Genomic DNA, 115343 nt, shown 5'->3' with positions numbered 1-115343 from the left:
GATGACCTACTGGCAAACATTATCAAAGGAATAGAAGAAGTAAAAGGAAATGATATAGATATTCTCGATCTTAGAGAAATTGACAGCGCAGTTTGCGACTATTTTGTTATCTGCAACGGAAATTCAAATACGCAGGTTAACGCAATTGTTAACTCCATTCAAAAAGTAGTTTCAAAAGAAATTAAAGATAAACCCTGGCATGTTGAAGGAACTGATAATGCTGAATGGGTACTTATGGACTATGTTAATATCGTTGTTCACGTTTTTCAAAAACAAATTAGAGAATATTACAATATCGAAAGCTTGTGGGGTGATGCAAAAATTACTACAATTGCAAATAAATATTAAAGTAAGATAAAAGATAATGGCAAAAGACAATAATCCAAATCCTAATAAATTCAAAATAAGTCCATGGTTAGTATACACTGCCATTTTACTTATTTTTCTGTTTATCAGCTTCATAACAGGAAGTTCCAGTTTACAGGAACCGGCTCAGTTAAAATCGTCTAACATAGATAGTATGTTAACCAAAGGCGAAATTAAAAATGTTATCATTTTTAACAATAAAGATGCTGAAATATACCTTTCGGAAAAAGGATTAAAAGATCCTGCAAATAAAAAAGTCGCTAAAGACATATTTGACAGACCAAATAAAGGACCGCATTACACCACTAAATTTGGTGATTTAAAATCTTTTCAGGAAAAACTGGATGCTGCTAAAGCTGAAAAAAAACTTGTTGATTACGATTTCAAAGAAGCCAGTAACTGGTCAGATATTATTATCAGTTTACTTCCGGTAATTATTATAATTGGGGTATGGATTTTTATTATGCGTAAAATGTCAGGTGGTGGCGCAGGCGGTGGAGGACAAATTTTCAATATCGGAAAATCTAAAGCCAGACTTTTTGATGAAAAAAATGATGTTAAAACCACGTTTAAAGATGTAGCCGGACTGGAAGGTGCAAAAGAAGAAATTCAGGAAATTGTAGAATTCCTTAAAAACCCGGAAAAATTCACTAATCTTGGAGGTAAAATTCCTAAAGGAGCTTTACTTGTAGGGCCTCCGGGAACCGGAAAAACCTTATTGGCTAAAGCGGTTGCAGGTGAAGCACAGGTTCCTTTTTTCTCCTTATCAGGTTCTGATTTTGTTGAAATGTTTGTAGGTGTTGGAGCTTCACGTGTACGCGATTTATTCAAACAGGCTAAAGAAAAATCACCAGCAATTATTTTTATAGACGAAATTGACGCTGTAGGTAGAGCCCGCGGAAAAAACAATATGTCAGGTGGTAATGATGAGAGAGAAAACACTTTAAATCAATTGCTGACAGAAATGGATGGTTTTGGCAGTCAGACTAATGTCATTGTTCTGGCAGCTACAAACAGAGCCGATGTATTAGACAAAGCTTTAATGCGTGCCGGTCGATTTGACAGACAAATTTTTGTAGACTTGCCGGATGTACGCGAACGTGCAGAAATTTTTCAGGTTCATTTAGCTCCATTAAAAAAAGTAGAAGGTTTAGACTTAGACTTTTTAGCAAAACAAACTCCCGGTTTTTCCGGTGCAGATATTGCCAATGTATGTAATGAGGCTGCTCTAATTGCTGCACGTAATAACAAAACGGCTGTTGACAAACAAGATTTCCTTGATGCAGTAGACCGAATCGTAGGCGGATTAGAAAAGAAAAATAAGATCATTACACCCGAAGAGAAAAAAGCAATTGCAATTCACGAAGCCGGTCACGCAACTGTAAGCTGGATGCTGGAACATGCTGCACCGTTAATTAAAGTAACCATTGTTCCTCGCGGACAGAGCTTAGGAGCTGCATGGTATTTACCTGAAGAACGTCAAATTGTTCGCCCTGACCAAATGCTTGATGAAATGTGCGCTACTATGGGAGGTCGTGCTGCTGAAAAAGTAACTTTTGACCGGATTTCAACCGGTGCCTTGAGTGATTTGGAAAAAGTAACCAAACAAGCCCGAGCCATGGTTACCATCTATGGTTTGAATGATAAAATAGGAAATGTAACTTATTATGACTCATCCGGACAAAGCGAATACAGTTTTTCAAAACCTTATTCAGATGAGACTGCAAAAGTGATAGACACTGAAATATCGGCACTTATAGAAAGTCAGTATCAAAGAGCAATTCAGATATTAGAGGAAAATAAAGATAAGCTAAATCAACTGGCTAATATTCTTATCGAAAAAGAAGTCATTTTTAAAGACGATTTAGAAGCCATTTTTGGAAAAAGAAGCTTCGATAAAAATCTGGAAGAAGTAGTCTCTTAATTAGACTATTGACATAAATTATTTAAAATCTTAATTCAAAACCGCGTTTTGAATTAAGATTTTTTTATCTTTGAACGGTTACAAATAATATATAAAGTACCCTACAAAATATGAGTCTTTTTAGAAAAATTTTCGGATCTAGTATTTCGGCATCAGATGAGGAAAAAGAAAACCAGAATAGCAATTTCTTTCCTGAGAGTAATATATCTGTGGACGAACAATTTATCTATAATTTCAAGAAAAACGGAGGTAAATTTTTATACTGCGAAAATACTCAGGAAGTAAAGGACCAATTTGAAAACATCCTCGAAGAAAATGACTGGTTTGAAAGCGAAGTCCTTAGTTATGATCCAAAACTTTTTGACCTGTTAGAAGAAAACAAACTCAATTATACGAAACCGGCAAACCCTAAATTTTTATTTTCCAGCTGTGAAAACTTGATTGCAGAAGAAGGATCTATCCTTTTTTCCTCTAAACAAATCAAGCAGCTTAAACCTAATGAATTACCTGTTAACATAGTAGTATTGGCGACAACCAGTCAAATTTTAGCTATGAAAAGTGATGGACTTAGTGCTATAAAAAAGAAATACGAAAGAGACTATCCTACAAATATTACAGCTATAAAATATTTTGAAAAAGCAAAAGAAGAAGACTTTACCCAGTACGGAAGTTCGGCAAAAAATCTTTATTTGTTGCTTTTAGAAGATCTTTAAAATGAATGAAACCCTTAAAAGATCAATATCGGGTGCCATCTATATCCTATTGTTGATAGCTTCCATATTATATTCTACCGAAAGTTTCTTTATACTTTTTGGTATATTTTTGGTGATAGCCATAGCCGAATTTTGCAATCTGACCCAAGTCAACAGAATACTCCCGCTAATTACAGGAGTATTATTGTATGGAACTGTTACTTTAATCAGTCATTACAATAAAATCACTACCACAACGATTAATGATTTTTTTGATACTAATATTCAGATTACAGTCAATGTACAACAACTCAATATTGTATTATTAGCTATAACTTTAGTGGTATCGGTTAAATGCATTCTTTTTCTGTTTTATGATAACATTCAAAAAATAAGTACTTCTTCAAAATACCTATATCTTTTTGGATACATCATACTTCCTTTTATTTTTATTACTAAAATTTCATTTGGAATTAAAGATTATAATCCTAAAATCATAATCGGATTGTTTTTAATAATTTGGACCAACGATACTTTTGCATATATTGTTGGAAAATCTATTGGTAAACATAAACTTTTTGAACGTATTTCTCCTAAAAAAACGATTGAAGGCTTCATTGGCGGGATTCTTTTTGCCATATTAGCGGGTTATTTGATTTCAAAATATTACATTCGCCCTAACCCTCAATTCAGCAGCCAGTCTATTTTAATCTGGACTTCGATTGCTGCAATTGTAGGTGTTTTTGGAACCATTGGCGACTTGGTAGAATCCAAATTCAAAAGAATTGCCGGGGTTAAAGACAGCGGAAATATTATGCCTGGGCACGGAGGTGTACTAGATAGACTAGATAGTGTTATATTTGTAGCACCAATTATATTTTTATTTTATCAAATTTTAAATTATGTTTCATAAAGAAGGAACCAAGACTATTTTACTGGGAATTATTTTTACTGCTTTAGTACTATTAATTTCTGACTATTTTGTTGATATAATCTGGCTTAAAAAAGGATTACAAATTTTTGCTTTTTTTATTCTTGTTATCATTTTACAATTCTTCAGAAATCCAAAAAGAGCTGTAGATATTAACGAAACCCAGATTCTCGCTCCTGTAGATGGAAAAGTTGTGGTAATTGAAGAAGTATATGAAGGAGAATATTTTAAAGACAAACGGTTACAGGTTTCTATTTTTATGTCTCCTATAAATGTTCACGTAACCCGATATGCGATGAGCGGAATTATAAAATTCAGCAAATACCATCCTGGGAAATTTTTAGTTGCCTGGCACCCGAAAGCAAGCGAAGAAAATGAAAGAACAACGGTGGTTATAGAAAACAATACTTTTGGTGCTGTTTTATACCGCCAGATTGCGGGAGCCTTAGCTAAAAGAATTGTTAATTATGCACAGGAAGGGATGCAGGTAGTTCAGGGTACAGATGCCGGTTTTATAAAATTTGGTTCCAGAGTCGATTTATTTTTACCTTTAGGTACTCCGGTTAATGTAGTTTTAAATCAAAAAGTAATTGGAGGAAAAACTATTATTGCAATAAAAAAGTAATGACTGAAAAAGATTTAGATACCCGTTTTAATGAAGCTGTAAAAAAAGCTTCTAAAATGACTCAGGCATCTCTCCCTCAGGATGTCCAATTAAGACTATATGCTTTTTACAAACAGGCAACCATTGGCACAATGGAAATTAGGCAAACTTCCAATTTTCATTTAAGAGATGCTTTTAAAATAAATGCCTGGATGCAAATCAGTCATATTTCTGCCGAAGAAGCCAAAGAAAACTACATAGCAATTATTAATTCTCTTTGAAACATAAGAAGCAATACAATGAAAAAACTTTTTTTAACAGCAACATCTCTCTTATTTTTTAGTTTTTTTATTTCATGTAATAAGAAAAAACTAATTGAAGTGGTTGAAGTTCCGTTACCCACAGCTCAGGAAAAAGTAACTATTGGGTTTCCTGATGATGTAAAAGCAGCTCCCGGTTCTTTTTTATTAGAAAAACTACCTTATTCTTATGATGCATTAGCACCCACAATTTCTCCGCTTACTTTAGAAATGCATTATTCCAAACATTATCTGACTTACACTAATAATCTTAATACGGCAATTGCAGGAACAGAATATGAGAATTTAACTATAGAAGAAATTCTGACCAAACTTGATATCAATGATACAGAACTAAGAAACAATGCCGGAGGTTTTTATAACCATTCCCTGTATTGGAAATCAATGGCACCTAATGCCGGTGGAAATCCTACAGATACAATTGCAGCTGTTATAAACAGAGATTTTGGTTCTTATAATAATTTTAAAACCGCGTTTAAACAGGAAGCGACAAAACAATTTGGCTCAGCCTGGGTTTGGTTAATTGTAGATAAAGCAGGTAAACTTAAAATTACCAGTTCTCAAAACCAGGATAATCCTCTGATGAAAAATGCTGCTGTACCAGGCACCCCTATTTTAGCTTTAGATCTTTGGGAGCATGCGTATTATTTGGGACATCAATACCGCCGAAGAAGTTATATAGAATCCTTTTTTAATGTTATCAATTGGGAAAAAGTAAATGAAAACTATCGCAATACTTTTATCAGAAAAAGGTACTAGCAAATTCTTTAATTCTATAAACTTAAAGCTGATGAGTATTTCATCAGCTTTTTTCAATTAAATCAAAGCGAATAATTCCCCCGCTTCTACTTTTAAAATCATAAATAAATAGTAATATTTATTGGGATTGTTTCCTTTTTCATAAATTTGACAAAAATATATACCCTTGAATAAATCACTGTTTGTCATCTGTTTTGCTCTGTTTTTACTTACTTTTATGAATGTAAGTGCGCAAACACCTAAAAAAATAATCGTTGAGCATTCTGATTTTGCCGATGTAAATCAGGCCGAAATGCCCGATGCTTTTTTACTGACCGGAAATGTAGTTGTAAACCATGACGGAGTCGTTTTAACCTGTAATAAAGCCTATTATTTTCAAAAAGAAAATTACATTAAAGCCTTTGGAAATGTACAATTAGTACAAGGGGATACTCTTTATTTAAATAGTAAATATGCCGAATATAACGGAAACGTAAAAAAAGCATTTGCCACAGGTGATGCCGTGATGACTTCTCCTGATGCGACTTTAAGTACAGACACCATAAATTTTGACCGTAATGTTCAGGAAGTTTTTTACAATACTAAAGGAACCATTGTAAACAAAGAAAATACACTGGTAAGTAAATCCGGCAGGTATTTTGTTGCCGAAAAAAAATTCAAATTTTTAACCGAAGTTGTGGTAACAAATCCAAAATATGTCATCAAATCGAATCATTTAGATTATTACAGCAATTCCGGGCATTCTTATCTTTTTGGCCCTTCAACGATAACAAGTGCAGCCAACTTTATTTATACTGAAAAAGGATTTTATGACTCTAAAAAAAATCTCGCCCATTTTCTTCGGAAATCGTATATTAAATATGACAACCGACTTATAGAAGGAGACAGTTTGTATTATGACAGAAATCAGGAATTTGCATCGGCTACGCGAAATGTAAAAATTACCGATTCTATTAACAGAGGCGTTGTAAAAGGCCATTATGCCGAAATTTTCCAAAAGAAAGATTCGATGTATGTAACCAAAAGAGCCGTTGCTGTTAATTTTGTCGAAAATGACTCTGTTTATATCCATGGAAAAAAACTGATGGTAACCGGAAAAGAAGGAAACCGAATTATCCGGGCTTTTAATAATGTCCGTTTTTTTAAAGTTGACATGAGCGGAAAATGTGATTCCATTCATTCGAGTTCCAAAACAGCACTCACAAAACTCATTGGAAACCCTATTCTCTGGAACGGTGAAAGCCAGATAACCGGAGATATCATGCATCTTATTGGAGATAATAAAACACAAAAACTAGACTCGCTCAAAGTACTCAACAATACTTTTATTATTTCTAAGGATACACTGGGAACAGGCTACAATCAAATAAAAGGTTTGAATCTTTATGGTAAATTCCTCGAAGGAAAACTCCATGATGTTGATATTGTTAAGAATGCCGAAGTGATTTATTATATGCGAAATGACGATCAGGAACTCATTGGAATCAATAAAAATGTAAGTAGTAAAATCAACATTCTTTTTGATAAAAACGCCATTGAGACCATCACTTTTTTCCAACAGGTAGACGGTGATATTTTCCCTGAAGACGAATTAGACGAGCATGACAGGAAATTCAGGGGTTTTAATTGGCGTGGAGACGAAAGAATAAAATCAAAAGATGATATCTTTCCCGAAGAGGAAAATCAATACAACGACAAGATGATTGAAGAGACTAAAAAAGAAGCCGCTGAAGAAAATGTTCCAATGAAAGTCAGAAAAGAAACTTTAGACTACGATAAAAAGAAGAAAAAGAAATAGCTAGTTAGTATCTAGTCCTTAGTTTTCAAAACTTGGTTATTAGTCTTTTCAGTTTTAAATTTAATAGTTTTTAAAGCTTAGAAACTAATGACTGGCGATTAAGAACTTAAGAAATAAAAAATGAACTCAGATTTTATAAAATATCAGGCACAAACTTCTCCATACCCTTTAGGAATGGAAGTTTCACATGCCATAGGTTCTTATATCTACGACATCAATAATAAAAAGTATTTAGATTTTGTAGCCGGAGTTTCGGCTTGTACCTTAGGGCATCAGCATCCGGGAGTTAATCAGGCGATAAAAGACCAATTAGACAAATATTCGCATGTGATGGTTTATGGAGAATATTCGCAAAGCCCAGCCGTAGAATATTGCAAACTGATGGCTTCCCTTCTACCCGCTCCATTAGACAAGACCTATTTAGTAAATTCAGGTACTGAAGCCATTGAAGGTTCGTTAAAATTAGCCAGAAGAGTTACCGGCAGAAGCCAGTTAATTTCCTGCCTTAATGCCTATCACGGAAACACCATGGGCTCTATGAGCGTTATGGGATTTGAAGAACGTAAGCAGGCGTTTCGTCCTTTAATACCTGATGTAGATTATATCACTTTTAATAAGGAATCCGATTTAGAAAAAATAACCACTAAAACAGCGGGTATTTTACTCGAAACTATTCAGGGTGGTGCCGGATTTATAACACCGCACAATGATTTTCTGAAAAAAGTACGTGCCCGCTGCAACGAAGTTGGTGCGATGATGATTCTCGACGAAATTCAGCCCGGTTTTGGAAGAACAGGTAAGCTTTTTGGTTTCCAGAATTACGATGTTGTTCCTGATATAGTTGTTATGGGAAAAGGAATGGGCGGCGGAATGCCTGTAGGCGCTTTTACAGCCTCATCAGCGATGATGGATTTATTAACCGAAAATCCTAAGTTAGGCCATATCACGACCTTTGGCGGACATCCTGTCATTGCGGCAGCCTGTCTGGCAACTTTAAAAGAATTGATCCAAACTAACCTGATGCAGGAAGCTTTAGAAAAAGAAAAGCTCTTCAGAACACTTTTGGTACACCCTTTGATACAGGAAATCAGAGGAAAAGGATTGATGCTTGCTGCAATGACGGCTGATGCAACAATCACAAATGAAGTGATATTAAAATGTCAGGACAGAGGACTTATTTTATTCTGGCTCCTCTTTGAAGGATGCGCCATCAGAATTACACCTCCTTTAACCATTTCTAAAGAAGAAATACGTGAAGGATGCGCTATAATACTAGAAGTAATGGACGAAGTTATGGCTTCAGCTAAAAAATAAACTCAATACTTCGATTAACTAAATTGCTTTTGTTAATTAAATTGTTCACAATAATTCATTTTTTTCTTCAAAAATAACACTAAGGATGCCTAACTTTAAGCTAGGCCAAATTCTAAAAACAGAAAGTATGCAACTAAGCAACGAAGAAGAAGATTATAACTTATCGCTATCCAAATTTGAGTCCATGTTGAAAACCAACAAAGTACTCTTTTTTGACTCTGAAGAGTTTGAAGAAATTATACTTCATTATTTAGATACAGGTAAGGCCGCTTTAGCTAAAAAAGCGCTTAAATTAGCATTAGACCAACACCCTAAGTCTACAGGCTTAAAACTCGTTCAGGTTGAAATGCTGGTTTATGATGACAAATTGGATATAGCTGAGAAATTACTCAACGAGCTATATGCCATTGAACCGAACAACGAAGAAATTTATATTCAAAAGGCTAACATCTACTCTAAAAGAGACCAACATGAAAAAGCCGTTGAATTACTAAAAATAGCTTTGCAATACACTGATGATTATGCCGATGTGTATAATCTGATAGGTATGGAATATCTTTTCATGGACAACCTTGAATTAGCTAAAGAAAGTTTTATCAAATGTCTTGAAGAAGATATTGAGGATCAATCTGCTTTATACAATGTTGTGTACTGCTTTGAATTCTTAGATCAAAATGAAGAAGCCATAACCTATCTGGATCATTATATTGATAAAAATCCTTATAGTGAAATTGCCTGGCATCAAAAAGGACGCTTGCATTACGGACTTAAAGATTATGAAAATGCTATTCGTGCCTTTGATTATGCTACACTCATTGACGACGAATTCTTAGGAGCTTTTATGGAAAAAGCAAAGGCATTAGAACGTTTAGAAAAATATGATGAAGCTATAGAAAGTTACAAAAGAACTATCGAATTAGACGATGCGACTTCGTATGCTTTGCTTCGAATAGGTAAATGTTATGAAAAGTTAGGAAATAAAGTATTAGCTCTTAAATTCTACAACGAAACAGTGCATGAGGATCCGTTATTGGATAAAGGATGGATAGCTATTACGGATTTTTATTTGCGAGAGCAAAATTACCAAAAAGCGCTTTTCTATGTCAATAAAGCCTTAGCAATTGACAATCAAAATCGTTTTTACTGGAAAAGATATGCTAGTATCAACAGGCATATGAACTTTTTTGAAGAAGCTGAATTTGGTTTCAGAAAAGCAGTCGAATTTGGAGATACTGAACTAGACACCTGGTTGTTTTGGGTTGATATTTTACAATTTTTAGGCGAATTTGAAAGTGCTATCCATACGCTGTTGCAGGCAGCTGATTATTTCCCGGAAGAAAATGAAATAGAATACCGTCTGGCTGGTCTTTATTTTATGATTCAGGACAACAGAAAAGCTAAATTCCACTTAAGTAATGCACTCCGTTTGAATTTTGACAATTACATCCTCATTGAGGATTTATTTCCAGTGGTTTGGTCAAAAAAAATGGTGCAAAATTATATCGAAAAACATAAAAAATAATAATGACCCAAAATTCAAGAAAGCGCTTCGGTTTACTGGGGCGTAATATCAGTTATTCCTTTTCTAAAGGACATTTTACAACTAAATTTGAAAAAGAAAAATACCAGGGATATACCTATGAAAACTTTGATATTCAGGAAATATCAGCATTTCCTGAAATCATTAAAAACACAGAACATTTAAAAGGTCTGAATGTTACCATCCCTTACAAAGAGGAAGTTATTCCCTATTTAGACAAATTATCTAAAAAAGCAACTAAAATTGGTGCTGTAAACACCATTAAAATTACTAAAAAAGGAAAACTTAAAGGATACAATACTGATTATTTCGGTTTTTTAAAATCTCTAAAACCCTTATTGCAGCCGCATCATAAAAAAGCATTAATCCTGGGAACAGGCGGTGCTTCTAAAGGAGTTGCTTTTGCATTAGAGGAACTGGGAATTGAGTATACTTTTGTTTCCAGAAAAGCCTCTGAAAAAGCCATTGATTACAGTCAGCTGAATGCAGATGTTTTTAAAGAATACCAGATCGTAATCAACTCAACACCTATTGGAACAAGCCCAAATATTGAAGCCTGTCCTGAGATTCCTTATGAATTCTTTACAGAGCAACATATTGCTTACGATTTAATTTACAATCCGGCTGAAACACAATTTCTAAAAAATGCCAAAGAAAAAGGAGCACAAATAAAAAATGGATTAGACATGCTTATTTTTCAGGCTGAAAAAGCTTGGGAAATCTGGAATAAATAATATCCAACATGAATTTCCTCTGTTCTCATTACTGCTTAGTCGAAATCGTAGAACAAAATTTAAATAATCATTATTCAAGGGGAGGCTTTCTAGCCGCCCCTTGACTTTTTAAAAACAAAAAAAATGTATTTAAAAAAACACATCTTATTATCACTGACTCTATTATTGTTATGTATTTCTAATATTTCGGGACAAATAACTCTCCCTAAAATACTGGGACATAATATGGTCTTACAACAGCAGAAAAAAATTCCTGTTTGGGGAACAGCTGCTGCCGGCGAGAAAATTACAGTAACTTTTGCAGGACAAAGGAAGAATACCGTTGCTGATCAATCAGGAAACTGGATGATAAAACTCAATCCTCTGAAAGCATCCTTTCAAGCACGAGAAATGAGCATTCAGGGTACAAATACTATTGTTCTTAAAAATATATTAGTGGGTGAAGTTTGGCTTTGTTCCGGACAATCAAACATGGAATACGCTATGCGTAAATACAGCGACTATCAAACTAAAACCAAAGGCTATCATCCGCCGGAAGATGATTTGAATAACGCTGACAATACAAACATTCGCATTTTTCTGGACCGAAGAAAATACATGGATCCAAGTCCTGAACATTTGGGATGGGACAATGCAATGGGAAAAGCATTGGTGGACTTTTCGGCTGTTGGTTATTATTTTGCAAAAGATTTATACGCTAAATTACATGTACCAATAGGAATGATTTCTGCTGCGGTACCCGGAAGTCGCATTGAACCCTGGATTCAGGCTTCAAAAATGGAAATAGAACCCAAACTAAAAAACGGACAAATTCTGGGCAAATTAAGCAATGATGGTGGCGATGCCGGAAAATTTTATGACACGATGATAGAACCACTCCTTCCATACAGTATAAAAGGAATCTTATGGTATCAGGGAGAATCCAATTGCTTTTTGGGTGAAAACATCAGATATGCCTACAAACTAAAAACTTTAATACAAAGCTGGCGTAACGACTGGAAGGACAAACAGCTGCCTTTTTATTTTGTTCAGATAGCCCCATACAATTATTCTGCTTCAAAAGACAGACCACTTACCGTTAAAAGTCTTCCTGAATTCTGGGAAGCTCAGGCTTTAAATTTAAAGTTAAAAAACACTGAATTAGTCACAATTACTGATTTAACAGATACTATAACCGAATTGCATCCCGGTTACAAATGGGAAGTAGGCCGCAGACTGAGCTTAACCGCCACTAACAAAACTTACGGAATGCAAAATGTAGTTTATTCCGGACCGCGTTTCCAAAAAATGAAACTTGAAAATAACAGCATCGAAATTTCTTTTACCCATACGGGAAGCGGCATAGCAAGTCGCGATGAAAAACCTCTGACCGGATTTACTATTGCCGGAGCTGATAAAAAATTTGTTGCTGCAAAAGCTATTCAGCAAGGGGACAAAGTAATGGTTTCTGCTCCCGGAGTTCCACATCCCTATTATGTCCGTTTTAACTGGAATGAAGCTGCACAGTCAAATTTTATCAATAAAGAAGGACTTCCTGCTGTTCCTTTTAGAACCGACAATCCTTGGGAAAAGCTCTTCTGAAAAACATTTTAAATAAATGAAACTCCTCTTTCGAATTTAGATCAAAAGAGGAGTTTTTTATTAAACGACCTAAACATTTATAACTTTTAACAGTAATTTTAAAAAATTAGATTAATATAGATTTTTTAAAAGCAAATAGAACATGCGAATACTAAAACAATCCCACACTAAAATATAACACACAAGTAACAAACACTTTATACCTTTAACTTATGCTAAAAAACAAAGTATAATTAAAGATAGATACCATGAAAAATTCTGAAGATAAAAAAGAAACTACTGAAAATAAAATTGAGAAAAATTTAAATGAATTAAATTATCCTGCAAATGAGGATATTTACAATCAGGAAGAAAAGGTTAAAAATATTAATTTAGATGCTATTACTACTGAAAATGACAGGGACACAAAAGAGGATACAGGGATCGAAAATAATTTTAATACCGAAAAAGAAAATAAACCCGGGGATGATTTGGACGTACCGGGTAGCGAACTCGATGATGCCCAGGAAGAAATAGGATCAGAAGATGAAGAAAACAATTACTACAGTCAAAGTGATAATAAATAAAAAATTAAAAGTACTTTAAAATCCCGCTTCGGTGGGATTTTTTTATACTACAATTTTGAAAACACAAGGTTTATTAAAAATCCATTATATTTACTATTCTCCAAAAAGAGGTTTTATTCCATTAATAATTATGGCTTATGAAAGAAAAATATTTTTACTACCTGTCTTTATTCTTCTGTATTGTTTTAAATGCTCAGGAAAAAACAAACTATCAATCATTAGATCATAAAAATCCTGTTTTATTTACAGGAAAAACCATTGTGTATAAAGGAAAAACGATTGTGTTAGGTCCAAAATCTTTTTTTATTGACAGGGAACTCACTGATGCTCAGACTGCCAAATATCCTTACATCTATAATTCTGTAAATGAAGCTGTAAAACATCTTAGTGACGGAACGGAAAGTGCACCAATGACATTGTATATAGCTCCAAATGTGTACTGGATTGACAATCCTGATGATCCTGAAATCAGAAAACCGGAAGGAGACGGCAGTGTTCCTTATGGTTTAATTATAAAATGTGAATGGTTAAAATTCTATGGACTTACTGACAATCCTGAGAATGTGGTACTGGCAGCTAATCGCGGGCAAACCATTGGTGCAATTGGCAATTTTACACTGTTTAAATTCTCCGGACAGGGAACCGGTTCAGAGAATGTTACTTTTGGTAATTATTGTAATGTAGATTTAGAATATCCATTAAAACCAGCATTAAACAGAACAAAACGGGCTTCGGCTATTGTCCAGGCACAATTGATTCATTGTGACGGTGATAAAATTTTAGCCCGCAATACGCGTTTTATCAGTCGCCTCAATCTTTGTCCGTTTGTTGGTGGTAAAAGAGTACTTTTCGACAGATGCCATTTTGAATCTACAGACGATGCTTTATGCGGAACCGCTGTTTACCTCAACTGTACGCTGGATTTTTACAGTTCTAAACCCTTTTACTGGACACGCGGTACGGGAGCGGTGTTCCTGAATTGTGATATCCAATCATTGACTTCCGGAAATCAGTTTTTTACAAAAGCTAACGGTCAGCTTGCAGTTATTGACACTCGTTTTGTAGCTAAAAATGATATTTATCTTGGATGGAACGATAACCTGCCTGATCAAACCCGTAATTACCAATACCAGCTAAGACTCAATAACAAGCCGGTTTTTATCGAAAAAAACAATCCTGCTTCCACAGTAAACATGGATACCCTTGCTGTTCTGGATGCTTACTGTTTTAATTATAATAGAAAAACCATTTACAATACTTATAACCTGCTGTCTGGCAATGACAATTGGGATCCAATGCAGATAAAAAACACTGTTTTAGCTGCTGAGAAAGCAAATCAGAAAAAATATACACAGCTACCCACCCAACTTTTGATTACTCCTGATCAGATTTCGATAGAAACGAACAAAAATAAAGCCGTTTTAAAAACAATAGTAAACCGTTTTGGCAATTATGAATTAAAAGGTGAAAAAATAATCTGGTCAGTAGAAGATAAAGACAAACCCTTTGTAAGTTTGAAACCAAATGAAGATGGAAGCGAATGCGAAGTAACTCCTAATAACTACAATGATTCTGTAAAAACAATACTCATTACTGCTAAAACAGCTTCCGGTTTAGAAGCCGTTACTGTAATTGATGTGGCTCCGCCAAAATTAACCAGTCCTTCATTTGCAGAAGCACCACAACTTTCGGAACCAAAGAATGGAACAATTAATCTGAAGTACCAGATTGACAGTTCTTTCAAAGACGAATCTCAAATAAAATGGTATCGCTGTTCAGACCGCAATGGAAAAAATGCTATTGAAATTTTAGTGAGTAGAAACAATATCCCTCTTGTTAATTATCCGCTTACCATAAATGATACCGGCTATTACATTATGGCTACAGTAGCTCCAAAACACATTCGGAGTGATGCCGGAAAAAGTTTTACTGTAATCACAAAAAATCCTGTTTCAGTCGAGGATATTACAACTGAAAAAAACAGGCTTTCCACTAATTTTAAAAATAATTCGACCATAAATCAACTTGCCATTATTCCGGGATTCTGGACATTAGCACCATTTATACAGAATAACGATGCTCCTAATACTAAAGATGCCTGGTTTTATGGAGAAGGGGTTGATGGTGCAAATAATCAAGTGGGACTTTTACAGACAGGACGCAGTGCAAAACTAATTTATAATGCAATTAAAAGAGATTACAGCGACATGAAAATCAGACTTGATGTTACGCCTTTTAAAACGGCCGGTCAGGGTTTTAGTGTAGCGCACATGTATATGGACATACTTATAAAATACAAGCCTGAAACACAGACCGGTTATGCATTACGTTTAATCAGAACCACAAAACACCACGATGCAATAGATGGTGTTTTATTAGCCTATAAAAACGGAATTGCTACTGAAATAAGCCAGGCATTTTCTACCAATGCTTTTAAGGGCAAATGCACTATTACACTGGAAGTAAAAGCTAATGAATTAACTGCAAAAATATCAAACGGGGATTCGGAAATAAAAAAAGCGACTCCGGACGGGGTTTATCCTCAGGCTTTTTTAAAAGCAACTATTGCCCCTGATTCTTCCGGTAGTTTTGGAATACTTTATAACGGTGGCTCGCAGACCATGATTAATGAAATTAATGCCGAATGGAAATAACAGTTCATAAAAATACCCCAAAAAGAATTGCTTTTTTTTGGGGTATATAATTTTAGACCAATCGTTTTATTCTAAAATAAGACCTATCTGACCATCATCATCAAGTTTAACACTGGTATCATCAGCATTCAATTCGCCTTTTACTTCCAGTTCTTCGGGAATTACTTCTTCAGGAGCTTCATAAGGCAATGGTTCCAAATTGTTGACCTGTTTTAGCTTATCGGTAGTTAATTGATTTCCGAGCGCTTTAAAGCCTTTTACAGCAATAAAATTCTCTACATCAATTGTTACACTTTCCTTTTGAACTCCTTTTATTCTAGGAAACACTAATTCCACAACCGGACGATAATCCGTTGAAACTAATTCTAATTGGGATTTTGGGTGTTCTGTAATAAAACTATCTTCTTTTCCTTCGTTTTCTACTAAAAAGCGTTTCAGATAATAACGCTCTTTTTCACCATCATAATAAATCGCTGAAATTGGTTTCTTAGGAATCCATTTTTCCAAAACAATCATATCGGGTTCAAAATGAGTCGATAGTTCCGGGATAACAACTTTTAATTTCCCTGTTTGCTGAACAATTAAAATTTTATCATTTGGTCTGAATTCGCCCAGCAGCTCTCCTCTTCCATCTACATTCAAACGCTGAACGGTATCATCGTACCAAATTTTTCTTGGCAGTAAAGTAGAAATTCCTTTCTCTTTAATTTCGATTTTCTTTATTGGATATTTGGTTACCAAATTTCCTTTAGAAGCACGACCTTTGATTGCCAATTTAGCAAAATCCAAATCAAATTTTAATTTCTTAATGCTACTTATTTGACGTAATAATATTGTAATTACCTCAGCTTCACCATTTGGATTACAGGTAAAATACAACACCATAGAACCTTTTGTTCCATTAGTCAAATCGTATAATTTATCTCTGGTAACACCGGAAACATTAAAACGTTTGATATAGGAAGGTCCTGATTTTCCATCGCGGTAAACCAAGTTGTAAATGGTACGTTTATCACTTTTGTCAAAAACAGCCACATGAATAATATCTTTCCCTACAAAAGTCTTGGCATCCACTTTAGTTACCATCATACTTCCGTCACGCAGAAAAACAATTACATCATCAATATCGGAACAATCTGTAACATATTCGTCTTTTTTCAAGCTGGTACCCACAAAACCTTCGGCTCTGTCCACATACAATTTCGTATTTCTTAAGACTACTTTAGTCGCTTCAATGTCATCAAAAATACGCAACTCGGTTTGGCGTTCGCGGCCTTTTCCGTATTTCTCTTTTAATTTGGTAAAATAAGAAACAGCAAAATCAATAATGTGTTCTAAATTGTATTCCACCTCTTTCATTTCTTCTTCTAATCTAGAAATGAAATCATCTGCTTTATCAGAGTCAAAACGGGTAATACGAATCATCGGGATTTGTGTCAATCGCTGTAAATCGTCGTCATTGATTGCTCTGACAAATGATTTTTTGAAAGGTTCAAATCGGTCGTACATGTACTTAAATAAAGCTTCTTTGTCTGAATACAATTTGAAATCAATATACATTTCTTCACGAATGAAGATTTTTTCCAGTGTGGCAAAATGCCATTTATTTTTTAATTCCTCTAACTGAATTTCCAACTCTTGTCGCAATAAATCAACTGTTCTGTGGGTGGAAATTTTCAACATTTCCGAAACACCGATAAACAAAGGTTTATTATCCTCAATCACACAACCTAAAGGCGCTACCGAAGTTTCACAGGCCGTAAAGGCAAACAGTGCATCAATGGTTTTATCCGGCGAAACGCCCGGATACAGATGAATTAAAATTTCAACCTCAGCAGCGGTATTGTCTTCAATTTTCTTGATTTTGATTTTACCTTTATCATTGGCTTTCAAAATACTGTCAATCAAAGTAGTCGTATTGGTCGAAAAAGGGATTTGTGTAATCGCTAAGGTATTCTTGTCTATTTGCGCAATTTTAGCACGCACACGCACACGGCCACCACGCATACCATCATTATAATTAGACACGTCGGCAATACCGGCTGTCATAAAATCAGGATACAGCGTAAACGATTTTCCTTTTAAGATTTTAATAGAAGCATCAATTAATTCATTGAAATTGTGCGGCAACACTTTAGTAGAAAGCCCCACTGCAATTCCTTCTGCTCCTTGTGCTAAAAGCAATGGAAACTTTACCGGAAGATTGTTGGGTTCCGCACGACGACCGTCATAAGAAACACCCCAATCGGTAATTTTAGGCGAATACAAAACCTCCAAAGCAAACTTAGACAAACGCGCCTCGATGTAACGGGAAGCCGCAGCACCGTCACCTGTTAAAATATTTCCCCAGTTTCCCTGGCAATCAATCAATAAATCTTTCTGACCTATTTGAACCATGGCATCACCAATACTCGCATCTCCATGCGGATGATACTGCATCGTGTGTCCTACTACATTGGCCACTTTGTTGTAACGACCATCATCCAATTCTTTCAGCGAATGCATAATTCGGCGCTGAACAGGTTTAAAACCATCCTCAATAGCCGGAACTGCACGTTCTAAAATTACATAAGAAGCATAATCCAAAAACCAGTCTTTGTACATACCGGTAACTTTGGTTATGGTATCACTGCCGTCACTTTCTTCCTGATGATCATAAAAATGCTCTCCTTCAAAAGAATGAGCTTCTACTTTAATAATTTCTTCGCTGTCTTCTCCTTCTTGATTCGCATCAATAGAATTTTCTTCTGAATTATTTTCTTCGTTATCAGGAATGATGTTATCGTCTTCTTCGTCTTTCATATTTTGATTACGAAATTAATTTTATTAAATCTTCTTTACTTGGTAAAACTGTTTTGTATTTACTGGCGAAAATTTGTTCATTATTCTCAGGCAAAGTATATTCTACTACCAAGTTACTTTTGTTTTGACAAAGTATAATGCCTATCGTTTTGTTTTCTCCTTCAATACGTTTTTCCCGATCATAATAGTTCACGTACATTTGCATTTGACCTAAATCCTGATGTTTTAATTCTCCTATTTTTAAATCAATAAGGACAAAACACTTTAAGATTCGATTGTAAAAAACCAAATCTATTCTAAAATGTTTATCATCAAATGTAATTCGATCCTGTCGGGCAACAAACGTAAATCCATGACCAAGTTCCAACAGAAAGTGTTCTAATTTATTAATGATTTCTTCTTCTAAATCAGATTCAGAATATTGATTCAATTCGGGTAGTCCCAAAAACTCTAAAATGTATGGATCCTTAATTATATCTTTTGGTTTTTCTATAATTTGACCTCTCTCAGAAAGTTTCTTTATACCTTCCCTATCCCGGCTTAAAGCCAATCTGGTATAAAGTGCTGAATCGTATTGTCTTTTTAATTCTCTTAAACTCCATCTGTACCTAATTGACTCTATTTCATAAAATCCCCTCTCTTTTACGTCCTCTATACTCATCAAGAAAATATAATGAGACCATGACAATAGGAAGTTTGCAGTGAATTTAGAAAGCTTTTCTTTACTTTCATTTTGAAAAATACTAGACACTGTCTCGTATTTTCGATTCACTTCTTTAGAAATATTAGACACTGAATCGGAAATTGAATATACCAAATACAACTTCCTCATATTTTGCAAATTATCTACAGAAAACCCTTTTCCAAATTCTTTTGTCAATTGCTGCGAAAGTTCTTTTAATAACTGTTTTCCATATTCAGCTCTTTCTTTTCCGCTTTGTTCTTCTTCAACAATCATTTTGCCTATTTCAAAATAAGTATATACCATTGTTGAGTTTACAGTACGCAAAACTTGTTGTCGGGCGCTTTGCAATAGCGCAACAACTTGCTGAAACAAAACTATATTTTGAAGGTCTTTAGGCAAATTTTATAGTTTAACAATCATTAAGCTTCCTCCAGAGTATCTAATTCTACTTTTAAATTTTTAATGATAAATTCTTGTCGGTCTGGGGTATTTTTTCCCATATAAAAAGACAACAATTGCTCTACCGAAGTATTCTTGTCCATCATGATAGGATCCAAACGAATGTCTTCTCCAATAAAAAACTGAAACTCATTTGGAGAAATCTCTCCCAAACCTTTAAATCGGGTGATTTCCGGTTTTGGTTTTAATTTTTCTATAGCTGCTTTTCGCTCTTCTTCAGAATAGCAATAAATAGTTTCTTTTTTATTTCGAACCCTAAACAATGGTGTTTGCAAAATATACAAATGTCCTTCCTTGATTAATTCGGGGAAAAATTGCAGAAAAAAAGTAATCAGCAATAAGCGAATGTGCATTCCATCAACATCGGCATCGGTTGCGATTACAATGTTGTTGTAACGCAGGTTTTCCATGTCGTCTTCAATGTCTAAAGCAGCTTGCAAAAGATTAAACTCTTCGTTCTCGTACACAATTTTTTTGCTCATACCATACGAGTTCAAAGGCTTACCACGTAAACTAAAAACCGCCTGTGTATTCACATCTCGTGATTTGGTAATTGAACCCGAAGCCGAATCTCCTTCGGTAATAAACAACGTACTTTCTAAATATCTTGGATTTTTAACATCCGGTAAATGCACACGACAGTCACGCAATTTTTTGTTATGCAAACTCGCCTTTTTAGCCCGGTCTTTAGCTAATTTTCGAATACCCGAAAGTTCTTTTCGCTCCCTTTCTGCCTGCAAAATTTTGCGTAACAACAAATCGGCAGTCTCCGGATTTTTATGCAAATAATTGTCCAGATTATTTTTGACAAAATCATTGACAAAAGTTCTAACGGATGGCATTCCCGGTTCCGAACCTATTTCAGTAGAACCTAATTTAGTTTTGGTTTGCGATTCAAAAACCGGTTCCATAACCTTAATACTCACCGCACCCACAATAGATTTTCTAATATCCGAAGGCTCAAAACCTTTATTGTAAAACTCTCTTACTGTTTTTACAATTGCCTCGCGAAAGGCTACTAAATGTGTTCCTCCCTGCGTTGTATTTTGTCCGTTTACAAACGAATGGTATTCTTCACTGTATTGGGATTTACTGTGAGTCATCGCAATTTCGATATCATCTCCTTTTAAGTGAATGATATCGTAAACCTTATCTTCTTCGGCTATATTTTCGTTTAATAAATCTTTTAATCCGTAATCTGAAAAGAATTTTTCCCCATTGTAAATTATCGTTAATCCTGTATTCAGATAGCAATAATTCTTTAGCATTTTTACCACATACTCATTTCTGAATTTGTAGTTTTTAAAAATAGCTTCATCGGGTGTAAAAGTAACTTTGGTTCCTTTTCTTTTGGTCGTATCAATTACATCTTCTTCCAGCACTAAATTTCCAGCAGAAAACTCCGCTGCTTTTTGTTTATCCTCTCTAACTGATTCTACACGAAAGAAATTAGACAAGGCATTTACTGCCTTAGTACCTACCCCGTTCAAACCTACGGATTTCTTAAAGGCTAAGGAATCGTACTTTCCTCCGGTATTCATCTTAGAAACTACATCAACCACTTTTCCCAGCGGAATTCCACGGCCATAATCTCTCACGGCCACCGTTTTGTCTTTTATAGATACTTCAATCGTTTTACCGGCACCCATGACAAACTCATCGATACAGTTATCGAGTACTTCTTTTAATAAAATATAGATACCATCATCTGGCGAAGAACCGTCTCCCAGTTTCCCAATATACATACCGGGACGCATACGAATATGTTCTTTCCAGTCCAGTGACCGAATATTATCTTCGGTATATTTACTTTGATCTGACATTAAATTTTGTGGATTTTTTGCTAATATAGCATATCTCACCCTATTTTAAAAGGGCTTGTGGTCAAAGTTATCAATAATGATATTGACAATGAAACTTAAGATTTAAAGATTAAGTATTTTTAAAATTAAGTTTGATACTTTCGACTATTTTTTTCAGTTGATAATCCAATTCTGAATTAGAAATTTCTACCTTTTTAACATTAAAATTATCATTAAAAGAAGGCAACGAAAAAGTAGCTTTAACATTGGCACCATAGCGAGGGAAAGCATTTTCAGCAATTTCTAAAACAGATGCTCCGCCTCTTCCTCCAGGAGAAGTTGCCATTAAAAGCATAGGCTTCTGTTGAAAAATTTCTTTTTGAATCCGACTACACCAGTCAAAAAGATTCTTGAAAGCCGCCGAATAATTTCCGTTGTTTTCTGCTAATGAAACTACTAAAAAATCAGCAGACTCTATTTTAGCCAAAAAAGTTTTAGCTAATTCAGGCTGACCAATTTCAGTCTCAATATCCACACTAAAAAGCGGCATTTGGTAATCATTTAAATCCAAAACTTCTACTTCTGCATTTTCAAACAACGAAGCAGCATAGGTGGCTAATTTTTTATTGATGGAATTTTTACTTGGGCTTCCGCCAAAAGCGATTATTTTCATAACTATCTGTATTAGATTTTACTCTTTTTCTTCGAAAATTTCTTTTTTTATTTTTACTGAATATGCATTTGGAGTAATGGCTCCACCATATGATCTGGCATACACCTTTGTAAACTCAGCTCCAAAATACAAAATTATAGCCGAATAATAGACCCATACTAATATTATAATAACAGATCCTGCAGCTCCATACACACTACCAATAGTAGAGTTTCCTAAATAAAATCCAATTGCAAATTTACCTACCATAAAAAGAACGGCAGTAGAAGAAGCTCCAATAAAAGCATCTTTCCATTTTATGATTCCATCAGGAAGGGTTCTGAAAATAATAGCAAAAAGCAAAGTGATACTCGCAAAAACAATTACTAAATTAATCACATAAAAAAGGTAGATAGTGCTCTCAGGTAAGTATAGCTTTAATCTGGCATTCAAAACATCTAAAGTAGCATTTAAAATCAAACTTACAAGCATCAAAAAACCCACAGATACAATCATTGAGAATGACATAAGCCGGTTTTGAATAAATTTTTTCAAACCTTTATCCGGCTTGGCTTTTAATCCCCAAATAAAATTTATAGAACTTTGAATTTCGGCAAAAACACCGGATGCACCTATAAGCAGCATCACTACTCCAAAGATGCTGACAAAAATATTACTATCTGCTAATTGGACGTTTTTTATAGCTTCCTGAATCTGGATTGCAGCATCATCACCTACCATCCTGTTTATTTGTCCATAAAGCTCACCCGTAACCGCTTCTTCTCCAAAAAAGAAACCACATATCGTTATAATTATTATCAACAAAGGCGGTAATGCAAAGATGGTGTAATAGGATAACGCAGCGCTTAATTTAATTGCATTATCATCCATAAATTCTAAAAAAGTATCTTTTAGTAGGTTCCACGATTTTGAAAATGTATTTTGATTTTTCACGAGACTGCTTTTTAGTTATCCTTCCAAATTTAAGAATAATAAAAAAAAAGCTTATTTCGATATTTCACTAAATAGTTATCATATTTCCACATCATGAATACCACCTTCTTCTGCATAAAAATCATACATAAAAAAATCCCGGCATTATTCATGCCGGGATTACTATAAAATCACTTTTTTTTTAAATTATTTTAATTTTAAAACTTCTGCAGTATTAGCTCTGACTTCTTTCAATAATTCAGGATTTTCGTTTAATTTTTGTCCGTAAGAAGGAATCATTTTTTTAAACTTTGCCTGCCATTCCGGAGTTTTCATTTGGTCTTTATAACACCTGCCTATTACATCAATCATAATAGAAACTGCTGTTGAAGCTCCAGGAGAAGCACCTAATAAAACGGATAAAGTTCCATCTCCGGAAGTAATAACCTCAGTACCAAATTCTAATTTACCACCTTCTTTTTCATCTTTTTTAATCACCTGAACGCGTTGTCCGGCACGTTCCAAAACCCAGTCTTTAGACTTAGCTCCCGGAACATACTCTCTTAAAGCTTTCATTCTGTCAGCCGGAGACTGACGTACCTGCTCAATTAAATATTTAGTCAAAGGAATGTTTTTTATCCCAGCCATAACCATTGGCACAATATTATCGAGTTGAATTGATTTTGGCAAATCAGAATATTTACCATTTTTCAAAAAACGAGTGGAGAACCCTGCAAAAGGTCCAAATAATAATTGTTTCTCTCCATTAATCATTCGGGAATCGATATGAGGAACAGACATTGGCGGAGCTCCTACACTTGCTTTTCCATATACTTTTGATTCGTGTTGTGCAATTACATCAGGATTGGTACATCTTAACCATTGTCCGCTTACCGGGAAACCTCCAAAACCTTTTCCTTCAGGTATATCTGCTTTTTCTAATAAAGGTAAAGATCCTCCACCAGCACCAATAAATACAAATTTAGTATAGGCTTTTCGTACGGAATCATCACTCAGATTTTTTATTTTTATCCTCCAGGATTTATCCTCCCGTTGTTTTAATTTTCTAACTTCATGATGAAAATACATATTTACTCCTTCCATTTTTGTCAGGTAACCAAACATATTTCGGGTTAATTCCCCAAAATTCACATCGGTTCCTATAGCCATAGAAGTTCCTGCAACTTTATCCGAATCTTTTCTGCCTTCCATCACCAGAGGCATCCATTTTTTCAGTTCAGCAAAATCAGTACTGAATTGCATTTCTTCAAAAAGCGGATTAGCCTGAAGGGCTTTAAAACGTTTTGTAAGATACTCAACATTTTTATCTCCCCATACAAAACTGATATGCGGAATTCTTTTAATAAAATTTTCCGGAGCCGATACTTTTTCCTGCTGCACTAAATAAGCCCAAAATTGACGGGAAACCTCAAAAGATTCTGCAATACTGATCGCTTTTTTAGTATCAATACTTCCATCAGCTCCTTCGGGAGTATAATTTAATTCGCAAAATGCAGAATGCCCCGTTCCGGCATTATTCCATGCATCAGAGCTTTCGGCTGCTGCACTATCTAATCTTTCATAAATATCAATGGTAATATCAGGCTGCAATTCTTTCAGAATCAAACCTAAGGTAGCACTCATAATTCCAGCTCCAATAAGAACTACATCACTATTTGAGCGTATGGTTGTATCAGACATAATTGTATTTTTTTATAAAGCGCAAAGATACTTTAATATTATTACAATTAAAAGGCTAATTCACCTCCAAAAAGTTACATTTATCACTAAACAACTTCTATTTGATAAATAATTAAAATGTTTTACGGGACAAATAATCCTGAAGCATTATAGTAGCCGAAATTTCATCAATCAAGGCTTTGTTTTGACGTTGTTTTTTATTCAAACCGCTGTCAATCATGGTTTGGAATGCCATTTTAGAAGTAAAACGTTCATCTACCCGAACGACTTTCATATCCGGAAAATGATTCGTAAAATGCGTTACAAATCCTTTAATAATGGAAGCACTCTGCGAAGGTTCGCCGTTCATTTGTTTGGGTTCACCAATGAGTACTAACTCTACCTTTTCTTTAGAAAAATAATCTTTCAAAAAAGCAATAGCGGTAGCACTGGGAATAGTAGTTAATCCCGAAGCTATGATTTGCATTTCGTCAGTAACAGCGATTCCGGTACGTTTTTGTCCGTAATCTATGGCGAGAATTCTTGGCATAATCAAAATTTAATATTGCAAATATACAACGGATTGTATCAGAACCTGAAAGGAATTCTGCCTATTATTTTTAAAAGTATCCCACCAAATTATTTTAAAAACAGAGCGGATTAAAAAAATCGAATTATATTTGTGCAAAAATTTTTTAAACATGAACGCATTACAAACAATTATAGAACAAGCTTGGGAAAACAGAGCTTTGTTGCAGGAAGAAACAACTACAAACGCAATTAGAGAAGTTATTGAATTATTAGATTCAGGAAAATTACGTGTTGCTGAACCAAAAGGGGACGGATGGCAGGTAAATGAATGGGTTAAAAAAGCAGTAGTGATGTACTTTCCTATTCAAAAAATGGAAACCTGGGAAGCCGGAATTTTCGAATACCATGACAAAATGGAATTGAAAAAAGACTACGCTGAAAAAGGAGTTCGTGTAGTTCCTGGCGCTTCTGCCCGTTACGGTTCATTTATTTCCAGTGGTGTAATCATGATGCCAAGTTATGTAAACATTGGCGCTTATGTTGATGCCGGAACAATGGTAGATACCTGGGCAACTGTAGGTAGCTGTGCTCAAATTGGTAAAGACGTTCACTTAAGTGGTGGTGTTGGTATTGGTGGGGTTTTAGAACCATTACAAGCGGCTCCGGTAATCATTGAAGACGGAGTATTTGTAGGTTCCCGTTGTATTGTGGTTGAAGGAGTTCACGTAGGAAAAGAAGCGGTTTTGGGTGCTAACGTATGTTTGACTGCTTCGACAAAAATTATTGATGTTACCGGGGATACTCCAGTAGAAATGAAAGGTTTTGTACCTGCCCGTTCAGTAGTTATTCCAGGAAGTTATACTAAAAAATTTGCTGCAGGTGAATACCAGGTTCCATGTGCTTTAATCATCGGTACCCGTAAACCTTCTACTGATTTGAAAACGTCATTGAACAATGCGTTAAGAGAATATGATGTAGCAGTATAAATACTGATTTTTCAATATATAAAATTCCAAATTTCAATTAATCATTGGGATTTGGAATTTTTATTTTAAGAACCCATCTCTAAAATTGATTTTTTTATATCCATTTGTAATTATTAAAAAAAGAATACTTTTGTTATATGAAGATACTTGTAATTCAGCAGAAAATGATTGGCGACGTACTCATCAGTTCTATTATTTGTAATAATCTGAGAAAAGCGTATCCAAATGCTCAAATTGATTACTTAGTAAATTCATTTACCGTTCCTGTTATTATTAACAATAAAAGCATTTCGAATATTATTCAATTTTCTGACAAATACAGAAAAAACAAACTGTCTTTTTTTAAATTCATTTTAGAAATCAGAAAAGAAAAATACGACATTGTAATAGATGCTTACGGAAAGCTTGAAAGCTGCTTGATTACTTATTTTTCAGGAGCTCCTCAAAGAATAGGTTACAGAGAAAAAGACAAATTTTTTGCTTATAATAAAAAAGTAGCGCATCCTGATAAAAAAGAAACTTACCAAGGGCTAGCAATAGAACGCAGGTTGAATTTATTTTCTTTTTTAATGCAAGGTCAGGAAATTGATTCTTATCCGCACTTATTTTTAACTCCACATGAAATAGCTGAAGGTGCATTATTTTTTGAAAATCATAATATAAATATTGCAAGTACAAAAATCATCATGATTAGTGCTTTTGGTAGCGAAGAAAATAAAACCTATCCTATTCCCTATTTAATTGAATTACTCAATGCCATCGCTGCTCATCATCCACATTCAGTAATTTTACTAAACTATCTGCCTAGTCAGAAGAACAAAATTGAAGATATTGTTTCTCAATGCAATGCTGAAGCTAAAAAAAATATCAACTTAGATCTTATAGGCAATGATCTTCGTTCGCTTGTGAAAATTCTTTATCACTGTACTATATTAATTGGAAATGATGGCGGAGCTGTAAATATAGCCAAGGCTTTGAATAAACCTACATTTACCCTTTTCTCTCCATGGATTGATAAAGACAGCTGGAGTATCTTTGAAGATGGTATTTTTCACAAAGCGGTACATTTGAAAGATTTTCAACCTGAAATTTTCACTAAATTTTCAAGAAAACAACTAAAAAAAGAATACCAGCAATTCTACCAAAAACTAAAACCAGTATTGTTTCAAGACGAAATGATTCTTTTTATTAACAAACATATAAATAGCAATGTATAAATTCCTTATTTATATTTCATATCCTTACAGTATCCCTATCGGAGCCCCAATACAAAAAGAAATTGAACGTCAGGGACATCAAATTTACTGGTTTTCTGATTTAGAAGAAACAAAACGCTATTTTAAAAATAACGAACCGGTTCTAAATTCAGTGCAGGAAGTTATGACTTACAAACCTGACATTGTACTAACCGCTACAGATGTTGTTCCTGATTTTTTTCCTGGAATTAAAGTGCAAATTTTTCACGGTTTTCTTTCTAACAAACGAGAAGAAATGAAATCACATTTTAGAATTAGAGGTTTCTTTGATTTGTATTTAACTCAAGGTCCGTCAACTACTTCTGTATTTAAAGAACTTTCTCAAAAACTTGGTTTTTTTGAAGTGGTTGAAACTGGCTGGTCTAAAGTCGATCCTTTATTTCCTATTGAGAACAGAAAACAAAACCACAAACCTGTTATCATGATTTCTTCAACATTTACAACTCGATTGAGTTTAGCTTTAAATGATGATGTTTTTAACGAAATAAAAAGGATGGTACAAAGCGGAAAATACCGGTTCATTTGCGTACTTCACCCCAAATTAGATCAGGCAACAAAAGATAAATTTGAATCATTAAATGGTGAAAATTTTCAATATTATGACACTACCGATTTAGTTCCATTATTCAAACAGGCTGACATTATGCTCTCGGATACTACTTCTGCAATTGTTGAATTTTTATTGCAAAAAAAACCTGTGGTTACTTTTAGAACTAACAAAATAATGTCTCATCTTATCAATGTAACGGAAACCGTCGACTTAGAGAAAAATATTGATCATGCCCTTAGTTACCCTGATGATTTATTATTAGAAATTGAACAATACGTCAAAATTACCCATCCCTATTCTGATGGAAAATCCAGTGAGCGCATAGTAAAAGCAGCCCTTGATTTCTTAAATAAAGACCGCTCCTATTTAAAGAACAAACCTTTTAATTTTTTGAGAAAATGGAAAATCAGAAAACATTTTAAAATGTATTATTTCCAAAAATATTTTTAAGAAAAAAGCCAATAATTATTTGAAATTAATTATTGGCTTTTGCTTCATTACAAATTTTTAAACTAAGATTTCCAGAATTTAAGTTTCTTCTTTAATCGTTTTTTTCTGTAAAATTCCTCTTGAAAATTATTCGTTAATTCCCACATTTTATTGAAAATTTCAGCCTCAGTTTTTTCTGTATACAATTTTGAATATTCATTACTCATAACAGTAATCATTCCTTTTTGCGGAGTCAATCGCCTAAAATTATTCATTCTTTGATGAAAATTCATACTTTGATGAAAATTCATTCTGTTCAAATCAACCAGGAAAAACAGATACTGCCCCTCACTACCTTTTTTAATTAAAGTGTTCCCGGGAGAGTGATCTAAAAATTCTATTCCTTTTTCATGAAGCTGAAACGTGAATTGAGTAAATTGTCTTAAAATATTAGAATAATCTGGATAATTTGGATTAGTAACTAATTCTCTAAAAGTCAATTCGGTTACAAGATGTTCACTCACATAATAACTTTCTTTTAACCCTATACCATCATAATTCTCGAAATAAGCGATTGGTTGTGGTGTCCCGATTCCTTTTTCCAGTAAAACTGTAGCGTACTCATAAGAACGTCTCGCTTTTGTTTTTCTGAAATACTTGTAGGCGATTTTATTAATTAAATGTGGAATTTTAAAGGATTTAATATTGATTGTTTTTCCTTCAAGTTCAAATAACTTAATTTTATTTCTTTTTCCGCTACCAAAAAGGATTCCTTGTGAATCGAAGTTATTAATAATTTCAATGATTTCATTTTTTTTCTTTTCAAAAAAATGATTTATAGTATATTTCATAAAAGGTATTCAACAAAAATAAATATTGAGTTTAGTGTTAACTTACTTGAAAAGCTAAAATCTTGACATAATTATTAATAAATTTATATGGGGTTCAAATACTTATTAACTCCATTACTAATTCCGATTATTTTCTGTGAAACTGTTTCATCTTGTATTTTATTATTCAAAGCCAACTTTTCTTTTGAATTAACTTTATGATAAATATGAAACAATATCCCTGCATAACGCAACCTTTTAGCTCTAACTCCATTATTTCCCATCCGAATGACTAAATCAGAATCTTCTCTACCCCAACCTTCAAAATCTTCATTATAACCATTAATAGCAATAAAATCTTTACGCCAATAAGACACATTGCAACCTCTAAAATTCTTGGAAATACATGTATGTTTTTTATAAAATTTAGATAAAAAAGGAAAGTATAAGTTTCGTGTTCTATTTTTGATCTCTTTTGAAAAAAAACTAAAAATAATTTTCTTGTTTGAAAAAATATCAGGCACAAAATCTGGTAAAATATTTACTCTTGAACCATAAAGATAAACTCCTTTTTGAGCCTCATTTAAATGATTTTTAATAAAATTTTCTTGCAAAATACAGTCCCCATCAATTTGAATTATGTAATCGGTAGACGTTTGCGCTATAGCTTTATTTAAAATTTTTGATTTTCTAAAACCAATATCCTCTTGCCAAATATGATAAATTGGAATATCGCTTTTTTGTTCAAATTCATTAACAATAAATTTCGTATTTTCATTTGAACCATCATCAGCAATAATAATTTCATCAGGTAGTTTAGTTTGCAACAAAATACTTTTCAAAACTAATTCAAGTGCCTCGGGCCAATTATAAGTTGATATCAATAAAGCTGTTTTCATTATAAAGCATGAGTCTATATTAATCGACAATGGTTAAAATCCTTTAAATTTCGATTCAAGACACCAAATGTAATAAAAAAACAATACAAAATTTTTATAATAAACACTCTTTATTGGTTCAAAATTTAGTAATTTAAATATATCAATAAAATTATAAATCTTTACTTTAGTTTTAGTTTACTTAGCTTATAATTAAAAATATTCTTGAAAACCAGCATCAGTTTTCTTCCAAAGAAACTTAAACCATTGTCCAAAGTTTTTAGACATAAGATAACTTTTTGAAATCCTGAGTTTAGATTTTGAAACCATTATTTTTTTAAATTCCCCTATTTTTCGAGTTGGTAAATAATCTAATTTTTTCCAGCGATTTGGTTTTATATAATAAAAATCTTCAAATTGATCATAATTATTTTCATCAATCATTTTCCATTTTTTTAGAAAATTTTTATCAACTTCACTACTATGTCCCCAATTTTTTAGTTTACACAGCAGTTCTTCTTCGGTACGGGCAATCGATTCATGTAAAACCAAATTATCAAAATATACAGTCCGTTCATTCGTTCGTCTCGCATATTTATAATTAGGATAATTGGTAGCAAAAACAGACTTCATAGGTTTATCAACATATAAAATCCCCTCTTTTGTATACTTGTAAATAATCAACCAAAAGCAGGCAAACTGTACCTTATTTTTTTCAGGATCATCGAGGTAATGGTCGTACTTTCTTAGATTTTGAACAAAACTTTTAAAATCAATAAAATACTCATCACTATCTACTTGAATTAGCCAATTTCCAATTCCCATTTTTAAGGAAAGTAAATGACGCTCTCTAGTATCGTTTTCAATAGCTGACAATTCAGGTATATAAAAATTATCCCTGTAAAATTCAATCTTGTTGTCAACATCAAATTCTATAATCCATTGGTAAAAAGACTCATCTACGTTAAACTTATTTCCAGACCAAGTTATTTTATTACTATCCTCAGCTATAAAAATTCTATCAGCAGCATGATATACGGGTGGTATGGATTGTTTTAACTTTTCATAATCGTATGAAAGTAAAAAACCTACATGAATTTTTTTCATTAATTAATTTTAAAGATAATGGAACTAAATCTTATTCTTATTTTTTTAAAAGCTTTGAAAAAGTTTTATTATTAAGATAACACTTTTAAAAAAGGTTGCTTCAAAAATGTTCATTATATTTAAACAAACATATTTAGCAAAAATATGAAATAAATTCTTGCTAAAAAAATCTTAATAAAATAATATAAAACTAATTTTACCTAGTTATAAAAACATAAAAATTACTCACTTCTCAGATTACTTTTTTTTTCACAATTATATGCTTTTTTTGGACTGAAAAAATGCTAAAAAATTAATAATTCCTTTAAAAAGTTTCCAAGGAATTTTAAATTCTCTTATATATAGAATTTGTTGAATTCTCTTAGATTTTATCAAATCTATTAATTTACAATCTTCTAAGAATAACGAAAAATAAGTATTAAACACTATAGATTTTTCCGAATCTACTAAGGATTTATTTGATTTTAAAGATGACATACCTGTAAAATCATAATTAGATATAGTCATTTTTAAATACTTATAAGGTCGGTTTTCTACACAAATAGTATAGATGAAAAATTCCCAATCAGCTACAATTTTAAGATTTTCATTGTACAGAAAATAATCAAAAAATAATTGTCTTCTAATAAACGTTGACTGATGGTTAATACAACTTGAATAAAAAAAAGTAAAAGACAATCGCTCTGGATATGTTTTTTTTCTTTTTGAATAAGGTTTTATTTTATAATTATCTCCGTAATATATATCATATTCATCAACCAATAATGGTTTTACATTTTCCAAAACGGTATTTGCATAAAAACAGTCTCCACTATTCATAAAAATAATAAAATCTCCTTTTGCTACTTTAATACCTTTATTCATGGCGTTATATACTCCAGTATCAGATTCAGACACCCAATAATCTAATTTTTCTAAATAACTTTCTAATAATTCCTTGCTCCCATCTGTACTACCTCCATCAATTACAATGAACTCATAATCCATTTCAGTCTGACATACGACACTTTGTATAGTTTTTTCTAAGCCTTTTTTATTATTATAATTTATAGTAATTATCGAAATTTTTTGAGGCATTTTTTGTCTTTAATTTTATAAATATTTTACTCTATAATATATAACCTGTAACAATATAAAAAAGCAAATTATTAAGAAAAAATATTTTTTAGATTAGGTTTAGGTAGAAAAAATAGAAAAATGGATATATGAGCCTTTAAAACCCACCATAACAATCTATTATTTTTTATCCTAAACACTTTTCTAATTCTTCTATCAATTACAATATTGTAATCCTGAAAATCTTCATAAAAAGACCGAAAATGTTTTTTTAATATTATTTCTCTTTCTTGGTTATATATGTGCAAATTTTCTGGAATTGCTGAAATTCCAGAAAAATCATAGTAACAAATTGTTTTCTGTAAATGTTTATAAGGTTCATTCTTTTTACATAGTACATAAATAAAAAATTCCCAGTCTGAACAAATTTTGTATTCTAGATTATACATAAAATACTTAAAAAATAAATCTCTTTTAATAAAACTCGCTTGATGATTAATTCCATAGGTATAAAAATGAGAAAAAGTCAATTTTGATGGAACTTTTTCTATTCTATCAAATCCACCACCAAGATAGAATGCTTCACCAAATAACACACTGTATTTTACGTCAAAATCAGTATGAATTTCTTCCAAAATAGAATTAGTATGAAAACAATCACCACTATTCATAAAATTAACAAAAGTACCTTTTGCTAATTGAATCCCTTTGTTCATAGCATCATAAACACCTTTATCTTTTTCTGAAACCCAATAATTAATATATTTATCATACTTTTTTATTGTTTCTAAGCTTTCATCAGTACTTCCTCCGTCAATTACTATAAACTCAAAATCCTTCCATGTTTGATTAATTACACTTTCAATTGTCTTAATTAAACCAATGTTATTATTGTAATTAATGGTTATGATTGATAGTTTAGAATAGTTTTCATTTATATCCATAGGTCTTAAACTGGTTTCATTTTTTATTATTTTATGATTAGTTTCGTCACTCATATAAAATCAATTTTTAAGAATAGAATTCCCTTTTTGGCTAAATGAATAATGCTTATTTGTTGTAAAATAGAAATCTACAAACCAAAGATTTAAAAAGTCATTTTAACTCTTTTTATGTCCTTGTTTAGGGAGAAAAAACAATAAAAAATTAATAAATCCTTTCAATATTTTCCAGGCTAGCTTAAATTTTTTTATATGTAATAATTGTGGAATCCTTTTATCTTTTAATTGAGGACTCATTTCTAAATCGGAAATAAACATTGGGAAATGTGTATTCAATACTTGCTGTCTTTCTCCCAAACTCAAATCTCTAAACTCAGGCCTAGAAGAAATTCCCCTAAGATCATAATTAGAAACCACAATGTCAAGATACTGGTGAGAAACATTTTTAATACATATTGCATAAATAAAAAATTCCCAATCAGAAGCAATCTTTAATTTTTCATTATAGAAGAAAATATCATAAAATAGTTTTTTCCTAATAAAAGTAGCTTGATGGCAAAAATTATCTTCTATAAAAAACTTAAACGATATTTTTTTATCATATTTAACTATTACATCTTTCTTATCATACTTAAAAATAGTATTACAATAAAATATATCGCTTTTATTATTGATGAGTAAATTTACTTTAGATAAAGTGCTTTCTTCAAATAACCAATCACCACTATTTAAAAACAATATAAAATCGCCTTTTGCAATTTTTATCCCCTTATTCATCGCATTATAGATACCGGAATCTTTTTCACTAACCCAATAATCTATTTTTTTCGAGAACTTTTCTATAGTTTCTCTACTCCCATCCGTACTACCTCCATCAATTACTATATATTCGAAATTTTGAGAATCTTGATTAACTACACTTTCTATAGTTTTTCTCAATCCTTCATTATTATTATAATTTATTGTTATTATAGTAATATTAATTGAGTCTGTATTATTTGATATTAAAACATCTTCCTTCTGCATTCTCCAAATTTATATTATTATTTTTTTGTAAAGTTCCAAACACTGGAAAGAAGCAACATCCCAATTAAATTGTTTTGCTTGCTCAAATCCTTTTCTAATATAAAAATCTCTATATTTTTCGTCATCTAAGACCTTTTCTATTTTACTTTTTAAATCTTCTTTATTATTAACTTCAAAGTATATACCTGCATTTCCTGCAACTTCAGGAAAAGAACTCGTATTAGACAAAACAATTGGACATCCACAAGCCATAGATTCTAAAACAGGAATTCCAAAGCCTTCGTACATGGAAGGAAAAACAAAACACTTAGCATTTTTATAAAACAAACCTAATTGTTCTTCTTCAAAATACCTTTGTTCTACTTTCTCTTGTAAACCTATGCTTTTTATAAACTCAATTTCTTCTTCTTTGAATTTTCCTCCTCCTGCACAAATTAATTTTAGTGTAGAGTCCTTAATTAGTAAGTCTTTTATTGCCTCAACTAAAAAATAAAAGTTTTTGTAATTATCTCTAGAACCAACAAATAATATATAATTATCAGGTAAATCAACAACTACATTTTCATTAATCTGAATTGAATTTCCGTGATAAATAACTTCAATTTTAGATTCATCAATATGTGGATAAACTTTAATAATATCCTTTTTAGTATTATTTGAAACAGCAATAATTTTAGTTGCTTTCTCAATTAATATCTTTTTATTAATCGCAACATTCCATGGGTCACCTACAAAATACTGAGGCATTAGCTCATGAATCATATCGTAAACAGTTAATACAAAAGGCTTATTACCAATAATATCCAAAAAATATGGGTCATAATAAGTAGGTATAAATAAATCAAATTTGGTACTCCTTAATGGTCTTTCTGTTTGTTTCTTACTAATTTTCCTATTTAACGAACGAGTACTTACACCTAAAGCATTTAAAGTTTTAATCAAAGAAGTGACTATTTTCTTTTCTTTCAATAATAAACCACTATTAGCTATATAAACATTATTTGAGCTATCAATAGGTAATGTGATTGAAAGTCTTTTATTTTTTTTTAAACGGCTAAAAACTTCAGTGTAATACCTAGAAATACCTCCATAAGTTTGCATATTAAAAATCTGAGGATCTAAAATAATTTTCATAATTTTTTTTGTATTCTAATTCACCTCTAACGACTGTAAACTCACCAGATTAGCATAATTACCATTCATTCTGAGTAATTCTTCATGAGTACCCTGTTCAACAATTCTTCCTTTACTCATTACCACTATTAAATCGGCATTTTGAATGGTGGATAAACGGTGTGCAATTACAATAGATGTTCTATTCTCCATCATGTTTTCTAATCCCACCTGTACTAATTTTTCCGATTCGGTATCTAATGCTGATGTGGCTTCATCCAGAATCATAATAGGAGGATTCTTCATCACTGCTCTGGCAATTGCCACACGCTGGCGTTGTCCTCCAGATAACATTCCGCCTCCATCTCCTACTGGACTATTGTATTGCTCTGGAAATTCTGAAATAAAATTATGAGCATTCGCTACTTTTGCAGCGCTTACAATTGCCTCCATATCAGGATTATCTATACTTAACGAAATATTATTCGCAATAGTATCATTAAACAAAATAGAATCCTGGGCTACAATTCCCATTTGTTTTCTGAGCGAATTAGTACTAACATCCTTGATATTGACACCATCAAAAGTGATACTTCCTTCGGTAACATCGTAAAGTCTGGTTACTAAATTTGCTAAAGTCGATTTCCCACTACCCGATTCTCCTACCAATGCTACTCTTTTTCCTTTTGGAACCGTTAAATTAAAATCTCTTAAAACATACTCTGAATCGTATTTAAAAGAAACATTAGTAAACTTAATTTCACTTTTAAATTCGGTAATCTCTATAGCATCAAGATTGTCTTGTAAGGGATTGGTTGCGTCTAAAATAAAAGAAACTCTTTCATAAGCTGCATTTCCTCCCATTAAAGCCTGATTGGCCTTCGTAATTGATTTGGCAGGTGTTAATATCTGATAAGCTAAACCCATATAAGCTATAAAAGCACTCCCGCTCATAGATCCATCAATTAACACCAAAGATCCTCCATAAACTAACAAAATAGAAATCACAAAAATCCCTAAAAACTCACTCATGGGACCAGCTAAACTCATACGAGCTCCCATTTTATTATTCAGATTATTAATATACTCAGTAGAATTATAGTAACGGCGTATAAAAAAATTCTCTGATGTAAAGTTTTTAATCACTTTTATCCCACCCAAAGTTTCTTCGATATCGGATAATAAATGACCTTCTAATGAAAAAATGTCTCCTGACTGACTTTTGATAGACTTACTCATTCTGGATATTAAAAATCCTGAAACAGGAAGAAAAAGAAATACAAAAACAGTCAGCTTCCAACTTATAAAAAACATAGATGCTAACGTAAACACAATAGTTAAAGGCTCACTTACCATCATCAGAATACTTAGAAAAGCACTTTTTATCGTATTAATATCAGAGGTCATTCTCGAAATCAAATCGCCTTTTCTTTCATTCGAGAAAAAAGAAACCGGCAGACTGATCACTTTTTGATACACATCATTTCTCAAATCTTTTAAAATCCCGTTATTCAGATAAGTCATGTAAACTATCGAAATAAAATTGAAAAGATTTTTTAATAAAAATGTTGTCAATACAAATACCACCATCCATATTAAAGTACTTAAAGCTCCTTTGGTTTCAGTATTGTGTGTAATAAAATAATTTAATAAATTTTCTAAATAACTTTTGTCTAAACTTTTAAAACCTTCATAAACCGGTTTTACACGAACTTTTTCACCATCAGAAAACAATACTTTCATTAATGGAAACAGTGAAAGCATCGAAATAGCCGAAAAAAAGGCATATAAAACGTTAAAAATGATGCTGATTATTAAATTTTTCCTGTGGGGTATTAAATACTTTAAAAAGCGTTTGAAATTTTTCATTGAATTACTTTAGATAGAAAACTATTCTATAATATTATTTTTAGTAATATTTTTGGGCACAAAGATAAAATTAAAATAGTTTTAAAGCTAACAACTCAAAGTGAATAAACTTACAGATAAGTACCTTTGAAATATCTCCTTCTTATACTATATTTTTATGCTCAGATTTTTTGACTAAGCTTCAATATTATTTTCTTCTTTATCATTATTTTTCATCTCCTATCATTGGCGAAACGCCTGCTAATTCGTGAAAATTTGACATTTTTTTTTGTTCCTTTGCAATTATAAATTTATTATCTGTATTCATATATCAAAATGGAAAATTTAAACGAAGAAGTTCATAAAGCTTTTGAAATAATTAAAGAAGGGGGAATCATCCTCTATCCTACAGACACCGTTTGGGGAATAGGATGCGATGCTACTAATCCTGAAGCCATAGCTAAAATCTACGCCTTAAAACAACGCGAAGAAACCAAGAGTATGATTGTTTTGATGAATGGTGAAAAAATGCTGTACAACGTTTTTAAAGAAATCCCTGAAGTGGCCTGGCAAATCATGGATTTATCTGAAAAACCTACAACACTAATTCTGGACAACCCCCGAAATGTTGCTCCTAATTTAATCGCATCAGATAAAACACTAGGAATCAGATTAATTAAAGAACCTTTTTGTTTTAAATTATTAGAGCGTATGAAAAAACCTTTGGTTTCCACTTCGGCTAATATTTCAGGGCAGCCTACTCCAAAATCCTTCAAAGAAATCAGTCCTGAAATTATAAAAGGTGTAGACTATGTTGTAAATTTGCATCGCGAAAAAATTTGCCAGAATCCGTCAACTATTATTAAATTGACCAATGATTGTCAGGTAAAGGTTATTCGAAAATAGCACATTACTTTTTATTGACCGCAAATTCGCAAATTATTTTATATACATTATGAAAGAAGAATATATCTACAAAAATGAAAATTTTACGATAGTAGGAATTCTATTTGAAGTTCATAAAAATCTTGGGAAAGGATTTTCTGAAATTGTATATAAAGATGCTATCGAATATGAATTTCAGCAAAATAATATTCCTTACGAGAGAGAAAAAGAATTTTCAGTGCAATACAAAAACACCACCCTAAACCATAAATTTTATGCTGATTTTGTCGTTTATGATAAAATTATTCTTGAAATAAAAACTGTTGACTGTTTCAACAACAATCACTACAATCAGTGCTTGAATTACCTGAAAATCTCTAAAAACAAATTAGCTATATTAGCTAATTTCAACCTAATATCATTAGAATATAAACGTATTATTAATTCAAAAAACTAATTTGCGAATTTGCGGTAAATTTTAAATACCCTGTTTACAAATGCTACTACAGCAGCAAAAAAATGAACTACAAAGAATCCTTACATAATCCAATTTTCGAAATCATCTCTCAAGCTTCAAAAGAATTGAATGTTGACAGCTATGTCATTGGCGGTTTTGTGAGAGATTTAATTTTAGAACGTGATTTTAAAAAAGATATCGACATCGTTGCTGTAGGCAGCGGAATCGAATTAGCCTTAAAAGTATCTGATTTACTGCCTAAAAAACCAAAAGTTCAGGTTTTTAAAACCTATGGAACGGCCATGCTCCGATTTGAAGATACTGAAATCGAATTTGTAGGTGCCCGAAAAGAATCTTATACACAGGACAGCAGAAATCCAATTGTGGAAAACGGAACGCTGGAAGACGATCAGAACCGACGTGATTTTACCATTAATGCATTAGCATTATCACTAAGTGAAAACAATTTTGGTGAATTACTGGATCCTTTCAATGGTCTGCAGGATATGAAAAATAAAATTCTGAAAACACCACTGGATCCGGATATTACTTTTTCTGATGATCCTTTACGAATGATGCGCGCCATAAGATTTGCAACACAATTAAATTTTGAAATAGACGAAAATTCGCTTCAGTCTATTGCAAAAAACGCAGAGCGTATCAAAATCATTTCCGGAGAACGTATTGTTGATGAACTGCATAAAATCCTGGCTACAGATAAACCGTCGACAGGTTTTTTACATTTATACAAAACAGGTCTTTTAGACCTATTAATCCCTGAATTAACTGCTTTAAACCAGGTAGAAGAAATTGAAGGACAAACCCACAAAAATAATTTTTACCACACCCTTGAGGTTGTTGACAATATTTGCCCTAATACAGATGATGTCTGGCTACGCTGGGCTGCACTCTTGCACGATATTGGTAAAGCACCCACTAAGCGTTTCAACAAAAAACAAGGATGGACTTTTCACGGGCATGAATTTTTAGGTGGAAAAATGGTCAAAAAACTATTTGAACGATTACACATGCCTTTGAACCAAAAAATGAAATTTGTACAAAAAATGGTAGTCATGAGTTCACGCCCTATTGTTTTATCTCAAGATATTGTAACTGATTCGGCGGTTCGCAGACTGGTTTTTGACGCCGGTGAAGATGTTGAAAACTTAATGACACTCTGTGAGGCTGACATTACCACTAAAAACCCTGCAAAATTCAGAAAATACCATAAAAACTTCGAAATTGTCCGAAGAAAAATCGTTGAAGTAGAAGAGAAAGATTCTGTTCGAAATTTTCAACCGCCTATTTCGGGAGAAGAAATTATGGAAATTTTTGATATTAAACCATCCCGGGAAATTGGTATTTTAAAAGAAGCTGTAAAAGAAGCTATTTTAGAAGGTGAAATCCCAAATGAATATGATGCCGCTTATGAGTTTGTGCTAAAAAGAGCTAAAAAGCTCGGACTGGAAAAAGTCACAAAATAGCTAAATTACAAAGTTTAAAGAATAAAAAAACATTCCGTTCGTTTAACTAAACAAAACCGAATGTTCAAAATGTAAAGTACAAAATGAGAAAAGAGAATAAACCCGTTATTATCTGGCTACTTTCCGGCTGTGTATTAATTTTTATAATGGTAATAGTAGGCGGCATTACCAGATTGACCAATTCCGGCTTATCTATGACCGACTGGCATCTGATTACTGATACACTTCCACCGCTTACAGAAGCTAAATGGCACGAAGCTTTTGAGCAATATAAAAAATTCCCCGAGTATCAAAAAATCAATATTCACAATGATTTTACCATCGATGACTATAAATACATTTATTTCTGGGAATGGTTTCACCGTTTTATAGGCCGTGCCATCGGAATGGTATTTATCATTCCTTTTATCTATTTTTTAATCAAAAAAAGACTGGATAAAAGCACTATTAAAAAATGTATCATTCTACTTTTATTGGGAGGATTACAAGGTTTTTTTGGATGGTTTATGGTAAAAAGCGGACTAATCGATAATCCGGATGTCAGTCATTTCAGACTGGCATTACATCTTACTACTGCATTTATTACATTTGCTTATACCTTTTGGATAGCCTTAGATTTAATTTATCCTGTTAAAAGAAATATTGAAAAATCGCTTCGCAAAATAGCCCGATACGCTTTATTTTTTCTGTTATTACAAATTATTTACGGTGGTTTTGTTGCAGGATTAAATGCTGGATTGATTCACAATCACTGGCCTTTGATGAGTGATGGCCAATTCATACACGACAGTGTTTTTCTGGAACAGGATAACCTTCTTTTGAGTTTTACCGAAGGCAAGAGTGGTGTGCAGTTTGTCCACCGGACACTGGCATATGTTGTAGTGGGAATGATGTTGTACTTATACATTGAAAGCAGAAAATATATTTTAGATTTCAATCAGAAAAAAGGTATCCTATTATTAGTTTTTCTTGTTTTTGTACAATTTGCCCTTGGAGTATTTACTTTACTTTACGGAGTACCGTTATGGCTTGGACTAATCCATCAGGTGAATGCTTTTTTCCTGTTATCAGCAATGGTATATAGTTTGCACAGATTATCTAAATAAAGAGGAAAATTTGATTATATTTACCCCGACTATATTGTCCTATTTCCTGTTTCTTTTTTATAATGTCTAAACTCGCTGCCCAAGATAAATTTATAGATTTATCCGATTACGGAAGACCTCTGGGAAAATTGCTTGCCATTTCATTAAAAAATACCCGGTTTACCCCTATTCATGTCACTGTTTTATTTGGTATTTCTGGCGTTTTAGGAATTTATTGTATATTAAACAATCATTATGTTCTGGCAGGATTTTTTATCCTATTAAAATCTATTATTGATGCAGCCGACGGAGAATTAGCCCGAATAAAAAACACGCCGTCCTACAGTGGAAGGTATCTGGACAGTATTTTTGACATCATCCTGAACTTTTTGTTTTTCATAACTATTTGCTACGTTTCTGCTACCTCTTTATGGTTAACCCTAGTATCTTTTTGTTGCATCCAGTTACAAGGCACTTTATACAATTATTATTATGTAATTTTAAGAACCAAATCAATTGGTGGTGATTCGACAAGTAAAATTTTCGAATACAAATCACCTAAGGCGCTTCCGGGAGAAAGCCAGAAATCCGTTGATTTCCTCTTTCAGATTTACACTTTAGTTTACGGAATTTTTGACAAAATCATCCATGCTTTAGATCCCGAGGCTTACAAAGTAAAAACCTTCCCTAACTGGTTCATGACATTCGTTTCCCTGTACGGACTAGGGTTTCAATTATTACTGATTGCTGTATTATTACCATTAGGCTGGATAGAAATAATCATTCCCTTTTTTATTAGTTATTCCTTATTGATTTTTGTTCTAATCGGAATCCGCAGAATTTACATTAAATAAAAAAAGAGTAAAAACGGCATGCTTTTACTCTTTTTTACACAATTACAACTTGTATTATTTTTTTGTTTTAATTGAACAACCTATTGCTTTTGTAACTTCCGGTGATGGTGTTTCTCCTTTTTCTAATGCAGCAATAGCATTTTCAAGGTATTTTTCTTTTACATCAGCCGCACTGTCTACATTATCATCTATCGCTCCAATATATTTTACAACACGGTTTTTATCCAGTAAAAAGACATGAGGCGTCTTTGTAGCTCCGTATTGTGGATAAATCTTTTGTCCCTCATCAAACATATAAGGAAATGCAAATCCTTTCTCCTTAGCTCTTACTTTCATTAATTCAAAGCTGTCTTCCGGTTGAGCAACCGGATCATTAGGATTAATTGCCAGCAAAATGTAGCCTTTTGATTTGTATTTTTTAGCCAAATCATTAATTCTGTCTTCATACTTTACAGCAAAAGGACAATGATTACAGGTAAAAACCACTATATAACCTTTGGCATTTTTATAATCAGACATGCTATACATTTTGCCATCAACTGACTTTAACTTAAAATCAGTAGCAGTGTCCCCAATTTTATATGCGGATGGTGCTTTTGAAGTAAAAGCTGCCATACAAAAGACAGCGACAAATAACAGAATAGGAGATAAAATTTTCATAGTTCAAAATTGTTAGTTAATATTCGAATTCACAAATTGGTTTAATTCTTCATAGCTGGTAAACATCTTTTCTACAAATACTTTTTTACCATTTTTCACAATCAAAGTTGCCGGTATAGAACCTGACCAGTCTTTATCCACAGTGGGCAACCAACTATTATAATCCTTATCCGTTAGTAAAACCACCTCTGACTTGATAGCTTTCTTTTTTATAAAAGGCAACAATTTTGATTCATATTGATTCTTAAAATCCAGACTGACAAGCACTACTTTTACCTTTTTATTTTCTGAATTGAGTTGTTCAAAATGCGGTAATTCCTGCACACATGGAGCACACCAGGTAGCCCAAAAATTAACCACATAAGTCGTGTTTTCATCATTCAAAACTGTCTTTTCGATATCAGCATAACGATCAAAAACTGCTACTTTCTGAGCCTGTACCTGAACAGAAAAAAGAAACATAAAAGCTCCTAAAATATACCATTTCATATTAGTTATTTTTTAAATTATCAATCGAACGAATTTACAATCTTTAAACTGTTTTCCTCTCTCAATTAACATAAAATTATTACTGAGTCTTACGGAAAAAAGTTTATCCTTATGGTAAAAAAGAGTCTTTTTAATAAGTCAAAAACGTCATTATTAAGACCCGAAATTCAGCCTGAAAAGCATCCAAAAAACGAACCAAATCCTGAGCGTTTTCACAGGTGGAATTCATTCCAAAAACACACTCCAAAAACATCGAAAAAACATCAAAAAAAACAACCCCAAAAAACTTCAAAAAAACTACCCAAAAATACTCTTGTTTTTTCAGATTTTCCATCCCATAAAAAATAAAATCTTTTTCAAAATTGGAATTAAAACTAAAATTCAAAAAAACTAAATCGAAAATTTCAGCAACAAAAATCCTTAATTAAAAAAAATCTGATTTCATTTTAAGTCTGCAAAAAAACACCTTTTTTGAAGTAAAAATTCACTCGAAATAAAACTATAAAAAAGCTTGTTATTACAAACAACAAAACATATTTTTACAAATCATAACTTTAAAAATAAACAAGAATTTTAAGTTCTTCAAAAAATGTCAAACATTTTCAGATTCACCAACAAAACCTTATAAAAACACTTTAAAATACAGAAAAAAGAACCATAGAAATAATCTATACAATTAATTCAAAAAATTAAATTCCAGACTTTTATATAAAAACATTTAAACCAAAGAATTAATACCTGCAATTTTCGTCTTCAAGAACATAAAACCAAACCAGCAACCAACAAATCCACAAAAAAACCTTTGTTAGTAAATTCAAATAATACTATTTACTTAAACTAAAACTTTAAATATAAAACAAAGCTTTTTCTTTCATCAAAAACACCTACATTTCACTCCTTTTTTTACTACCAAATTTTAGTTTAAAAAAAACCATTTTGCACTTACACTTTATTTATAAAAAGAAATAGTCTTCGCAGCATTAGAACACATTTACATTTTTATTCTATATTTACAAGAAGCAAAATCACTTTAAAAAAGAGAACTAACCCAGCCCTTTTTTCAATACACTTTGCATTAAAAAACCAAAGAAAAAGAAGCCCCCTTTTTGATCAAAATAAACACTCAAAAACCACATTAAACAACGTTAAAAAAACACATCAAAAAGCATGAAAACGGAGAAAGAAAAAATGATTGACGGAGACTATTATTTAGCAGGTGATTCTACACTTGTAAAAGACCGAAGAAGAGCTAAAAATTTATTACACAGACTAAACGTAACCGAATACCGATTAACCAAAAAAGCAAAAGAAATTTTAAAAGAACTGATTCCAAATGCAGGTTCCAATTTATATATAGAACCTCCTTTTCATTGCGATTACGGATACAACATTTTTTGCGGAGAAAATGTGTATTTCAATGTCAATTGTGTGGTGCTGGATTGCAGCACAGTCACCATTGGTTCAAATGTATTTTTTGCTCCCGCCGTACAACTTTATACCGCCACTCACCCGCTCGATGCTGAGCTTAGAAAAACACTTGAAAATGCATTACCTATAACCATAGGAGACGATTGCTGGATAGGTGGCAATTCGGTAATTTGTCCCGGTGTAACTATTGGTAAAGGGTGCGTCATCGGAGCTGGTTCAGTTGTAACCAAAAACATCCCTGACAACTCACTTGCTGTTGGCAATCCCGCTAAAGTAATTCGGAAATTAAATCAATAACAAAAAATGCTGCAATTAAAACACATACATCACATTGCTATCATTTGTTCTGATTATAAAAAATCAAAACAATTTTATACTGAGATTCTCGGATTAAAAGTTATCAGGGAAGTATTCCGCCACGAACGGCAATCCTACAAACTGGATTTAGCACTGAATGACAATTATTGCATTGAATTATTTTCTTTTCCTAATCCGCCTGCCAGACCTTCAATGCCGGAAGCATGCGGATTACGCCATTTGGCTTTTGCCGTAAAAAATCTCGAACAGACTGTTGCTTTTCTCAAATCAAAAGACATTACTTCAGAAACCATTCGCACAGATGAATTTACGGGTAAACGATTTACATTCATAGCCGACCCTGACCTTTTACCTATTGAATTTTACGAGCTTTAACTTCTTAATTTAGTTCATTTCTAAACCTGAAAAAACTCAGATTAATGAACTCTCTCATTGTAAAATCTTATCATTAATACCAATCAAAAAACAGATATTAGATGTTTTTCTATAGTTAAAAAAAACTTGTTTTTTGTTGCGAAAACGCAGGTTTTTGTTTTTTTTACATAATTTTGCCGTTCAATAAAGATTTCAAGTAATGAAAACTACCGCACAAATTAAAAAAAACTATCAACTTATTAAATTCCAAAAACTTGTAATCGTTTCTCTTTTAATTGGTTTTCTCTCTGCTCTTTTAGGAATAAGTTTAAAAAAAATGACCGAATATTATGAAGAGATATTCTTTCATCAGGCTGATAGCAATCCGTTATTCTTACTTTTATTTCCCATATTTGGTTTATCTGTAATTTACTTTTTAAGACTGTATTTATTTAAGAAAAAAGAAAACAAAGGGATTAAAGAAGTTTTTGAAAGTACTCATTCAAAAACAAAAAATTTACCCTCTTATAAAATTCCGTCCCACACGATAAACGGATTACTGACAGTTATTTTTGGCGGATCAACCGGAATAGAAGTTTCTACCGTAGTTGCTACAGCTACAATAGGATCAGTAGCACATCAAAAAGAGAATGTTTTTCGTCAGTACAAAACAGAGTTAATTTGTGCCGGAGTTGCAGCAGGAATTACCGCTTTATTCAGCAGTCCAATCGCAGGGATTTTATTTGCACTCGAAGTAATTTCCCGAAAAGTAACCCGTGCCTTTGTTATTGCAAATCTGATTGCAGTTTCCATCGCTTTTGGGTTATTAACTCTTTTAAAAGAAGAACCTTTATTTTCAGTTGCTGTTACAACCTGGCATTTAAGAGCCATTCCTTACTTTATTTTACTTGGAATTCTGGCAGGAATCAATTCGGTTTATTTAACAAAATGTGTGTTGTTTTTTAAATCCCGATTTGCAAAAATCGAAACACATTACTACAAAATCATAATTGGTTCAGCTATTTTAAGCATTTCACTTTTTATATTTCCTCAATTGTATGGTGAAGGATATCATGCCATAAAAGAAATCATGAATTCTAATAATGAAATCCCTCTGACTTTTACATTGGCTTTTACATTTTTAAGCATTTTACTTTTAAAACCAATTGTAACTTCGATTACACTTGCATCTGGAGGTGATGGCGGTGTTTTTGCACCCAGCTTATTTATTGGTGCTTTTTTAGGTATTTTAGTCGCTTCGGTATTAAATACTTTTTTTGACACCCAAATCATTCCGGTTAATTTTATGATTATTGGTATGGCAGCTGTTTTAAGTGCCAGTATCCATGCTCCGTTTACCGCTATCTTTTTGGTTTGCGGACTCACCAATAATTACACCTTGTTTTTTCCAATATTAGCTGCGTGCTTAATCTCTAAATATACCGCCAAAATGATTTACCCTGACACGGTCTATACATTTGTTCCAAGTATTTAAATTTACAACTCATGCCTACTCGCAAAATTAAACGCGGATACCGCAAAACCCGATACATTTTATACAAAGAAACCCTGATAGATTACAAAGAGCAATTTTGGTCTTTTCTGGGCTCTTTCATAGGTATCGGTCTTATCTCTTATTTTCAAAACCTGAGTTTCTCTCATCAGGACGTTATTTATCTTATTGGTTCTTTTGGAGCGTCAAGCGTTTTGGTTTATGGAATTATTGAAAGTCCGTTTTCGCAACCCCGAAATCTTATTGGAGGTCACGTAATTTCGGCTTTCATTGGTGTCTCAGTAAATCTTTTATTTCCGGATGCCATTTATATCGCTGCTCCATTAGCTGTTTCGCTATCCATCGTATTCATGCAGATAACTAAAACATTGCATCCACCCGGAGGTGCAACTGCCTTAATTGCTATTATTGGAACGGATAAAATTAAAGAATTGGGCTATTGGTACGTAGTATCTCCTGTATTAACCGGTGTTTTAATCCTGTTTTTTACTGCTTTGATTTTTAACAACATGACCTCCAGCCGTAAGTATCCTGCTCACAGCACTTACCATAAGCGATACCAGAGAATCATTCAGCGCCTCAGACGAAATAAGTAATTCACAATCAAAACTATCGTGGTTTGTTTATAAAAATTCACAAATCGCATTGGGATTAAAAAGGATTAAATGTACCTTTGATTTTTATAAAAACAACGATTATGGTTTATAAATTTAGAGTAATCTTAGACGCAGAAGAAGATATTTTCAGAGATATCGCGATATTAGATGATGATACTTTAGAAGATTTACACAATGCTATCTTCAATTCCTTTGGGTTTGACGGTATGGAAGTCGCTTCTTTTTACACCTGTGATGAAACCTGGAATCAGGAAGATGAAATTTCGCTTTTTGACACCGGTGATGTTCCCGGCGAACAAAAAATCATGAGTGATTATAAACTTTCGGATATTCTGGATGAAGAAAACACTAAAATCATTTATGTGTATGATTTTATTAATATGTGGACTTTTTTAGTGGAACTTGCCGCAATTGAAGAACAAACAGCAGGAGCTATTTATCCTGAAACATTATTTTCGCACGGAGAAATGCCCGACGAAGCTTTAGAAAAAAACTTCGAAGCAGAAAATGCAGATGATTTTTATGACGAATTTGAAGATGGTCTTGACGAAGATGACATGGATATGTTTGAAGGAGACGACAGTTATGAAGATTATGGCTTTGAAGAAAATTGGAATTAGTTTTTTTTGAGTCACTAAGTTGCTGAGAAACTAAGTATCTAAGTTTTAACTAGACAAAAACAATAACTTAGAAACTCAGAAACTTACAACTTAGAAACTTCAATAAAAATGAGCAACTTTAGAAAACTATTAGTTTGGCAAAAAGCCATGTTGTTAACAACAAAAATTTACACTGAAACAAAAAAATTTCCAAAAGAAGAAGTTTTTGGTTTAACCTCTCAATTAAGAAGAAGTAGTATTTCAATTCCTAGCAATATTGCCGAAGGACTTGGAAGGGATAGCAACAATGAACTCATTAGATTTCTTAATATTGCTGTAGGTTCTTTATTTGAATTACAGACTCAACTAGAGATTGCAAAAAACATCAGCTATTTAAGCGAAGAAAAATTTAACAACTTATATGAGGATAGCCGAGAAGTAGAAAGAATGTTAATTGCATTTCTGAAAAAAATAAAAGGAAGCAACTAAAATCTTAGAAACTTAGAAACTTAGTCTCTTAGAAACTCTAAAAAAAATGATCAACTTATTCAACACGCACATCGAGACGCTTTCTATTCACAGAGTAGGAAACAAAAGCCGAAATGAAGCTATCTTTTTATCTGAGCAACCTTACAGCTTACAAGATGAAATTGTTCCGCTTATAAAAGAATTTTTCTTTAAACCTTTTAGAGAAAAAGAAGAAAATTATTTTCAATTTGCTCACGAAGTTGATTTGGATTATAATGACATGTATAAGTATGCAACTGAAATTTTTGATAATCCCGGCAATTTGCATGAGGTTTCTAAAAATATTACGAAGCATTTATTTGAGCAGTCTAATCATCCGCACATTAAAAACGGAGAAGTTTATGTTACTTATTTAACCAATATCAATATTGATAACAATGTAGTTGATGCTATTGGTGTTTTTAAAAGTGAGCTGCAAAGTGATTTTTTACAATTTGAAGAAAAAGGATCTAATCTGGAAATGATTCTGCAACAAGGAATCAACCTGAATAAATTAGACAAAGGCTGCTTGATTTTTAATCATAAAAAAGAAGAAGGATACAAAATACTTACTGTTGACAGCAACCGCTATGATGCCCGTTACTGGTTAGAACATTTCTTATCTGTTGATGCTTTTGAAGATGAAAATTTTATCACAAAAAAATATTTGAAATTCTGTCAAAATTTTGCCAAAGATGTTGTTTTTCCTGCTGAAGACAAAAAAGAAGAAGTCATGTTTATGAACCGCTCTGTGAATTACTTTGCAAAAAATGATCAGTTTGAAGAACAAAACTTTTTAAATGAGGTTTTAGACAATCCTGATTTAATTCCTGAATTTAAAAATTATAAAGTAGACAAAGGGGAAAAATACAGTATTGAGGACGTAACTTCATTCCCAATTGCCAATGCTGCTGTTAGTGATGCCCGAAAATCAATCAAAAACGTCATCAATCTTGATACTAATATCCAGATTAAAATGGATTTTATCAATCCGGAAAGTGCGGAAAAATTTGTAGAAAAAGGCTGGGACGAAGAAAAACAAATGTATTATTACTTAGTTTATTTTAATAAAGAACAAAAATCTTAATTTGTCACAGACCATTCATTATCTCCAATTATTTCAATAGTTGGAGATTTTTTTACTCAAAAACAAAAGCTAAAAACTTACAAATACATAAAATAAATGCATTTTATCGACTTTTTAAGTAGTTTTACCTATAATTAGATATTTTTATCATCCTAAATAGAAATTAAGCTAATCTACTTATGTATTTATGGAAATAAAAAAAGCTTTTATCAGTAAAAGAATTTTATGCGCCGTATTTGGACACAAAATTATTACTTCAAAAAAGATTACCAGTCATTTAAAGGAATACCGGTGCACCACTTGCAAAATGGAATTAACGAATGATGAAAAAGGCGGTATTACCTTCCTGACTCCTGAACTAAAAGAAATAAATGATGCGTTAGAAACTTTCTGTCAAAAAAAGCTCTCTCTTAAACAACACTAAATAATAGGTTTTTAAAAGCTTTTCAAATAAGTTAATTCACTATTTTTGTATACTAAATAAAACAAAAAAAATGAATCATCTTTTATTTAAAGAGAGTCCTTTTAAAACCATCATTTCTTTTCACAAACTCATTGAGTCCTTAGAAGAAATTGCACTGTCAGACGTTGACTACCGCTCAAATTATGCTAAATCATTACTAAAAGAAATTGATGCTGTTCCGGAGTTAAAAACCGGAATTGAAGATTTTTCAATCATTCAGAATAATAAAAAAATTATTAGAAACCTACTCGCTGATTTATTTCCCACAGCATTAACTAATAATGAAATTAAAGCCGTTACCATTCCGTTTCAGAATATCACTTTTAATTATACCAGACGATTTAAAAAAATAATTAAAAATGCAGGAGAATTTGACCTGACCATACAGGATTTTAATGAAGAGCATTTTTATGTTCTAAGCTGTATTTTAATTTTAAATGAATATTACAATCAAAAATTTGATTATAATAAACCCTTATTTTATGATATTCCGGACGCAAACGGAATCATAAAGCATTACCGAATTCTTTACAATGCTGATTTTATAGAAATTTATCCTTCGGAAAAAGCGCTTCCGTTAAGTCCTGAAGAAATTGATGAACTAATGGATAATTTTGACAATTTGGCTTTATGGAAAGAAAAATTTCCTCCAGAAAGCTGGATTTTAAAAGGATTCGGAATCATCAGCTTATTTGATGCTACTAAAGAAAGTGCTATTTCTAACCTAAAAACGAATCTTTTAAAGCGATACAAGGAACCGAAAGACAACATTACTTCTGAAAGTATTTTTAAATCTTTTTTTAAAATTCCCGATTTAAGAATAGGAATCAGTATTTATAATGAAGAAGAGAACAAGTTTACTAAACTGCCTTTTGAAAAAGCCAATATCGGAAGTTTTATTCTTCAGAATAAAGATGAAATGGAGTGCTGTAGTACCGTTCTGGGATTTTCTCTGGACAAACTGCTGAAGGAAAAAGAAACGATTTCTATTTCAAATGTAACTGCTTTTGGCACAATTCCCGGCAACGAAAATTTTGCAAAACTATTATCAGAGCAAAACATTCAAAGCTGTATTTTTACTCCTGTTGTTAAAGACTCTAAATTATTAGGAATTATAGAACTGGTTTCGGCTACACCCCGGCAATTAAACAGTATAAATGCTAATAATTTAAAATTAATTCTGCCTAGTATCATTAACACACTGGAACGCTACAATACTGAGTTACAAAATCAGATAGAAGCCATTATTCAAAGAGAGTATACTGCAATTCATTCCAGCGTTTACTGGAAATTTAAAGCCGAAGCCCAAAAATATTTATATGTCGGGACCTCTAACAAGGAACATACTTTTAAAGAAATTGTTTTTAAAGAAGTATATCCTTTATATGGCCAGATAGACATTAAAGGTTCTTCTGAACACCGAAATAATACTGTAAAAGAGGATTTAAAAAATCAGTTATTCAGTATTATTTCAATTTTCGAAAATTCAGCTTTTCTTAACAAACTGCCGCTGTCTGAGCAACGAAAATTTGAATTACATTCTTACGTAAAAGAATTAGAGAAAGAATTAAAAGCGGATACCGAACAACAAATTCAAAATTATATTGAAAAAGAAATTCATCCTATATTGATGAATTCCAGAGTTAGTGACAGCGACCAGGAATTTATAAATGCCTATTTTGAAGATTTAGACCCTAAAACCAAACTTTTTTACCATGCCCGAAAAAAGTTTGATGATGCAATGGGAATGATCAATAAAAAGATGGCAGTAGTTTTAGATTACGAACAAATGGAGGCTCAAAGCATTTTTCCGCATTATTACGAACGTTTTAAGACGGATGGTGTGGAACATAACTTATACATTGGTGCTTCAATTGCTCCTAAACAACCATTTAACACCTTATATTTAAACAACTTGAGATTATGGCAGCTGCAAACTTTGTGCAAAATGGAGTTAGAGCATCACCGCCTGAAAAAAACGTTGCCTTATGAGTTAGATGTAAGTTCGTTAATACTGGTTTTCAGCTCCCCTATTTCTATCAGATTCAGAATGGATGAAAAGCGTTTTGATGTTGACGGAACCTACAATGCACGTTACGAAGTGGTAAAAAAACGCATTGACAAAGCGCATATTAAGGGAACCCGGGAAAGAATAACCCAACAAGAAAAAATCACTATTGTTTATTCACATCAGTCTGAAGAAACGGAATATTTAAAATACATTAAATTTCTACAATTCAAACAAATACTGGAACCCACAATTGAACAATTTGAAGTGGAACAACTACAAGGCGTTTATGGTCTAAAAGCTATCCGAATAAAAGTGATGAATACCGATGCAAATTTAGACAGTCAATATTCATACAAAGAATTACTGGAAACGTTACACTAGACTCTGGTTGCATTAAATGCAAGAAAAAAGGCAAAGAATGAAATAATGATTCCTACCATAAAAATATTATAAGTTATACGTAGTAGTTTATATTTTTTTTCCAGAACAATTCCTAAAAAGTATAAATCCTTAATCATGGAATTGTATAAATACTGATTGTCTTTCATCATTTCATTCATCGCCCATTCATATTCGTCCAAAGGCATTTTGTAAAAATTACCAAAAAATAATAAATTAACTTTTCGGTCTTCGATATCTTTTCTGGTAAATGTACCGCTGGTAACTTTTGGGCGGGTAGAAAGTATCGCAAAAATGATAGATACTACACTAAAAGTAAGCATAATAAAAGTAGGAATTACTAAATGTGCATTACTGGGGCTGTCTAATTTAGGAACAATAGTAGACAATGCGATTGAAATAATAATGGCATTTACAGATAATAAAATATTGGCTTTACTGTCTGCAATCCCACTTAAACGGGTATGATTACTTAATGTAATTCTAAACAGTGTATCAATCCCACGATCCGGTTTTGCAATTTTATTTTTGTTTTTCTTATCTTTTTTTGGAGTAATTTCTTCGCTGTTTTTTTCCATATTTTCTATTCGTGCACGTATCAAATTTACATTTTTTTCTTTCAATGCTTCCCATTTTTCTTTTGCATAATCAGTATAATAGCGGTGGCATTGCGTAAGCATATCTAAATTTTCTTTAGCCCATTCTAAATCTGAAACATTTTTACCTCTTACATACTTCCATTCTGTTCTTAAAAGTTCGCATCTGTCGCAATAATTTTTAGTGGTAAAATGATAAAAATCGGCATCTTTTATTATTTTTTCAAGAGTATTTTTAGGCTCATAATGATACAATGTCGCCCTGATAAGAGCACTTACCTGAGCGATATATTCAGGTGTTTTTTGTTTGTTTTTTAAAAATTCAGCAGCAATAACAATACTATTATCCTCATGATTTTCAAAGCCATACACATAGCCTGTGTCATGAAACCAGGCTGCTACTATAAGGATTTCAATCTCTTCATTATTGCATTTTTCTTTTTCAGAAAGTATTTTTACAGCCTTAACCACATCAAAAGTATGGTTAAAATTATGGTAAATAAATGAATCAGATAGTTTATCTTTGAGTAAATTAGAAACAAAATCTTGTACTTCTTCAATAAAGCCCATAAGTGAATTTTTATACTACTAAATTATGAAATTGTTTTTGGATATGCATTTCTTCAAAATTAAAATATTTTTTTATGCAATCATCGCTTCTTTAATTATTACATCCTGTGCCACACATAAGATGCAATTGGGAAGTGATATAAAAGAAAATCCAGGTATAAACGACAAACACCTGTCTGAAATTGCACACCGCTTTTTTTTAATTGGTGATGCCGGAAACGCTGATCAGGAAAAAGCTCAGAAAATTCTAAATTCTTTAAATCAGCAATTACAGGAATCTGATAAAAATGCTACATTATTGTTTCTTGGCGATAATATTTATCCAAAAGGAATTCCTGATAAAAAAGATAAAAAAGACTATGCTACCGCAATAGGTAAATTAACTGACCAACTGAATATTTCTAAAAACTTTAAAGGTAAAACTATTTTTATTCCCGGTAATCACGACTGGTATTCCGGTATTAAAGGATTAAAACGTCAGGAAGATATAGTCAACAGCTACCTTGATGAAAAAAAAGCATTCCTTCCGGCAGACGGCTGCCCTATTGATGATAAAAAAATAAACGATCAGCTGTGTCTTATTACTATTGACAGTCAATGGTTTTTAGAAAACTGGGATAAAATACCAACTATAAATGATAATTGCACGATAAAAACGCGTGAAGGTTTTTTTGAAGAGTTAGAAAGTATTTTAAATAAAAATCAGGACAAAACTATAGTAATAGCTATTCATCATCCGTTAATGAGTAATGGAACTCACGGAGGACAGTTTTCTCTTGAAAAACAGCTATTCCCCTTAGAGCAAAAAATCCCTTTGCCTGTTGTGGGTTCGTTTATTAATTTTTTAAGAAAAACATCCGGAATTAGTCCACAGGATTTACAGAACAAACAATATCAGACTTTAGTAAAAAGAGTTAAAACACTTTTACAAAACCAAAATAATGTAATCGTAGTTTCTGGACACGATCATAATTTACAATACATCGAAAATGAAAATATCAAACAGATTATCAGTGGTGCGGGATCAAAATCCGAAGCTGCAAGAGCTGTTTATCCAAATGATTTTTCTTATGGTAAAAATGGATATGCTGTTTTAACAGTTTACAAAAATGGTACATCCGTAGTTACCTATTATGGCATAGAAAACAATCAAACCAAAGTACTTTTTGAAAAAACAGTAAGTAAACCAGAAAACAAGATTACGGAACAATACCCGGAGACTTTTTCAAACCGTACAAAAGCTGCTGTTTATACCGAAAAAATGACCACTAAAAGCGGATTTCATAATTTTCTTTTTGGCAAACATTATCGGGGATATTACAGCCGTTTGATTGACGTTCCTGTGGTGACCTTAGATACTCTCCATGGAGGCTTAATTCCCGTAAGAGCCGGAGGAGGGCATCAGTCAAGATCATTACGTCTTGAAGATGCTAAGGGAAAAGAATATGTAATGCGTGCTTTAAAAAAGAGCGTAAGCCGTTTTTTACAAAGTGTTGCTTTTAAAGATCAATATGTTGAAGAGGAGTTTACCAATACGTTTGCGGAAAACTTTCTATATGATTTTTACACTACCTCTCACCCTTACACTACTCTGGCAGTAGGCAATTTAGCAGATGAAATCGGAGTTTTCCATAGCAATCCTAAACTTGTTTATATTCCGAAACAAAACAGATTAGGTGAATTCAATACCGATTTTGGTGATGAATTATATTTTGTAGAAGAAAGGCCTTCAGACAGTCAAAAAGAACTCAGCAGTTTTGGTAAATCAGAAGCTATAATAGGAACAGATGATTTATTAAAAAACCTGCAAAAGGATGAAAAATATACTGTTGATGAAAACGAATATATCAAAGCAAGGTTGTTTGACATGCTCATTGGTGACTGGGACAGGCATTATGACCAATGGCGCTGGGCTGAGTATAAAGCAGGTGATAAAATAATTTACAAACCTATTCCCCGCGACCGCGATCAGGCATTTTCTAAATATGACGGAACATTGCTATCCCTTTTAATGAATATTCCGGCGCTTCGTCATATGCAAAGTTTTAAAAATGATATTAAAAATGTAAAATGGTTCAACAGAGAACCTTATCCTCTGGATTTAGCTTTATTAAAAGAATCCGGAGAAAAAGAATGGACAGCACAAGCTCAATTTATTCAGGATCACTTAAGTGACGAAAGCATTGATGCGGCTTTTAGGAATTTACCCGAAGAAGTCCGGGATGAAACTATTGCTTCGATTCAAGAAAAATTAAAACACCGAAAAAAACAATTAATTACTTATGCCGGTCAATACAATAAAGTATTACAAAAAACGGCTCTTATCGTGGGAACAAACAAAGAAGATGAATTCCTGATCCATTCTCCTTCTAAAAATGAAGTTGAAATAACTGTAAACCGAATTAAAAAAGATGGAAGAGAACTGGTTTTCCAAAAAACATTTAACCGTCATGAAACAAAAAACATCTGGATTTACGGTTTAGATGATGATGATCTTTTTGATTTTCAGGGTTCTCAAAAAACACCCATAAAGATAAAAATGATTGGGGGACAAAATAATGACCAATACACAATAACTAATGGTAAAAACATTCATATCGTTGATTTTAAATCAAAAAAGAACACTTTTGATACTGATTCAAGAACCCGAATTTTACTGACTGATGATTATAAGACAAACTTTTATAATTATGAAAAACCTAAATACAATGCTTTTTCCGGTTTACCCTCAATAGGTTTTAATCCTGATGACGGTGTCAAACTTGGGATTATCGCGAATTACACAGTGAATCACTTTAAACAAAACCCCTATACTTTCAAACATACTTTAAATGCAAATTATTATTTTGCTACTGACGGTTTTGAATTAGGGTATCATTTAGATATTCCAAAACTAATTGGTCAGTGGAATTTTGGTTTTGACAGCCAGTTTACCAGTCCCAATTTTGCCATCAATTATTTTGGTTATGGAAATAATACGGCCAATACAGATGAACTAAATGGAATGGATTACAACCGAGTTCACATTCGAATATTAAAATTTGCACCAAAAATAGAAAAAAAAGGACGCCTTGGAAGTTATATTAATTTTCAGTTTGCTTATGAAAATTTTGATGTCGAAAAAACAGGAAACCGATTTATTGCCATTCCGAATACTATAAATCCTGAAATTTTTAAACAGCAACAATTTGCAGGAGCAACTGTAGCATATGGATATGAAAATTATGACAATGCTTCACTTCCTTCTATGGGGATGGGATTTATGGTTGCTGCTAACTGGACAATGAATCTTGATAATAACAAACAAAATTTTCCGAAATTAGAATCAAAAATCAATTTCAATCATAAAATTGATCATCAGGGCAATATTGTATTTGCCACATTAGTAAAAGGAAAAGCTATTTTGAACAATAATTTCGAATTTTATCAGGCGGCCGCATTAGGAGGCGATTATGATTTAAGAGGTTTTAGAAACCAACGTTTTATAGGAAATCAGTCTTTTTTTCAAAGTAGTGACATCCGTTTTACTATCGGAAAAATAAAAAACAGCATTATCCCAATGTCTTATGGTCTTTTTGGCGGATATGATTACGGAAGAGTCTGGCTCGACGGAGAAGATTCTAATAAATGGCATCAATCTGCAGGTGGTGGTTTATGGCTCAACGGGATTAATACCGTAACGGCAAGATTAAGCTACTTTAAAAGTGCTGATGATAAAGCCAGAATTGCTTTTGGACTGGGGTTTGGGTTTTAATTGAAACGAAATTCATAAACCTTGCCCCCTATTTTTTTCGTCTTTTCATCGGCTATTAAAAGGGTTTTTGAATCTTTGAAACAAATCGCTTCTTTTTGAGAAAAATGCCCCAAAGGGATTGCCTTTACATTTCCTTCAAAAAAATTGTCGGATTGAAAATTTTCGAAAACCCATATTTGGCTATGACTCAACAAAACCACTTTAGTCGCGTCCGGGCTGATAGCAGCACTGGTTATGGCCGCATTTTGATAATCACCATCAGCTTTAAATTTCCCTAATAATTGGGCCTGGTAAAATCCTGCTTTATTAGGCACCTTGTATAATAAAGTAGTTCCGTCAAAATCTTTACTTCTGTTTTTTGTAAATAAATAAAAGTTGTTTTGGTATTCAAAAAAGGATTCTACATCATAAAAAAGCGCTGTTTTTTTAGGTGGAAATTTAGTTTGCTCAGGATAAGCAAAACTTGTTTTATAAGAGGGTAAAGCAGCTGAATTGTTCAAAGAATCCTTAGCAATTTTATAAATACCCAGATCTTTTCTGTCATTAGCATTGTTACCAAAATCACCTATATATAAATTCTCTTCCTGATCTTTAGTAATATCTTCCCAATCAATATTCTGAGCATCAGTAATTGTTAGTTTTCTCTGAAGTTTTCCTTTATGGTCTACTGCATAAATTTCATTAGCATTCCCGCTGTCTTCCAAAACCCAGCTTAATTGAAAACTATTTGTATAAACAATTCCTGAAATTTCTTTAAGCTGTTTTGGCAAAACATATAATTCTTCAATAACTGAGGAATCTCTTTGACAAAAAGCTACTAAAGACGATAATAAAACAAGGGGTAGAATTTTTTTCATCGTATAAATTAATTTTAAAAACCTGGTTTAAACAAATCAGGATGTTTGAAGTTTCTGGTAACAAATTTAAAAGCAGCACTTAAAACATAGCCCATAGAAGCAGCGTTTTTAAAGTTTAAATCATTTGTATAACGATACAATTCAGTCTTTAATTGTTTGATATGTGCTTCGGGAGCTATTGTATCATTAGCCATGATGCGAAGAATCTTCTGAATACGGGTTTCTGCCGATATAATTCTTTTCGCTAAGGCCGCACGTTCTTCATTTTTATATTGCTCAATCGAGCTGTCCTGTAATTTTTCTTTAATTAATTTAATCATTGGAAAATTCTCCTTAAAAAACTGGGGTCTGTAAATTTTAAAATTTCCTTCATAGCATTGCTGATCAAAATCGATTGCTCTTATTTTATAGACTACCTGATCAAAATCATGAATGGGAACTATAACATAGTTATAAGCACGCATATCGCCTAAAAGCCTAATCATACAGCGTTCATTGAACTTTACAAATTCTTTGGCTATTTGAGATTTTTCTGTTTCAGAACAATTTTTCAACAGTGTTTCCATGAAAACATCTCCCGGAATTCCAATAATATGTTCCTCAATTAAAGTATCCTGATAAACCAGAAAATTGATTTTATCCGGAGATAAAATATGTTCTAATTCTAAGCCGTAAATTCTGGAAGCATCGGCTTTCTTAATATAAAAATGAACATAATTATCATTAAGCACGTTCCGCACTTTGATTCTAAAAGGTTTTGAATTACCAAAAGTGCAATAATCAATGGCATCCACATTTAGAAACTTAATTATATCAGAATTTCCATCGGAATGCAGTAAAGAATAAATTTTCTTTAAATTCAGATCAATTTCATTTCTTTCAAATTCATTATAAAAAACCCTGGCCCATAAAGTATCCTGATCAAAATTATCATACACATTTACTGAACCTGAAAACCGAAGCAAATCATCATAAGAAATGGGCACCTTAGAAACCCTGTCAAATCGTTCTAAATAATCAAAAAGAAAATGATTTATGGGATAGCTGGGCTTTTTAAACAATGGAGAAATATCGCTCATTCAATATTATTATTTCTACAAATTTACATTAATTATTTTAAAGCCGGTTGAGAAAAAGCCTTACTTCGTCTACAGCTAAAAAAATATTAAAAAGGCTTAAACACTGGTTCCCAGACTATAAAAACAAAACCGCTTATCAGACTAAAAAAAGCTACTGAAGAAAAAGCTGCTGTTCATCGATTTTATTTGTGAGTTGAGACATTGTTAAGTACTTTTATTTTTTCAATGCTTTTTAATGAGAAAACTGAGATTAAAAACACCCCCTTTTTATTTCATAAAAACCAAACATCTTTCTAAAATATAAGCTCAACTTGTGTCTTATTAGAACTATTTTACTATGAATAAACAGGTGATTTATAATCAAACAGAAGAAACTTTAAATATTGGTCTCTGGGATCTTAACTTACAGGATAACACTGCTTTTTGGGATGCGAAAACCAAATCTCTTTTTGAAGTTTCAGATGATTTTATTCCTGATTATAAAAATACTTTTTCATTTTTTACCCGAAAAAACCTAATTGAGTTTAAAAAATTATTAAAGAAAACCATTGAAAACAAAATTCCGAGTCATGGAAAGTTCCAGATAATTACCGCTAAAAAAAACATTAAATACTTGGAATGTATTTGTCAGCTGGATACGATAGGTACACATTATAGTCGTATTTATGGTACTTTCAGAGATGTTACCATTGAAGAAGAAAGAATTTCTCAATTAGAATCGGCAGCAGAGAAATATGCTTCCGTTTTTAGCAGTGCAAACGATGCTATCGTAATCATTGATACCGAAACCGGAAACATTACGGATTGTAATAATCGTACTTTTGAACTTACCGGTTATAAAGACACCGAAATAATTGGTGTTCATAATTCATTCTTTTTTCCTGAAGACAACAGAGAAGAAATTCAATTTTATCTGAAAGAAAAAATCAGACAAAATACCTATTTCATCAAAGAAACTTACATAAAAAACAAGAATGGTTCTACAATTGCTGTTCAGGCTGCCTCAGGTAAAAAGTTTGTAATCGATAACAGAACGTATCTGGTTTGTTTTTTTAGAAATATAACCCGAAAAAAAGAAGTTGAAGAAAATCTGAATTTGTTATCACTTGTAGCTTCTGAAACTACCGATATCATAATTATAACGAATGCCGAAGGAAAAGCTATCTGGGCAAATCAGGCTTACATGAAACTAACGCATTCCACACTGGAAGAAATTATAGGCCACGAACCGAACTACCTATCTGTTGAGCCCGGTACTAATTTAGAAACGGTAAATAAAATTACAGAAGCAATAAAAAACAAAGAAGAGATTAAAGTTGTTTTTCAAAATTGTAATAAACGAAAACAAAAATACTGGTTAGAACTGAATATAACTCCGGTATTTGACAACGATGGAAATTGCAATAAATTTATTGCTATAGGAAGAGATGTTACAGCTGCCAAAGAAAAAGAAAGTGAACTGAACAACATTCTGGAAGTTACCAGTCAGCAAAACAATAAACTTCTGAATTTTGCTCATATCGTTTCTCATAATATCAGGTCTCATACCAGCAATCTGTTAATGGTTTTAGAAGTCATTGAAAGTACGGAAGATGTTCTTGAAAAGATAGCGTTAATCGATATGTTTAAAGAGGCAACCGAAAAATTATCTGATACAATTGAAAATCTGAATGAGATGATTACCATTAAAAAAAATGTTCACATTATAAAAACGGTAATTAATGTAAAAACAGAGCTCGAAAAACTGGCAGAACCTTTTAAAAATAAAATTACGCTTTCCCATGATATCCCTAATGACCTGACTTTAAATATCATTCCGGCATATCTGGATAATATTATCCAAAGTCTTTTAAGTAACGCAGTAAAATATCAGTCTCCCGATCGGGAACCTCAACTGAATATCAGTTATGAGAACAAAGACGGATTTCATATTATCAATTTCAAGGATAATGGTTTAGGTATTGATCTTAAAAAAAATAAACAAAAATTATTTGGCATGTATAAAACTTTTCACGGAAATGAAGATGCAAAAGGAATTGATTTATTTATTGTAAAAAACCAAATTGAAGTTATGAAGGGTAAAATTGAAGTTGAGAGCCAAAAAGGCATGGGCAGTACATTTAAATTATATTTCAATGAAAAATAAAACGACTTACCTTATAGACGACGACAAATTATCCATCAAGCTAATGAGTATGCTCATTTCAAAAAACAATTTTTGCGAAGAGATAGTTTCGTTTCATAATCCTCAGACTGCTTTAGACGAACTTAAAACTAATGCTTCTGACTCGTCTAAATTGCCGGATGTTATTTTACTGGATTTAAACATGCCCGTGCTTGATGGGTGGCAATTTTTAGATGAATTTCAGTTAATTACTTTTGCAAAAAAAATAATAGTTTTTATTGTATCTTCTTCTATAGACCCTTCTGATTTAGAAAAGACAAAAAATTATCCAATTATTAAAAATTATATCATAAAGCCACTGACATCCGAAAAAATAAAGAGAACCTCTCTTTTAATTGAAAATGAAATTTAATTTTTTTTTATAGTATAGGTAAATACAAATAACTAAAAAATAACGATTTATAGTAACTTTGTAAAACTATGAAAAGTCTGTTACTTATTTTAATTCTATTTGTATTACTTCCTGCTTTCACCACGATAAAAGCACAAGTGATTAGCGTAGATGATACAAAAACTGCAAATGAACTGGTATCACTCTTAACCAATAATAGTTCGTGTCTACAAATAATAAATGAAAGTGTTTCCGGAGATTCATTTACTTCAGGAAAAAACAGTTATGGTATTTTTAACAATACCAATCCAAATTTCCCTTTTCAATCCGGAATAGTTTTAAGTACCTGGAGCAGCACGCAATCTGTGGGACCATTTGTTAGAAATTTAGGTGGCGGAAACAATGCCTGGCTGGGCGATTCTGATTTAAATCAGTCGTTGAATATCAATTCTATTAATGCAACAGTTCTTGAATTTGATTTTATTGCGTTAACAAATAAAATAAGTTTTAATTATTTTTTTGCATCCAATGAATATCAGGATGATTTCCCCTGTAACTATTCTGACGGATTTGCTTTTCTAATAAAAGAAAAAGGAAGCTTAACAGCTTATCAAAATTTAGCGGTACTTCCAAATACTTCGGTAGCAGTTTCATCACAAAACATTCACCCCGCTATTCGTTTTAATGACAATGGAGTACTTAAAACCTGTAATGCAGTCAACGAAACCTATTTTGAACAATACAATAACAACAGCAGTCCAATTAATTATGCCGGACAAACAAAAGTTTTAAATGCACAAGCTATTGTAACTCCCGGAACCACTTATCATATAAAACTGGTAATAGGTGATGATGCTGTTAACTACTATGATTCGGCAATTTTTATTGAAGCCGCCAGTTTTAACTCGGCAATAGATTTAGGAACTGATAAATTACTCGCTACTAACAATGCTGTGTGCTTTGGCGAAGACTATATAATTGATACACAATTATCCAATAGTTATACTTATAAATGGTATAAAAATGATGTTTTATTACCTTTAGAAACAGATCCTTCTTACACGGTTAAAAATCCCGGAATTTATAAAGTCGAAGTAACTCTGAGTCCTTCGGATTGCAGTGTTTCAAACGAAATTAAGATAGAATATACTCCGGAAATTATTCTGAATAACGCTACCTTAATTCAATGTGATATTGATGAAGACGGAAAATCTTTATTTGATTTAACGCAGGCTGATACTGAAATACAAAACAACAACTCCGGTTTGAGTACGCTGATTTATTATGAAAATTTAGCTGATGCTCAGGCAAATATTAATCCCATTTTAAACAGCACGGGATACATTAATCAATCCAATCCGCAAACGCTCATTGCTAAAACCATAAACAGTTATGGCTGTTTTAATTATGGTTTATTGACACTGGAAATTTCTAATGAGAGCATCCCGGATAGAGTAGCAACCATAACAGCTGTAACAACAAATGATTTTGCAGGAAACGAAAATACTGTAGAAATTGAATATACAGGCGTCAGTGAATATGAATTTTCTATAGACGGTATTCATTATCAGGACAATCCTCGATTTTTAAATATTACTGCCGGAAATTATTTTGCTTATGTCCGTGAAAAAAATGGCTGCGGAATATCAAATCCGTTTTCTTTTACTATCTTAGATTATTCCCGTTATTTTACACCTAATGGTGATGGATTTAACGACACCTGGACCATTAAAAACTTAAATTTATTAGCCCCAGCTACAATAACTATTTTTGATCGTTTTGGCAAATTATTAAAACAATTCAATTCCACAAATTTACACTGGAACGGAACGCTTAATGGTCATTTACTACCTGCAGATGATTACTGGTTCAATCTTGTTTTTGAAGATGGTAAGAATATAAAAGGCCATTTTTCATTAAAAAGATAAATAATCGTTAAGATTTTATACATTTATCTAATGAGAAAGTTAATTGTTGTGATTTTCCTCTTAATGGGAATAAACTGTTGGGCACAGTTTAGTAAAACACATTATATCCCGCCATTAACCAGCCAGTCTGAAAATTTAGAGGCTGAGGATCATTATTTATATATTTCCACGCCAAGTACTAAAAATGTGGCACTGAAAATTATTAGCATTGGCGGACCAATCATTAATGCCAGTGTAAGCAATACGAATCCTTTTGTGTATCAAATAGGAAGAGGAGACAATACACAGTTATTAACTCCAAAAACAGCAATCGGAAAATTAAATAATAAAGGATATATTATTGAAGCCGACGATTTAATATATGTTAGCGTAAGAATAAATGCCTCATTAAATAATAACGGAGGATATAATCATGGTGGAGGATTAGTCTCAAAAGGAAATAGCGCCTTGGGAACAACATTCAGACTTGGGGGCATGCTCAATCCTTTAAGTGATCCTACACTGCTCAATTTTGCATCAATTCTTGCAACCGAAAACAACACAACAGTAACTGTTTCTAATATTCCCCCGGGAACCCAGCTATTAGATGGCAGTGTTATAAATGGTTCTATTGTTGTAAATTTAAATAAAAACGAAAGTTATGTAATTGCCTTAGAAAACAATCTAAATTTTCAAACCACTCCTTCAAACAGTGCTAAACTTATAGGTGCATTAGTCCAGTCCGATAAACCGATAGCTGTCAATGCGGGCTCTTTTGGAGGAAGCAATAGTACCGAAATAAGGAACAATAATCCTTCCGGAAGAGATATTGGTTTTGATCAGATTGTTCCCTTCGAAAAAACAGGAAAAGAATATATTTTTGTAAAAGGAGAAGGCGGAGACGAAATAGAACGTGTGTTATTGGTGGCTCACAATCCACAAACCGAAATTTATCTCAACGGTAATACTTCACCTAATTATATTCTTCAGCCTGGAGAATATGTTGCCATTGATGGTTTTCAGTTTGTCAATGATAACCTGTACGTAAGAACAACCGAAAATGTATTTGCTTATCAGTCCATTGGAGGTTTAAAACCTACACTTCCTCCATTCGATGATAATAACGTAAGAAACAATCCGAATGCTAACCAAAATATGTTTTTTGTTCCACCGTTAAATTGTGCAACTCCAAATATTGTGGACAATATTCCGCAAATTCAGTTTATAGGAGATACATTTTATACCGGAAAACTAAATATTATAACCGAAAAAGGAGCTACTGTACTGATAAATAACACTCCTGTTAATGCAATTCCCGTTGCAATTCCCGGCAACCCTGACTATGAACGTTATACCATAAATGATCTTACAGGGAATATTAGTGTCAAATCTTCAAAACAAGTATATGTCTCATATTTTGGCACAAATGACGCAGCTACTTATGGCGGTTACTATTCCGGATTTGACACAAAGCCGGAAATTACTTCTGACAAAATCAATATAGGAATATCTTCCTGTATTCCTAATCTGGTATTGAAAGTAAACTCAATTTTAAATTACGATACTTTTCAATGGTATTTTAATAATGTCGCAATTCCTAATGCTACTGAAAGTTCATATGCTCCTGCCCAACCCGGATTTTATTATGTACAGGGAAGTATTTCCGGTTGTGGAACAACAATTGTATCTGATATTATTCCGGTTAGCAACTGTCCCGGTGATATTGATAATGATACTGTGAATGATAATATAGATCTTGATAATGATAATGACGGCATTAGCAACTGTACCGAATCTTATGGAAATCAAAACCTTAATATTTCGAATTTAAATTTGGGAAATATCGATGTGGGGGATTATTCCAATTCATTTACAGCTAACATAGCTACTTCAACAATTTCGAGTCCAACTCCTTTTACAGGAAATTCTAATGGAAGTTTTATTTCTGAAATCCCCGCCGGAAAAGGGAATTTCACCAAATATACACTAACATTCAATAAACCTCTAAGTATCGGAATGGAGTATGTAACCGCGGCTAACCCTTCTGATTTATTAAATCTAAATGCACAATATACCATTTCTACTGATGTTGATAAAACTATTACAGTTCTTAACCCGAATAACGAACTCTTAATAGATACCAATTATGATGGAATTTATGAAAGTGGTGTGACTGAATATTCTTCTTTTGAAATTCGTTTTCAATTAAATGGAATTATTCCTTTAGCGGCAGGCTCAGCAAATTTTAAATTTTTAACTTATTTAATAAATACTATAAGTTTTACCCATACAAATTTATCCGATACAGAATTAAACAAAAGTACTTTACAGTTTTTTGCTGTTTGCGTACCCAAAGATTCAGACGGTGATGGAATAGCAGACCAATTAGATACCGACAGCGATAATGATGGAATTCCTGATTTAACAGAAAGTCAGGAAAATAATTTTGTATTAACCACTACAGATACAAATCATAATGGAATATATGATGTATTTGAATCCAAAACTATTGTGGACACTGACAATGATGGAATTCCTGACTATCTTGATTTAGATAGTGACAACGATGGAATTCTGGATGAAGTTGAAACAGGAAGCAACAATACTGATACAGATAATGATGGAATAAAAAACTACAGAGATCTGGATAGTGACAACGATTTATGTTATGATGTTACCGAAGCAGGTTTTACAGATTCAAATGGCAATGGAATGCTAGGAGGAAATACTCCGCTTTCATTAAATATAAATGGGCTGGTTACAAGTGAAACTACTTATACTACTCCGCACTCCAATTATATAACAGCGGCTCCAATTGTAATTACTGCACAACCTACCGCAATTCCTGCCTGTATCAATCAAAATACTTTTATTACACTGACAGATAATGGTGGTATGAGCTATCAATGGCAAATTTCTATTGATGGAATAAACTGGAATAACCTAACAAATGACATCACTTATAATGGAGTAGCTACAAATAAACTGAATATTACTTCAGTTAGCCAAACTATGAATGGTTACAAATACCGAGTACAATTGACCAAAACAGGGAACTCATGTGGTTTAATTTCCAATGAAACACAATTAACCGTTTACAATTTACCCGTTCTAAACAATACTGTTATTACGCAATGTGATGACGATTCTGACGGCAGAACCGCTTTTAATTTAACGGTTAAAAACAATGAAATTTCAGCTAATTATACTAATGAAAATTTTAGCTACTTTAACAATTCAGCTGCAGCAAATGCGAATGATTTAAGCCACAAAATTGCAAATCCTCAGGCTTATGTTGCCAGTAACGGAACAACTGTATGGACACGTGTTGAAAATACCAACAGTTGTTTTTCGGTAGCACAAATTGATTTAGCCGTTTCAACAACACAAATTCCGGCTAATTTTAATCTTTTATTCGAAAATTGCGATGATTATATTGATGCTGCTAATGATGATTATGATGGAATTTCATTGTTTAATTTTAACAGTGCAGAGAATAGTATTTTAGCACTTCTTCCACCACCGGTGAGCTCCTATTCCATAAAATATTATGAAACAGAAGCGGATGCATTATCGGAAATAAATGCCATCAGTAACACAACAGCGTATCGAAATATACTTTCTCCACACGAACAAAAAATATGGGTGAGAGTAGACAATAATTCAGATAACAGTTGTTTTGGTATTGGTACGCATATTACTTTAAAAGTAAATCCGAAACCTGATATTGACATTAATGCAAATCATGAGTCTGATGTATATGTTTGCAATAACCTCCCTGACTTTTATGTAAATCTGGATGCAGGAATATCAGATGGCAATGCAACAACTAATTACACTTATATTTGGTCTAAAGACAATCAGATTTTAAACAGCGAGACAAATGCAACTTTACAAGTAAATACAGCCGGTGAGTACAGTGTAAAAGTTACTTCAGCTTCAGGCTGTAGCAGAACCAGAACGATAACTGTAACAGCTTCTGAAATAGCACAAATCAACAACATCGAAGTGAGTGAATTAAGCAATAATAATACTATTTTAGTTTTAACTGAAGGTATTGGGAATTATGAATACAGCTTAGATGACAGCAATGGGTTTTATCAGGACGCTGCACTTTTTGAAAATGTTCCCGCAGGAATACATGAAGTATTTATAAGAGATAAAAATGGTTGCGGAATAAGGAATCAGTCAGTTGCTGTTTTAGGTGCCCCAAAATATTTTACTCCAAACAATGACGGTTATAATGATTATTGGAATATCGAAGGAATCAATTTTGAATTGAATTCAAAAACAATTATCCGAATTTTTGACCGCTACGGCAAATTCTTAAAAGATATAACCCCTCAAAGTCAGGGATGGGATGGTACTTTTAACGGAAACCCATTACCTTCAGATGATTATTGGTATACTGCCAAACTGGAAAATGGAAAAGAAATAAAAGGGCATTTTAGCTTAAAAAGATAACTTTTTAGAAAATTCCAATATTCTAAAATCCACATTCCCATCACTATTAAAATTTAGAACAAAAAAATCCCAAATTCCTATTAGAATTTGGGATTTTAAAATATTGGAATTTTATAGAATTAGATTTTATATCTTTTTCTGTCTGTTTCAGATAAATAAATCTTTCTTAAACGTAAAGATTTAGGAGTAACTTCAACATATTCATCTTTTTGAATGTACTCTAATGCCTCTTCAAGTGAGAATTTGACAGCAGGAATAATTCTTGCTTTATCATCAGCTCCTGAAGAACGAACGTTAGATAATTTTTTAGTTTTAGTTACATTCACAGTCATATCATCACTACGGGTATTCTCACCAATAACCTGACCTTCATAAATATCTTCGTTAGGATCAACAAAGAATTTACCTCTGTCCTGTAGCTTATCAATAGAATAAGGAATTGCTTTTCCGTTTTCCATAGAAATTAACGAACCATTGTTACGTCCAGGGATTTCACCTTTATAAGGCTCATATCCAATGAAACGGTGTGACATAATAGCCTCACCAGCAGTAGCAGTAAGCAGTTGGTTTCTTAAACCGATAATTCCACGGGATGGAATATTAAATTTAACTACCATACGTTCTCCTTTACCTTCCATAGAAAGCATTTCACCTTTTCTGATTGAAACGAACTCTACTGCTCTACCAGAAAGATTTTCCGGTAAATCAATAGTTAATTCTTCAATTGGCTCACATTTCACACCATCAATTTCCTTAATAATAACTTGTGGCTGACCAATTTGTAATTCATAACCTTCTCTTCTCATAGTCTCAATAAGAACAGATAAGTGTAATACACCACGACCAAAAACCATAAATTTATCCGCAGAATCAGTCTCACCAACTTTCATTGCTAAGTTTTTCTCTAATTCTTTTGTTAATCTCTCTCTGATATGTCTTGAAGTAACAAATTTACCTTCTTTACCAAAGAAAGGAGAATCATTAATGGTAAATAACATACTCATTGTTGGCTCATCGATAGCAATAGTTTGCAAAGCTTCCGGATTTTCAAAATCAGCAATAGTATCACCAATTTCAAAACCTTCTACACCCACAATTGCACAAATATCTCCTGCAATAACTTCAGCTACTTTTTTACGTCCAAGACCTTCAAAAGTGTGTAATTCTTTAATTCTGGATTTAATTACTTTACCATCTCTTTTTACTAAAGAAATTGGCATACCTTCTTTTAAAACACCTCTTTCTAAACGACCAATTGCAATACGACCAGTAAATGAAGAGAAATCCAAAGAAGTAATTAACATTTGTGGTGTTCCTTCAGAAACCTTAGGAGCAGGGACATTAGCAATAACCATGTCTAACAAAGGTTCTATGTTTTCTGTTTGCTTTTTCCAGTCATCAGACATCCAGTTGTTTTTAGCAGAACCGTAAACTGTTGGGAAGTCTAATTGTTCTTCAGTGGCTCCCAGTTCAAACATTAAGTCAAAAACTTTTTCATGAACTTCTTCAGGAGTACAGTTTTCTTTGTCTACTTTATTGATAACAACACATGGCTTTAGCCCTAAATCAATCGCTTTTTGTAAAACGAAACGGGTTTGAGGCATTGGTCCTTCAAATGCATCTACAAGTAAACATACACCATCGGCCATGTTCAATACACGTTCTACTTCACCTCCAAAATCAGCGTGACCAGGAGTGTCGATAATATTGATTTTTGTTCCTTTATATTGAACAGATACGTTTTTTGAAGTAATAGTAATACCTCTCTCACGCTCTAAATCGTTGTTATCAAGAATTAAATCACCTGTGTTTTCGTTGTCACGAAATAATTGACAGTGATACATAATTTTATCAACCAAAGTGGTTTTACCGTGATCGACGTGGGCAATAATTGCAATGTTTCTAATAGATTCCATCTGTGATTTTTAATGGCTGCAAAGGTACACTTTATTTTGATATAAAAAATATTTCTCAAATACTTTACAATTAATAAACGTTTAACACATATACTAATCATTCTCTAACAAAAATAAGTTATCTGAGATATTTTGCTATTAACAATTATTAATTATATTTGATTCGATGAAAAGCAAAACCAATCAAATAACGATAACATACGTAATTATTGCCGTTGTTTTGGCCACTTTTCTATATAAGACAACTTCTTTATTTTTTTCACCCGAAAACTACCTTATTTTCAATCTTTTAAAGGATTTGATTTTAATTTTTGTAACAGCCTTTGTTTTCAAATATATTCTGTCTAAAAACGAAAATAGAAACAAAAACATTTTTGAACGATTAGAAAACACTAACAGCAAGATCAGAGAATCTAATCAAAAATACGATATTGTAGCTAAGGCAACGAGCGATACCATTTGGGACTGGAAAATCCCGGAAGACAAACTCAGCTGGAGCAAAGGAATTAAAACTGTTTTTGGATACGAAGAGAACGAAGTAGGAGATAATTCCAGTTGGTGGTTTGGCAACATCCATCCTGAAGACAGCATCAAAATGTCAATTAAGCTGTATTCTTTTCTCGAACAAAAAACCGAAAAATGGCAGGATGAATACCGCTTTAAATGTGCTGACAACACCTATAAGTATGTTTTAGACAGAGGTTTTCTTCTGAAAGATGAAAATGGTAAAGCTATCCGGATGATTGGTGCCCTTCAGGACATAACCAAACAAAAAAAAGAAGAACTACGCTTAAAATTACTTGAAACAGTAATCTTACAAACCAAAGAATCTATTGTTATCACCGAAGCTACTTTTAATAAAAACCTTTTACCTAAAGTTATTTATGTAAACCCTGCTTTTACCAACATGACAGGTTATAAGCCTGAAGAAATAATAAATAACTCCCTTGGTTTACTCAGAGGCAAAAATACAGATATAGGCGTCTTAAAAAGGATTTCTCAAATTATTAAAAATAAAGAAGAAGGCATACTGGAAATAAAATGCTACAAAAAAGACAAAACCGAGTTTTGGCTACGTTTTACCTTAATTCCAATCTACAACGCTGAAAACGAAATATCCAACTGGGTATCCATACAAAGAGACGTTACAGAAGAAAAAAATCAGGAAAAAGAAAAAGAACAACTTATTAAGGAATTAACTCAGAATAACAAAGATTTAAAACAATTCTCTTATATCACTTCTCACAATCTACGAGCTCCTATGTCTAATCTGACCGGACTATTAAATCTCATTGAAGACATTAACATCGAAGACTCTGAACTTAAAGAAATCATTGAAGGTTTTAACAAATCCACTCATTTATTAAATGAAACTATAGAGGATCTAACCAAAGTAATGATTATCAAAGACAATACAGTTGTTCAAAAAGAAAGTATTTCATTAAAAGAAGTTTTTGAAAATGTTTTTAATCAGGTAACAACTCAAATAGAAATACACAAACCAATCTTAAAACTTGATTTGGAAAAAGTAAGCATTATAAATACTAATAAAGCCTACCTTGAAAGCATTCTATTAAATCTTTTAACAAATTCTTTAAAATACAAATCCAATGACCGTATTTTAAAAATAACAATAACTGCCCGTCAGACTGATGACAATACCGTAGAACTTAACTTTAAAGACAATGGGATTGGGATTGATCTTGTAAAAAACAAAGACAAAATTTTTGGTCTTTATCAAAGATTTCATGACTATCCTGACAGTAAAGGATTAGGACTTTATTTAGTCAAATCACAAGTAGAAGCCATGAAAGGCACAATTAGCATCACGAGTGAGGTAGATAAAGGAACCACAATCACATTAACATTTAAAAACTAAAACACCCATGTTAGATTTAATTTTATGCGTCGATGACGATCCGATAACACTTATGTTATGTAAAAAAGTCATAGCAAAAGCTTCTTTTTCTAACACCATAATCACTGCAAAAAACGGAGAAGAAGCATTAGAATATTTCAATTCTGTTCTAAAAAAAGAAGAGACAAAACTCCCAGATTTAATTTTCTTAGACCTCAATATGCCGGTAATGGATGGCTGGGAATTCCTTGACAGTTTCAGCACCGATAAATACTCAGAAGTAAATACCACTAAAGTAATTATTTTATCTTCAACAATAGATCCTGAAGACCTAGAAAAATCAAAAAAATACCCTATGGTAATTGACTTCTTATCAAAGCCCATCACAACCGATATGTTAACTTATTTAAGTTCTAAACTGTAATACACAATCTGATATTCTCTTTTTTAAACCAAAAAAGACATCATACAATTACATATTTAAGGGTACAACTTTTTTTCTATTCAGATTATCTAACATTTTTTTGGTTAATCCCCAACTTTTGAACATGGTCCCATTAGATTTCAAAAATCTTTTTATAAACAAAAAACCCTTTCTAAAAGAAAGGGTTCATGAATATTTTTCAAAATTGTATTTTATTACAACTTATTTACAAATTTAGTTAACTTAGATTTTAAGTTAGACGCTTTATTATCATGAATAATATTCTTTTTAGCTAACTTATCAATCATAGAAATAACATTAGACAATTTAGAAGTAGCATCAGATTTATCAGTAGCTATTCTCAATGCTTTAATAGCATTACGAGTAGTTTTGTGTTGATATCTGTTTAACACTCTTTTCTTTTCGTTACTTCTGATTCTTTTTAGAGCTGACTTATGATTTGCCATTGTATTTTATCTTTTATCTTTTTTACTATATCTTTTCTTGTAGTCCGTAAGGGAATCGAACCCCTGTTACCAAGACGAAATCTTGGCGTCCTAACCCCTAGACGAACGGACCAATATTCCTCTAAGTAAGTTGCAATCTATTTTAAGATTAACTTGTAGTCCGTGGGGGAATCGAACCCCCCTTACCAGGATGAAAACCTGGCGTCCTAACCGATAGACGAACGGACCATTGCGTTACATTGTGCAGTGCATTTCTGTATTGCGGTTGCAAAGATACAACTGTTTTTTAATTGCGCAATAGCTAACACAAAAAAAATTATTTTTTTTAATATGCTTTAGCAAAAAACACTCTTTTAGCAGACGGATTCCCAGTAAACACGCAGGATCCGGCTTCTTCAACAGCCTCAAGAGGAATACATCTGATAGTAGCCTTAGTTAACTCTTTAATCTTCTCTTCTGTTTCTGCAGTTCCATCCCAATGCGCTGATACAAAACCACCTTTGTTCTCTAAAACTTCTTTAAACTCATCAAAACTATTTACCTCGGTAATATGAGTTTCTCTGTAATTTAATGCCTTATTAAACAAATCAGACTGAATTTGCGCTAATAATTCGCTAATATATGTTGTAATGCCATCTTTAGATTTCACTTCTTTAGTCAAAGTATCTCTTCTCGCCACTTCATAAGTTCCATTTTCAAGATCCTTTGGCCCCACAGCAATTCTTACCGGAACCCCTTTTAACTCCCATTCGGCAAATTTAAAACCTGGTTTTTGCGTAGTCCTGTCATCAAATTTTACCGAAATTCCCAGCTTTCGCAAATCAGCAATTAATTTATCTACTTCAGCAGTTATCTGAGTCAATTGTTCATCCGTCTTATATATAGGAACAACAACAACTTGGATTGGAGCTAAATTTGGAGGCAACACCAATCCCTGATCGTCAGAATGCGTCATTACCAACGCCCCCATCAATCTTGTAGAAACCCCCCAAGAAGTTCCCCACACATATTCTTGTTTCCCTTCTGCATTGGCAAACTTCACATCAAATGCCTCAGCGAAATTCTGACCTAAGAAATGAGAAGTTCCCGCCTGTAGCGCTTTCCCATCTTGCATCAAAGCTTCAATACAATAGGTCTCTTCAGCACCAGCAAAACGCTCTGTTTCTGTTTTTAATCCCTTAACAACCGGAATAGCCATAAAATTTTGAACAAAATCAGCATACACATTCATCATTTTTTCTGATTCTTCAATAGCTTCCTTTCTTGTTGCATGCGCCGTATGTCCTTCCTGCCATAAAAACTCCGCAGTTCTCAAAAACAAACGCGTACGCATTTCCCATCGCACCACATTGGCCCATTGGTTAATTAACAAAGGTAAATCTCTATAAGATTGCACCCAACCTTTATAAGTAGACCAAATAATAGCCTCACTGGTAGGACGAACAATAAGTTCTTCTTCCAGTTTAGCATTAGGATCCACCATTAATTTTCCTGGTCTTTCAGGATCATTTTTTAATCTGTAATGGGTTACCACAGCACATTCTTTAGCAAAACCTTCGGCATTTTTCTCCTCGGCTTCAAACATGCTTTTAGGAACAAACAAAGGAAAATAGGCATTCTGATGCCCTGTTTCTTTAAACATCCTGTCTAATTCAGCTTGCATCTTTTCCCAGATAGCATAACCATAAGGCTTAATAACCATGCAGCCTCTAACTCCTGAATTTTCGGCTAAATCAGCTTTTACAACCAGCTCATTATACCATTTTGAATAATCTTCTGATCGCGTAGTAAGGTTCTTACTCATATTGAATAGTTTGGCACAAATTTTGTTTTGTTTTATTTAACTAAATAGTTTGGCAAAACTAACTATTTTTGTAATGTCCAACAATAAAAAACCCAATAGATATGAAAACTAATATTTTTCCATTCAGAAAAGCAAAAAATTATCTTTATATTGGATTACTAAGTCTTTTTATGATCTCTTGTGGTTCCTATCAAAATAGCTCCTATTACGAAAGTGATGGTATATACAGTACCTCAACTGACCCAAGAATAGAAAGAAGAAATACAAATTCTGATAATTACTACAAAGACTATTTTAATTCCTTACAAAGCGACAGTGAATCTGAAATCATTACAGATATTGACAAATACAGTGATTTCGACTCTGTTAATAACGATTCTTACACCGGCTATGCCGGCTGGGGAGACAACCAAACCGGAACTATAGTAAATATTTATCCAGATTACTGGGGAATGAATTATGGATTTGGATGGAATAACTGGGGATGGAACAATTGGGGATGGAATAATTGGGGAATGAACTACGGTTTTGGCTGGAATAACTGGGGCTGGAATAACTGGGGAATAAACTATGGATTTGGCTGGAACAACTGGGGTTATAATAATTGGGGCTGGAATAACAATTACTATTACTACAACAGACCCAACTACTCTACTTATACACCAACCAGAAGAAGATCTGTAAGCAACTCTGCTAATTACTCTTCCGGAAATAGAACTTACACTCCAACCAGAAGTTACTCAACAGACCGTGTTAATTCCAGAAGACCAACATTTACAAACCCAAGAACATACAACAGAAACAACCCCACAAACAGCAACAATCAGACTACCACAAGAAGATCTGCAACCCAAAATACCACCACGACAAGACAGCAAAGCAACTATTCAAGAAACGAAAGCTATACTCCTTCCCGATCTTACAGCAGTCCATCCAGCAATAGCGGACGTTCTTATGGCGGAAGCAGCAGCGGTGGCGGAGGTTCAAGATCATCCGGAGGTGGCAGAAGATAATAACCATTTAAAACCTACACAATGAAAAAATACTTATATTTAATCTTAGCAGGGTTTACATTTAGCGCTGTACAATCTCAGGAATTAGTAGATGCCTTAAGGTATTCTCAGGATACCCCCAACGGTAGTGCACGTTACAGAGCCATGAGCGGTGCCTTTGGAGCATTAGGAGGTGATTTATCTTCGTTAAATGTGAATCCGGCCGGTAGTGCTGTTTTTAACAACAACCAACTTGCTTTTTCTTTTAGCAACGCAGACACTAAAAATAAATCCAATTATTTTGGTACTAACATGACTGGAAAAGACAACTCCTTTAACATCAATCAAGCCGGAGCTGTTTTTGTTTTCAATAATCGCAGTCAAAGTAATTGGACAAAAATAGCATTAGCCATAAATTACGAACAAACAAACAATTATGACAACTCGATAATTTCTGCAGGTACCAATACGACCAATTCTGTTGGTGATTATTTTTTATATTATGCTAATGCAAATCCAGACAGAAATCTGGGCGGAATTCCGCTAGGTAACATTAGCATTAATAATGGTGCTAGTTATTCACAACTAAACTACATTGATCAACAAGCTTTTTTAGGATATCAAGGATATTTAATTAACCCAGAAACTGATACTGACGAAAATACCGTGTACATTTCCAATGTACCACAAGGAGGTAATTACTATCAGAAAAATACCATTACTTCAGAAGGATATAATGGAAAACTTTCTTTTAACGCAGCCACTTCATACAAAGACAAACTGTATCTGGGACTAACCTTAAACTCTCATTTTACTGATTTTAGACAAAATACCTTGTTTTACGAAGATAACGATAATGCCAATAACAATATAGTAGACTTACTAAACACCTCATTTGAAAATGAAATTTATACGTATGGGTCTGGATTTTCATTTCAACTGGGTGCTATAGCAAAATTAAATGACGAAGTACGTGTAGGACTTTCTTACGAGTCCCCTACCTGGAACAAATTTAATGATGAAATAAGACAAAATCTTTTTTCTACAATTCAAAATTACGAAAACAACAATAATCCTAATGAAGAGGTTATAAATCCAGATTCATTTCAAACAACAATATACGACACTTATAAATTAAAAACACCCGGTAAAATCACAGGAAGTATTGCTTATGTTTTTAACAAAAAAGGATTAATCAGTTTGGACTATGGTTATAAAGATTACAGTAGTATAGAATATTCCATGGAAAGAGACACCAGAAATACTTATATTAATTCAGATATTTCAGAACAATTAAGAGGAGCTTCTGAAATAAGAGTGGGTGGAGAATACAAAATTGAAAGATTGAGTCTGAGAGCCGGTTACCGTTTTGAAGGAAGTCCATATAAAGATAAAACTACTGTGGGTGATTTAAATGGATTTTCAGCAGGTCTGGGTTATAATTTCGGAGGCACAAAAGTTGATCTTTCTTATGCTTACGCCAAAAGAAATTCGCAACAAGGTTTCTTTAGTCAGGGTTTTAAAGACGGAGCCAGTATCGATGCAATCAACAACAGCGTTTCTTTATCCCTATTATTTGAACTGTAATTACTGACAAAATAATTTGAAGAATTACCGTCTTGTCTCTGATAAACAAGACGGTTTTTTTTAGCCCTGATGGCAGCGACATCCTTTCCTGCCGGTGTTTGGCAGGAAAGATACAGCGAACAGCAGGATTAGCTTCTGAAAACCTTACTAAAACACCGTCAAAGTAATATTCTTTGAATAAAAAAACGTAATTTTGCCATCCAATTTACAAATCTATGAGAACCAAGTCTTTAAAAAAGAACAAAATAAACGTAATTACCTTAGGGTGTTCAAAAAACATATATGATAGCGAGGTATTAATGGGACAGCTTCGCGCCAATGAAAAAGAGGTGGAACACGAAGCTCCTGTTGAAAGAGAAGGAAATATTATTGTGATCAATACTTGTGGATTTATTGATAATGCCAAAGCAGAATCAGTAAATATGATTCTGGAATATGCCGACAAGAAAGAAAAAGGTCTGGTTGACAAAGTTTTTGTAACAGGATGTTTATCGGAAAGATACCGCCCTGACTTGGAAAAAGAAATCCCTAATGTGGATCAGTTTTTTGGAACTACAGAACTTCCTCAACTATTAAAAGCACTGGGAGCCGATTATAAACATGAATTATTGGGAGAACGTTTGACAACAACTCCTAAAAATTATGCCTATTTAAAAATTGCTGAAGGCTGCGACAGACCGTGCAGTTTTTGCGCTATTCCTATTATGCGCGGAAAACATGTTTCGCAACCTATTGAAAAACTGGTAAAAGAAGCCGAAGGATTAGCCCGGGATGGAGTAAAAGAATTAATACTGATTGCTCAGGATTTAACCTATTATGGTCTTGATATATACAAAAAAAGAAATTTAGCCGAACTTTTAGAAGCTCTGGCAGCTGTTGACGGAATTGAATGGATTCGTTTACACTATGCCTTCCCAACCGGTTTCCCAATGGATGTTTTAGATTTAATGAAGCGCGAACCTAAGATTTGTAATTATATTGATATTCCGTTACAACACATTTCTGATTCAATTTTAAAATCAATGCGTCGCGGAACAACTCAGGCAAAAACAACCCAATTATTAAAAGATTTCAGAGCAGCTGTTCCCGGAATGGCTATTCGTACCACTTTGATTGTAGGATATCCGGGAGAAACACAGGAAGATTTTGAAATTCTGAAAGATTTTGTTCAGGAAATGAAATTTGACCGAATGGGATGTTTTGCTTATTCGCATGAGGAAAATACACATGCTTACTTACTGGAAGATGATGTTCCGGATGATGTAAAGCAAGCCCGTGCTAATGAAATTATGGAATTACAGTCGCAAATTTCATGGGATTTAAATCAGGAGAAAATTGGACAAACATTTAAATGTATCATTGACAGAAAAGAAGGCGGACATTTTGTAGGTCGCACCGAATTTGACAGTCCTGATGTAGATAACGAAGTATTGATAGATGCTTCTCAATTTTATTTAAAAACAGGTGATTTTGCAATGATTAAAATTACTGAGGCAACAGAATTTGACCTTTACGGAGAACCAGCATAAATTTAATTTTAGCTTTAAAAAAAATAAACATGAACAAGACACAATTTATTTTTGTATTAACGTTTATATTATTATCCATTAATACAGCTTTTGCTCAATATGGTTACGGAAACGGATATGGTAATGGTTATGGCAACGGTTACGGAATGGGAAGAAACAGCATGGGAATGAGCCAAATGGATCAGACACCATCAAAACCTAAAGAAATTCCGGTTGAAGTTACTGTTGCCAAAATAATGGAAAAGCTAAAGCCTGAATTAAATCTGGATGAATTACAAACTATTGCTATTGGAAATGTTTATACCGACATTATCAAATCGCAAACTGCCATTATGAAAGACGAAAATTTAAGTCAGACCGACAAATCAAATGAAATAAAAGCTCTTTTTGAAGTTAACGAAAGAAAAGTAAATGAATACCTGAACGAAGAGCAGAAACAAAAATACAAAGCACTAAAAGAAGAACGCGGAACAAACAAAAAAGAAAAAAAGAAAAAATCAAAAAAGGAAAACAATTAGTTTTCCTTTTTTAATAAAATAGCTTTAAAAAATGAATAAACATCTTAGTTATTTAATTACTGCAGCGATTATTACATCCTGCTCCACGAATCCGTATAAAAAGAGCGAGAAAGAATATTCTACAAAATTAAAATCTTTACAGGTTGAAATGGCAGTCAAAAAACCTGAGCCTTTACCTGCAGTTGATAAAGTTGTAATAAGTATTGACAGTGCTTATTCTAAGCAATTATATACTTTTAAAGACAGTATATTTAAAATAGGCTCTACACAGTTAAATAATGGAATCCAAACCGAATGGATCAGCACCGTCAATTTTAATCTTCGTAAGCCTAACTTTATTATCATTCATCATACTGCTCAGGATTCTGTTCAACAAACAATTAATACATTTACAAAAGAATTTACACAAGTAAGCGCCCATTATATAATCGCCGATGATGGTCATGTAATACAAATGCTAAATGACTATTTGCGTGCCTGGCATGCCGGAGCAGGCTCCTGGGGAAAAAACACCGATATTAATTCAGCTTCTATCGGAATCGAATTAGACAATAATGGTATCGAACCCTTTTCTGAGGCACAAATTACAAGTCTTATGGCATTATTAAGCAAATTAAAAAAAGACTATAATATTCCGCCTCAAAACATTATAGGCCATTCGGATATTGCTCCAACGCGAAAAAAAGATCCAAGTGCTCAGTTCCCATGGAAAGTTTTAGCTGAAAATGGTTTTGGAATCTGGAAAGATGATATACTTCCCTTAGCACCATTTGATTTTAATCCTGAATTAGCTTTGCGAATCATTGGTTATGATACTAAAAATTACAATGCTGCCATCACCGCTTTTAAATTACACTATATGCCCCAGGAAGTGAATGCTGTTTTAGATCAAAATACCATCAATACTATTTACTCTATTTATCTGAAGCAGTAATTAAGTTGTTTTAAAAAGAAATTAAAAAAAAGTCTTTGAAGCTGAGCTTCAAAGACTTTTCAATTTTAACAAACAAAAAACTGCCAAGACCTTTAAAAGAATCCTGGCAGTAAAAAAAATTATATTTTAATCTAAATTTGAGATTTAGTTATTCTTAGAATCCATAAACTAAAGCGATAGAAGCTTGAGTCGCAGATTTTGTCGGCATCATATCTGAATCCATAAAATACTCATCTTTACCTGTATCTAATCTAAATTCAGGAATTACAGTCAATCCACCTGATTTTAAGTTTGCTGATAATGTAAAAGCTGTTACAGACTCATCTCCTGAATTTTCTTTAAATTTAAAGTATTCACCACGTAAACCTAAGCCAAAGTTTTCAGTTACATCAACAGAAGGGTATAAAGCTACTCCTGTATAACCGATTTTGTCTCCATTTGAAAAATCTGCCGAATTCAAACCTAATTTAAATTTCTCTGATAATTGAAACGTTGCTGTTAAATCAACTATTGTACCTGCTTCTGCTCCATCCATGAAGTTCAAATAAGCTGAAACAGATTCTGTCGGCATTAACGATAATTGAGCTCCCACAGCATTTAAACCTTTCAAAGGATCCGCAGTATAACTATTCCATGTATTATTAAACAAACCTACCATTAAACCTACTTTATCAGAGAATGAATAATTTGCTTTTACCCCTGCATTTTGGAATGGTCCATTAGTAAACAAATAAGAAGTAGAATAGTGGAAATTAGCTACTGGAGAAATTACTTCATACCCTACAAATGTTCCCATATACCCTGCAGTAAAACTTAACTTATCAGTAGCTGCATAAGTAACATATAAATTCTGAATATTGAATGAATTAAATCCATTTCCTTCATCATATGTGTTATCAGAATTCGGAATCGATTGGTATTGCCCTCTTGGACCAAAAGACACTTCACCCACGAAAGAAGTTTTACCTGTAGTTTTCTTTAAAGCAATATCAATCATACCTAAAGAAAGTGAATTATGATCTGTTGCAAAACTAGTTGGAATATTTGCTGTTTTTGCAAAATCATACTTGTAATAAGCATCAACAGAACCTGAGATTTCCAAAGGTGTGTCTTGTGCAAATGTCATGCTTCCTGTCAGCGCTAAAGCTAAAATAAAAATTACTTTTTTCATGTTGAATTTTGTTTTGGTTATTTAAATTATTTTTACTTAAAAAGAGATATTAACACATTATTCTCAACATTTAACATGTTTTTATCCTTTTTGTTGAAGCAAATTTATCAACTTTTACTTTTACAAAAATGAAAAATTATAACTTTTTACCGATTTTGACGTCGAATTATCAAAAACCGCAAATCAAATAAAAAAAAATACATTTTCCTTATTTTTCAATATCAAAAAAATGATTATTCTCATGTTTAAAAAAGACAAACCCCTAAAAAAACAGACATAAAATCATAAATAAGGCTAAAAAAACTTAAAAACATTAAAATAAACTACAATCAAAAACAAAATACCCTTCAAAAAACAGGGGTATACCCAAAAACAAAATATAAAAAACAAAAAAAACAAAAGCATATAAACAACAAAACCTCCTTTTAGGAGGTTTTGTACTGAAAAATAAAAATAAGTATCGTGATTAGAGGAATTGAAAGTAATAAATGTAAAATACCTAAAATACTTTTCTGCTATAAGATTAAAAGTCCTGACTGGCGTAGTGTATTAATAGCTTTTGAATACCAGAATAACTCAAAATCTTCTAAATACAATTCAAAATCAGCTTTCACTTCCTGAAAAGTATAAATTTTAGCACTCGAAACAGTAATCTTTTGCAAGATATCCATCAGCCACTCACCCTCATCCTGGTTTGTTTGAATAATGAAGCTTTCCTTCTTATCATGAAATGTCAGCGCAAGCATTCCCCAACTGTTTCCTTTTTTAGATTTTGTAAAATATTCCGCAAGAGGGTTTCCTCCAAGCCAAACTACCTTGGCATTTGGCTTAACAGAAAAATCAGCTGTTTCCTGTAAAGCATTAAAAATAAAATCCGGATGAATTTTAGTTTTAGGAATTTTAAAATCAAACCATTCCTGTAGTTCAAAATCAAAACAAATGCCGTGCATATAATTAAAGAGTGATTTTTTAAGTCCAAAACTGAATTTATCGTGGTCAATCCCTGTTGCATCTGTATAATTAATATCATTATTAGCAAAAGTCCCAATAGTTTCAGTTTCTTTAATTACACCAAATTTCTCCGGGTATAACCCAACAGGACTGTGTGCTGTCATGGCAAACTGATGCCAAAATCCCGATTGCAAAATTCCGGCTTCAAACAATTGACGCACCATTTCAAGACTATCCACTGTTTCTTGTATGGTTTGTGTAGGATAGCCATACATTAAATAGGCATGTACCATAATACCCGCTTCGGTAAAATTCCGGGTAACACGGGCTACTTGTTCCACAGTTACCCCTTTATCTATTAATTTCAACAATCGGTCAGAGGCGACTTCAAGTCCGCCGGAAACAGCTATACATCCGGAAGCTTTTAATAACGAAGCTAAATCCTGCGTAAAACTTTTCTCAAATCGAATGTTCGTCCACCAGGTAACAGACAATTTTCTTTTCAAAATTTCCAATGCCAAAGCGCGCATTAAAGCCGGTGGAGCAGCTTCATCAACAAAATGGAATCCGTTTTCTCCCGTTTGCGCTATCATTTCCTCCATTCTATCGCACAATAAACTAGCCGCTACAGGCTCGTATACCTTAATATAGTCTAATGAAATATCGCAAAACGTACATTTTCCCCAATAACAACCGTGAGCCATCGTCAATTTATTCCATCTTCCGTCGCTCCACATACGATGCATCGGATTCACAATTTCGATAACTGAAATGTATTTGTCCAATAACAAATCTGAGTAATCGGGTGTTCCTACTTGAGATTGTTTGTAGTCTGACTTCGTTGAATTGTTTTTATAAACGACTTTACCATCTTCTAAAAGAAAAGTTCGCTTATAACTGACTTCGACAGGATCAGTCTGACAAACGGATTGAACTATCAATTCAATGGGAACTTCGCCATCATCTAAGGTGATATAATCAAAAAATTCAAAAACACGGGCATCCGAAAGCGAACGCAATTCGGTATTAGGAAAGCCTCCTCCCATTGAAACTTTAACTTCAGGATAATGCTTTTTTACCCATTGCGCACTTCTAAATGCTGAATATAAATTTCCAGGAAAAGGAACCGATATTAAAAATAATGTCGGCTGAATAGTTTCGATTCTTTCTTTTAAAATAGAAAGAAGTATATGATCTATATAGGTAGGTTCTTGTTGTAAAGCATCGTACAATTCGTCAAAAGAATTAGCACTTCGACCTAAACGTTCAGCATAACGACTGAAACCAAAATTAGCATCGACACATTCTACAATAAAATCAGAGATATCTTCGAGATACAATGTCGCCAAATGTTTCGCCTTATCCTGAGTTCCCATCGTACCAAAAGCCCAATCCAATTCTTCCAATTGTGCAAAACGGGACGCTTCCGGCAAATAATCTTCCTGACAAATTTGCAATGCCAAGGTTGGATTTTTTCCCTGCAAAAAAGCAATAACCGAATCGATGGTTTTAATGTATTCGTCTTGAAGAGCGAAAATTCTTTTACAGTTGTCAGTTGTTGGTTGATGGTTATTAGACTGAAACAAATCAGTTAATCCTTCTTTCGAAAACAATTTCAAAATCACTTCAATACCTAAATCAGCCTGAACGGAATCGATATTTTTGGTGTTTAAAAACCCTTTAATATAGGCTGTTGCCGGATATGGTGTATTCAGCTGTGTAAAAGGCGGAGTGATGAGGAAAAGTTTGGTTTTCAAAGGGAATTGTTTTGTGCAAAAATAGGAGTTATTTGGGGATTTTTGGCAAAATGATTCCAATGTTAGTTTTATTATTTCGAACTTTTGTTCTGTAAATATTTAACTACATAAAGAACATAAAAGTCATTTTAGTTTAAAAATATAATCTTAAAACACAAAAGGCTCAACGTTTTAAACTTTGAGCCCTTTGTATAAATATCCATAAACTTTATATTCAAATAATCTTAAAACTTATGTTCCTGCCTGCTAATCACCAACAACGAAATTAACGAAATAACAGCAGCAACAGTCAGATAAATACCTACTGCTACAATTCCATAGCTTTCAGCTAATTTAATTGCAACCATTGGTGCAAATGCAGCACCTAAAATCCCGGCCAGATTAAACGTCAATGAAGCACCTGTATATCGAACGGTGGTCGGAAATAATTCAGATAAAAAAGTTCCCAGAGGACCATAAATAAATCCCATCAATGACATTCCTAAACACACAAAAAAAGTAACCATTACAATATTAGCTGATGTTAAAAACAACGGAAAGAAAAATCCAAAAACAGCAATTGCAATAGTCGTATAAATTAACATTTTGCGACGACCAATTTTATCGGCTGCCAAAGCTGAAACAGGTATAAAAATAGCAAAAAACAACACTGAGAACAACTGAATTAAAAGCGCATCTCTGTTAGAAAACCCCAAACCTTTAGTATTCCAATTCAGCATAAAAACAGTCATCAGATAAAAAACTAAAAAAGTGGTAATAGCCGCAAGAGTTCCAAAAATCAACTGATTTTTATACTGTTTGAAGACAGCTACAAAAGGAACTTTAACCTCTTTTTGTTCTTCTTTTGAATTTTCAAATGCAGGGGTTTCTGAAATTTTTAATCGGATATAAAAACCTACCAACACTAATAACGAACTGGCTATAAACGGAATTCTCCATCCATAATCCATAAAAGCTTCGGGACTCATGGAATCCGTTAATAATAAAAAAGTTCCGCCTGAAAGCAACAAACCTATTGGCGCACCTAATTGAGGGAACATTCCGTACCAGGCACGTTTATGTGGCGGTGCATTTTCAATTGCCAGCAATACAGCTCCTCCCCATTCACCTCCTAAGCCTACTCCCTGACCAAAACGACAAAGCATTAGTAATATGGGAGCCAAAACCCCAATACTTGCATAACCAGGTAAAAAACCAATACTTACAGTTGAAATTCCCATAGTCAATAAAGCCACAACCAAAGTAACTTTCCTACCTACTTTATCTCCGTAATGTCCAAATACTGCAGACCCCAAAGGCCTTGCTAAAAAAGCAATTGAGAAAGTAGCCAGGGACTCTAAAGTAGAGACAGTACTGTTTTCTCCCGGAAAAAACAATTGAGGAAAAACTAATACCGCAGCATTAGCATAAATATAAAAATCAAAAAACTCAATTGTAGTTCCAATTAAACTTCCTAAAAGGACATGTTTTAAAGAGTTGACCTTTGTTGACACTGCTTTCATTTTTAAAAATTCTGGGTTAAAATCCAGCAAAAATCACCCTTATTTTTGAAAGCTACAAATATTTAGTTCCAATATTTTTTGGTAATTTTACTCAAAAGTAAATAAACATGCCCAACGACTGTATCAGCTATCAAAAATCAGGATATTTTTCTCCTTTGATGAATGATTATTTAGATCAAAATCCGAAACTAAAATCCCTTTATAACAGATTCCCTACTCTTGAAAATTTTGAAGCTCAAATAGCCGAAAAACATGCCAATTTTAATCATAACAACCGAACAAATCTGGTTGCTGTGTTGCAAAAACAATATGCTGAAATAGAAATTTCCCATCTGACCCAGCAAAATATTGAGGCCTTAAAAGTAGAAAACACCTTTACAGTAACAACCGGACACCAATTAAATCTATTTTCAGGACCTTTATATTTTCTGTATAAAATCATTTCTACTATTAATTTAACCGCTGAGTTAAAAGTAAAATATCCTGCTTATAATTTTGTACCTATCTACTGGATGGCTACCGAAGATCATGATTTTGAAGAAATCAATTATTTTAATTTTAAAGGTAAAAAATTCCGTTGGAACAGAACAAGTACAGGACCTGTAGGACGATTATCGACTGAAGGCTTAGATGATTTTCTGGAAATATTTGCGCAGGAACTAGGTTCAAGTACCAATGCTGAAACTTTAAAAAAATTATTTCAAGAAGCCTATTTGAATCATAACAATCTTGCTGATGCTACCCGTTTTTTAGCTAATAGTTTATTTGGCTCAGAAGGATTAGTAATTATTGATGCCGATGAAGCTGAGTTAAAGCAAAATTTCATTCCATATATTAAGGAAGAATTATTGCAGCAAACGGCTTATAAAAATGTAATTGCAACTACCGAAAAACTTACGGAATATAACATCCAAGTAAATCCTCGTGAAATCAATTTATTTTATATTGAAGATAATTTACGAGAACGTATTGTTTTTGAAAATGCAAAATATAAAATCAACAATACTAAACTTGAATTTTCAGAAAGCGAAATCTTAGCATTATTGGAAAGTAATCCTGAAAAATTCAGTCCAAACGTAATCATGCGTCCTTTGTACCAAGAAGTTATTTTACCTAATCTTTGTTACATTGGCGGAGGAGGTGAAATTGCCTATTGGTTAGAACTAAAATCATTTTTTGATGCAGCACAAGTTAGTTTCCCAATCCTGTTAGTTCGAAATTCAGTGCTTTTAGTAACCGAAAAACAAATAAAAAAAGCCAAAAAATTAGATGTAAGCTGGAGTGATTTATTCTCAAAACAAGAAGATCTTATTAACACCAAAGCTAAAATCCTATCCGAATTTGATATTGATTTAACGATGCTAAAAAAGCAATTACAGACGCAATTCAGCATCCTGAACGAAATCACGACAAAGACAGATCCTTCATTTGCAGGAGCAGTAAAAGCACAAGAAGTAAAACAGCTAAAAGGACTTGAAAATTTAGAAAAACGACTACTTAAAGCTGAAAAAATAAAATTAAAAGACACTTTAACCCGAATAGCCGATTTGCAAAATGAATTGTTCCCCAACCAAGGTTTACAGGAACGTCAGGCTAATTTTTCTGAATTTTATATTGAAAGTGGAAATAAGCTAATTTCTAAACTAACAGACCAACTCCAACCACTTGAACAACGTTTTGATATTATCTCATTATAAAATTTAACAAATTAAAGCCATTTCAGCCTTAATTTATAGTTATTTCACAGCTGTAACCATTAAAAAAAAGTTACTTTTATAAAAAAGAAATAATAAAATGACAACCAACAGAACTTTTACCATGATTAAACCCGATGCTGTCACTAATGGACACATTGGAAACATACTTGCAATGATTACAAATGCAGGCTTTAAAATTGTATCTCTAAAACTAACTCAACTTACTGTTGCCGACGCACAGGCTTTTTATGCCGTTCACGCAGCAAGACCTTTTTACGGAGAATTAGTAGAATTTATGTCCAGCGGACCTATTGTGGCAGCTATTTTAGAAAAAGAAAATGCTGTTGCTGATTTCAGAACTTTAATCGGAGCTACTAATCCAGCCGATGCTGCCGAAGGAACTATTAGAAAACTATACGCCACTTCTATGAGTCAGAATGCTGTACATGGTTCTGATAGCGATGAAAACGCAGCTATTGAAGGTAATTTTCATTTTGCTGGACGAGAGCAATTCTAGTATTCAGTGAGCAGCTTTTAGTGGTCAGTCACTATTTAAAATCACAGATAAAATGTGAAATCCCGTTTCAAAAATTTGAAACGGGATTTTTTATTTAAACATAGCTATTAATTCTGACTTAAAATCATATTTTCTATCACCTAAATAAATTAAGTTGTCTACTACAATCAACTTTAATTCCTCGTAATTAGTATGATAAAACTGTGACAAACAAGCTACTCTTTCCCCCTCTTTAATAATAAACAAATACTCATAATCAATTGATTTTGCTGTTTGAATTAATATTTCAAAACCTTCTAAATCTTTAAAATCAAAACATTTAGTCTTCCCTAAACGAAAAAATTTAGCAATAAAAACTGAATTATTATTGAATCGTAAACTATGAGCTCTGGTTCTAAATTCAGTTAACCAAAAGTAAACAACGAATAACAAAAACAAAATAGGAAATACTATTTTTACATTAGAAGAAATCCAACAAATATAAATTAAAATAAAAACAAAACTCGTTATAAAAACAGCAACAAGAACTGGTAAAAATCTAAACTTTGAAACCATAAGTAATTATTATCGCAAAACCACATCTTTCACCACATCTCTACGTAATTCTTCATTAATCATCCTTATGATTTTAGATTTCCCGTGACTTAACTCTTCTCGCAACACAGATGATGTTAATTCCACATAAAGAGTACTATTTTTTAAAACTACATTCCTGGTATAACTATTCACACCATTTCCCATTAAGTTTTGCCATGCTTCCTTCACATTAACCTCATCCATGCCGGATTGTAGTTTATTAACCTGAATAATCTGCTTTAAAACATCACCTACAGTACTTTCATTATTTAGTCTCTTCGCCATCTTTCAATAAATTTACAGGTCCTGCTTTTTTATACTCGTATTCTTTGTTTTGATCGTTTTTAATACACATTTCCTCATCTGTTAGTTTAACTAACTCTTCGGTCCATTTAGCATAAGGAGTAGAATAATCCAGAAAAACTTGCTCTTTTTCAAACCTCACCTTTACATTTTCAAAATCTTCATTAAATAAAAATGTCCCATTAAATTGTGGTCTTACTTTTCGGCGAATTCCTTTGTTATTTGCAATTTCAAAATAATCAAAATTCTCATTCATTTTATACTCCTTGTCTTCACCTTCCTTAAAGCTCACTTTCTCTATTTCCCAATACCCATTTAACTTATGAATATCTTCAGGAGTGATTTTTTGTTGGCAAGACACTAAAAACAAGCATACAAAAAGAATTCTAAAACTATTTTTCATCATCATTTTATTTTTTAGAAGCATGTACCTGCTGTTCGCTAGATCTTTCATGCCAAACACCGGCATAAAAGGATGCCGCTACCATCAGGGCTGGAAATTCGAAAACAAAAATACATTTTGTTTCTCAAACAAAGTTAAGCGTATTAAAGTTAATCTGGCAAAAATAAATATCTTGTATCAATAATTAAAATATCATTATTTAGCCAATTGATTTAAAGCTTCTTTCTTAGAGAATTTATACAATCGTTTGATAATCCAGATTAGAACTACAAACATGGTACAATTGAGTATTCCAATTAATACATGTGTTCTATTATTTGGAAAAAGAAGAATAAAATCATGCCCTTTGATTGTAGCAGAATAGCTGGAAACACAAAACGGAAATAAAAAAAGTCTGATTTTGATCCAGACATCCTGATGAATTCCTTGCTGAGAAGTAGATAGAATAAGAGCAAAACCTATAATAAAAGAAATTCCCAAGGCACTTGCCCAAAGTTTTAAAGATGGCTCGAAGTAAATGGACATCATAGAAAAATACCAAATAAGATAACACCACAATATTATCTTTGGAGTTTTCATATTCAAAACATATTTAAAAGCAGTCTTTTTCACAGAACATCATTTACAAACAAAGACTTCTAAAGTATTCTATTTATTATTAATTCTTTTTTTTAAATCCTAAAACAAATAATAAAATGCCTGTAATCAATAAAATATAGTATAAAATCAGGAACCGATCTCTGACCAGATTCGCTATTACAAAACAAACCACACTTATCATGTACAGATAAATTGGAGCTATATTTTTAAACATATTATTTTATTTAAAGAAACTATCAATAAATTCAAATTTATTAAAGACTTGCAAGTCTTCAATTCCTTCTCCTACTCCAATGTATTTGACAGGAATTTGAAATTGGTCAGAAATCCCAATTACAACTCCACCTTTAGCCGTTCCGTCTAATTTGGTAACTGCTAATGAAGTTACCTCAGTTGCAGCAGTAAATTGTTTAGCCTGCTCAAAAGCATTTTGACCGGTAGAACCATCTAAAACCAATAACACATCATGTGGAGCATCAGCTACCACTTTTTGCATTACCCTTTTTACTTTAGATAATTCATTCATTAAATTTACTTTGTTATGCAAACGTCCAGCGGTATCAATAATTACAATATCAGCATCCTGAGCCACTGCTGATTGTAAGGTATCAAAAGCTACAGAAGCAGGATCAGAACCCATATTTTGTCTTACAATTGGCACATCAACTCTGTCTGCCCAAATTTGTAATTGGTCAATTGCAGCTGCTCTAAAAGTATCAGCTGCTCCCAGAACTACTTTGTAACCTTGTTTTTTAAACTGATAAGCCAGTTTTCCAATAGTAGTGGTTTTTCCAACACCGTTAACTCCTACAACCATTAAAACATAAGGCTTTACATTAACCGGAATTACAAATTCGGTTGCTTCCCCGGTATTGGTTTCAGATAATAAAGCAGCAATTTCTTCCTGCAGAATCTGATTTAATTCTGCTGTACCCAAATATTTATCTTCAGCAACACGATTCTCTATACGGGTTATTATTTTTAAAGTAGTATCAACCCCTACATCCGAAGAAACCAGTATCTCTTCTAAGTTATCTAAAACATCGTCATCAACCTTAGACTTTCCAACAATAGCTTTGCTTAATTTTGAAAAGAAAGTAGTTTTTGTTTTCTCTAAACCTTTATCTAAGGTCTCTTTTTTATCTGAAGAAAATATTCTTTTAAAAAAACTCATCGTATATACAGTATTAATAACAAGAAGATTAACAAATAAACCCTCCTGATTCTTTTAAAGAGTAAATATAGAAAATAAAAAAGCTACTTCCTGAAGAAAGTAGCTTTTCTATATATGCTTTTATGAATTATTTCTTTTTCAAGAATTCATCAACTAGTTCAGGTGCTAATATCGTTTCTACGAAAGTATAAGCGCCAGTTTTTGGAGATTTTACCATTTTGATGGCTTTTGATAATCTCTTAGAAGATGTTTGTAACGATGCTACGGTTTTCTTTGCCATGACTAATTATTTGTTTATTTAAATTTTAAATAATCTTCAAATGTTACCATTTGAGATTTTTAAAATCTCTTATTATTTAATTTCTTTGTGAACAGTTACTCTCTTCAATACAGGGTTGAATTTTTTAATTTCCAATCTGTCTGGAGTATTTTTTTTGTTCTTTGTTGTTATGTATCTTGAAGTACCTGCAACACCTGAAGTTTTGTGTTCAGTACATTCTAAAATTACCTGGATTCTATTACCTTTCTTTGCCATCTTGCTATATATTTATTTAGGAAATAAAGATTATTTAATAAATCCTTGAGACTGTGCTTTTTTCAAAACAGCGTCAATTCCATTTTTATTAATTGTTTTTATCGTAGATGCTGCTACTCTAAGAGTAATCCATCTATCTTCTTCTGGAAGATAAAAACGCTTTTTAACTAAGTTTACAGAAAACTTTCTCTTAGTTTTGTTCATAGCGTGAGAAACGTTATTTCCTACCATCGCTCTTTTACCTGTAAGGTCACAAACTCTTGACATTATACTTATATTTTATATTCGTTATTCAAAATCAGGGTGCAAAGAAAAGAAAAATAAACGGTTCAAACAAAAAAATCACAATACATTTTTAAAAATTTCTTTCTTTATCATTTCAAGGCTTTTAATTAATGCTCTATCTATCACTTTTTCACGGGGTTGACCAAAATTAAACTCCTCTACAATCACCTCATTTGGTGTAGCTAATGCTATAAAAACACTTCCCAATTCGGCTTTTTCGACTCCTTTTGAAGGACCTGCATTACCGGTTGTTGCGATAGCATAATCAGTATTCATTATTTTTTTTACATTCAATGCCATTTCAGATGCTACTTCTGCACTCACAACAGTATGTTCTTCTATTGTTTTTTCAGAAACTCCTAATACATTTATCTTAGTCTCAGTCGCATAAGAAACGACACTTCCTTTAAAATATTTTGAAGCTCCCGCCACCGATGCTAAACTTGCTGCTATCTGACCGCCGGTGCAGCTTTCGGCTGTTGCAATTGTTTTTCTCTCTTTTGTCAAAAGTCGGCCCACCACAACCTCTATTGTTTCATCCTCATCAAACCCTACAATTATATCATGGATTATTGCATCTAAAGAAGCTACATAAGATTCAATTGCTTGTTCTAACAATTCCTTATCTTTCCCTCTTGCCGTAAGTCGCAAGCGTACTCTTCCCGGAGCAGGTAAATAAGCTAACTTAATAAATTCAGGTAAACTATTTTCCCACTCTTCAATTCGTTCCGCCACCATACTCTCCCCCTGTCCATAGGTTAAAATGGTTTTATGCATAATATACGGACGGTTGTATTCCTGAACTACTTTTGGAATAATCTCATTTTCTACCAAATATTTCATTTCAAACGGAACTCCCGGTAACGAAACAAAGACGGTGTTTTCTTTTTTCATCCACATCCCCGGAGCAGTTCCTACCTGATTGTGTAAAACAGTACAACGTGATGGAACCAAAGCTTGATCTTTATTAATCTGGGTAATCGTACGTTTATAAAAACCTTCTATTAATTGGGTAACATGCTTTAGTACTGCCTGATCCACAATTAATTCATCTTCAAAATAATCACAAAATGTTTTTTTGGTAACATCATCTTTTGTTGGTCCAAGACCTCCCGTTATAATTACAAGATCAACCTTGTTTTGTAGTTTTGCAAAAGTATCCAGTATATGCTGCTTGTCATCAGTTATGGAAATCATCTCATTAATTTCTATTCCTATTTTATCTAGTGATTTTGCAATAAAACCGGAATTGGTATCAATAATTTGTCCAATTAAAATCTCATCTCCTATAGTAACAATAGTTGCTTTCATTTTTAGTATGCTGAAAATTTGAGTTTCTTATAAAATAAAATCAACACCCAAAAAAAATTGAATGTTGATTCTTATTGTTATTTATGTTTATTTATAAAAAGAGCATTTTATAAATCAAAGTCTTTTTTAATTTCTTTAATAGCTTCTTTTACCTGTGATTTTATACTGTCAAAAGTATGTTCAATATCTTTTCGTTTACCTTCTGCTTTGGTCCAGGCTTCTACTTCCAGAATTTCTTCAAAAGCTACCGTCATTCCCAACAAATCTAATGTAGGTTTGATTTTATGTGCATAAGCATACGCGTGCTTATGATCTTTCTTTTTGATGCCTTCCTTAATTTGTGCCAAATCTTCCGGAACATCATTCACAAATAAAGTCAGAATTTCATTTACAAATTCAGAATCATTATCTGAAATCGCATATACTTTTGATAAATTATAGTTTAAAGCCATTATTTTACTTGTATTCTAAATAGTTTTTTCCCTTCTAAAAATCCTTCCAAAACATCATTTGGCTGCACAGCTGCAACTCCTTTTGGAGTGCCTGTAAAAATAATATCGCCAATTTTAAGAGTAAAATATTGTGAAATATAAGCTATTAACTCATCTATTTTCCACAACATCATATTTACATTCCCTTCCTGAACGATTTCATTATTATTTCTTAATTCAAAAGTAAGATTTTCTAATGAACTAAATTGTGATTTAGGTAAAAAATCTCCAATTACCGCCGAACCATCGAAAGCTTTTGCCTTTTCCCATGGCAAGCCTTTGGATTTTAATTCATTTTGTAAGTCCCGTGCCGTAAAATCGATTCCAACACTCATTTCATCATAATATTTATGTGCAAACTTAGCATCAATATACTTTCCTACCTTATTAATTTTAACAATTACCTCTACTTCATGCTGTACATCTTCTGAAAATTCAGGAAGCACAAAAGGATACTGCTTCAACAATACCGCCGAATCCGGTTTAATAAAAATTACAGGTTCTGTTGGACGCTCATTTTGCAATTCTTCAATATGATTTGCATAATTCCGTCCGATACAAATTATTTTCATTTCTTTTAAGTTACTGAGTCACTGAGTTACTGAGCTTCTAAGAAAATGAGCAAAAAAACTCAGCAATTTAGAAACTTAGTTACTTAGAAACTTTATTTTGTATTTAACTTTCTTAATTTTATAGCTGTCAATACTTTTTTAGTATATAAAGGAAAATCAGCATTTTGTACCCAGCTAAAATAACCAGGTTCTCTTTCTAAAATTACATCTACCTTGACCCCTTTATGTTTTCCAAAAGTAAAGATTTCATCTCCGTCTTTATCAAAAGAAATCATTCCGGCAAAATCGGCTATTTTTTTTCTTGTTGTAAACTCAGACAATGATTTCATGTCGTTTTCCAAATCAGGATAACGCTCTAATTGTGCTTTTAATATTTCGTAAGTCGCCATCGTATCTGCTTCAGCTGAATGGGCATTTTCTAAACTCTGACCACAATAAAATTTTAAAGCAGCACTCAAAGTACGCTCTTCTTTTTTATGAAATATAGTCTGAACATCAACTGAAACTCTGTTTTTCATATCAAAATCGACTCCGGCGCGAAGCAATTCTTCTGCCAGAAGCGGAATATCAAAACGATCTGAATTAAACCCAGCTAAATCGCTGTCTTTTATCATATTATAAACCTGAGTCGCCAACTCCTTAAAAGTAGGTTCATTAGCTACTTTTTCATCTGTAATTCCATGAACAGCGGTAGTTTGCGGTGGAATTGGAATCGTAGGATTCACCAGCCAGGTTTTACTTTCTTTGTTTCCGTTTGGAAAAACTTTAAAAATTGAGATTTCTACAATTCTATCCTTTCCAATGTCAATTCCTGTAGTTTCAAGATCAAAAAAGCAAATCGGTCTATTGAGTTTTAATTCCATTTTAAAAATATATAATTACAAATATAAAGTTTTGAATCTGATATAAACAACAGTTAAAAAAAGAAAACCCGAAAGTTATTTTAAAACTTTCGGGTATTTCACTCCTGTAATTTTATATCAAATTGTTCTTGTAATATCAAAAGCCTCTAAATATTCGGCTACTCTTTTCACAAACATACCACCTAAAGCACCATCAATAACGCGGTGATCATAACCATGGCTTAAAAACATTTTTTGTCTGATTCCGATAAAATCTCCTTCAGGAGTTTCAATAACCGCAGGAACTTTTCGAATTGTCCCCAATGCCAGACTACCTACTTCCGGCTGATTCAAAATAGGAGTTCCAAATACACTGCCAAAAGAACCTACATTGGTTACGGTATACGTTCCTCCGTTGGTATCATCGGGTTTTAATTTGCCTTGTTTAGCACGATTTCCTAAATCATTCACCGCTTTTGCCATTCCAACTAAATTCAGCTGATCGGCATTTTTGATTACCGGAACAATCAAATTCCCATTAGGCAAAGCTGCCGCCATACCTAAATTGATGTTTTTCTTTTTGACAATATAATCCCCATCAACCGAAATATTCATCCCCGGAAAATCTTTCAATGCTTTAGCAACAGCTTCCATAAAAATAGGCGTAAAAGTTAGTTTTTCACCTTCTCTTTTTTCAAATTCATTTTTATGTTTGTCACGCCATTTTACAATATTAGTAACATCTACTTCTATAAAAGAATACACATGAGCCGATGTCTGTTGAGAAGAAATCATATATCCCGCAATAAGCTTGCGCATTCTGTCCATTTCAATAATTTCATCTCCACCGTTTACTGAAACGGGCGCTGTAGTTCTAAAGGAATCAGGAACATCAGTCGCTTGTACAACTGCTTTTTGAGGTTTGTATTTTCTGTCTTTTAAATATTCTAAAATATCATTTTTAGTGACTCTGCCTTCGCTCCCTGTCCCCGGAATTTGTTCTAACTCCTCAACAGCAATTCCTTCGGCAGCAGCGATATTTTTCACTAATGGAGAAAAGAATTTTTCAGAACCTGAATTTGTTATTGATTCCGGAACAGCAACGGTTTCTTTTGCTGTTTCTATTGTTTTTGTTACTTCTTCAATTATTTCAGGAGCAATAGTTGTTTCGGTCTCCTCTTCTTCTTCATTCTCTCCTGCTGTTTCGATGATTGCAATAGTTTGCCCTACTTCAACCAAATCATCTTTTGAAAACAGTTGTTCTATTAAAACACCTGAAACCTCACTAGGAACTTCACTATCCACTTTGTCGGTAGCAACTTCTAGCACTGCTTCATCGGCTTCAATTTTATCGCCTACTTGCTTTAACCAGTTTGTAATGGTTGCTTCTGCGACACTTTCTCCCATTCTAGGAAGCTTTAATTCGAATCTTGCCATATTGTTAACCTAAAAGGTAGTTTTTAATTTCTGTTTGCGAAATTACTAAATTCTTAAAACATAAATTATATTAAATGTAGCTTTCCTGTATTAATTACAACAAGCAACTCATTTTCAAACCAATAATATACATATTAATAAAAATCAATTGGTAAATACTGTGTTTTTTACAAATTCGATAAAAATCACAGTAAAGTAAACGGCTGTTTTTTACAATAAATTAACCTTAAACACCCTATTGACCGAGGAAAAAGCCATGTTTTATTTTCTTTTTCATTTCTAAAAGTAGTCATTTTTTTAAAAAAGAGAAAGCTTCTCTTAAGATGATGAAAGAATCAATTCATTAAAATCGCTTACTTTTGAAGTATAATAAAGCATCTGTTTTTAAATTATTGTATCCGTTGAAAAAATTATTCTTGTTACTGTTTCTGTTTTATATGAGCCAAATTCAATCTCAAATTTCCGGTTGCACAGACCCTTTATCCAAAAATTACAATCCACAGGCGACCCTTAATGATGGAAGTTGTCAGTATAAGAATAAAAAAATAAAGCCTCTTTTTTCAAAAAAACTCAGTGATACTATTGGAGAAACATCAGGTTTAATCGTCTTTGACACTTTATTATGGACTCATAACGATGATACCGATACCCACATATACGGATTAGATACCTTAGGAAAAATTAAAAAGCAAATCAAACTCGAAAAAGTAAACAATACAGATTGGGAGGCGATTTCGCAAGACAGCAGCTACTTATATATAGGCGATTTTGGAAATAATTACAGGGGAAATCGCATCGATTTACATATTTTAAGAATTGAAAAAAAATCGTTCTTACTGAATGCTCCGGTGATTGACACCATCTTTTTTTCTTATGCTGATCAAACTGATTTTTCACAAGTAACTCCTAATAAAACCAACTTTGATTGTGAAGCTTTCATAGTTTCTAAAGACAGTATTTATCTGTTCAGTAAACAGTGGAGTGATAAAAAATCAAACATTTATGTACTGCCTAAAAAACCCGGAAAATATATTGCTCAATACAAACAAACTCTTAATATCAAAGGACTCGTTACTGATGCAAGCTATCTGGAAGATAAAAAATTAATAGCACTTTGTGGCTATACTAAAACGGGAAAAAGCTTTATTTATCTTTTATACGACTTTAAAAACCATGATTTTTTATCCGGAAATAAGAGAAAAATTAAATTAAAACTCCGCTTTCACCAAATAGAAGGTATTAGCACTCAAGACGGATTACAGTACTACCTTACCAATGAAAGTTTTAAAAGAAAACCATTTATCAATGTCCCTCAAAAATTACATCAGCTGGATTTGAACAGCTATTTATCGCATTATTTGAATAAATTCAAAAAGGATTAAAACAAACAATTCGTAATTAGTCGTTTAATAGTTTACTTTTGCCAAAAAAATTACAACTGTGAATTATTTATCTGTCGAAAATATATCCAAATCATTTGGAGAAAAAACGCTGTTTGAAAACATTTCTTTCGGAATTAATAAAGACCAAAAAATTGCCTTTATTGCCAAGAACGGTTCTGGGAAAACCACTATTATGAGTATTATCAATGGTTTAGACGAACCTGATACGGGGCAAGTAGTTTTAAGAAAAGGCATCCGCATGGCGTTTCTTTCGCAAGACAATAATTTGCAAGACGAATTAACCATTGAAGAAAGCATTTTTGCATCAGACAATGAAACCCTGAAAGTAATTGAACAATACGAAAAAGCATTAGAAAATCCTGAAGACGAAGAAGCCTATCAAAAAGCTTTTGATGCCATGGATCAGCACAATGCCTGGGATTTTGAAACCCAATACAAACAAATTTTGTTCAAATTAAAACTGGAAGATTTTAAACTAAAAGTAAAAAATCTTTCCGGTGGACAAAAAAAACGTCTATCACTTGCCATTATCCTGATTAACCGTCCAGATTTATTAATCTTAGACGAACCTACCAATCATCTGGATTTAGAAATGATTGAATGGTTAGAATCTTATTTTGCTAAAGAAAACATCACCTTGTTTATGGTTACGCACGACCGTTTTTTCTTAGAGCGTGTGTGTAATGAAATTTTAGAATTAGATAACGGAAAACTATACCAATACAAAGGAAATTACTCTTATTATTTAGAAAAAAAAGAAGAGCGTATTGCCTCAGAAAATGCCAGTATTGATAAAGCTCAAAATTTATTCGTTAAAGAATTAGAATGGATGCGTCGCCAGCCAAAAGCGCGAACAACCAAATCTAAATCACGTCAGGATGATTTTTATATCATCAAAGAAAAAGCACAAAGTCGCCGTAAAGAGAATAAAGTGGAACTGGAAATCAATATGGAACGTATGGGAAGTAAGATTATCGAGCTTCATAAGATTTCTAAGAAATTCAAAGACCGTATTATTCTGGATGATTTTAGTTTTGATTTTCAACGTGGCGAACGCATTGGGATTATTGGAAAAAACGGAACTGGAAAATCAACCTTCTTGAACTTACTTACCGGAACACTGCCGTTAGATTCTGGAAGAGTGGTTAAGGGAGAAACTATAAAAATCGGATACTACACACAAAGTGGAATCAACCCAAAACCAGGGCAACGTGTCATCGATATCATAAAAGAATATGGCGAATTTATTCCTCTGGCAAAAGGAAGAATTATTTCGGCTTCTCAGTTATTAGAGCGTTTCCTTTTTGATGCTAAAAAACAATACGATTTTGTAGATAAATTAAGTGGTGGCGAATTAAAACGTTTGTATTTATGTACGGTTTTGATTCAAAATCCTAACTTCTTGATTCTGGATGAACCTACAAACGATTTGGATATTGTAACCCTAAATGTACTGGAAAGTTTCCTTTTAGATTATCCCGGATGCTTATTAGTAGTTTCGCACGACCGTTATTTTATGGATAAAATTGTAGACCACTTATTCATTTTTAGAGGTCAGGGTGTAGTTGAAAATTTCCCTGGAAACTATTCGGATTTCAGAGCTTATGAAGACAGTGCTGATGTAGCACAAAAAGAAGAAAACAAAGCCGAAAAGAAAGAATGGAAACAAAAAAATCCAACTGGAAATCTAACATTCAACGAGCAAAAAGAATTTCAAAAAATTGAGAAAGAAATCAAAGATTTAGAGATCGACAAAGCTAAAATCGAACAACTTTTTTCAGATGGTAAAGTTTCCGACGCCGACATCGAGAAAAAAGCTAAAGAATTAGAAAACATCATTGCCAAAATTGAAGCTAAAGAAGAACGCTGGTTTGAACTTTCGGCTAAAATGGAAGGATAATTAATTCCCGAACTATTTATAATGTCCTGACTTTTTATTTGCAATATAAAAAGCCAGGACTTTTTTGTTAGATAACAGGATTGTATTTTATAGATTTATAATTACATCTTATCTTTGAAAAAAAAAAAACAAAATATGGATATCAAACAAATTTTTGAAAACAACAAAAAGTGGATCGCTAAACAACTGCAAACTGATGAAACTTATTTTGACAAATTAGGCGCGGGACAAGCTCCTGAAATCCTATACATTGGCTGTTCTGACAGTCGTGTAACTGCCGAAGAGGTGATGGGTTTACAGCCGGGCGAAGTTTTTGTTCACAGAAACATTGCCAATATGGTTCCTAATACTGATTTGAATTCAATGTCAGTTATTAATTATGCGGTGAGCCATCTAAAAGTAAATCACATTGTTGTTTGCGGACATTACGGATGTGGTGGGGTTCTAGCTGCGATGCAACAATCTGATTTAGGGATTTTAAATCCTTGGCTGAGAAACATCAGAGATGTATATAGAATTCACCAGCAAGAACTGGATGCTATTACTGACGAAGCAGAGAAATATAAAAGACTGGTTGAATTAAACGTACAGGAACAATGTATTAATGTAATTAAAACTGCCGAAGTCCAAAAAGCAAATACCGAGAGAAACTTAAAAGTATACGGTTGGATTTTTGATCTTCATTCCGGAGAATTAATCGACTTAAAAATCAATTTTGATGAAATTTTAAAGGATATTACTAAAATTTATAAAATATCTTAAGCAACTATTTCATAGTTCAAATTATAAAAAATCCAGTCTTATTGGTCAAAATGAGACTGGATTTTTGTATATCAAAAAGATATTTTCAATTATAAAATCACTCTTTTTCGTAGTAAATAATAAAATAAACCATTATTAAGTTTAAGAATAAAGAAATACTATTAGTAATAACAATAGGAAGGTCATTTTTTAAAATTCCATACACCACCCACAATGCCACTCCAAAAGTCAGTACACTAAAGGTTAACAACGAAATATCTTTTACTTTTTTTGTTCTCCAGACTTTCAAAATCTGAGGAATAACCGAAGTCATCACACATACTCCTGCAATAAAGCCCAGGATATCGGTAAAATTCATATTTTCTATTTTTAAATTAAAGCATCCGAAATTATAGTAATCAAAAATAATTTGATTTAATTTTCCGGCTTGACTTCAATAAAACAATCATTACCTCAAAAAAAACTCTCAAGCAGTTTTTCAACTTTTTGAGAGCTTTTCAATGAATGCAGAACAATTTTAGTTAACCAAATCAAAACGATCTAAATGCATGACTTTATTCCAGGCAGCCACAAAATCTTTCACAAATTTATTGTGAGCATCAGCACTGGCATAAACCTCAGCAACAGCTCTCAACTCAGAGTTAGATCCAAATACTAAATCCACGCGGGTTCCGGTCCATTTTGGCTGACCGGTTTTACGATCAGTACCCATATAAATCTCTTTACTTTCTTCCATTGCTTTCCAGGCGATTCCCATATCTAATAAATTAACAAAGAAATCTGCTGTTAATTGCCCCGGACGATTTGTTAACACACCATTTGCAGATCCGTCATAATTAACATTCAAAGCTCTCAAACCACCTATCAACACCGTTAATTCAGGAGCGGTCAGCGTTAATAATTGTGCTTTGTCAATTAATAATTCTTCGGTAGAAACAGCACTTTTGTCTTTTCTGTAATTTCTAAATCCATCAGCTACAGGCTCTAAAAACGCTATAGATTCGACGTCTGTTTGCTCTTGAGTTGCATCTGTACGACCAGCTGAAAATGCTACGGTTACTACTGTTCCGGCAGCTGCTGCAGCTTTTTCAACGCCAACATTTCCTGCTAATACAATTAAGTCTGCAACAGAAACTTTTTTAGATCCGTTAGCAGCATTAAACTGACTTTGGATATTTTCTAAAGCCGTTAAGATTTTACTCAACTGAGCCGGATTATTTACTTCCCAGTTTTTTTGTGGTTCTAATCGAATGCGTGCCCCATTAGCCCCACCACGCTTATCGGAACCTCTGAATGTGGATGCTGAAGCCCAGGCTGTCGATACTAATTCTGATACTGAAAATCCTAATTCTGAAATTTGAGATTTCAAAACATCAATATCATCCGCATCAATTAATTCATAATTAGCTTCCGGAAGCGGGTCTTGCCAGGTAAATACTTCCTGAGGAACGTCCGGACCTAAATATCGGGAAAGAGGTCCCATATCACGATGCGTTAATTTAAACCATGCTTTTGCGAAAGCATCAGCAAACTGATCCGGATTATCCCGAAATCTCTTGGATATTTTTGCATATTCAGGATCAAATCGTAAAGATAAATCGGTTGTCAGCATGGTTGGTTGGTGCATTTTATTCGGATCATGGGCATCCGGAGTAATCGCACCCACATTTTTAGCTACCCATTGATGCGCACCGGCTGGACTTTTTGTCAATTCCCACTCAAAATCTAATAAATATTCAAAAAACAGGTTGCTCCATTCCGTTGGTTTACTGGTCCAGGTTACTTCAAGACCTGAACTAATAGTATCCGCGCCTTTTCCTGTTCCAAAACTATTATTCCATCCAAAACCCATTTCTTCAATTCCTGAAGCTTCAGGTTCTTTACCCACATGTTCTGTAGAAGCTGCCCCGTGTGCTTTACCAAAGGTATGTCCACCGGCAATTAATGCCACCGTTTCCTCATCATTCATTGCCATACGGGCAAAAGTATCTCGTATATCATGAGCTGCTAAAACAGGATCCGGATTTCCGTCCGGTCCTTCCGGATTAACATAAATCAATCCCATTTGAACTGCTGCCAGAGGATTTTCTAATTTACGGGAATGAACTTTGCCATCTGCATCATCGTCAGAAGCCACTACACCCTCTCCGGGAACTCCATGAGAACCTTGTGCATAACGGATGTCGCCTCCCAGCCAGATTTTTTCAGAACCCCAATACACATCCATATCCGGTTCCCAAACATCAGCGCGTCCACCGGCAAAGCCTAATGTTTTGAATCCCATCGATTCTAAAGCGATATTTCCGGTAAGAATAATCAAATCAGCCCAGGAAATTTTATTGCCATATTTTTGTTTTATGGGCCAAATCAAACGGCGTGCTTTATCTAAAGACACATTATCAGGCCAGGAGTTTAACGGAGCAAAACGTTGCTGACCTGAGCCAGCACCACCGCGTCCGTCCTGCACACGATACGTACCTGCACTATGCCAGGCCATACGGATAAAAAATGGTCCGTAATGACCAAAATCTGCCGGCCACCAATCCTGAGAATCGGTCATCAAAGCATGAAGATCTTTTTTTACAGCTTCTAAATCTAAGGATTTGAAAGCCTCTGCATAATCAAATTCTTCATCCATAGGATTCGATTTTGATGAATGTTGACGTAAAATATCAACCTTTAACTGATTAGGCCACCAGTTATGATTTTGCGTTCCATTACCGGCACTTTGCTTTGGGGCACTTCCTGAAAATGGACATTTTCCACCACCGTTTGAATTGTTTGCGTTTTCCATAATTATTATGTTTTCTTTTATTTTTTAAAATCTGCAAGGCTAAGTTACCGATATAAAACTATTAAAAATTAAACTTTAATAGATAAAATTTATAATACGATATCGTTAAAAAAAAATTTGAGGCATTAAATTACAAAATAAAAAACACAAAATCTATAGGGAAATATAATTATCTTACTTACAATAATTTATAACAAGTATCATTAATTAATTTACTTAATAAAAAAACTCTTTTTAAACAGATTAGAATTATCATTATTTTTCGCTTAATAAATTGCTAAAAAAAAGAAAATTTAGTATTTTTTTTATAATTTGCATAGGATTCCAAAACACGCAGACATGACTTCAATTACCAGAATTTTTGATTTTCCTTACCATCAACAGGATGAATTTACTACAATTCCGGATGCTTTAACATCTAAACAAAATGGTGTCTGGATAAAAGTTTCTACTCGGGAATACATTGCTCAGGCAAATACTATTTCGAGAGCTTTGCTGCGAATGGGAGTAAAAAAAGATGACAAAATCGCCATTATTTCATCTAATAACAGAACGGAATGGCATATTACAGATATTGGCGTGTTACAAACCGGAGCACAAACTGTCCCGGTCTACCCTACTATTTCCGAAGCAGATTACCAATACATCCTGAACCATTGTGAGGCAAAATACTGTTTTGTTTCTGACGAAGGGGTATTGCAGAAAATAAATTCAGTTAAAGACAAACTACCACACCTTAAAGAAATTTATAGTTTTAATACGATTCCCAATTGTAAAAATTGGAATGAACTGCTTATTCTGGGAGAAGACAACAGCAATCAGGACGAAGTTGAAGCTATAAAAAACAGCATCAAAACCGAAGATCTGGCAACCATTATCTATACTTCAGGAACAACAGGAAATCCAAAAGGGGTGATGCTTTCGCACCAAAATATCGTTTCAAATGTTTTAGGTAGTGCTCCCAGAATTCCTTTTGAAGCAGGAAAAAGCAGAGCTTTGAGCTTTTTACCTATTTGCCATATTTTTGAACGAATGGTTTTGTATTTGTACCAATATTATGGGGTATCGATTTATTTTGGAGAATCGATAGAAAAAATTGGTGACAATATCAGAGAAGTCCAACCTACTGTCATTACAGCCGTTCCCCGGTTAATAGAAAAAGTATACGACCGAATTTATGCTAAAGGAGCAGAACTTACCGGTATTAAAAAGAAATTATTCTTCTGGGCGATCGATTTAGGATTGCGATACGAACCCTATGGAGCCAATGGATTCTGGTATGAATTCCAACTTAAAATTGCCCGAAAACTTATCTTCAGCAAATGGAAAGACGGATTGGGAGGTAAACTGGAAGTTATGGTTTCCGGAAGTGCCGCACTGCAAACCCGTTTATCCCGAATTTTTGCCGCTGCCGAAATTCCTGTCATGGAAGGTTATGGACTAACCGAAACTTCGCCTGTAATTGCCGTAAATGATATGCGGAACTACGGATTCCGAATAGGAACTGTTGGAAAAGTCATTGATAATGTCGAAGTAAAAATTGCCGAAGACGGCGAAATTCTTTGCAAAGGTCCTAATGTAATGATGGGTTATTATAAAAATGAAACCTTAACTAACGAAGTGATTACCGATGGTTATTTCCACACAGGAGATATTGGAAACATGGATAAAGACGGTTTCCTAAAAATTACCGACCGTAAAAAAGAAATGTTTAAAACTTCGGGCGGAAAATACATTGCGCCTCAGCTGATTGAAAACACGATGAAACAATCCCGTTTTATTGAGAATATCATGGTGATTGGCGAAGGCCAGAAAATGCCGGCGGCTTTTATCCAGCCAAATTTTGATTTTATAAAAGAATGGGCTAAGAAAAACAAAATCAATGTGGGAACAACTCCAAAAGAAATCAGTAGTAACGAAAAAGTGATTGCCCGCATCCAACAGGAAATTGATTCCATTAATCCAAAATTTGGACACTGGGAACAAATTAAAAAATTCGAACTCACTCCTACCGTTTGGTCTATTGATGGCGGAGAGCTGACTCCTACTCTCAAATTAAAACGTAAAAATGTATTGGAGAAATATCAGGATTTATACCAGAAAATATATAGTTTTTAAAATTAAACAAACCACGAATCTAACTTTCGTGGTTTGTTACTTAATATTTCATTGTAAATATTTTAATTTAAGATATCATCAATTAAACCGTATTTGATACCTTTCGTTCCATCTCCGTCAAATCTCAAGATAATATCTTTTTCATCAATTTCGGAGGTATAGTCATTGTTTACTATAATGATTTGAACTTTATCTCTATATTTTTTAGAGAAATTATCGAAATATTTAAGAACAGATTTAAAAATTATACTATCCTTAAATTCATCTCCTTCATCTGTCGATTCTCTAGTTCCCAAATTTTTACCAATAGTATCAAATAATATTACTTTTGGATGATATGATTTTTTTAAAGATAAACTTACTTCCATTATAGACATAAAGTATGCTATATTTACTAAAGTCACCGCTCCTAAACTTCCGATATTATCATATTTTATACCTCTTACATAAGGCAAATAGGTTTTACTATCAATATAAGCATTATATAGTTTTGGAAAATTAAAGTCTTTAAGGGTATTCTGAAAGATAGAACTTATTTTTTTTATTATCTCATCAAAATTTGTTTCTTCCTCTTCTATATCTTTAATCTGTTTTTTTATTAAATCAAGTTTATTTTCTTCTCTCTGTATATTATTTGCCAATGATAATAACTCTGCTTGAACATTTAAACTTAAATCAAGATTTTCAATTTGTTTTATAATTTCGCCAATTTGTCTGTTTAAAGACTCTATTTTTTCAATGTAAGGGCTTATAAATTCTTTTTGAATACTATCAATTTCATTCTCTATTTGACTAATTGTTATTACAATTTTATTTTTTCTTTTTTCAATACTTTCTAAATTATTTTTTTGGCTATCAATAAATACTATTAAAGAATTTAACTTAGAATTCAATCTTTTTCGCTCCATTTTGATAGCTTTTTCTTCTTCATCATTGAATTCTGTCAAATCATTTCCACATAGATTACAGATGTCAAAATCTTTTTTTTCAAGTTCATAATTACAAGATGGGCAAGTATGGAATTCAATATTTTGTAATTTCCCATTTGAAATAATTAGGTAGTCAATCTTTATAATTTCATTTGAATATTGATTACGTAATACGCTTAATTTATTTATATATTTTTTTAATTCTTCAATATCGGTATTAATTTTGGATAAAAGATTTCGATTTAAAAACAACTCTCTTTCTTTTGATTTTGTATTGTCATTTTCAGTTTTTCCGTTTGTTTTTAATTCATTTAAGCTCTTAAACAATTCATTTTTCTTAATAATTAGAGAAACCTTATTTTTTTCATTTTCTTCATTTGAAATAAAAAGCTCAACATCTCTGAGAAACTTTACAATTGCTTCTTTTTTGTCAAGGAGTATTCCAATTGAAGTCTTTAGGTTTTTCTCATCATTTTTTAGCTCATTTAGTAATTGATTTAATGAGTTTAATATAATTTCAAAGGTTGGTTTTCTTTTGAAACTTATTGAATGTATTTTTTCGTTTAAAATGTCTTCACTATCTATTTTTGTTTGCCCTATGTAACAATACTTATACAAATCTCTAAAACTAAAGGCTTGACCTGCTAATTTAAAATCAGGTAATTGTATACTTTCATTTAAAAAACGAGAAAGTGATTTTTCTTCACTAGGACGAGAAATATTGTAGTATTCAAATTCTTTATCAAAATCTTCTTTTTCAGAGTTCCATTTAGATACTTTTACAGGCAGGTCAAAAGAAAATAAAGGTCTTTGAATAAGAAAGCGTTGTTCATCTAAAAATAAGTCTAAAGAAACATATTTGCATGTTAATTTTACTTCAGAATAGTCTTTATGATCGTTTTTTCCAAGGCAATAATCTATCAACTCAAGAATTGTCGATTTCCCAGTAGAAATTGGTCCTGTAATAAAGTTAAGTCCATCTTTAAAGTTTACTTCATATGTTCTTTCGTTGCCAGTAAGTATTAGTCGATTAAATTTTATTCTCATATCAAAAGATGGATGTTGTTTAAGCTTTTACTATAAATTTCTTCTTTTATATTCGCCTCACTTAATTTGGATATATTTTTCTTAATTAATAAAGCTGTGCTAATCAAAGAATGCGAATATGTGTTCTCAATACTATTAACTAAATCAATTCCTATTGGTTTAATCCTGTATATAAAACTAGAATTTTGAATTTCTTTTTCAATTAATTTTTTTGAAATTAATATTCGTAACATTTCTTGATAATATTCTCTATCAGGATAAGAATGATAAAATGAATAAAGTTCTTCGAAATCAAAAGAGTAATTATCTAAATCCATCATTGTCTTTGGAAATCTCATGTAGAAGTCCAAAAGAATTAATTTATCAAAAGTCATTTGATAAGTTCTTGATTTTTCAAAGGCACTTAATAGAGTGAGTAATCTCATTATTCCAATTAAGTATTTATACTTTCCCTGTAGTTCTATCATTTTGTTCTATAAAATCTTTTAATCGTTCCTTATATTTTTTTACCCAACCTACTGTACATTCATCAGCGAGTTGATGCAATATTCCTTTTTTTTCAGTACTTCCAACAGATAAAACGGTTTTTAAATTTGTATTATTTTGATCTTCAATTCTCATATTGACCATTCCCAATAGTTTATTACCATCTGTTTCATCATCATACATTAAATATTGGGTTAACCATAGTTCTTGAATTGTATTCTTTAAGCTTATTAATTCTTTAATTTCATCTTCAATACCTTTACTTTGAACTTCCTTTGTTAAAATTTCAGCATTAAAAAATTGTTTATTGTAAACATCTAGATTTTCATTGATATTAGCGGATTTTAATTTCAGACTGAATATGCGCTCGTTATAATCTATTTCTTCGGGAACAGAAAAAATTTCTTTCAATCGTTGTTCCTTAGTTTCAAGAATAGTTAAAATTTCAGTAAGTAATTGTAATTCCTTTTCATCAAAAATTTCTAAATGAATGTCAGTTTCTTTTATTAATCGAAGAAGTTTTGTTTGATCAAATAATTCGATTTCAATTTTATGTTTTGTGGCAATAGAATTACTCCAAGTAGTCCACCAATTGGTCTCATCAATAGTAAGGCTTTTAGGCACGCATAAGCACCACTTTTTCATCTTGTAGGACTTAGACTCTATCGCCTTCTTAAAAGATGCTCTAATTTGTGTTTTTTGAACTTCTTCGATTTCATTAAAGAAACATTTACATTGATATACGTCAATGGGCTTGCTAAAATCACCTATATAGACATCAATACCTTCGTCTCCAGGATTACATTTTATAGGAAAAGCACCTTTATATTTTGCAGAAAAAGCTTTAGCGCACGCATCTTCAAATACACTTCGTGAGCCTTCTTTACCATGCTTCTTTAATAAATAATCAAAATCTCTAGCCACAACTTAGTTTTAAAATTAAAGTCATAAAATTTTATCAAGTTTCCATAGCAATCGTAATTAAACTTGTTATTTTCAAATTTAACAAAAAAACAACCACAAAAAAATATTTTCTACAATCAACTCATAAAATCGTTAAACGGAGATGTCTTTTGGAGTTGGGTTGGCGTGAGGGATGGAAGTGCCATCCTTTTTATTTTGTACTTCGACAAGCTCAGTATGACAAAATAAAAAGATATAACGGACAGCCCGACCTTTTCTCGTCTTTTTTTGACGAGGAAAGGACACGCCCAGGAAAAAATTAATATTAAAAAACTTCTCGATAATTAATATAGGAATCAAAAAAAATTAACAAAAAAATGTCATTTTTTTGTTATGCATGCATATCATTTTTTCTTATATTTGAAAGAACAGTACTATTATCTATAATTATTATATGAAAATAAAATGATTTTGATAAAAATGTACTTCGCTTTTTGAGAGAAACCTAATACGCTTGCCACATGAAAAACAAGACCATCGATTACATTTTAAGAGCGACCTGGCAGGCGGTTTCCAGAATGTACAACGAGGAAGCCGCTAAATATGGCGCTACCATGGCAACAGGATTTGTATTATTGAGTATAGACAAAGAAAAAGGAACACCATCGACGGCTTTAGGTCCCAAAATGGGAATGGAGGCCACCAGCCTGACCCGCACCTTGAAATCGATGGAAGAAAAAGGATTAATCCTCAAAAAAAAGAATCCTAATGATGGTCGCGGGGTTTTAATTTACCTGACCGAGCTGGGTAAAGAAAAAAGAGCTTTGTCAAAAAGCACCGTCATTCAATTTAACGAGAGTATCAGAAAACACATTTCTGATGAAAAATGGGAACATTTTACAGAAGTTGCCGAAACGATAGGACAACTAATAAACGATAAAGAAATATTTAATCAATCTGAAAATATAGAAAATGAAACGCACCATTAGAAAAGTTGCCGTAATAGGTTCAGGAATCATGGGTTCAGGAATTGCTTGTCATTTTGCCAATATTGGTGTCGAAGTTTTGCTTTTGGATATTATTCCAAAAGAAGTTAACGACGCCGAGAGGAAAAAAGGACTTACACTGGAAAGTAAATCGGTAAGAAACCGAATAGTAAACGAACATTTGGCAAATTCGCTAAAGTCAAAACCTTCCCCTATTTACAGCACCAAATTTGCCAGCAGAATTACCACCGGAAATACTACTGATGATATGGCAAAAATTGCTGCTGTGGATTGGGTTATTGAAGTTGTTGTAGAACGACTGGATATTAAAAAAGTTGTTTTCGAGCAAATTGATCAATACCGAACGCCGGGAACATTGGTTACTTCAAATACTTCGGGGATTCCTATCCATTTTATGAGCGAAGGACGAAGTGAAGATTTCCAGAAACATTTCTGCGGAACACACTTTTTTAATCCGGCGCGTTATTTAAAATTATTCGAAATTATACCGGGTCCAAAAACTTCAACAGAAGTATTGGATTTTCTCAATAATTATGGCGAAAAATTTTTAGGAAAAACTTCGGTTGTGGCTAAAGATACTCCGGCGTTTATTGGAAACCGAATTGGAGTTTTCGGAATCCAGAGCTTGTTTCACTTGGTCAAAGAAATGAATCTGACCATTGAAGAAGTGGATAAACTAACAGGGCCAGTAATTGGACGACCAAAATCAGCTACTTTTAGAACAGTCGATGTAGTAGGTCTGGATACTTTGGTACATGTAGCCAATGGAATTTATGAAAACTGTCCTGAGGATGAAGCGCATGAATTATTTAAACTTCCGGAATTTATTACCAAAATGATGGAGAATAAATGGTTTGGAAGTAAAACGGGACAAGGTTTTTATAAAAAAGTGGATGCAGCCATCCTTTCTTTAGATTTAGATACACTCGAATATCGTCCTGCTAAAAAAGCCTCTTTTGCTACTTTAGAATTGACAAAAACCATCGACAAACCGATTGATCGTTTTAAAATTTTATTGAAAGGAACGGACAAAGCAGGAGAATTTTACAGAAAAAGTTTTGCCGCCTTGTTTGCTTATGTTTCGAATCGAATTCCTGAAATCTCAGATGAATTATATAAAATTGATGATGCCATGAAAGCCGGCTTTGGCTGGGAAAACGGACCATTTGAAATCTGGAACGCCATAGGAGTTGAAAAAGGAATTGAAATCATCAAAGCCGAAGGTCACACTCCTGCTCCATGGGTAAATGAAATGCTGGCTTCAGGAAATACCAGTTTTTACACTATAAAAGAAGGCGCTACTTATTTCTATGATATTGCAAAGAAATCGCAAACTAAAGTTCCCGGACAAGATGCTTTTATTATTCTGAATAACATTCGCGAAAGCAAAAAAGTCTGGAGTAACAGCGGAGCAATTATCGAAGATTTAGGTGACGGAATTTTAAATATCGAATTCAAATCGAAAATGAATACCATTGGTGGAGATGTGTTACAAGCCATCAACAAAGGAATTGATCTAGCCGAAAAAGAATATGAAGGTGTAGTTATTGGAAATCAGGCGGCTAATTTTTCGGTGGGAGCCAATATTGGAATGATTTTCATGATGGCAGTGGAACAGGAATATGACGAACTGAATATGGCCATAAAGCAGTTTCAGGACACCATGATGCGCGTGCGTTATTCTTCGATTCCGGTAATTGTAGCACCTCACGGAATGACTTTTGGTGGTGGCTGCGAAATGAGTTTACATGCTGATAAAGTGGTTGCTGCCGCAGAAACGTATATGGGATTAGTGGAGTTTGGTGTTGGTGTGATTCCTGGTGGTGGTGGTTCTAAAGAATTAACTTTAAGAGCTTCTGATTTATTCCGTAAAAATGATGTAGAATTAAATACTTTACAGGAATATTTCCTGACTATTGCAATGGCAAAAGTTTCTACTTCGGGTTATGAAGCCTTTGATACCGGTTTATTACAACATGGAAAAGATATTATTGTAGTGAATAAAGACCGCCAAATTGCCGAAGCTAAAAAACACGCCTTATTAATGGCCGAAGCGGGCTACACACAACCCATCAGAAGAAATGATATCAAGGTTTTAGGAAAACAAGCTTTGGGAATGTTTTTAGTAGGAACAGACCAGATGCTGGCCGGAAAATACATCTCTGAACATGATAAAAAAATTGCTAACAAACTGGCTTACGTCATGGCTGGTGGCGATTTATCAGAACCTACACTGGTTTCTGAACAATACCTACTGAATCTGGAAAGAGAAGCTTTCTTATCTCTTTGTACCGAAAGAAAAACATTAGAACGCATTCAGCATATGTTAAAAACAGGAAAACCTTTGAGAAATTAGTCTAAGAACCAAGAAGCAAGATACAAGAAACAAGATTTACTCACAGTAATCTTTTCTCTTTTTTCTTTCTTCTATTATCTAAATAAAAAATGAAAACAGCCTATATAGTAAAAGCATACCGAACAGCAGTGGGAAAAGCTCCTAAAGGCGTGTTCCGATTTAAAAGACCTGATGAATTAGCGGCAGAAACCATTCAGCACATGATGAATGAACTGCCTGATTTTGATAAAAAACGTATTGATGACGTCATGGTAGGAAATGCTATGCCGGAAGCTGAGCAAGGTTTAAACTTTGGACGACTTATTTCATTAATGGGATTAGAAATTAATGATGTTCCAGGTGTAACAGTGAACAGATATTGTGCTTCCGGAATAGAAACCATCGGAATGGCTACAGCCCGAATTCAGTCGGGAATGGCAGATTGTATTATTGCCGGAGGTGCCGAAAGTATGAGTTTTATCCCAATGGGCGGTTACCGTCCTACTCCTGATTATGCTGTTGCAAAAGCAGGTCACGAGGATTATTACTGGGGAATGGGACTCACTGCCGAAGCTGTGGCCAAACAATTTAGCATATCCAGAGAAGATCAGGATGCATTTGCTTTTCATTCACACCAAAAAGCTTTAAAAGCGCAAGCCGAAGGGAAGTTTGACAGCCAGATTGTTCCCATTACGATTGAACAGACTTTTGTGAATACCGATGGTAAAAAAGAAACTAAATCCTATACTGTAAACCAAGACGAAGGTCCAAGAGCGGATACTTCAATGGAAGCATTAGCTAAACTAAGACCTGTTTTTGCCGCTGACGGAAGTGTAACTGCGGGAACCTCATCGCAAATGAGTGATGGAGCAGCTTTTGTTTTGATTATGAGTGAAGAATTAGTAAAAGAACTGAATCTGAAACCTATTGCCCGATTAGTAAACTATGCCTCGGCGGGTGTTGAACCCAGAATTATGGGAATTGGACCTGTAAAAGCCATCCCAAAAGCTTTAAAACAAGCGGGATTACAACTAAAAGATATTGAATTAATTGAACTAAACGAAGCTTTTGCGTCTCAATCTCTGGCAGTGATCAGAGAGTTAGGACTAAATCCGGATATTGTAAATGTAAACGGAGGTGCCATTGCCTTAGGACATCCGCTAGGTTGTACCGGAGCAAAATTATCCGTTCAGTTATTCGATGAAATGAAACGCCGTGGCAATAAATATGGAATGGTCACTATGTGTGTAGGAACCGGCCAAGGAGCTGCGGGGATTTTTGAGTTACTTTAGAAAGAGAATAGAATAGAGAGAATAGAAAATAGACTAAACTTAAGATGATAAGACATAATTATAAGAATTTAAAAATTTGGCAATTAAGTATACAAATCGCAAATGACATTTCTGATATTTTATTGGATTTTCCAAAGCATGAAAGATACGATTTGAGTTCCCAAATAAGTCGATGTTCCATTTCCATACCAAGTAATATTTCCGAAGGTTCCGCCAGAACTGACAAATCATTTAGTCATTTTATTGATATTTCTCTCGGTTCTTCATTTGAATTAAATACTCAGCTCATAATAGCAAAACACCGAAAATATATTAATGATACAACTTTTAACCTATTAGAAATTAAAATAGAAGAATTTCAACGAATGACAATGTCGTTTCAAAATAACCTTAAATAAATCTATTTTCTATTCTCTCTATTCTATTTTCTGATCAAAAAAAAAATAAAACCATGGACGACAAAACAAGAGGAGGACAATTCCTTGTAAAAGAAACAAAATGCGAAGACATTTTTATTCCGGAAGATTTCACGGAGGAGCAAAAAATGATGCGTGACATGGTCAGAGAGTTTGTTGACAAAGAACTTTGGCCTAACAAAGACCGCTTTGAAAAAAAGGACTATGCTTTCACAGTTGAGTGCATGCAAAAAGCAGCTGAACTGGGATTATTAAGCATTTCTGTACCCGAAGCTTATGGCGGAATGGGAATGGGATTTGTAGATACGGTTTTGGTGTGTGATTACATTTCAGGGGCAACAGGATCCTTTTCCAGTGCTTTTGGTGCACATACCGGAATTGGTACATTACCTATCACTTTATACGGAACCGAAGAGCAAAAACAAAAATACGTTCCCAAACTAGCTTCCGGTGAATGGTTTGGTGCTTACTGCCTTACGGAACCAGGAGCAGGAAGTGATGCTAATTCCGGAAAAACAAAAGCTGTTTTATCCGAAGATGGCACACATTATAAAATTACAGGACAAAAAATGTGGATTACCAATGCCGGATTTTGTTCGCTTTTTATCGTTTTTGCCCGAATTGAAGATGACAAAAACATTACCGGTTTTATTGTAGAAAACAATCCTGAAAACGGAATTTCAACCAATGAAGAAGAACATAAACTAGGAATTCGTGCTTCATCGACCCGTCAGGTTTTCTTTAACGAAACCAAGGTTCCTGTTGAAAATATGCTTTCAGAAAGAGGTAATGGTTTCAAAATAGCGATGAATGCACTGAATGTGGGACGAATCAAATTGGCGGCAGCCTGCCTGGATTCCCAACGAAGAATAATTACTGGTTCTGCCAAGTATTCAAATGAAAGAGTACAGTTTAATGTTCCTATTGCAAAATTCGGAGCCATACGATACAAGCTGGCTGAAATGGCTACGAGCTGTTATGCGGGAGAAAGTGCTGTTTACCGGGCTGCTAAAAGTATTGAAGAAAGAATCAGTATCCGCGAAAGCGAAGGAACTTCACATCAGGAAGCCGAACTAAAAGGCGTGGAAGAATTTGCCATAGAATGTGCAATTTTAAAAGTCGCCGTTTCAGAAGATATTCAAAATTGCTCTGACGAAGGAATTCAAATCTTTGGCGGGATGGGATTTTCAGAAGATACACCAATGGAAAGTGCCTGGCGGGATGCGAGAATAACCCGAATTTATGAAGGGACAAATGAAATAAACCGAATGCTTGCTGTGGGAATGTTAATAAAAAAAGCCATGAAAGGTCATGTAGATTTATTAGGTCCTGCTTCTAAAATTCAGGAGGATTTAATGAGCATCCCATCTTTTGACACACCTGATTATGCTGAATTATTTGCAGAAGAAAAAGAAATGATCAGTAAATTAAAAAAAGTATTTTTAATGGTTGCCGGAGGAGCCGTGCAAAAGTACGGTCCCAATTTAGATAATGAACA

98 protein-coding genes and 2 tRNA genes (2 of these 100 only partly in view) are annotated in these 115343 nt (G+C 33.1%); 54 read left to right on the top strand and 46 right to left on the bottom strand.

The annotated features are described in order from the left end of the window. The 14 genes from rsfS to ABS764_RS09345 form a co-directional block, all read left to right on the top strand. A protein-coding gene (gene rsfS / locus ABS764_RS09410) for a ribosome silencing factor (protein ID WP_408081530.1) crosses the window boundary here: on the top strand, positions 1-348 show its 3' portion. 24 nt of this gene lie to the left of the window's left edge; only the last 348 of its 372 coding nucleotides appear in the window; its start codon lies off the left edge, out of view; it ends in the stop codon at positions 346-348. A gap of 16 nt (positions 349-364) precedes the next feature. Further along, the gene (gene ftsH / locus ABS764_RS09405) at positions 365-2290 is read left to right on the top strand and encodes an ATP-dependent zinc metalloprotease FtsH (RefSeq protein WP_408081529.1); all 1926 of its coding nucleotides are present in this window, start codon (positions 365-367) and stop codon (positions 2288-2290) included. 110 nt (positions 2291-2400) lie between these two features. Beyond that, positions 2401-3003, top strand: a complete 603-nt coding sequence (locus ABS764_RS09400) for a lactate utilization protein B/C (RefSeq protein WP_408081528.1) — start codon at positions 2401-2403, stop codon at positions 3001-3003. Between the two features lies 1 nt (position 3004). Then, a complete protein-coding gene (locus ABS764_RS09395; protein WP_408081527.1) occupies positions 3005-3895 on the top strand; it encodes a phosphatidate cytidylyltransferase in 891 nt (296 codons plus the stop codon). Further along, positions 3885-4538: a phosphatidylserine decarboxylase family protein gene (locus ABS764_RS09390; protein ID WP_408081526.1), complete on the top strand. Its 654-nt coding sequence runs from the start codon at positions 3885-3887 to the stop codon at positions 4536-4538. Before ABS764_RS09395 ends, ABS764_RS09390 begins: the two co-directional genes overlap by 11 nt. Further along, complete coding sequence (locus ABS764_RS09385; protein WP_408081525.1) at positions 4538-4798, top strand: acyl-CoA-binding protein; 261 nt, start codon at positions 4538-4540, stop codon at positions 4796-4798. The genes ABS764_RS09390 and ABS764_RS09385 overlap by 1 nt, the downstream gene beginning before the upstream one ends. 18 nt (positions 4799-4816) lie before the next feature. Continuing rightward, complete coding sequence (locus ABS764_RS09380; RefSeq protein ID WP_408081524.1) at positions 4817-5596, top strand: superoxide dismutase; 780 nt, start codon at positions 4817-4819, stop codon at positions 5594-5596. Positions 5597-5813: 217 nt separating this feature from the next. Beyond that, entirely contained in the window at positions 5814-7394 is a 1581-nt protein-coding gene (locus ABS764_RS09375) for an OstA-like protein (RefSeq protein ID WP_408081540.1), read from the top strand. 120 nt (positions 7395-7514) lie between these two features. Then, entirely contained in the window at positions 7515-8708 is a 1194-nt protein-coding gene (locus ABS764_RS09370; RefSeq protein ID WP_408081523.1) for an aspartate aminotransferase family protein, read from the top strand. Positions 8709-8835: 127 nt separating this feature from the next. Beyond that, positions 8836-10230 carry a tetratricopeptide repeat protein gene (locus ABS764_RS09365; protein WP_408081522.1) on the top strand — a complete coding sequence of 465 codons (1395 nt, stop codon included), beginning with the start codon at positions 8836-8838 and terminating at the stop codon, positions 10228-10230. 2 nt (positions 10231-10232) lie between these two features. Continuing rightward, positions 10233-10982, top strand: a complete 750-nt coding sequence (locus ABS764_RS09360; protein ID WP_408081521.1) for a shikimate dehydrogenase family protein — start codon at positions 10233-10235, stop codon at positions 10980-10982. A 123-nt stretch (positions 10983-11105) separates the two neighbouring features. Next, entirely contained in the window at positions 11106-12563 is a 1458-nt protein-coding gene (locus ABS764_RS09355; protein ID WP_408081520.1) for a sialate O-acetylesterase, read from the top strand. Positions 12564-12811: 248 nt separating this feature from the next. Next, complete coding sequence (locus tag ABS764_RS09350; protein WP_408081519.1) at positions 12812-13129, top strand: hypothetical protein; 318 nt, start codon at positions 12812-12814, stop codon at positions 13127-13129. 137 nt (positions 13130-13266) lie between these two features. Continuing rightward, a complete protein-coding gene (locus ABS764_RS09345; protein WP_408081518.1) occupies positions 13267-15783 on the top strand; it encodes a hypothetical protein in 2517 nt (838 codons plus the stop codon). A gap of 66 nt (positions 15784-15849) precedes the next feature. On the opposite strand, the gene ABS764_RS09340 is transcribed toward ABS764_RS09345, so the two are convergent. The 7 genes from ABS764_RS09340 to ruvX all read right to left on the bottom strand — a co-directional run bounded on the left by ABS764_RS09340 (position 15850) and on the right by ruvX (position 25346). After that, on the bottom strand, positions 15850-18585 hold the full coding sequence (locus tag ABS764_RS09340) for a DNA gyrase/topoisomerase IV subunit A (protein ID WP_408081517.1): 2736 nt from the start codon (positions 18583-18585) through the stop codon (positions 15850-15852). 7 nt (positions 18586-18592) lie between these two features. Beyond that, positions 18593-19618, bottom strand: a complete 1026-nt coding sequence (locus tag ABS764_RS09335; RefSeq protein ID WP_408081539.1) for a PDDEXK nuclease domain-containing protein — start codon at positions 19616-19618, stop codon at positions 18593-18595. Positions 19619-19689: 71 nt separating this feature from the next. After that, positions 19690-21552 carry a DNA topoisomerase IV subunit B gene (locus tag ABS764_RS09330; RefSeq protein WP_408081516.1) on the bottom strand — a complete coding sequence of 621 codons (1863 nt, stop codon included), beginning with the start codon at positions 21550-21552 and terminating at the stop codon, positions 19690-19692. Between the two features lie 109 nt (positions 21553-21661). Further along, on the bottom strand, positions 21662-22204 hold the full coding sequence (locus ABS764_RS09325; protein WP_408081515.1) for an NADPH-dependent FMN reductase: 543 nt from the start codon (positions 22202-22204) through the stop codon (positions 21662-21664). An 18-nt stretch (positions 22205-22222) separates the two neighbouring features. Next, positions 22223-23137, bottom strand: a complete 915-nt coding sequence (locus ABS764_RS09320; RefSeq protein WP_408081514.1) for a YihY/virulence factor BrkB family protein — start codon at positions 23135-23137, stop codon at positions 22223-22225. A gap of 186 nt (positions 23138-23323) precedes the next feature. After that, positions 23324-24817, bottom strand: a complete 1494-nt coding sequence (locus tag ABS764_RS09315; protein WP_408081513.1) for a malate:quinone oxidoreductase — start codon at positions 24815-24817, stop codon at positions 23324-23326. A 112-nt stretch (positions 24818-24929) separates the two neighbouring features. After that, positions 24930-25346 (bottom strand): Holliday junction resolvase RuvX, encoded by a 417-nt coding sequence (gene ruvX, locus ABS764_RS09310; protein ID WP_408081512.1) that lies wholly within the window; start codon positions 25344-25346, stop codon positions 24930-24932. Between the two features lie 151 nt (positions 25347-25497). On the opposite strand from ruvX, the gene ABS764_RS09305 reads away from it, so the two are divergent. The 3 genes from ABS764_RS09305 (at position 25498) to ABS764_RS09295 (ending at position 28569) form a co-directional block, all read left to right on the top strand. Then, positions 25498-26313, top strand: a complete 816-nt coding sequence (locus ABS764_RS09305) for a 2,3,4,5-tetrahydropyridine-2,6-dicarboxylate N-succinyltransferase (RefSeq protein ID WP_408081511.1) — start codon at positions 25498-25500, stop codon at positions 26311-26313. 137 nt (positions 26314-26450) lie between these two features. Continuing rightward, positions 26451-27530 carry a glycosyltransferase family 9 protein gene (locus ABS764_RS09300; protein ID WP_408081510.1) on the top strand — a complete coding sequence of 360 codons (1080 nt, stop codon included), beginning with the start codon at positions 26451-26453 and terminating at the stop codon, positions 27528-27530. After that, on the top strand, positions 27523-28569 hold the full coding sequence (locus tag ABS764_RS09295) for a UDP-N-acetylglucosamine 2-epimerase (RefSeq protein ID WP_408081509.1): 1047 nt from the start codon (positions 27523-27525) through the stop codon (positions 28567-28569). Before ABS764_RS09300 ends, ABS764_RS09295 begins: the two co-directional genes overlap by 8 nt. A 62-nt stretch (positions 28570-28631) precedes the next feature. Here the strand turns inward: ABS764_RS09295 and ABS764_RS09290 are convergent, their stop codons facing one another. The 8 genes from ABS764_RS09290 to ABS764_RS09255 form a co-directional block, all read right to left on the bottom strand. Beyond that, positions 28632-29399, bottom strand: a complete 768-nt coding sequence (locus tag ABS764_RS09290; protein ID WP_408081508.1) for a lipopolysaccharide kinase InaA family protein — start codon at positions 29397-29399, stop codon at positions 28632-28634. Between the two features lie 83 nt (positions 29400-29482). Beyond that, positions 29483-30277: a glycosyltransferase family 2 protein gene (locus tag ABS764_RS09285; RefSeq protein ID WP_408081507.1), complete on the bottom strand. Its 795-nt coding sequence runs from the start codon at positions 30275-30277 to the stop codon at positions 29483-29485. Positions 30278-30469: 192 nt separating this feature from the next. Then, on the bottom strand, positions 30470-31363 hold the full coding sequence (locus tag ABS764_RS09280; protein ID WP_408081506.1) for a hypothetical protein: 894 nt from the start codon (positions 31361-31363) through the stop codon (positions 30470-30472). 255 nt (positions 31364-31618) lie between these two features. Next, positions 31619-32440, bottom strand: a complete 822-nt coding sequence (locus tag ABS764_RS09275) for a glycosyltransferase family 2 protein (protein WP_408081505.1) — start codon at positions 32438-32440, stop codon at positions 31619-31621. Between the two features lie 71 nt (positions 32441-32511). Then, positions 32512-33417: a glycosyltransferase family 2 protein gene (locus ABS764_RS09270; RefSeq protein WP_408081504.1), complete on the bottom strand. Its 906-nt coding sequence runs from the start codon at positions 33415-33417 to the stop codon at positions 32512-32514. A gap of 102 nt (positions 33418-33519) precedes the next feature. Then, positions 33520-34386 carry a glycosyltransferase family 2 protein gene (locus ABS764_RS09265; protein WP_408081503.1) on the bottom strand — a complete coding sequence of 289 codons (867 nt, stop codon included), beginning with the start codon at positions 34384-34386 and terminating at the stop codon, positions 33520-33522. Positions 34387-34395: 9 nt separating this feature from the next. Beyond that, on the bottom strand, positions 34396-35520 hold the full coding sequence (locus ABS764_RS09260; RefSeq protein ID WP_408081502.1) for a glycosyltransferase family 4 protein: 1125 nt from the start codon (positions 35518-35520) through the stop codon (positions 34396-34398). A gap of 15 nt (positions 35521-35535) precedes the next feature. Beyond that, a complete protein-coding gene (locus tag ABS764_RS09255; RefSeq protein WP_408081501.1) occupies positions 35536-37368 on the bottom strand; it encodes an ABC transporter ATP-binding protein in 1833 nt (610 codons plus the stop codon). Between the two features lie 315 nt (positions 37369-37683). On the opposite strand from ABS764_RS09255, the gene ABS764_RS09250 reads away from it, so the two are divergent. The 5 genes from ABS764_RS09250 to ABS764_RS09230 all read left to right on the top strand — a co-directional run bounded on the left by ABS764_RS09250 (position 37684) and on the right by ABS764_RS09230 (position 42112). Continuing rightward, a complete protein-coding gene (locus ABS764_RS09250; protein WP_408081500.1) occupies positions 37684-38253 on the top strand; it encodes an L-threonylcarbamoyladenylate synthase in 570 nt (189 codons plus the stop codon). Positions 38254-38302: 49 nt separating this feature from the next. Further along, positions 38303-38689 carry a GxxExxY protein gene (locus ABS764_RS09245; RefSeq protein WP_408081499.1) on the top strand — a complete coding sequence of 129 codons (387 nt, stop codon included), beginning with the start codon at positions 38303-38305 and terminating at the stop codon, positions 38687-38689. Positions 38690-38751: 62 nt separating this feature from the next. Continuing rightward, a complete protein-coding gene (locus ABS764_RS09240) occupies positions 38752-40173 on the top strand; it encodes a CCA tRNA nucleotidyltransferase (protein ID WP_408081498.1) in 1422 nt (473 codons plus the stop codon). A gap of 83 nt (positions 40174-40256) precedes the next feature. Further along, positions 40257-41279, top strand: a complete 1023-nt coding sequence (locus ABS764_RS09235; RefSeq protein ID WP_408081497.1) for a COX15/CtaA family protein — start codon at positions 40257-40259, stop codon at positions 41277-41279. Between the two features lie 62 nt (positions 41280-41341). Beyond that, the gene (locus ABS764_RS09230) at positions 41342-42112 is read left to right on the top strand and encodes a CDP-alcohol phosphatidyltransferase family protein (protein ID WP_408081496.1); all 771 of its coding nucleotides are present in this window, start codon (positions 41342-41344) and stop codon (positions 42110-42112) included. 54 nt (positions 42113-42166) lie between these two features. Here ABS764_RS09230 and ABS764_RS09225 read toward each other — a convergent pair whose 3' ends face one another. Beyond that, positions 42167-42772, bottom strand: coding sequence for a thioredoxin family protein (locus tag ABS764_RS09225; RefSeq protein WP_408081495.1), 606 nt, complete (start codon positions 42770-42772; stop codon positions 42167-42169). Between the two features lie 12 nt (positions 42773-42784). After that, positions 42785-43261, bottom strand: coding sequence for a TlpA family protein disulfide reductase (locus tag ABS764_RS09220; protein WP_408081494.1), 477 nt, complete (start codon positions 43259-43261; stop codon positions 42785-42787). A 1167-nt stretch (positions 43262-44428) separates the two neighbouring features. Between ABS764_RS09220 and ABS764_RS09215 the strand changes: the two genes are divergently transcribed. The 9 genes from ABS764_RS09215 (at position 44429) to ABS764_RS09175 (ending at position 52539) form a co-directional block, all read left to right on the top strand. Next, positions 44429-44986 (top strand): sugar O-acetyltransferase, encoded by a 558-nt coding sequence (locus ABS764_RS09215; protein WP_408081493.1) that lies wholly within the window; start codon positions 44429-44431, stop codon positions 44984-44986. Positions 44987-44992: 6 nt separating this feature from the next. Further along, on the top strand, positions 44993-45382 hold the full coding sequence (gene gloA2, locus ABS764_RS09210; protein WP_408081492.1) for an SMU1112c/YaeR family gloxylase I-like metalloprotein: 390 nt from the start codon (positions 44993-44995) through the stop codon (positions 45380-45382). Between the two features lie 199 nt (positions 45383-45581). Continuing rightward, positions 45582-46856: a chloride channel protein gene (locus ABS764_RS09205; protein ID WP_408081491.1), complete on the top strand. Its 1275-nt coding sequence runs from the start codon at positions 45582-45584 to the stop codon at positions 46854-46856. Between the two features lie 11 nt (positions 46857-46867). After that, on the top strand, positions 46868-47470 hold the full coding sequence (locus ABS764_RS09200; protein ID WP_408081490.1) for an HPP family protein: 603 nt from the start codon (positions 46868-46870) through the stop codon (positions 47468-47470). Between the two features lie 101 nt (positions 47471-47571). Then, positions 47572-48111 carry an IS1096 element passenger TnpR family protein gene (locus ABS764_RS09195; protein ID WP_073244692.1) on the top strand — a complete coding sequence of 180 codons (540 nt, stop codon included), beginning with the start codon at positions 47572-47574 and terminating at the stop codon, positions 48109-48111. A 108-nt stretch (positions 48112-48219) separates the two neighbouring features. Then, positions 48220-48579, top strand: a complete 360-nt coding sequence (locus ABS764_RS09190) for a four helix bundle protein (RefSeq protein ID WP_408081489.1) — start codon at positions 48220-48222, stop codon at positions 48577-48579. A 46-nt stretch (positions 48580-48625) separates the two neighbouring features. Further along, a complete protein-coding gene (locus tag ABS764_RS09185; RefSeq protein ID WP_408081488.1) occupies positions 48626-49684 on the top strand; it encodes a nucleoid-associated protein in 1059 nt (352 codons plus the stop codon). A 187-nt stretch (positions 49685-49871) separates the two neighbouring features. Next, complete coding sequence (locus ABS764_RS09180) at positions 49872-50108, top strand: hypothetical protein (protein ID WP_408081487.1); 237 nt, start codon at positions 49872-49874, stop codon at positions 50106-50108. A gap of 70 nt (positions 50109-50178) precedes the next feature. After that, positions 50179-52539 (top strand): GAF domain-containing protein, encoded by a 2361-nt coding sequence (locus tag ABS764_RS09175; RefSeq protein ID WP_408081486.1) that lies wholly within the window; start codon positions 50179-50181, stop codon positions 52537-52539. On the opposite strand, the gene ABS764_RS09170 is transcribed toward ABS764_RS09175, so the two are convergent. Then, positions 52536-53723 (bottom strand): Pycsar system effector family protein, encoded by a 1188-nt coding sequence (locus ABS764_RS09170; RefSeq protein ID WP_408081485.1) that lies wholly within the window; start codon positions 53721-53723, stop codon positions 52536-52538. The two genes, ABS764_RS09175 and ABS764_RS09170, sit on opposite strands and share 4 nt — an antisense overlap. Positions 53724-53748: 25 nt before the next feature. Between ABS764_RS09170 and ABS764_RS09165 the strand changes: the two genes are divergently transcribed. Next, entirely contained in the window at positions 53749-57477 is a 3729-nt protein-coding gene (locus ABS764_RS09165) for a metallophosphoesterase (protein WP_408081484.1), read from the top strand. Here the strand turns inward: ABS764_RS09165 and ABS764_RS09160 are convergent. Further along, positions 57474-58334 (bottom strand): hypothetical protein, encoded by an 861-nt coding sequence (locus ABS764_RS09160; RefSeq protein ID WP_408081483.1) that lies wholly within the window; start codon positions 58332-58334, stop codon positions 57474-57476. The genes ABS764_RS09165 and ABS764_RS09160 overlap by 4 nt on opposite strands. Positions 58335-58348: 14 nt before the next feature. After that, positions 58349-59413 carry a hypothetical protein gene (locus ABS764_RS09155; RefSeq protein ID WP_408081482.1) on the bottom strand — a complete coding sequence of 355 codons (1065 nt, stop codon included), beginning with the start codon at positions 59411-59413 and terminating at the stop codon, positions 58349-58351. Positions 59414-59750: 337 nt separating this feature from the next. Here ABS764_RS09155 and ABS764_RS09150 point away from each other — a divergent pair, with 337 nt between their 5' ends. The 4 genes from ABS764_RS09150 (at position 59751) to ABS764_RS09135 (ending at position 68300) form a co-directional block, all read left to right on the top strand. Beyond that, positions 59751-61559 (top strand): PAS domain S-box protein, encoded by a 1809-nt coding sequence (locus ABS764_RS09150; protein WP_408081481.1) that lies wholly within the window; start codon positions 59751-59753, stop codon positions 61557-61559. Next, positions 61549-61950, top strand: a complete 402-nt coding sequence (locus ABS764_RS09145; protein ID WP_408081480.1) for a response regulator — start codon at positions 61549-61551, stop codon at positions 61948-61950. The genes ABS764_RS09150 and ABS764_RS09145 overlap by 11 nt, the downstream gene beginning before the upstream one ends. Positions 61951-62018: 68 nt before the next feature. Next, positions 62019-63857, top strand: a complete 1839-nt coding sequence (locus tag ABS764_RS09140) for a T9SS type B sorting domain-containing protein (RefSeq protein WP_408081479.1) — start codon at positions 62019-62021, stop codon at positions 63855-63857. A gap of 30 nt (positions 63858-63887) precedes the next feature. Further along, positions 63888-68300 carry a T9SS type B sorting domain-containing protein gene (locus tag ABS764_RS09135; protein WP_408081478.1) on the top strand — a complete coding sequence of 1471 codons (4413 nt, stop codon included), beginning with the start codon at positions 63888-63890 and terminating at the stop codon, positions 68298-68300. Between the two features lie 119 nt (positions 68301-68419). Here ABS764_RS09135 and typA read toward each other — a convergent pair whose 3' ends face one another. After that, positions 68420-70216, bottom strand: a complete 1797-nt coding sequence (typA, locus tag ABS764_RS09130; protein ID WP_408081477.1) for a translational GTPase TypA — start codon at positions 70214-70216, stop codon at positions 68420-68422. A gap of 166 nt (positions 70217-70382) precedes the next feature. On the opposite strand from typA, the gene ABS764_RS09125 reads away from it, so the two are divergent. Both ABS764_RS09125 and ABS764_RS09120 read left to right on the top strand, forming a co-directional pair. Further along, positions 70383-72095, top strand: a complete 1713-nt coding sequence (locus ABS764_RS09125; protein ID WP_408081476.1) for a PAS domain-containing sensor histidine kinase — start codon at positions 70383-70385, stop codon at positions 72093-72095. Between the two features lie 7 nt (positions 72096-72102). Then, the gene (locus ABS764_RS09120) at positions 72103-72498 is read left to right on the top strand and encodes a response regulator (protein ID WP_408081475.1); all 396 of its coding nucleotides are present in this window, start codon (positions 72103-72105) and stop codon (positions 72496-72498) included. 215 nt (positions 72499-72713) lie between these two features. Here the strand turns inward: ABS764_RS09120 and rpsT are convergent, their stop codons facing one another. The 4 genes from rpsT to proS form a co-directional block, all read right to left on the bottom strand. Continuing rightward, on the bottom strand, positions 72714-72965 hold the full coding sequence (gene rpsT / locus ABS764_RS09115; RefSeq protein ID WP_073244725.1) for a 30S ribosomal protein S20: 252 nt from the start codon (positions 72963-72965) through the stop codon (positions 72714-72716). Between the two features lie 40 nt (positions 72966-73005). Beyond that, positions 73006-73077 (bottom strand) — tRNA-Glu (locus ABS764_RS09110). A 44-nt stretch (positions 73078-73121) separates the two neighbouring features. Continuing rightward, positions 73122-73193, bottom strand: a tRNA-Glu gene (locus tag ABS764_RS09105). Positions 73194-73290: 97 nt separating this feature from the next. Next, positions 73291-74769 (bottom strand): proline--tRNA ligase, encoded by a 1479-nt coding sequence (proS, locus tag ABS764_RS09100; protein ID WP_408081474.1) that lies wholly within the window; start codon positions 74767-74769, stop codon positions 73291-73293. A 101-nt stretch (positions 74770-74870) separates the two neighbouring features. Here proS and ABS764_RS09095 point away from each other — a divergent pair, with 101 nt between their 5' ends. The 5 genes from ABS764_RS09095 to ABS764_RS09075 all read left to right on the top strand — a co-directional run bounded on the left by ABS764_RS09095 (position 74871) and on the right by ABS764_RS09075 (position 80329). Then, complete coding sequence (locus tag ABS764_RS09095) at positions 74871-75782, top strand: hypothetical protein (protein ID WP_408081473.1); 912 nt, start codon at positions 74871-74873, stop codon at positions 75780-75782. 21 nt (positions 75783-75803) lie between these two features. Then, positions 75804-77348: an OmpP1/FadL family transporter gene (locus ABS764_RS09090; RefSeq protein ID WP_408081472.1), complete on the top strand. Its 1545-nt coding sequence runs from the start codon at positions 75804-75806 to the stop codon at positions 77346-77348. Positions 77349-77563: 215 nt separating this feature from the next. Further along, a complete protein-coding gene (gene rimO, locus ABS764_RS09085; protein ID WP_408081471.1) occupies positions 77564-78877 on the top strand; it encodes a 30S ribosomal protein S12 methylthiotransferase RimO in 1314 nt (437 codons plus the stop codon). A 29-nt stretch (positions 78878-78906) separates the two neighbouring features. After that, positions 78907-79395 (top strand): hypothetical protein, encoded by a 489-nt coding sequence (locus ABS764_RS09080; protein WP_408081470.1) that lies wholly within the window; start codon positions 78907-78909, stop codon positions 79393-79395. Between the two features lie 31 nt (positions 79396-79426). Further along, complete coding sequence (locus tag ABS764_RS09075) at positions 79427-80329, top strand: N-acetylmuramoyl-L-alanine amidase (RefSeq protein WP_408081469.1); 903 nt, start codon at positions 79427-79429, stop codon at positions 80327-80329. Positions 80330-80483: 154 nt separating this feature from the next. On the opposite strand, the gene ABS764_RS09070 is transcribed toward ABS764_RS09075, so the two are convergent. The 3 genes from ABS764_RS09070 to ABS764_RS09060 form a co-directional block, all read right to left on the bottom strand. Beyond that, positions 80484-81500, bottom strand: coding sequence for a porin (locus ABS764_RS09070; protein ID WP_408081468.1), 1017 nt, complete (start codon positions 81498-81500; stop codon positions 80484-80486). 515 nt (positions 81501-82015) lie between these two features. After that, positions 82016-84208, bottom strand: a complete 2193-nt coding sequence (locus tag ABS764_RS09065; RefSeq protein WP_408081467.1) for a B12-binding domain-containing radical SAM protein — start codon at positions 84206-84208, stop codon at positions 82016-82018. Between the two features lie 224 nt (positions 84209-84432). Beyond that, positions 84433-85710, bottom strand: a complete 1278-nt coding sequence (locus ABS764_RS09060) for an MFS transporter (RefSeq protein ID WP_408081466.1) — start codon at positions 85708-85710, stop codon at positions 84433-84435. A 107-nt stretch (positions 85711-85817) separates the two neighbouring features. On the opposite strand from ABS764_RS09060, the gene bshC reads away from it, so the two are divergent. Next, entirely contained in the window at positions 85818-87407 is a 1590-nt protein-coding gene (gene bshC / locus ABS764_RS09055; protein ID WP_408081465.1) for a bacillithiol biosynthesis cysteine-adding enzyme BshC, read from the top strand. 97 nt (positions 87408-87504) lie between these two features. After that, positions 87505-87924, top strand: a complete 420-nt coding sequence (locus tag ABS764_RS09050; RefSeq protein ID WP_408081464.1) for a nucleoside-diphosphate kinase — start codon at positions 87505-87507, stop codon at positions 87922-87924. A 90-nt stretch (positions 87925-88014) separates the two neighbouring features. Here ABS764_RS09050 and ABS764_RS09045 read toward each other — a convergent pair whose 3' ends face one another. The 13 genes from ABS764_RS09045 to ABS764_RS08985 all read right to left on the bottom strand — a co-directional run bounded on the left by ABS764_RS09045 (position 88015) and on the right by ABS764_RS08985 (position 96453). Next, entirely contained in the window at positions 88015-88362 is a 348-nt protein-coding gene (locus ABS764_RS09045; RefSeq protein WP_408081463.1) for a hypothetical protein, read from the bottom strand. A 126-nt stretch (positions 88363-88488) separates the two neighbouring features. Then, the gene (locus tag ABS764_RS09040) at positions 88489-88785 is read right to left on the bottom strand and encodes a DUF721 domain-containing protein (RefSeq protein ID WP_408081462.1); all 297 of its coding nucleotides are present in this window, start codon (positions 88783-88785) and stop codon (positions 88489-88491) included. Next, entirely contained in the window at positions 88766-89209 is a 444-nt protein-coding gene (locus ABS764_RS09035) for a hypothetical protein (RefSeq protein ID WP_408081461.1), read from the bottom strand. Before ABS764_RS09035 ends, ABS764_RS09040 begins: the two co-directional genes overlap by 20 nt. Positions 89210-89401: 192 nt before the next feature. After that, positions 89402-89785 carry a hypothetical protein gene (locus ABS764_RS09030; protein WP_408081460.1) on the bottom strand — a complete coding sequence of 128 codons (384 nt, stop codon included), beginning with the start codon at positions 89783-89785 and terminating at the stop codon, positions 89402-89404. A gap of 241 nt (positions 89786-90026) precedes the next feature. Then, on the bottom strand, positions 90027-90980 hold the full coding sequence (gene ftsY / locus ABS764_RS09025; protein WP_408081459.1) for a signal recognition particle-docking protein FtsY: 954 nt from the start codon (positions 90978-90980) through the stop codon (positions 90027-90029). Positions 90981-91107: 127 nt separating this feature from the next. Then, the gene (locus ABS764_RS09020; protein ID WP_073244765.1) at positions 91108-91260 is read right to left on the bottom strand and encodes a DUF4295 domain-containing protein; all 153 of its coding nucleotides are present in this window, start codon (positions 91258-91260) and stop codon (positions 91108-91110) included. A 72-nt stretch (positions 91261-91332) separates the two neighbouring features. Then, positions 91333-91515 carry a 50S ribosomal protein L33 gene (rpmG, locus tag ABS764_RS09015; RefSeq protein WP_016988713.1) on the bottom strand — a complete coding sequence of 61 codons (183 nt, stop codon included), beginning with the start codon at positions 91513-91515 and terminating at the stop codon, positions 91333-91335. Between the two features lie 30 nt (positions 91516-91545). After that, positions 91546-91782: a 50S ribosomal protein L28 gene (rpmB, locus tag ABS764_RS09010; RefSeq protein ID WP_035660225.1), complete on the bottom strand. Its 237-nt coding sequence runs from the start codon at positions 91780-91782 to the stop codon at positions 91546-91548. A 75-nt stretch (positions 91783-91857) separates the two neighbouring features. Further along, positions 91858-93111 (bottom strand): competence/damage-inducible protein A, encoded by a 1254-nt coding sequence (locus ABS764_RS09005; RefSeq protein ID WP_408081458.1) that lies wholly within the window; start codon positions 93109-93111, stop codon positions 91858-91860. Positions 93112-93218: 107 nt separating this feature from the next. Beyond that, complete coding sequence (locus ABS764_RS09000) at positions 93219-93563, bottom strand: Hpt domain-containing protein (protein ID WP_408081457.1); 345 nt, start codon at positions 93561-93563, stop codon at positions 93219-93221. Then, positions 93563-94174 carry a fumarylacetoacetate hydrolase family protein gene (locus tag ABS764_RS08995; RefSeq protein ID WP_408081455.1) on the bottom strand — a complete coding sequence of 204 codons (612 nt, stop codon included), beginning with the start codon at positions 94172-94174 and terminating at the stop codon, positions 93563-93565. The genes ABS764_RS09000 and ABS764_RS08995 overlap by 1 nt, the downstream gene beginning before the upstream one ends. 92 nt (positions 94175-94266) lie before the next feature. After that, entirely contained in the window at positions 94267-95037 is a 771-nt protein-coding gene (locus tag ABS764_RS08990) for an exonuclease domain-containing protein (protein ID WP_408081454.1), read from the bottom strand. 117 nt (positions 95038-95154) lie between these two features. Then, positions 95155-96453: a dihydrolipoamide acetyltransferase family protein gene (locus ABS764_RS08985; RefSeq protein WP_408081453.1), complete on the bottom strand. Its 1299-nt coding sequence runs from the start codon at positions 96451-96453 to the stop codon at positions 95155-95157. A 359-nt stretch (positions 96454-96812) separates the two neighbouring features. Here ABS764_RS08985 and ABS764_RS08980 point away from each other — a divergent pair, with 359 nt between their 5' ends. The 3 genes from ABS764_RS08980 (at position 96813) to ABS764_RS08970 (ending at position 100518) form a co-directional block, all read left to right on the top strand. After that, a complete protein-coding gene (locus tag ABS764_RS08980; protein ID WP_408081452.1) occupies positions 96813-97835 on the top strand; it encodes a T9SS C-terminal target domain-containing protein in 1023 nt (340 codons plus the stop codon). Between the two features lie 58 nt (positions 97836-97893). Next, positions 97894-99756: an ABC-F family ATP-binding cassette domain-containing protein gene (locus tag ABS764_RS08975; protein ID WP_408081451.1), complete on the top strand. Its 1863-nt coding sequence runs from the start codon at positions 97894-97896 to the stop codon at positions 99754-99756. Positions 99757-99891: 135 nt separating this feature from the next. Further along, positions 99892-100518: a carbonic anhydrase gene (locus ABS764_RS08970; RefSeq protein ID WP_408081450.1), complete on the top strand. Its 627-nt coding sequence runs from the start codon at positions 99892-99894 to the stop codon at positions 100516-100518. Between the two features lie 97 nt (positions 100519-100615). Here ABS764_RS08970 and ABS764_RS08965 read toward each other — a convergent pair whose 3' ends face one another. Together ABS764_RS08965 and katG are read right to left on the bottom strand one after the other, a co-directional pair. Next, entirely contained in the window at positions 100616-100876 is a 261-nt protein-coding gene (locus ABS764_RS08965; RefSeq protein ID WP_408081449.1) for a SemiSWEET family sugar transporter, read from the bottom strand. Between the two features lie 159 nt (positions 100877-101035). Then, positions 101036-103312, bottom strand: a complete 2277-nt coding sequence (gene katG / locus ABS764_RS08960; RefSeq protein WP_408081448.1) for a catalase/peroxidase HPI — start codon at positions 103310-103312, stop codon at positions 101036-101038. Between the two features lie 339 nt (positions 103313-103651). On the opposite strand from katG, the gene ABS764_RS08955 reads away from it, so the two are divergent. Further along, the gene (locus ABS764_RS08955; protein ID WP_408081447.1) at positions 103652-105430 is read left to right on the top strand and encodes an AMP-dependent synthetase/ligase; all 1779 of its coding nucleotides are present in this window, start codon (positions 103652-103654) and stop codon (positions 105428-105430) included. 62 nt (positions 105431-105492) lie between these two features. Here ABS764_RS08955 and ABS764_RS08950 read toward each other — a convergent pair whose 3' ends face one another. From ABS764_RS08950 to ABS764_RS08940, 3 genes are read right to left on the bottom strand one after another with little or no spacing between them, the layout of a single operon-like run. Then, positions 105493-107406 carry a hypothetical protein gene (locus ABS764_RS08950; protein WP_408081446.1) on the bottom strand — a complete coding sequence of 638 codons (1914 nt, stop codon included), beginning with the start codon at positions 107404-107406 and terminating at the stop codon, positions 105493-105495. Next, entirely contained in the window at positions 107403-107873 is a 471-nt protein-coding gene (locus ABS764_RS08945) for an ABC-three component system middle component 2 (protein ID WP_408081445.1), read from the bottom strand. Before ABS764_RS08945 ends, ABS764_RS08950 begins: the two co-directional genes overlap by 4 nt. Then, positions 107848-108816: an ABC-three component system protein gene (locus ABS764_RS08940; protein ID WP_408081444.1), complete on the bottom strand. Its 969-nt coding sequence runs from the start codon at positions 108814-108816 to the stop codon at positions 107848-107850. The genes ABS764_RS08945 and ABS764_RS08940 overlap by 26 nt, the downstream gene beginning before the upstream one ends. Before the next feature lie 500 nt (positions 108817-109316). Between ABS764_RS08940 and ABS764_RS08935 the strand changes: the two genes are divergently transcribed. The 5 genes from ABS764_RS08935 to ABS764_RS08915 all read left to right on the top strand — a co-directional run. Then, complete coding sequence (locus ABS764_RS08935) at positions 109317-109784, top strand: MarR family winged helix-turn-helix transcriptional regulator (RefSeq protein WP_408081443.1); 468 nt, start codon at positions 109317-109319, stop codon at positions 109782-109784. Beyond that, positions 109768-112158: a 3-hydroxyacyl-CoA dehydrogenase/enoyl-CoA hydratase family protein gene (locus ABS764_RS08930; RefSeq protein ID WP_408081442.1), complete on the top strand. Its 2391-nt coding sequence runs from the start codon at positions 109768-109770 to the stop codon at positions 112156-112158. Before ABS764_RS08935 ends, ABS764_RS08930 begins: the two co-directional genes overlap by 17 nt. An 89-nt stretch (positions 112159-112247) precedes the next feature. Further along, positions 112248-113429 carry an acetyl-CoA C-acyltransferase gene (locus tag ABS764_RS08925; RefSeq protein ID WP_408081441.1) on the top strand — a complete coding sequence of 394 codons (1182 nt, stop codon included), beginning with the start codon at positions 112248-112250 and terminating at the stop codon, positions 113427-113429. Between the two features lie 44 nt (positions 113430-113473). Beyond that, the gene (locus tag ABS764_RS08920) at positions 113474-113827 is read left to right on the top strand and encodes a four helix bundle protein (protein WP_408081440.1); all 354 of its coding nucleotides are present in this window, start codon (positions 113474-113476) and stop codon (positions 113825-113827) included. A gap of 53 nt (positions 113828-113880) precedes the next feature. Further along, on the top strand, positions 113881-115343 hold the 5' portion of the coding sequence (locus ABS764_RS08915) for an acyl-CoA dehydrogenase family protein (protein ID WP_408081439.1). It continues 328 nt past the right edge of the window; only the first 1463 of its 1791 coding nucleotides appear in the window; the start codon lies at positions 113881-113883; its stop codon lies beyond the right edge, outside the window.

This window comes from Flavobacterium plantiphilum (assembly GCF_046000495.1).
Lineage (GTDB): Bacteria > Bacteroidota > Bacteroidia > Flavobacteriales > Flavobacteriaceae > Flavobacterium > Flavobacterium plantiphilum.
Note: the sequence above shows the minus strand (reverse complement) of the source record. Positions and strands in the feature narration are given on the sequence as shown.

Bases quoted from the DNA above. Each gene is read 5' to 3' on its own strand.
- ABS764_RS08935 (WP_408081443.1), top strand. From the start codon at position 109,317: ATGAAAAACAAGACCATCGATTACATTTTAAGAGCGACCTGGCAGGCG.
- ABS764_RS09385 (WP_408081525.1), top strand. From the start codon at position 4,538: ATGACTGAAAAAGATTTAGATACCCGTTTTAATGAAGCTGTAAAAAAA.
- ABS764_RS09390 (WP_408081526.1), top strand. From the start codon at position 3,885: ATGTTTCATAAAGAAGGAACCAAGACTATTTTACTGGGAATTATTTTT.
- ABS764_RS09000 (WP_408081457.1), bottom strand. From the start codon at position 93,563: ATGGCTTTAAACTATAATTTATCAAAAGTATATGCGATTTCAGATAAT.
- ABS764_RS08995 (WP_408081455.1), bottom strand. From the start codon at position 94,174: ATGAAAATAATTTGTATCGGACGGAATTATGCAAATCATATTGAAGAA.
- ABS764_RS09230 (WP_408081496.1), top strand. From the start codon at position 41,342: ATGTCTAAACTCGCTGCCCAAGATAAATTTATAGATTTATCCGATTAC.
- ABS764_RS09155 (WP_408081482.1), bottom strand. From the start codon at position 59,413: ATGAGCGATATTTCTCCATTGTTTAAAAAGCCCAGCTATCCCATAAAT.
- ABS764_RS09040 (WP_408081462.1), bottom strand. From the start codon at position 88,785: ATGGCGAAGAGACTAAATAATGAAAGTACTGTAGGTGATGTTTTAAAG.
- ABS764_RS09400 (WP_408081528.1), top strand. From the start codon at position 2,401: ATGAGTCTTTTTAGAAAAATTTTCGGATCTAGTATTTCGGCATCAGAT.
- ABS764_RS09240 (WP_408081498.1), top strand. From the start codon at position 38,752: ATGAACTACAAAGAATCCTTACATAATCCAATTTTCGAAATCATCTCT.
- ABS764_RS09305 (WP_408081511.1), top strand. From the start codon at position 25,498: ATGAACGCATTACAAACAATTATAGAACAAGCTTGGGAAAACAGAGCT.
- ABS764_RS09365 (WP_408081522.1), top strand. From the start codon at position 8,836: ATGCAACTAAGCAACGAAGAAGAAGATTATAACTTATCGCTATCCAAA.
- proS (WP_408081474.1), bottom strand. From the start codon at position 74,769: ATGAGTAAGAACCTTACTACGCGATCAGAAGATTATTCAAAATGGTAT.
- ABS764_RS09380 (WP_408081524.1), top strand. From the start codon at position 4,817: ATGAAAAAACTTTTTTTAACAGCAACATCTCTCTTATTTTTTAGTTTT.
- ABS764_RS08985 (WP_408081453.1), bottom strand. From the start codon at position 96,453: ATGGCAAGATTCGAATTAAAGCTTCCTAGAATGGGAGAAAGTGTCGCA.
- ABS764_RS08950 (WP_408081446.1), bottom strand. From the start codon at position 107,406: ATGAGAATAAAATTTAATCGACTAATACTTACTGGCAACGAAAGAACA.
- ABS764_RS09325 (WP_408081515.1), bottom strand. From the start codon at position 22,204: ATGAAAATAATCGCTTTTGGCGGAAGCCCAAGTAAAAATTCCATCAAT.
- ABS764_RS09245 (WP_408081499.1), top strand. From the start codon at position 38,303: ATGAAAGAAGAATATATCTACAAAAATGAAAATTTTACGATAGTAGGA.
- ABS764_RS09090 (WP_408081472.1), top strand. From the start codon at position 75,804: ATGAAAAAATACTTATATTTAATCTTAGCAGGGTTTACATTTAGCGCT.
- ABS764_RS08970 (WP_408081450.1), top strand. From the start codon at position 99,892: ATGGATATCAAACAAATTTTTGAAAACAACAAAAAGTGGATCGCTAAA.
- ABS764_RS09190 (WP_408081489.1), top strand. From the start codon at position 48,220: ATGAGCAACTTTAGAAAACTATTAGTTTGGCAAAAAGCCATGTTGTTA.
- ABS764_RS09315 (WP_408081513.1), bottom strand. From the start codon at position 24,817: ATGTCTGATACAACCATACGCTCAAATAGTGATGTAGTTCTTATTGGA.
- bshC (WP_408081465.1), top strand. From the start codon at position 85,818: ATGCCCAACGACTGTATCAGCTATCAAAAATCAGGATATTTTTCTCCT.
- ABS764_RS09165 (WP_408081484.1), top strand. From the start codon at position 53,749: ATGAAATTGTTTTTGGATATGCATTTCTTCAAAATTAAAATATTTTTT.
- ABS764_RS09180 (WP_408081487.1), top strand. From the start codon at position 49,872: ATGGAAATAAAAAAAGCTTTTATCAGTAAAAGAATTTTATGCGCCGTA.
- ABS764_RS09035 (WP_408081461.1), bottom strand. From the start codon at position 89,209: ATGATGAAAAATAGTTTTAGAATTCTTTTTGTATGCTTGTTTTTAGTG.
- ABS764_RS09150 (WP_408081481.1), top strand. From the start codon at position 59,751: ATGAATAAACAGGTGATTTATAATCAAACAGAAGAAACTTTAAATATT.
- ABS764_RS09270 (WP_408081504.1), bottom strand. From the start codon at position 33,417: ATGAGTGACGAAACTAATCATAAAATAATAAAAAATGAAACCAGTTTA.
- ABS764_RS09235 (WP_408081497.1), top strand. From the start codon at position 40,257: ATGAGAAAAGAGAATAAACCCGTTATTATCTGGCTACTTTCCGGCTGT.
- ABS764_RS08930 (WP_408081442.1), top strand. From the start codon at position 109,768: ATGAAACGCACCATTAGAAAAGTTGCCGTAATAGGTTCAGGAATCATG.
- katG (WP_408081448.1), bottom strand. From the start codon at position 103,312: ATGGAAAACGCAAACAATTCAAACGGTGGTGGAAAATGTCCATTTTCA.
- ABS764_RS09185 (WP_408081488.1), top strand. From the start codon at position 48,626: ATGATCAACTTATTCAACACGCACATCGAGACGCTTTCTATTCACAGA.
- ftsH (WP_408081529.1), top strand. From the start codon at position 365: ATGGCAAAAGACAATAATCCAAATCCTAATAAATTCAAAATAAGTCCA.
- typA (WP_408081477.1), bottom strand. From the start codon at position 70,216: ATGGAATCTATTAGAAACATTGCAATTATTGCCCACGTCGATCACGGT.
- ABS764_RS09220 (WP_408081494.1), bottom strand. From the start codon at position 43,261: ATGAAATGGTATATTTTAGGAGCTTTTATGTTTCTTTTTTCTGTTCAG.
- rimO (WP_408081471.1), top strand. From the start codon at position 77,564: ATGAGAACCAAGTCTTTAAAAAAGAACAAAATAAACGTAATTACCTTA.
- ABS764_RS09020 (WP_073244765.1), bottom strand. From the start codon at position 91,260: ATGGCAAAGAAAACCGTAGCATCGTTACAAACATCTTCTAAGAGATTA.
- ABS764_RS09005 (WP_408081458.1), bottom strand. From the start codon at position 93,111: ATGAAAGCAACTATTGTTACTATAGGAGATGAGATTTTAATTGGACAA.
- ABS764_RS09375 (WP_408081540.1), top strand. From the start codon at position 5,814: ATGAATGTAAGTGCGCAAACACCTAAAAAAATAATCGTTGAGCATTCT.
- ABS764_RS09255 (WP_408081501.1), bottom strand. From the start codon at position 37,368: ATGAAAAATTTCAAACGCTTTTTAAAGTATTTAATACCCCACAGGAAA.
- ABS764_RS08925 (WP_408081441.1), top strand. From the start codon at position 112,248: ATGAAAACAGCCTATATAGTAAAAGCATACCGAACAGCAGTGGGAAAA.
- ABS764_RS09140 (WP_408081479.1), top strand. From the start codon at position 62,019: ATGAAAAGTCTGTTACTTATTTTAATTCTATTTGTATTACTTCCTGCT.
- ftsY (WP_408081459.1), bottom strand. From the start codon at position 90,980: ATGAGTTTTTTTAAAAGAATATTTTCTTCAGATAAAAAAGAGACCTTA.
- ABS764_RS09265 (WP_408081503.1), bottom strand. From the start codon at position 34,386: ATGCAGAAGGAAGATGTTTTAATATCAAATAATACAGACTCAATTAAT.
- ABS764_RS09225 (WP_408081495.1), bottom strand. From the start codon at position 42,772: ATGAAAATTTTATCTCCTATTCTGTTATTTGTCGCTGTCTTTTGTATG.
- ABS764_RS09215 (WP_408081493.1), top strand. From the start codon at position 44,429: ATGAAAACGGAGAAAGAAAAAATGATTGACGGAGACTATTATTTAGCA.
- ABS764_RS08990 (WP_408081454.1), bottom strand. From the start codon at position 95,037: ATGGAATTAAAACTCAATAGACCGATTTGCTTTTTTGATCTTGAAACT.
- ABS764_RS09120 (WP_408081475.1), top strand. From the start codon at position 72,103: ATGTTAGATTTAATTTTATGCGTCGATGACGATCCGATAACACTTATG.
- ABS764_RS09050 (WP_408081464.1), top strand. From the start codon at position 87,505: ATGACAACCAACAGAACTTTTACCATGATTAAACCCGATGCTGTCACT.
- rpmB (WP_035660225.1), bottom strand. From the start codon at position 91,782: ATGTCAAGAGTTTGTGACCTTACAGGTAAAAGAGCGATGGTAGGAAAT.
- ABS764_RS09200 (WP_408081490.1), top strand. From the start codon at position 46,868: ATGCCTACTCGCAAAATTAAACGCGGATACCGCAAAACCCGATACATT.
- ABS764_RS09070 (WP_408081468.1), bottom strand. From the start codon at position 81,500: ATGAAAAAAGTAATTTTTATTTTAGCTTTAGCGCTGACAGGAAGCATG.
- ABS764_RS08920 (WP_408081440.1), top strand. From the start codon at position 113,474: ATGATAAGACATAATTATAAGAATTTAAAAATTTGGCAATTAAGTATA.
- ABS764_RS09290 (WP_408081508.1), bottom strand. From the start codon at position 29,399: ATGAAATATACTATAAATCATTTTTTTGAAAAGAAAAAAAATGAAATC.
- ABS764_RS09260 (WP_408081502.1), bottom strand. From the start codon at position 35,520: ATGAAAATTATTTTAGATCCTCAGATTTTTAATATGCAAACTTATGGA.
- ABS764_RS09175 (WP_408081486.1), top strand. From the start codon at position 50,179: ATGAATCATCTTTTATTTAAAGAGAGTCCTTTTAAAACCATCATTTCT.
- ABS764_RS09075 (WP_408081469.1), top strand. From the start codon at position 79,427: ATGAATAAACATCTTAGTTATTTAATTACTGCAGCGATTATTACATCC.
- ABS764_RS09395 (WP_408081527.1), top strand. From the start codon at position 3,005: ATGAATGAAACCCTTAAAAGATCAATATCGGGTGCCATCTATATCCTA.
- ABS764_RS09205 (WP_408081491.1), top strand. From the start codon at position 45,582: ATGAAAACTACCGCACAAATTAAAAAAAACTATCAACTTATTAAATTC.
- ABS764_RS09145 (WP_408081480.1), top strand. From the start codon at position 61,549: ATGAAAAATAAAACGACTTACCTTATAGACGACGACAAATTATCCATC.
- ABS764_RS09195 (WP_073244692.1), top strand. From the start codon at position 47,572: ATGGTTTATAAATTTAGAGTAATCTTAGACGCAGAAGAAGATATTTTC.
- ABS764_RS09125 (WP_408081476.1), top strand. From the start codon at position 70,383: ATGAAAAGCAAAACCAATCAAATAACGATAACATACGTAATTATTGCC.
- ABS764_RS09370 (WP_408081523.1), top strand. From the start codon at position 7,515: ATGAACTCAGATTTTATAAAATATCAGGCACAAACTTCTCCATACCCT.
- ABS764_RS09275 (WP_408081505.1), bottom strand. From the start codon at position 32,440: ATGCCTCAAAAAATTTCGATAATTACTATAAATTATAATAATAAAAAA.
- ABS764_RS09030 (WP_408081460.1), bottom strand. From the start codon at position 89,785: ATGAAAACTCCAAAGATAATATTGTGGTGTTATCTTATTTGGTATTTT.
- ruvX (WP_408081512.1), bottom strand. From the start codon at position 25,346: ATGCCAAGAATTCTCGCCATAGATTACGGACAAAAACGTACCGGAATC.
- ABS764_RS09350 (WP_408081519.1), top strand. From the start codon at position 12,812: ATGAAAAATTCTGAAGATAAAAAAGAAACTACTGAAAATAAAATTGAG.
- ABS764_RS08945 (WP_408081445.1), bottom strand. From the start codon at position 107,873: ATGATAGAACTACAGGGAAAGTATAAATACTTAATTGGAATAATGAGA.
- rpsT (WP_073244725.1), bottom strand. From the start codon at position 72,965: ATGGCAAATCATAAGTCAGCTCTAAAAAGAATCAGAAGTAACGAAAAG.
- ABS764_RS09170 (WP_408081485.1), bottom strand. From the start codon at position 53,723: ATGGGCTTTATTGAAGAAGTACAAGATTTTGTTTCTAATTTACTCAAA.
- ABS764_RS09160 (WP_408081483.1), bottom strand. From the start codon at position 58,334: ATGAAAAAAATTCTACCCCTTGTTTTATTATCGTCTTTAGTAGCTTTT.
- rpmG (WP_016988713.1), bottom strand. From the start codon at position 91,515: ATGGCAAAGAAAGGTAATAGAATCCAGGTAATTTTAGAATGTACTGAA.
- ABS764_RS09345 (WP_408081518.1), top strand. From the start codon at position 13,267: ATGAAAGAAAAATATTTTTACTACCTGTCTTTATTCTTCTGTATTGTT.
- ABS764_RS09285 (WP_408081507.1), bottom strand. From the start codon at position 30,277: ATGAAAACAGCTTTATTGATATCAACTTATAATTGGCCCGAGGCACTT.
- ABS764_RS08965 (WP_408081449.1), bottom strand. From the start codon at position 100,876: ATGAATTTTACCGATATCCTGGGCTTTATTGCAGGAGTATGTGTGATG.
- ABS764_RS09095 (WP_408081473.1), top strand. From the start codon at position 74,871: ATGAAAACTAATATTTTTCCATTCAGAAAAGCAAAAAATTATCTTTAT.
- ABS764_RS09330 (WP_408081516.1), bottom strand. From the start codon at position 21,552: ATGTCAGATCAAAGTAAATATACCGAAGATAATATTCGGTCACTGGAC.
- ABS764_RS09060 (WP_408081466.1), bottom strand. From the start codon at position 85,710: ATGAAAGCAGTGTCAACAAAGGTCAACTCTTTAAAACATGTCCTTTTA.
- ABS764_RS09295 (WP_408081509.1), top strand. From the start codon at position 27,523: ATGTATAAATTCCTTATTTATATTTCATATCCTTACAGTATCCCTATC.
- ABS764_RS09360 (WP_408081521.1), top strand. From the start codon at position 10,233: ATGACCCAAAATTCAAGAAAGCGCTTCGGTTTACTGGGGCGTAATATC.
- ABS764_RS09080 (WP_408081470.1), top strand. From the start codon at position 78,907: ATGAACAAGACACAATTTATTTTTGTATTAACGTTTATATTATTATCC.
- gloA2 (WP_408081492.1), top strand. From the start codon at position 44,993: ATGCTGCAATTAAAACACATACATCACATTGCTATCATTTGTTCTGAT.
- ABS764_RS09300 (WP_408081510.1), top strand. From the start codon at position 26,451: ATGAAGATACTTGTAATTCAGCAGAAAATGATTGGCGACGTACTCATC.
- ABS764_RS09340 (WP_408081517.1), bottom strand. From the start codon at position 18,585: ATGAAAGACGAAGAAGACGATAACATCATTCCTGATAACGAAGAAAAT.
- ABS764_RS09135 (WP_408081478.1), top strand. From the start codon at position 63,888: ATGAGAAAGTTAATTGTTGTGATTTTCCTCTTAATGGGAATAAACTGT.
- ABS764_RS08955 (WP_408081447.1), top strand. From the start codon at position 103,652: ATGACTTCAATTACCAGAATTTTTGATTTTCCTTACCATCAACAGGAT.
- ABS764_RS09250 (WP_408081500.1), top strand. From the start codon at position 37,684: ATGGAAAATTTAAACGAAGAAGTTCATAAAGCTTTTGAAATAATTAAA.
- ABS764_RS09355 (WP_408081520.1), top strand. From the start codon at position 11,106: ATGTATTTAAAAAAACACATCTTATTATCACTGACTCTATTATTGTTA.
- ABS764_RS09280 (WP_408081506.1), bottom strand. From the start codon at position 31,363: ATGAAAAAAATTCATGTAGGTTTTTTACTTTCATACGATTATGAAAAG.